The organism is Bacillus sp. FJAT-47783, from assembly GCF_022808615.1.
Taxonomy (GTDB): domain Bacteria; phylum Bacillota; class Bacilli; order Bacillales; family Aeribacillaceae; genus Bacillus_BZ.
Genome location: NZ_JAKZKS010000015.1, coordinates 1 through 81,318 on the forward strand (window position 1 = coordinate 1; position 81,318 = coordinate 81,318).

General features: G+C 37.4%; 75 protein-coding genes, 1 tRNA gene, 2 pseudogenes and 1 riboswitch. Of the genes and pseudogenes, 58 read left to right on the forward strand and 20 right to left on the reverse strand.

The features are described 5' to 3' along the window. Positions 1 to 613: 613 nt before the first annotated feature. Positions 614 to 745, forward strand: a riboswitch (SAM riboswitch). Positions 746 to 900: 155 nt separating this feature from the next. From MLD65_RS11465 to MLD65_RS11515, 11 genes are all read left to right on the forward strand, one after another. Next, positions 901 to 2,028, forward strand: a complete 1,128-nt coding sequence (locus tag MLD65_RS11465) for a methionine biosynthesis PLP-dependent protein (protein ID WP_243292010.1) — start codon at positions 901 to 903, stop codon at positions 2,026 to 2,028. Beyond that, positions 2,018 to 3,187, forward strand: coding sequence for a cystathionine beta-lyase (gene metC, locus MLD65_RS11470; RefSeq protein ID WP_243292011.1), 1,170 nt, complete (start codon positions 2,018 to 2,020; stop codon positions 3,185 to 3,187). Before MLD65_RS11465 ends, metC begins: the two co-directional genes overlap by 11 nt. A gap of 429 nt (positions 3,188 to 3,616) precedes the next feature. Next, on the forward strand, positions 3,617 to 4,609 hold the full coding sequence (locus tag MLD65_RS11475; RefSeq protein ID WP_279326052.1) for a TAXI family TRAP transporter solute-binding subunit: 993 nt from the start codon (positions 3,617 to 3,619) through the stop codon (positions 4,607 to 4,609). Positions 4,610 to 4,696: 87 nt separating this feature from the next. Beyond that, positions 4,697 to 5,212 (forward strand): DUF1850 domain-containing protein, encoded by a 516-nt coding sequence (locus MLD65_RS11480; RefSeq protein ID WP_243292012.1) that lies wholly within the window; start codon positions 4,697 to 4,699, stop codon positions 5,210 to 5,212. Continuing rightward, on the forward strand, positions 5,205 to 7,175 hold the full coding sequence (locus tag MLD65_RS11485) for a TRAP transporter permease (protein ID WP_243292013.1): 1,971 nt from the start codon (positions 5,205 to 5,207) through the stop codon (positions 7,173 to 7,175). Before MLD65_RS11480 ends, MLD65_RS11485 begins: the two co-directional genes overlap by 8 nt. A gap of 304 nt (positions 7,176 to 7,479) precedes the next feature. Then, positions 7,480 to 7,552, forward strand: a tRNA-Val gene (locus MLD65_RS11490). 506 nt (positions 7,553 to 8,058) lie between these two features. Next, positions 8,059 to 9,243, forward strand: coding sequence for a hypothetical protein (locus MLD65_RS11495; protein WP_243292014.1), 1,185 nt, complete (start codon positions 8,059 to 8,061; stop codon positions 9,241 to 9,243). Between the two features lie 30 nt (positions 9,244 to 9,273). Continuing rightward, positions 9,274 to 9,507, forward strand: a complete 234-nt coding sequence (locus MLD65_RS11500; RefSeq protein WP_243292015.1) for a hypothetical protein — start codon at positions 9,274 to 9,276, stop codon at positions 9,505 to 9,507. Continuing rightward, positions 9,504 to 10,250, forward strand: coding sequence for an HIRAN domain-containing protein (locus tag MLD65_RS11505; RefSeq protein ID WP_243292016.1), 747 nt, complete (start codon positions 9,504 to 9,506; stop codon positions 10,248 to 10,250). The genes MLD65_RS11500 and MLD65_RS11505 overlap by 4 nt, the downstream gene beginning before the upstream one ends. A 500-nt stretch (positions 10,251 to 10,750) precedes the next feature. Beyond that, the gene (locus tag MLD65_RS11510) at positions 10,751 to 11,371 is read left to right on the forward strand and encodes a hypothetical protein (protein ID WP_243292017.1); all 621 of its coding nucleotides are present in this window, start codon (positions 10,751 to 10,753) and stop codon (positions 11,369 to 11,371) included. Between the two features lie 33 nt (positions 11,372 to 11,404). Next, positions 11,405 to 12,049: a hypothetical protein gene (locus MLD65_RS11515; RefSeq protein ID WP_243292018.1), complete on the forward strand. Its 645-nt coding sequence runs from the start codon at positions 11,405 to 11,407 to the stop codon at positions 12,047 to 12,049. A 266-nt stretch (positions 12,050 to 12,315) separates the two neighbouring features. Here MLD65_RS11515 and MLD65_RS11520 read toward each other — a convergent pair whose 3' ends face one another. Further along, positions 12,316 to 12,819, reverse strand: a complete 504-nt coding sequence (locus MLD65_RS11520) for a peroxiredoxin family protein (RefSeq protein WP_243292019.1) — start codon at positions 12,817 to 12,819, stop codon at positions 12,316 to 12,318. Between the two features lie 297 nt (positions 12,820 to 13,116). On the opposite strand from MLD65_RS11520, the gene MLD65_RS11525 reads away from it, so the two are divergent. The 5 genes from MLD65_RS11525 (at position 13,117) to MLD65_RS11545 (ending at position 17,086) form a co-directional block, all read left to right on the forward strand. Further along, positions 13,117 to 13,974, forward strand: coding sequence for a carbon-nitrogen hydrolase family protein (locus MLD65_RS11525; protein ID WP_243292020.1), 858 nt, complete (start codon positions 13,117 to 13,119; stop codon positions 13,972 to 13,974). Positions 13,975 to 14,004: 30 nt separating this feature from the next. Next, the gene (locus MLD65_RS11530; protein ID WP_243292081.1) at positions 14,005 to 14,691 is read left to right on the forward strand and encodes a GNAT family N-acetyltransferase; all 687 of its coding nucleotides are present in this window, start codon (positions 14,005 to 14,007) and stop codon (positions 14,689 to 14,691) included. Between the two features lie 347 nt (positions 14,692 to 15,038). After that, a complete protein-coding gene (locus tag MLD65_RS11535) occupies positions 15,039 to 15,611 on the forward strand; it encodes an RQC-minor-1 family DNA-binding protein (protein WP_243292021.1) in 573 nt (190 codons plus the stop codon). Between the two features lie 133 nt (positions 15,612 to 15,744). Next, entirely contained in the window at positions 15,745 to 16,689 is a 945-nt protein-coding gene (locus tag MLD65_RS11540; protein ID WP_243292022.1) for an RpnC/YadD family protein, read from the forward strand. Positions 16,690 to 16,831: 142 nt separating this feature from the next. After that, complete coding sequence (locus tag MLD65_RS11545) at positions 16,832 to 17,086, forward strand: RpnC/YadD family protein (protein WP_243292023.1); 255 nt, start codon at positions 16,832 to 16,834, stop codon at positions 17,084 to 17,086. A gap of 185 nt (positions 17,087 to 17,271) precedes the next feature. Here MLD65_RS11545 and MLD65_RS11550 read toward each other — a convergent pair whose 3' ends face one another. Continuing rightward, positions 17,272 to 18,633: a sensor histidine kinase gene (locus MLD65_RS11550; RefSeq protein ID WP_243292024.1), complete on the reverse strand. Its 1,362-nt coding sequence runs from the start codon at positions 18,631 to 18,633 to the stop codon at positions 17,272 to 17,274. Next, positions 18,623 to 19,318, reverse strand: a complete 696-nt coding sequence (locus MLD65_RS11555; protein WP_243292025.1) for a response regulator transcription factor — start codon at positions 19,316 to 19,318, stop codon at positions 18,623 to 18,625. Before MLD65_RS11555 ends, MLD65_RS11550 begins: the two co-directional genes overlap by 11 nt. Positions 19,319 to 19,475: 157 nt before the next feature. Here MLD65_RS11555 and MLD65_RS11560 point away from each other — a divergent pair, with 157 nt between their 5' ends. The 4 genes from MLD65_RS11560 to MLD65_RS11575 all read left to right on the forward strand — a co-directional run bounded on the left by MLD65_RS11560 (position 19,476) and on the right by MLD65_RS11575 (position 23,815). Further along, positions 19,476 to 20,483 (forward strand): zinc-binding metallopeptidase, encoded by a 1,008-nt coding sequence (locus MLD65_RS11560; protein ID WP_243292026.1) that lies wholly within the window; start codon positions 19,476 to 19,478, stop codon positions 20,481 to 20,483. A gap of 774 nt (positions 20,484 to 21,257) precedes the next feature. After that, entirely contained in the window at positions 21,258 to 21,527 is a 270-nt protein-coding gene (locus MLD65_RS11565) for a hypothetical protein (protein WP_243292027.1), read from the forward strand. Between the two features lies 1 nt (position 21,528). Beyond that, on the forward strand, positions 21,529 to 23,178 hold the full coding sequence (locus MLD65_RS11570) for a sodium:solute symporter family transporter (protein WP_243292028.1): 1,650 nt from the start codon (positions 21,529 to 21,531) through the stop codon (positions 23,176 to 23,178). Positions 23,179 to 23,245: 67 nt separating this feature from the next. Next, a complete protein-coding gene (locus MLD65_RS11575) occupies positions 23,246 to 23,815 on the forward strand; it encodes a YIP1 family protein (protein ID WP_243292029.1) in 570 nt (189 codons plus the stop codon). A 49-nt stretch (positions 23,816 to 23,864) separates the two neighbouring features. Here the strand turns inward: MLD65_RS11575 and MLD65_RS11580 are convergent, their stop codons facing one another. Further along, the gene (locus MLD65_RS11580) at positions 23,865 to 24,416 is read right to left on the reverse strand and encodes a DJ-1/PfpI family protein (RefSeq protein WP_243292030.1); all 552 of its coding nucleotides are present in this window, start codon (positions 24,414 to 24,416) and stop codon (positions 23,865 to 23,867) included. A gap of 365 nt (positions 24,417 to 24,781) precedes the next feature. Between MLD65_RS11580 and MLD65_RS11585 the strand changes: the two genes are divergently transcribed. Both MLD65_RS11585 and cbpA read left to right on the forward strand, forming a co-directional pair. Beyond that, positions 24,782 to 26,071 (forward strand): sensor histidine kinase, encoded by a 1,290-nt coding sequence (locus tag MLD65_RS11585; RefSeq protein WP_243292031.1) that lies wholly within the window; start codon positions 24,782 to 24,784, stop codon positions 26,069 to 26,071. A 76-nt stretch (positions 26,072 to 26,147) separates the two neighbouring features. Beyond that, a complete protein-coding gene (gene cbpA, locus MLD65_RS11590; protein ID WP_243292032.1) occupies positions 26,148 to 26,771 on the forward strand; it encodes a cyclic di-AMP binding protein CbpA in 624 nt (207 codons plus the stop codon). 103 nt (positions 26,772 to 26,874) lie between these two features. Here the strand turns inward: cbpA and MLD65_RS11595 are convergent, their stop codons facing one another. Continuing rightward, entirely contained in the window at positions 26,875 to 28,152 is a 1,278-nt protein-coding gene (locus MLD65_RS11595) for a purine/pyrimidine permease (RefSeq protein ID WP_243292033.1), read from the reverse strand. A 167-nt stretch (positions 28,153 to 28,319) separates the two neighbouring features. Here MLD65_RS11595 and ybaK point away from each other — a divergent pair, with 167 nt between their 5' ends. From ybaK to MLD65_RS11665, 14 genes are all read left to right on the forward strand, one after another. Continuing rightward, positions 28,320 to 28,799, forward strand: coding sequence for a Cys-tRNA(Pro) deacylase (ybaK, locus tag MLD65_RS11600; protein WP_243292034.1), 480 nt, complete (start codon positions 28,320 to 28,322; stop codon positions 28,797 to 28,799). A 223-nt stretch (positions 28,800 to 29,022) separates the two neighbouring features. Then, entirely contained in the window at positions 29,023 to 30,300 is a 1,278-nt protein-coding gene (locus MLD65_RS11605) for a sensor histidine kinase (RefSeq protein WP_243292035.1), read from the forward strand. Positions 30,301 to 30,470: 170 nt separating this feature from the next. After that, on the forward strand, positions 30,471 to 31,472 hold the full coding sequence (locus MLD65_RS11610) for a potassium channel family protein (RefSeq protein WP_243292036.1): 1,002 nt from the start codon (positions 30,471 to 30,473) through the stop codon (positions 31,470 to 31,472). Positions 31,473 to 31,889: 417 nt separating this feature from the next. Continuing rightward, a complete protein-coding gene (locus MLD65_RS11615; protein ID WP_243292037.1) occupies positions 31,890 to 32,069 on the forward strand; it encodes a hypothetical protein in 180 nt (59 codons plus the stop codon). 536 nt (positions 32,070 to 32,605) lie between these two features. Further along, a complete protein-coding gene (adhP, locus tag MLD65_RS11620; protein ID WP_243292038.1) occupies positions 32,606 to 33,625 on the forward strand; it encodes an alcohol dehydrogenase AdhP in 1,020 nt (339 codons plus the stop codon). A gap of 421 nt (positions 33,626 to 34,046) precedes the next feature. Next, positions 34,047 to 34,709: a GntR family transcriptional regulator gene (locus tag MLD65_RS11625; RefSeq protein WP_243292039.1), complete on the forward strand. Its 663-nt coding sequence runs from the start codon at positions 34,047 to 34,049 to the stop codon at positions 34,707 to 34,709. 493 nt (positions 34,710 to 35,202) lie between these two features. Further along, a complete protein-coding gene (locus MLD65_RS11630) occupies positions 35,203 to 35,442 on the forward strand; it encodes a heterodisulfide reductase-related iron-sulfur binding cluster (RefSeq protein ID WP_347709293.1) in 240 nt (79 codons plus the stop codon). Then, positions 35,430 to 35,648, forward strand: a complete 219-nt coding sequence (locus MLD65_RS11635; RefSeq protein ID WP_243292040.1) for an LUD domain-containing protein — start codon at positions 35,430 to 35,432, stop codon at positions 35,646 to 35,648. The genes MLD65_RS11630 and MLD65_RS11635 overlap by 13 nt, the downstream gene beginning before the upstream one ends. A 57-nt stretch (positions 35,649 to 35,705) precedes the next feature. Continuing rightward, on the forward strand, positions 35,706 to 37,037 hold the full coding sequence (locus MLD65_RS11640; protein ID WP_243292041.1) for an APC family permease: 1,332 nt from the start codon (positions 35,706 to 35,708) through the stop codon (positions 37,035 to 37,037). Positions 37,038 to 37,069: 32 nt separating this feature from the next. After that, on the forward strand, positions 37,070 to 38,218 hold the full coding sequence (locus MLD65_RS11645; RefSeq protein WP_243292042.1) for a Glu/Leu/Phe/Val dehydrogenase dimerization domain-containing protein: 1,149 nt from the start codon (positions 37,070 to 37,072) through the stop codon (positions 38,216 to 38,218). After that, positions 38,215 to 39,498, forward strand: a complete 1,284-nt coding sequence (locus MLD65_RS11650) for a dihydrolipoamide acetyltransferase family protein (RefSeq protein ID WP_243292043.1) — start codon at positions 38,215 to 38,217, stop codon at positions 39,496 to 39,498. Before MLD65_RS11645 ends, MLD65_RS11650 begins: the two co-directional genes overlap by 4 nt. Then, a complete protein-coding gene (lpdA, locus tag MLD65_RS11655; protein ID WP_243292044.1) occupies positions 39,499 to 40,911 on the forward strand; it encodes a dihydrolipoyl dehydrogenase in 1,413 nt (470 codons plus the stop codon). 21 nt (positions 40,912 to 40,932) lie between these two features. Then, positions 40,933 to 42,021 carry a pyruvate dehydrogenase (acetyl-transferring) E1 component subunit alpha gene (pdhA, locus tag MLD65_RS11660; RefSeq protein ID WP_243292045.1) on the forward strand — a complete coding sequence of 363 codons (1,089 nt, stop codon included), beginning with the start codon at positions 40,933 to 40,935 and terminating at the stop codon, positions 42,019 to 42,021. Beyond that, on the forward strand, positions 42,021 to 42,998 hold the full coding sequence (locus MLD65_RS11665) for an alpha-ketoacid dehydrogenase subunit beta (RefSeq protein WP_243292046.1): 978 nt from the start codon (positions 42,021 to 42,023) through the stop codon (positions 42,996 to 42,998). The genes pdhA and MLD65_RS11665 overlap by 1 nt, the downstream gene beginning before the upstream one ends. 254 nt (positions 42,999 to 43,252) lie before the next feature. Here the strand turns inward: MLD65_RS11665 and MLD65_RS11670 are convergent, their stop codons facing one another. After that, on the reverse strand, positions 43,253 to 43,852 hold the full coding sequence (locus tag MLD65_RS11670; protein WP_243292047.1) for an MFS transporter: 600 nt from the start codon (positions 43,850 to 43,852) through the stop codon (positions 43,253 to 43,255). Here MLD65_RS11670 and MLD65_RS11675 point away from each other — a divergent pair. The 6 genes and pseudogenes from MLD65_RS11675 to MLD65_RS11700 form a co-directional block, all read left to right on the forward strand. Next, positions 43,832 to 44,696: pseudogene (locus tag MLD65_RS11675) on the forward strand (FAD-binding oxidoreductase); the annotation flags it as partial. The gene MLD65_RS11670 and the pseudogene MLD65_RS11675 overlap by 21 nt on opposite strands. Before the next feature lie 195 nt (positions 44,697 to 44,891). Beyond that, positions 44,892 to 45,749 carry a MurR/RpiR family transcriptional regulator gene (locus tag MLD65_RS11680; protein WP_243292048.1) on the forward strand — a complete coding sequence of 286 codons (858 nt, stop codon included), beginning with the start codon at positions 44,892 to 44,894 and terminating at the stop codon, positions 45,747 to 45,749. Between the two features lie 358 nt (positions 45,750 to 46,107). Beyond that, the gene (locus MLD65_RS11685) at positions 46,108 to 47,250 is read left to right on the forward strand and encodes a M20 peptidase aminoacylase family protein (protein WP_243292049.1); all 1,143 of its coding nucleotides are present in this window, start codon (positions 46,108 to 46,110) and stop codon (positions 47,248 to 47,250) included. Then, positions 47,247 to 48,074, forward strand: coding sequence for a GNAT family N-acetyltransferase (locus MLD65_RS11690; RefSeq protein WP_243292050.1), 828 nt, complete (start codon positions 47,247 to 47,249; stop codon positions 48,072 to 48,074). The genes MLD65_RS11685 and MLD65_RS11690 overlap by 4 nt, the downstream gene beginning before the upstream one ends. Positions 48,075 to 48,093: 19 nt before the next feature. Further along, the gene (gene menC, locus MLD65_RS11695) at positions 48,094 to 49,200 is read left to right on the forward strand and encodes an o-succinylbenzoate synthase (RefSeq protein ID WP_243292051.1); all 1,107 of its coding nucleotides are present in this window, start codon (positions 48,094 to 48,096) and stop codon (positions 49,198 to 49,200) included. A gap of 77 nt (positions 49,201 to 49,277) precedes the next feature. Beyond that, positions 49,278 to 50,354, forward strand: coding sequence for a YkvI family membrane protein (locus MLD65_RS11700; RefSeq protein WP_243292052.1), 1,077 nt, complete (start codon positions 49,278 to 49,280; stop codon positions 50,352 to 50,354). Positions 50,355 to 50,422: 68 nt separating this feature from the next. Here MLD65_RS11700 and MLD65_RS11705 read toward each other — a convergent pair. The 4 genes and pseudogenes from MLD65_RS11705 to nagA all read right to left on the reverse strand — a co-directional run bounded on the left by MLD65_RS11705 (position 50,423) and on the right by nagA (position 53,837). Further along, positions 50,423 to 51,159 (reverse strand): annotated as a pseudogene (locus tag MLD65_RS11705) (SIS domain-containing protein). A gap of 19 nt (positions 51,160 to 51,178) precedes the next feature. Continuing rightward, complete coding sequence (locus MLD65_RS11710; RefSeq protein WP_243292053.1) at positions 51,179 to 51,901, reverse strand: GntR family transcriptional regulator; 723 nt, start codon at positions 51,899 to 51,901, stop codon at positions 51,179 to 51,181. Positions 51,902 to 51,904: 3 nt separating this feature from the next. Next, complete coding sequence (gene nagB / locus MLD65_RS11715; protein WP_243292054.1) at positions 51,905 to 52,654, reverse strand: glucosamine-6-phosphate deaminase; 750 nt, start codon at positions 52,652 to 52,654, stop codon at positions 51,905 to 51,907. Position 52,655: 1 nt separating this feature from the next. Then, positions 52,656 to 53,837, reverse strand: a complete 1,182-nt coding sequence (nagA, locus tag MLD65_RS11720; RefSeq protein ID WP_243292055.1) for an N-acetylglucosamine-6-phosphate deacetylase — start codon at positions 53,835 to 53,837, stop codon at positions 52,656 to 52,658. Positions 53,838 to 54,169: 332 nt separating this feature from the next. Between nagA and MLD65_RS11725 the strand changes: the two genes are divergently transcribed. The 7 genes from MLD65_RS11725 to MLD65_RS11755 all read left to right on the forward strand — a co-directional run bounded on the left by MLD65_RS11725 (position 54,170) and on the right by MLD65_RS11755 (position 62,213). Next, complete coding sequence (locus MLD65_RS11725) at positions 54,170 to 55,477, forward strand: hemolysin family protein (protein WP_243292056.1); 1,308 nt, start codon at positions 54,170 to 54,172, stop codon at positions 55,475 to 55,477. 542 nt (positions 55,478 to 56,019) lie between these two features. Next, the gene (locus MLD65_RS11730) at positions 56,020 to 56,730 is read left to right on the forward strand and encodes an MBL fold metallo-hydrolase (RefSeq protein ID WP_243292082.1); all 711 of its coding nucleotides are present in this window, start codon (positions 56,020 to 56,022) and stop codon (positions 56,728 to 56,730) included. A gap of 17 nt (positions 56,731 to 56,747) precedes the next feature. Next, positions 56,748 to 57,314, forward strand: coding sequence for a TetR/AcrR family transcriptional regulator (locus tag MLD65_RS11735; protein ID WP_243292057.1), 567 nt, complete (start codon positions 56,748 to 56,750; stop codon positions 57,312 to 57,314). Positions 57,315 to 57,476: 162 nt separating this feature from the next. Beyond that, positions 57,477 to 59,642 carry a DNA topoisomerase III gene (locus tag MLD65_RS11740; RefSeq protein WP_243292058.1) on the forward strand — a complete coding sequence of 722 codons (2,166 nt, stop codon included), beginning with the start codon at positions 57,477 to 57,479 and terminating at the stop codon, positions 59,640 to 59,642. A 216-nt stretch (positions 59,643 to 59,858) separates the two neighbouring features. After that, positions 59,859 to 60,059 carry a cold-shock protein CspD gene (gene cspD, locus MLD65_RS11745; RefSeq protein ID WP_243292059.1) on the forward strand — a complete coding sequence of 67 codons (201 nt, stop codon included), beginning with the start codon at positions 59,859 to 59,861 and terminating at the stop codon, positions 60,057 to 60,059. Positions 60,060 to 60,527: 468 nt separating this feature from the next. Continuing rightward, positions 60,528 to 61,229 (forward strand): AraC family transcriptional regulator, encoded by a 702-nt coding sequence (locus tag MLD65_RS11750; protein ID WP_243292060.1) that lies wholly within the window; start codon positions 60,528 to 60,530, stop codon positions 61,227 to 61,229. Positions 61,230 to 61,319: 90 nt separating this feature from the next. After that, positions 61,320 to 62,213 (forward strand): EamA family transporter, encoded by an 894-nt coding sequence (locus tag MLD65_RS11755; protein ID WP_243292061.1) that lies wholly within the window; start codon positions 61,320 to 61,322, stop codon positions 62,211 to 62,213. A 377-nt stretch (positions 62,214 to 62,590) separates the two neighbouring features. Here MLD65_RS11755 and MLD65_RS11760 read toward each other — a convergent pair whose 3' ends face one another. After that, positions 62,591 to 63,142, reverse strand: a complete 552-nt coding sequence (locus MLD65_RS11760; RefSeq protein WP_243292062.1) for a DUF420 domain-containing protein — start codon at positions 63,140 to 63,142, stop codon at positions 62,591 to 62,593. A gap of 428 nt (positions 63,143 to 63,570) precedes the next feature. On the opposite strand from MLD65_RS11760, the gene MLD65_RS11765 reads away from it, so the two are divergent. Then, a complete protein-coding gene (locus MLD65_RS11765; protein ID WP_243292083.1) occupies positions 63,571 to 64,206 on the forward strand; it encodes a C39 family peptidase in 636 nt (211 codons plus the stop codon). A 29-nt stretch (positions 64,207 to 64,235) separates the two neighbouring features. Here the strand turns inward: MLD65_RS11765 and MLD65_RS11770 are convergent, their stop codons facing one another. The 9 genes from MLD65_RS11770 to MLD65_RS11810 form a co-directional block, all read right to left on the reverse strand. Next, on the reverse strand, positions 64,236 to 64,925 hold the full coding sequence (locus tag MLD65_RS11770; protein WP_243292063.1) for a hypothetical protein: 690 nt from the start codon (positions 64,923 to 64,925) through the stop codon (positions 64,236 to 64,238). After that, the gene (locus MLD65_RS11775) at positions 64,922 to 65,509 is read right to left on the reverse strand and encodes a hypothetical protein (RefSeq protein WP_243292064.1); all 588 of its coding nucleotides are present in this window, start codon (positions 65,507 to 65,509) and stop codon (positions 64,922 to 64,924) included. The genes MLD65_RS11770 and MLD65_RS11775 overlap by 4 nt, the downstream gene beginning before the upstream one ends. Next, on the reverse strand, positions 65,509 to 66,504 hold the full coding sequence (pilM, locus tag MLD65_RS11780) for a type IV pilus biogenesis protein PilM (RefSeq protein ID WP_243292065.1): 996 nt from the start codon (positions 66,502 to 66,504) through the stop codon (positions 65,509 to 65,511). The genes MLD65_RS11775 and pilM overlap by 1 nt, the downstream gene beginning before the upstream one ends. Before the next feature lie 18 nt (positions 66,505 to 66,522). Next, positions 66,523 to 67,275: a prepilin peptidase gene (locus tag MLD65_RS11785; protein WP_243292066.1), complete on the reverse strand. Its 753-nt coding sequence runs from the start codon at positions 67,273 to 67,275 to the stop codon at positions 66,523 to 66,525. 93 nt (positions 67,276 to 67,368) lie between these two features. Continuing rightward, positions 67,369 to 67,818, reverse strand: a complete 450-nt coding sequence (locus tag MLD65_RS11790) for a type IV pilin protein (RefSeq protein WP_243292067.1) — start codon at positions 67,816 to 67,818, stop codon at positions 67,369 to 67,371. A 19-nt stretch (positions 67,819 to 67,837) separates the two neighbouring features. Beyond that, a complete protein-coding gene (locus MLD65_RS11795) occupies positions 67,838 to 69,046 on the reverse strand; it encodes a type II secretion system F family protein (RefSeq protein WP_243292068.1) in 1,209 nt (402 codons plus the stop codon). Next, positions 69,033 to 70,082, reverse strand: a complete 1,050-nt coding sequence (locus MLD65_RS11800; RefSeq protein WP_243292069.1) for a type IV pilus twitching motility protein PilT — start codon at positions 70,080 to 70,082, stop codon at positions 69,033 to 69,035. The genes MLD65_RS11795 and MLD65_RS11800 overlap by 14 nt, the downstream gene beginning before the upstream one ends. 10 nt (positions 70,083 to 70,092) lie before the next feature. Next, on the reverse strand, positions 70,093 to 71,751 hold the full coding sequence (locus MLD65_RS11805; protein ID WP_243292070.1) for a GspE/PulE family protein: 1,659 nt from the start codon (positions 71,749 to 71,751) through the stop codon (positions 70,093 to 70,095). Continuing rightward, complete coding sequence (locus tag MLD65_RS11810; RefSeq protein ID WP_243292071.1) at positions 71,748 to 73,016, reverse strand: VanW family protein; 1,269 nt, start codon at positions 73,014 to 73,016, stop codon at positions 71,748 to 71,750. The genes MLD65_RS11805 and MLD65_RS11810 overlap by 4 nt, the downstream gene beginning before the upstream one ends. 157 nt (positions 73,017 to 73,173) lie before the next feature. On the opposite strand from MLD65_RS11810, the gene MLD65_RS11815 reads away from it, so the two are divergent. The 8 genes from MLD65_RS11815 to MLD65_RS11850 all read left to right on the forward strand — a co-directional run bounded on the left by MLD65_RS11815 (position 73,174) and on the right by MLD65_RS11850 (position 80,878). After that, positions 73,174 to 73,623: a type IV pilus modification PilV family protein gene (locus tag MLD65_RS11815; protein WP_243292072.1), complete on the forward strand. Its 450-nt coding sequence runs from the start codon at positions 73,174 to 73,176 to the stop codon at positions 73,621 to 73,623. Further along, entirely contained in the window at positions 73,620 to 74,120 is a 501-nt protein-coding gene (locus MLD65_RS11820; protein ID WP_243292073.1) for a type II secretion system protein, read from the forward strand. Before MLD65_RS11815 ends, MLD65_RS11820 begins: the two co-directional genes overlap by 4 nt. Continuing rightward, complete coding sequence (locus MLD65_RS11825) at positions 74,113 to 75,807, forward strand: FapA family protein (protein ID WP_243292074.1); 1,695 nt, start codon at positions 74,113 to 74,115, stop codon at positions 75,805 to 75,807. The genes MLD65_RS11820 and MLD65_RS11825 overlap by 8 nt, the downstream gene beginning before the upstream one ends. 156 nt (positions 75,808 to 75,963) lie before the next feature. After that, positions 75,964 to 76,341, forward strand: coding sequence for a GntR family transcriptional regulator (locus MLD65_RS11830; RefSeq protein WP_243292075.1), 378 nt, complete (start codon positions 75,964 to 75,966; stop codon positions 76,339 to 76,341). After that, entirely contained in the window at positions 76,334 to 77,233 is a 900-nt protein-coding gene (locus MLD65_RS11835) for an ABC transporter ATP-binding protein (protein WP_243292076.1), read from the forward strand. The genes MLD65_RS11830 and MLD65_RS11835 overlap by 8 nt, the downstream gene beginning before the upstream one ends. After that, a complete protein-coding gene (locus MLD65_RS11840; RefSeq protein ID WP_243292077.1) occupies positions 77,208 to 79,199 on the forward strand; it encodes a DUF6449 domain-containing protein in 1,992 nt (663 codons plus the stop codon). The genes MLD65_RS11835 and MLD65_RS11840 overlap by 26 nt, the downstream gene beginning before the upstream one ends. 11 nt (positions 79,200 to 79,210) lie before the next feature. Then, positions 79,211 to 79,723 (forward strand): RNA polymerase sigma factor, encoded by a 513-nt coding sequence (locus MLD65_RS11845; protein WP_243292078.1) that lies wholly within the window; start codon positions 79,211 to 79,213, stop codon positions 79,721 to 79,723. A gap of 111 nt (positions 79,724 to 79,834) precedes the next feature. After that, positions 79,835 to 80,878 (forward strand): M42 family metallopeptidase, encoded by a 1,044-nt coding sequence (locus MLD65_RS11850; RefSeq protein ID WP_243292079.1) that lies wholly within the window; start codon positions 79,835 to 79,837, stop codon positions 80,876 to 80,878. Positions 80,879 to 81,318 lie beyond the last annotated feature (440 nt).

Genomic DNA, 81,318 nt, shown 5'->3' on the forward strand with positions numbered 1-81,318 from the left:
GAAGATGTCCTTAAAAAGTCAAATCGAAAAATCAAAAAACTAATACAAAGTCAACTACAGCAATGGGTAGCAGCCTTACCTAACTATATCAAGGCTTATTTGCCGATTTCAGTATGCGAAGTTTGAGTAATAAGAATGGATTGTTATTTTTTCGAGAGTGAGTTTAATGCTTTCATTCCCCCATCTAGATGTGTTAATAAATACAGCGTTTCCATTTATTCTAACATGAATTCATGAAAAATGCTGTTTAGAGTTTTATCCCACTCTTAACGGGTAGTAAGCCCCACCTCAAGAATTTGTCGTAAAGCAAAGAAGATAGGTGTGGGACAGCTGCCAGTAAAGGTCCGAATAAAATGAACATAGACGAAGAGTGCCACGTCCTGTGGGTTACAATGGCCTTTCGGTTACTAACATTCAGTGGAAGATGAAAAAAACTGAATGAAGTTTCATCCCAACTTTCAAAGAAAATGTTCATGCAGGTGTGCAGCTTAGAATACAATAACGTAACGTCACATAAGAAAATGATCCATTGATTAATATAAAATATTAAAATTATTCTTGAAATTATTCGCGCAATGCTTTAGAGTAATAAAAAAAGTTGATAATTTTTATTTTCTTATCGAGAGAGATGGAGGGATCTGGCCCGATGAAATCTCAGCAACCGGTACTAAACGTTTTTTATTGTACCAAGGTGCTAAATCCAGCAAGCAGCTTTTAGCCGTTTGTCATGCTTGGAAGATAAGAAGGGGCATACTTAAACGTAACACCTTCTTCTTCTAAAGAAGGTGTTTTTGTTTTTTATCCCACTCTTAACGGTCAGTAGGATTCCGCTTGAAACTGCCGTAACGGTCCGATTGACAACACGGCCTCCGAAGACAAATTTAAGGAGGTAGTCAAACAATGAATAAGTCTCACATTGATACGATTTTAGCTCAATTAGGGAACCGTTCAGAAACTGCAACTGGAACGGTCAGTGCACCCATTTATTTATCCACTGCTTATCGCCATGTCGGGATTGGTGAATCAACCGGCTATGACTACAGTAGAACGGGGAACCCGACACGTCAACTCGTAGAAGAAGCGATTTGTACACTTGAAAGGGGAGATCGTGGGTTTGCTTTTTCCTCTGGAATGGCCGCGATCCAAACGGTTTTATCACTATTTTCAGCTGGGGATGAGCTCCTTGTATCAGCTGATTTATACGGTGGAACGTATCGATTATTAGAAGATAGCAGGCGGTACGGACTACGGATACAATATGATGATTTTTCTTCTTTACTAAAAACGGAAGAACGTATTAACGAAAGAACGAAGGCGATTTTCATTGAAACGCCAACGAATCCATTAATGCAAGAAACCGCTATTCGCCCCATTGCTGAATTAGCTAACGCATACAATCTTTTACTCATCGTTGATAATACGTTTTATACACCAGTGCTTCAGCGACCAATAGAGGAAGGAGCCGATATTGTCGTCCATAGTGCGACGAAATATTTAGGTGGTCATAATGATGTTTTAGCGGGACTTGTTGTCGCAAAAGGAGAGGAGCTTTGCAATCGGCTTTTCAATCAACAAAATGCGATTGGTAGTGTGCTATCACCTTTTGACAGCTGGCTCCTTCTTCGCGGGATGAAAACATTATCGCTGCGCATGAAAAAGCATGAAGAAAACGCGAAAATTTTAGCGAAATATTTAGCAGAACTAAATGAAATCACAGACGTTTTATATCCGGGAAGGGGTGGTATGATCTCATTCCGCGTTCAAAAAGAAGAATGGGTGGATCCGTTTTTACGAAATTTGTCGCTCATCTGTTTTGCGGAAAGCTTAGGCGGAGCAGAAAGCTTTATTACGTACCCAGCAACGCAAACGCATGCTGACATCCCGGAGGAAATTCGTATCGAAAATGGTGTCTGTCATCGGCTCCTTCGTTTTTCCGTTGGGATTGAAGATGTAGAAGATTTAAAGCAAGACTTAGTGCAAGCTTTACAAATAGCGGCAAAAGAGGCGGTGAGCACGCGTGGCGAATAAATGGACGATTCAAACGAAATTGCTGCACAATAAGCATAAATTTGATTCCGTTACGAAAGGGGTCAGTGTTCCAATCCAACATGCTTCCACGTTCCATCAAGAAGATTTTAACGCTTCGCCGAATTATGATTATAGCCGCTCGGGAAATCCAACGAGGGAAGCGTTGGAAGATGCGATTGCAGAATTAGAAGGAGGAGTGAGAGGGTTCGCCTTCGCCTCGGGAATGGCCGCAATTTCGACCGCTTTTCTTCTATTATCTAAAGGGGATCACGTTCTCGTATCAGAGGATGTATATGGCGGGACGTATCGTGTCGTTGCCGATGTGTTAACAAAGTTTGGGATTGACCATACATTTGTCAATATGACGGACTTACATGAAGTCGCATCAAGCATTCGTCCCAATACGAAAGTTCTTTACATTGAAACACCATCAAACCCACTGATGAAAGTAACTGATATTCAAGGGGTTGCAAAACTAGCGAAAGCAAACGGCTGTTTAACGTTTGTTGATAATACGTTTATGACACCGGCACTCCAAAGGCCGCTCGAGCTCGGTGCTGATATTGTCCTCCACAGTGCGACGAAGTTTTTAGCAGGACATAGTGATGTGTTAGCTGGTCTCGCGGTCGTTAAAGAGGAAAAATTAGGGGAAAAGCTGTATAAATTGCAAAATGCTTTCGGGGCAGTTTTAGGTCCACAAGATTGTTGGCTTGTTTTAAGAGGCTTAAAGACATTACACGTCCGTCTTAAACAATCGGAACAAACGGCTTTGGAGCTTGCGAAATTTCTCCGTCAACACCCAGCGGTCGAGGCTGTTCATTATCCAGGTTTTGAAGACCACCCAGGATCAAGTATTCAGCGCTATCAAGCCGATGGGGCAGGAGCCGTTTTTTCTTTTCAATTGAAAGACGAAAACGCCGTCAAGACCCTTGTATCGCATTTAGAAATTCCGGTATTTGCCGTCAGTTTAGGTGCTGTTGAATCCATTTTATCGTATCCAGCGAAAATGTCGCATGCGGCAATGCCAGAAAAAGAACGGTTGAAGAGAGGGATTACAAACGGTCTCCTTCGCCTAAGCGTCGGGCTTGAAAACATCGAGGACTTAAAAAACGACTTTTCGAACGCATTCGCAAAACTCGAGCAAAAAATAAAAATATAGGAAGAAATCCGGTTCGGTGGGGGCCGGATTTTTGTGTATTTTGGCTGAAATCAGCAAGATGGTAGGAGCGATACTTTTAGCGAAAACCCCAATAAGGTCCATCTAAGGCTCAATTTCTGAAAATAAACCCCAAAACTTGAAAGAAACCCCCAAATGATGAAAGAAAAGCCCAATACTTGAAACTAAACCCCAAATGATGAAAATAGTTAAGTAGGACATGAAAAAGTAATATAAACTTGCAGATTAAGTTAAGGATTTACTACGTCAAAACAGTTTTTTTAATCTTGTTATTTGATAAATTACGATATTTTACGCTATTATTAACTGTTAGATATACCAAATTTTTTTATTATTATTTGACAATTAAGACAAAGATTATGTTATTATATTTTTGTAGTTTTAAAATTAGATATAAAAGGGGTGTTTACGTTGAAAAAGTTACGTAGCAGTCTTCTTTTCACAGTGATGCTTACGATTGCGATGGTTATGGCCGCATGTGGGAACGGTGGCGACGAAGGCAATGGTGGCGGTGAAGGTGATAAAGGAAAAGCAGTAACGAGTTTAAGTATTGTAACAGGTGGTACTGGTGGTACATATTATCCTTTAGGTGGCGCAATGGCTAGTATCATCGAAGACGAGACAGAATTAAAGGCAAGTGCACAATCATCTGGTGCTTCTGTTGAAAATATGAATACGCTTAAAGGTGGCGATGCTGAAATTGCCTTTACGCAAACAGATATCGCTACATATGCATTAAACGGCGAATTAATGTTTGATGGAAATAAAGTAGAAAACGTACAAGCAATTGGTACACTCTACCCAGAGACCGTTCAAATCATTACAACGAAAGATAGCGGTATTGAGTCTGTAGAAGACTTAAAAGGGAAAACGGTTTCAATCGGTGCGCTAGGTTCTGGTGTTAATGCAAACGCTTTACAAATCTTAGAGATTCACGGTTTATCTGTTGACGATATTGAAGCGCGAAATGTGGATTTTAAAGAATCAACAGATGGTCTCCAAGCTGGAAATATCGATGCTGCGTTCATTACAGCTGGAACGCCTACCGGTTCAGTTGAAGCATTAGCAGCAACTGAAGATGTAAAAGTTATTCCGGTTTCTGCTGATAAAGCGAAAGAATTAATCGAGAAATATCCGTACTATGCGGAAGAAACAGTTCCATCTGGAACATATGGAATTGAAGAAGATGTTGCAACAGTTGCAGTCAAAGCGATGTTAGTTGTTCGTGAAGACTTAGATGAAGACACGGTTTACAACATTACAAAAGCGATTTTTGAAAACACAGATAAAATCACACATGCAAAAGGTGAATTAATTAAAGCAGAAACAGCTCTTGACGGTATTGGTGATATAACAGTTCATCCAGGTGCTGACAAATATTTCACGGAAAAGGGCGTTAAATAATCGAGTAAGTAGAATATAAATGATAGACCGATTCATTCGGTCTATCGTTTTCATGTGTGCTTTTTCATTTTATTGGGTGGGGTTGATATGTTACGTAAATATAAACGATTCTTTATTTTACCCCTTCTTCTTTTACTCATCGCTTTTGTTTTTTTCTTTCCTTATAAACAAACGATAGCCTTTTACTTTGAAGACACAAATCAGTTACTTCTCTTCCTTCCATTAAAAGAGTCAGACACATTTCAAATAGAATATACACATTCTATTCATTTATCAGATGTGATTGAAACGTACAAAATAGAAAATGAAAAGCTTGTACAAACACAATTGGAGTATGAAGACTTTGCGATCGGGATGCCATCGAATGCAGAAGGAAACGAGCGATTTGACAAAAAGAATGGAAAATATGTCATTTCCAATATGGATCGCCACTTTCAAACACTCGACTTGCGAATTGGACAAGTTAGAGCGGATCATAAACTTATTTATGATGAGAAAAAATATAAGCTTACAAAATGGATCGATGGGGGAACATGGGTAAGAATCATTCCAGCACGGTTAAATTTATGGCAACAGTTGAAAGGAGTGAACATCAGTGAATAACGAAAAATTCGAAACGTTATCAGCTGAAGAGCAGCAAAAGATTTTAGAAAAATATGATCCAGAATCGAATACACGAAACTTAAAAGGTATCTTTCGGATCATTACGTTTGTCGGGCTATTAGCGTTTTCATTATTTCAATTATATACGGCGATTTTCGGGGTATTTACCGCGCAAATTCAGCGTTCGATTCACTTAGGTTTTGCTTTAGCGTTAATCTTTCTTTTGTTTCCAGCTCGTAGAGGGCAGAAAAAGAAGGGGAAGCTACAAGTTGCATGGTATGATATAATCCTTGCATTATTAAGTGTTTACGTTGGAGCTTATTGGCCAACAAATATTGATGCGATCGTCATGCGCGTCGGTCTGTTAACAGATACTGACTTTTATGTTGGGGTTTTAGCGATTTTACTCGTTTTAGAGGCGACAAGACGTGCAGTCGGTTTACCGATAACGATTATTGCCATCTTGTTTTTGTCTTACGGATATTTTGGCGAAAGCATGCCGGGCTTTTTACAACATAGCGGCTTAAGCTTGGAGCGTTTAGTGCAAACAATGTTCTTTACGACCGAAGGGATTTTAGGGACACCGCTTGGCGTATCGGCGACATTTATTTTCTTATTCTTATTATTCGGTTCCTTCCTTGTCAAAACAGGAGTCGGCCAATATTTCAATGATTTAGCGGTATCCATTGCCGGAAAACGTACAGGAGGTCCTGCAAAGGTTGCGATTTTCTCCAGTGCCCTGCAAGGAACGATTAGCGGAAGCTCCGTTGCGAACGTTGTTACATCGGGTTCTTTCACGATTCCAATGATGAAAAAATTGGGGTATAAGCGTGAGTTTGCTGGTGCTGTTGAAGCGGCTGCATCAACTGGTGGACAGCTCATGCCACCGATCATGGGTGCGGCAGCGTTTTTAATGGTCGAATTTATCGGCGGTGGATTAACGTATTGGGATATTGCGAAAGCTGCAGCGATTCCAGCCATCCTTTACTTTACCGGTGTGTGGATTATGACACACTTTGAAGCAAAACGTATCGGCTTAAGCGGTCTTGCAAAAGAAGAAATGCCAAATCGTAAAGAAGTGTTAAAGAAAATATACTTACTCATTCCCATTTTAGCGGTTATCGTTTTATTAATGTCAGGCATAACCGTTACACATGCTGCATTGTATTCGATTTTAATTGCGATTATCGTAGGCTTCATTAATCGTGCAGCGAATATGAAGCTAGTAGATATTATTTATGCACTTGTCGACGGTGCTCGCACTGCATTAGCAGTAGCAGCCGCAACAGCAGCAGCAGGTATTATTGTCGGAATCGTAACGAAAACAGGTCTTGGCCTTAAACTTGCCAACGGGTTAATAGACATTGCGGGTGGAAAGTTACTTCCAACACTATTTTTAACGATGATTGCGGCCATTATATTAGGGATGGGTTCACCAACGACGGCAAACTATGTTATTACATCAACAATTGCCGCTCCAGCCATTATTTTACTCGGCATTCCTGATTTATCCGCTCATTTATTTGTTTTCTATTTCGGGATTATTGCCGACATTACACCACCAGTAGCGTTAGCTGCCTTTGCCGCAGCAGGGGTATCTGGCGGTGAACCGATACGAACCGGGATACAATCGGCAAAACTTGCAATTGCAGCCTTTATTATCCCATACATGTTCGTTTTATCACCTGAACTGTTAATGATCGATACGAATGCAACTGAACTAATTTGGGTTATCTTTACGGCGATCACAGGTATGATTGCCATCGGTGCCGGCATGATTGGCTACTGGTTCCGCACTTTACACTGGGTCGAGCGTCTGTTCGCCATTGCAACAGGCCTTATGCTCATCTATCCAGGCGTATGGACAGATACAATCGGATTAGTCGCATTCGCAGCTCTAATCGGCATCCAATTTGTCTGGAAACGAGAGGGAAACAAGCCGATGAAATCACAAAATGCATAAAGAAGACAGAAATCCCCCGACCTGCGTCGGGGGATATAATTTATTAAGAGGTCAGGTGTTGTGGGTCAAATCCGCAGGTTAGTCAAAAACTGGCGCAAGTTATGAAAATTAACCGCAAATAATGAAAGTTATCCGCAAGTCTAGAAATTTATCATTAAAGGATGTCCTACCCCAACTATTAACTACATGGAAATATTCGAAGATACATAAATCTATCAAAAAATTTCCGGGAAAGTGTTGACTTTACTCTCGTTCTTACATATAATAATCATTGTCACCACGAAATACCAAATACCCAGCACGTGATTCCGTAGCTCAGCTGGGAGAGCGCCACCTTGACAGGGTGGAGGTCGCTGGTTCGAGCCCAGTCGGAATCATCACGACGGTAAAGCGTTGATAAATAAGCGTTTTGCCGTTTTTTGTTTTCATTGAATTGTATCGTTGACTTGATACGGATAACAGCGCTAAAACGAAGCAGATAACAGCACGTCAATTCTTTACGATAAAACGTATAGAAAGGACGTGTTTTTTGTTATGACTGAAAAGCATTTGGCGAAGCGAGAAGGCGTGTCAAGACTGAAAGAAGAGGTGTTCTTTCGAATTCCAACAATGATTTGGACGCTTTATTCCAATTCTTCTATAAAGCGAAACTCGCCGAAGGTCGGGCTGTAAACTCATTGGAGATAAAAATAATCAAACAATAGTAGTATTCTTTGATCTATTAAATGGTTGAATTTGTATTAATTCCTCTTGACGAAAACCAAGCATTGGAAACGGATGAACAAGCAATGGCGGGATTTTCCCTTCTTTTTATGTTTTGTTTGGATGTATTAACCAAGTTATAATTAATTATAGAATATTTAGAATAGGGGCGACTTTACAATTGAAACAAATTATCGGAACAACAATAATTGCGTCATCTTTGCTATTGTCGGCATGTAGTTCGGACAAAGAATCGAAAATCGAATCGAAAGAAAGCGTTGCACACGCGGTGGAAAACACCGAAAATAATAAATCTAAAAAGGATATTGTTGACGAAAAAGCATGGAAGGACGCCACGAAGTTGAACGAAGAAATGAAATACGACTTCTCAACAAATGCGAAGGATTATATTGCGGAAGTGAATCGTATATTTCATGATACACCCGACGAAGATTCGAAACTTATTCAATCGGGTCACGACGAAGGGTATTATTACTATTTGGAAGCAATGTCGTTAGATAATGGTCTTGACATTATTCAAGTCGAAGGGATTTCGCTTAAAAAGGATTTCGACAACTTACGAAAACTTGTGGGAATAATTATCGAAGAACACGACAATCGGACGGCACATATTGACCCCGAAGAATACTGGGAAAACAAACGTGAAGCCTCAAAAGATTGGAAAGCACCAAGCGAAAGAATGATTCAAGCAATCAAATATACTAAACAGTTGTTGAACGATGTTGACATTGCAATTAATAATAAAGGTAAGGGAAAAACGTTCGGTGTAGCACATCAAATGGACGGACAAAAGACAATCGAACTTGAAACGTTTATTTTTGGTGAAGCGGAGAACGTAACTAAAATTTCGGAACTTGAATACCCTTATAAGGAAATTGCAAAACATATCGCAAATTGGGAACTTCCAAGTAAAGGCATTGTTTCTAGTGATAACGATAATATCGTTAGATACGAAAATGGTTATGGATTTATGAAAGATACGGGTTCGCTAATTGAACGAATTCATTCGAACACGGACGCACCACAAAAACCAACTACTGAACAATTTATCGGTGTTATCATGGGTCTTGTTTCCGATATTGCGGACAAACCTTCGAATGAATTTGACGCCGAAAGCAATTCGGACTTCTTTGTTGACGATATCGAACATAAACTTCGAAGATTGAACGAAATGAAACAGTACACTAACGGGTTTAAACCACTAGAAGAATGGATTGACGAAACTTTGATGTTGTTTACTTTTGCAAAGGAATCAAAATACGGTGATAAGCGTTGGGAATTGTACAACAAAGGTATGAAGAAAGTTGAAAAAATGCAAGATACAATCGAAATTGCACAGTCATAAAATAGCGTACTGCTTGGTGCGTTTTTTGCGTTGGAGAACGCAATTAGATTCGGCTTCATGGAATTGGTCGATGGAGTAAATTTCCCTGATGAGTTTACGGAGAATGTAAGGCGATTGATGAATTTTGATGTGAAAAAGTACGGGGATTATATACATTCTTTACGTATTTTAAGCGATGCGCAAAAAGTATGGCTATTAAATATAATACCTTTTAGAAGAGACACAATTTTAGAATGGGTTGAAAGCGGTGAATCAACGTTATGAAAAAAGTGCATACACTATTAGTCGTTTGGCAAGATTTGGAAAGCCGTTTGTATTACCATGTTGGTACACTGTCGTTTAAAGATGGAATATACGAGTTTTCCTATACCAATTATGAAAACGGTCACCGTACAATTATAGAAGCTATTGAGAAGGGATACATTTTACATCCTGCATTTCCAGAAATAACGAAAACTTATCAGTCTAAAAAGCTCTTTCCTGCTTTTGATCGTCGTTTACCGTCTCCAAACCGGTCTGACTACGAAGCTATATTGTCTGACCTTGGATTGAACGAAAACTGTTCAAAGATGGAGTTATTACAGCAGACACGAGGTCGTTTAGCGAATGATACTTATTCGTTTGAACAACCATTGCGTCTTGAAAGTAATGGGAAGCTTTATACATCCTTTTTTGTTCACGGAATGCGACACCGTAATTTGCCAATTGAATGGCCTAATTGGTTGACTTTGAACCAACCATTGAAGTTAGTGCAAGAACCAACTAATCCGGTTGACCAGAACGCAGTAGGCATATACACTGACAACGGAAAGCAATTAGGGTATGTTCCGGGCTTTTACAGTAAAGCGATTTTTTCTCTTCTAGAATATGGGGCAAAGCCACAAGTTATAGTGAATTATATTAATGAAAAGTCTACCCCTAATTGGTGGCTTAAGGTTGATTTTGAGTGTGGATTGCCTTCATTTGAGAGTAAGGACTCTAGAGAAGTCTTATTGTTAACAAAATAAATTGTTCGGCCAAAACGGTAATCCAGTATCTGGGGAACTAGATGCGAATGGATTACGGTTTTGTTTTTGTTCATTTTCATAACAATTTTTTTGCAAGAGTCAAGTAATTAATTTATTTGATTATGATGTTTAAGACTTATTTACATGAGAGATTACTCCATTTTATTTTACAGATCAAAATTGACTAGGTGGAGGTCGCTAGTTCGAGCCCAGTCGGAATCATTACTTAGGACGAACCATTGATTGATATTATTAAATGGTTCGTCCTTTTTGTTTGGATAGGATTTCAAGTGAACTAAATAACAATTGAGATAGGTGTCATCCATATCACAAATGAAGTCACGAAACTTTCCTTGGAAATTATAATGAGGTGGTTACTGTTGAAAGGATTAATTTAAAATTATTTCTAGTAAAAAACTACTAGAATTCTTTTAAAAAATAAGTATAATTGTATGGAGGTTCCAATTTTCACATAAATAGTATTACGAGGAGGATTATGCATGAGAAGATTTACCTACATACTTTGTACTCTACTTATCACTTTTCTTGCAGCTTGTTCAAATAATGATCAAGAGAATAATGCTAGTAAAGGTGAAAAATCTGAGCAACATACAGAAGATCAAACTGTTGATGTTGAAAAAGGTCTATTAAATGTAGAAATTACATTGCCAGCTTCAATGTTTGAGGGCGAAGATATAGACGCTGCTATTGCAGATGCGAAAGAAGAGGGAATTACCGATGTCACGAAAAATGACGACGGCTCTCTTACGTATAAAATGTCTAAAGCAAAGCATAAAGAAATGATGAAAGAATTAGAAACAAGTATGAATGAAACAATTGAAGAAACAATAAATAGTGAAGATTATGTATCAATCAAGGATATTACTCATAATCATTCATTTTCGGAATTTACTCTAGAGGTGGACAAAGGGAAATATGAGAATAGTTTTGATGGTTTTGCTGCATTGGGCTTAGGTATGCAAGGAATGATGTACCAGCTCTTTAATGGTGTTGATCCAGATAATTATAAAGTAACCATATTTTTAAAAGACGAAGCTACCCAAGAAATATTTGACCAAATTGTTTATCCAGATGATTTGGAGGAAGAAGAAAAAGAATAACAAATACACTAAAAAATATGAGGAGGAAGGAACATGAAAACTACTCGAAACAAAATACTTAACCTACTTTTCTTTGGGTTATTGAGCATCGTTTTACTTGGAGGATGTGGTCAAGATACAAAAGATATTACGGTAAAAGAAGATGCAAATCAACAACAAGATGCTGATACTCCAGAAGAAACGGAGAAAAAAGAAGAGCCAGAATCTAAACTAGGTTCTCGATCTAATCCTGTACCATTCCAGGCAACAGCTACAGTGGATGACGAATTATATAATGATGAAGGTGAGTCCTTCCCTATAAAGTTTGATTTAACGGTAGTAGAAGTGATTCGCGGTGATGATGCATATCAAAAATTAAAATCTATGAATGAGTTTAATGAACCTGCTCCAGAAGGGTATGAGTGGGTTTTAGCGAAAACAAAAGTAAAATTTGTAGAATCTGAAACAGAAGACTTGCCATTTCATATTGATGGAATTATAAATTTCACAATGGTAAGTGAAAGCGGAGATATTTATAGCGGTGATATAACTGGGACTACTGAACCTGATTTTAGTTTTGAAATGTACGTAGGAAGTGAAAAAGAAGGTTATATTTCTGGTTTAGTGAAAACAGGAGAAGAGGCACAACTTCGTTATGAAGAATTACTAGGGGGACATGTTTTCTTTAACTTGCAATAATCTAACCTTACTAAGAAAAATAATATCAACAAAAGGTCTGTCCGAAAAGTAGTATTTACGCCCCAAAATCTAAAAAGGTAGACCTAAAGAATGTTGAGGTTTCAGCATTTTTTAGGTCTTAATTTTTGGAGTATTTTATCCTAGTATGGACTTTTTAGACAGCTCTTTTATCCAACTCTTAACGGGAGTAAGACCCCCACATCCTGTGGGTCACAAGTGCCTTTAGGACATCCTGTCGAAAAAAAACTACTGAATGAAGTTTCCCTTTATTTTAAATTCTTCCCAATATACTGCACAATTTTTCTTAACTCTGTTGCAGATGGTCTTCCGAATGGGCTTGTTTGTTTTTGTTGATAAAGTAATTTTCCTTTTTCATCAACTAAGAAGTAAGCCGGTTCCCCATGCACTCCATGGTCTTCATACGGTGCATTTTCACTATGATAAAATACGTCAAATGACTTTAGAGCTTCTAGATTCTCATCAGATAAAACCGGAAAGGAAAACTGATGATCTTCTACCATTTTTTTAAGGTTGCTTAATGTGTCTGTAGAAATAGTTATTAAATGAACGTTCTTGCTCTCAAAAAATCCTTTATTTTCTTCTAAATCTTTTAAATCTTGGACACAAACAGGGCACCATGCACCTCTAAAAAAGATAATGAGATGCCATTTTGAATGCTCTTTTTGATGTGATTCAAAAGAAAATTCATTTCCTGAAGCAGAAGGTAGAGTAAAGTTTGGGATTTTATCTCCGAGCAAAAATTTTGACATGGGTATTTCCTCCTTATATTACAGAGAATCATTTATTTTGTAGTAGTACACTTTTTATATTATCGTGGTTTAGAAATTTTATATGTAAGGTAAATTACATTTTAAAAAATGTTGACCGTATCAATATTGCTAGTTCATAACATTGAGCATACGGTGTGTGTGAAACATCCGATGAAAAAACTTTTTTAAAAGAAGGAGAGGAAATCTCAATTACGCTTACTTACATAAAAGTGTATATTTGTTATGATGGAATTAGAATTTTTCTTCTAAACTAATAACAACTGAAGGAGGGACTTTATGAAACTAAGAGTCTCAGCTGTTCAATACCATCTTCATACAATACAATCCTTTCATGAATTTGCTAATCAAGTAGAACATTATGTGAAAACTGCAGAGGAATTTGAGGCGGATTTTGTTTTATTCCCGGAATTTTTCACGACGCAGCTTATGTCCATAGGGAATACTCAAGGGCAATCACTTTCCATACAAGATTTACCTGATTTTACAGAGCAGTATCGCTCCTTATTTATAGATCTTGCCAAGAAAACAAAGATTCATATTATTGGGGGTACGCATGTCATTCGGAAAGGTGAGAGGTTATATAATGTAGCTCATTTGTTCTATCCGGATGGGACAGTTAAAGAGCAAGCAAAGCTTCATATGACCCCAACGGAAGTGAATGAATGGAATATGACGCCAGGTGATAGCATAGAGGTGTTTGAGACGGAAAAAGGTACGATCGCCATGTTAACTTGTTATGATATTGAATTCCCGGAAATCGTCCGAATGGTGAAGGCAAAAGGGGCGGATGTTATTTTTTGCCCATCTTGTACCGATGATCGTCATGGGTTTCACCGCGTTCGTTACACGAGCCATGCAAGAGCGGTAGAAAATCAAGTATATGTCGTTGGTACGGGTACAGTAGGGTCACTCCCTACCGTTGATTTTATGCGAGCAAATTTCGGTCAAGCAGTAGTGATTACGCCAAATGATATTCCATTTCCTCCTCGAGGTATTTTAGTAGAAGGGGAAATCAACAATGATATGATTGTGACAGCTGATCTCGATTTAGACTTGTTATATAAAGTTCGTGAGCGTGGTTCAGTTACAACGTGGCGTGATCGCCGTATTGATCTTTATCCTGATTGGAAATAAGACGATTCCATTCGACAAGGTGGTGCGATGATGTATCGAAAGGAATTTTACGTTTTTGACAAGGATCGGCCAATCCCGGCATTGATTCGAAATTATGAAGAAAAGGACTTTTCTGGATTAATCCACATTCAGCAAGAGAGTTTTCCTCCACCATTCCCGTCTGAATTATGGTGGAATACGGAACAGTTGAAAAACCATGTTACGTTGTTTCCAGAAGGAGCGTTATGTGTTGAAGTTGACGGTGAGCTAGCCGGATCGATAACTGGTTTATTGGTTGATTTTGACCCAAATCATCCAGAGCATACATGGGAAGAGATTACAGATAATGGTTATATACGAAATCATAATCCAAATGGCAATACGTTATATGTTGTCGATATTTGTGTTCGTCCATCCTATCGAACATTTGGGTTGGGTAAATGGTTAATGTTTGCCATGTATGACGTCGTTATTCATAAAGGGTTGGTGCGGTTACTAGGTGGAGGCAGAATGCCAGGGTACTGTAAAAAAGCAAATGAAATGACGCCGCAACAATATTTAGATTCGGTTGTAAAAGGCGACTTAAAAGATCCTGTCATTACCTTCCTTCTTCGCTGCGGCCGCATGCCTGTTCAAGTGGTAGCGAACTATTTAGAGGATGAAGAATCGTGTAATTACGGGACATTAATGGAGTGGAAAAATCCTTTTTATCATTTCCCGACTAAGGAATGTAACTAGAAGAAAAGATGACTGTGTCGTGTTAGACTTTAAGATACAATAGAATGGGTCAAAACATACGAAGGAAAAGATATTGGAAAAGGGTACAGTAAGTAGTACGGGGTAGATAAGGTTTAGGTTATTAAAGAGCTTGATTTCGGAGAAGAAGCAGAATGTTCAACTCGAAATTGAGGCAAAGGGAACGATACAAAAGTATGAAAAATGTGTGGATCAATCATTTTTATGTATCGCCGGATATACATCAAACGGTGCTCCATATGGTTTTACTCGAGAAGTAATAAGCGAAAAGAAACGTTATATTTCAAAAGATGATGAATTTCCATTCTTTCTAAGGAGTTAACAGAAACATGGCAAGGAAACGAAGAGTAAAAGTACATTTGAACAAAGGTGATGTTCGATCATTATCAAGAGATGAGATAAAAGCGATTTTACGGGCGGCAGATGATTTGATCGCAGTTGGCGGACGAGCATTACTTGCTAAAATCTTAAAAGGTTCTAAAGATAAAAAAGTGTTGGAGTTGAAATTGAACGAGAATCCAAAGTATGGTTACTATCAACATTTAACGATTGATCAAATTCAACACCGAATTGATTGGATGATTTTGAGTGATTACTTAGAAATTGAATATAGCGGTCGTCTACCTGTAATCGTCTTTTCCGAAAAGGGTTGGGAAATTGAGCGAGATCAATACGCAGATGAACTACTAGCGGAATGGCAACAGTGGGTTAACCAAAATGTCAAGCCATTAAGTATGGAATACTTAAAGGATCGAAATCGTGGCATGATGTTGTTGTTTTTAGAAAAAGTGAAGGAAACGAAAAATCAAGCATTTATCCCTTTTTTAAAGCAGTGGGAAAAAATCGAATATAAAAAGATGAAGCAAGCCATTCGCGATGTGATTCAAGAATTAGATGAATAATACGGAAATAGAGCGGATCATAAAAAGCTTGGTAAATATACATTTGCCATGCTTTTTTTGGTTGATTAACATTTCAAAGTAGAATATACTATAGATATAAGAACAAATGTTCTGTAAAAAAGGAGGCTAATTGATGCGTGCAGTTGATCATGATCGCTTATTCAAAGAGCTCATTTCAAACTTTTTTGAAGAATTTATTCTTTTGTTTTTCCCAAAGGTGTATGAGCACATTGACTTTCGGTACATAAACTTTTTATCGGAAGAAATTTATACAGATGTAACAGCAGGTGAGAAATATCGAGTCGATTTGTTAGTTCAAACGAAGTTAAAAGGAGAAGATGGACTCATTGTAATCCATATAGAATCACAGAACTATGTTCAAAAAAACTTTAACGAACGAATGTTTTTGTATTTTAGTCGTTTATATGAAAAATATCGCACGAAAATCCTTCCAATTACAATCTTCAGCTATGATTCAATCCGAAATGAACCACAAATGTTTTCAATTCAATTTCCGTTTATGGATGTCCTGCAATTTCATTATTTAACGATAGAGCTAAAAAAACAAAATTGGCGCCGTTACTTACAAAGTGGAAACCCAGTTGCTTCAGCTCTATTGAGCAAAATGGGGTATACTAAAAGGGAACGAGTACAAGTAAAAATAGAATTCTTAAAAATGTTAGTACGTATGGAGCTAGATCCTGCGAAACAACAGTTAATCATAGGCTTTTTTGAAACCTATCTAAAACTTTCGGAGCAAGAAGAAGAACAGCTAAATCGTGAGGTGAAAAAGATGCATAGAAAGGAAGGGGAGAAAATAATGGAGATGATCACTTCTTATGAAAAGAAAGGAATAGAAAAAGGAATAGAAAAAGGAATAGAGAAAGGAATAGAAAAAGGAATAGAAAAAGGAATAGAGAAAGGAATAGAGAAAGGAATAGAAAAAGGAAAAGAAACTGTTGCTGAAAAGATGCTTTTAAAGGGGTACGACATCGAAACGATTGTAGAAATAACGGAAATATCCGAGGAGGAAATTAAAAAAATAAAAAAGAAAATGAACGCTAACGATCATTCGTGATGTGATATTTTGAGTGATTATCGGTTCATCGTGAAAACAACAGCAAATTCCACTCTTAATAGGCAGTAAGACCCCCACCTCAAGATTCTCTAGTAAGCAAGGACGATAGGTGGGGGAACAGCTAAATCGTGAGGTGAAAAAGATGCATAGAAAGGAAGGAGAGAAAATAATGGAGATGATCACTTCTTATGAAAAGAAAGGAATAGAAAAAGGAATAGAAAAAGGAATAGAGAAAGGAATAGAAAAAGGAATAGAGAAAGGAATAGAAAAAGGAAAAGAAACTGTTGCTGAAAAGATGCTTTTAAAGGGGTACGACATCGAAACGATAATAGAAATAACAGAATTATCCGAGGAGGAAATTAAAAAAATAAAGTTAGAAATGAAAAAGGATGAATGATGGACATTGTAAGATGAGACGAGATTTCCAAGATGTTTTTATATGCAATAGCCCGTTTTGTGTTTTCTTTCATTAAATGATGTACGTCCTTCTAAAGGCTATGCGCCTCAATTTGCCCGTTAAGCTTGTTATACGTTATTTTTCTTCAGGTCAGCCAAAAAGTAGAGGGGGAGACCCCCGTTTTATCAATTCTGAGTCAGTGGCAACTGAATGATAAAACGGCAGCCTGCTTTATAAGTTGGATCTAGTGTAATAGTACCTTGATGTTTTTCAATGATTTTTTTCGTAATGGCTAAGCCAAGGCCTGTCCCGCCGTTTTTTACGTTTCTTGCGCTATCGATACGGACAAACGGTTCGAAAATCGATTCGTGAAGCTCTATCGGAATTCCCTTTCCTTTGTCCTCCATAATGAGAATGGCGCTGTTTTGTTCTTCTTTCAGAGTAATTCGTATCGACTTTTCACTATACTCCATACTATTGTTAAGTAAATTGCTAATTGCTCTCTCTAGTTTTTCTCGATTGACCTTGACATATAGCGGTTGTTCAGGAAGATCGAATTCGTAATCTATGTTTCTTTCTTCGAATTCATCCACATACGTATGGAGCATTAAGCGCAACCACTCGGATAAATCACACTTATCTAATGAAAATACAGTTTCTTGCATGTCCATATGAGACAGCTCGAATAAATCTTGAAACAGTTTGTTTGCGCGCTTACTATTGTTTACAATGATTTGAAGATATTTATTTCGATCTTCCTCATTTAAATCATTTATTTGGAGCAACGTATCAGCATACCCTTGAATATTCGTTAACGGTGTTTTTAAATCATGGGAAATATCTAATATAAGTTGTTTGCGATTCGATTCTGATTTTTCACGTAAGCGTATTTCTTTGTGAATTTTTTGTGCCATATCGTTGATGGCCTCTTTTAATTCATTTAGCTCCCGATTGGCTTGAAATTGAATCGTTGTATTATAATTTCCGGATGAGATGGAGCGAATGCCGCCAAGTAGCTTTTGGATCGGTTGAATTATTTGAATGGATGTACGCTTTACATAAACCATCAACACGATTATTAGACTGGCAATAAAAAAAACGGTAGTGAAAATAAAAACATCATCAAGCGTCATAGTCGAATTAACTTCTGGAAAATACAATAGTAAAAAATTTTCGTCATTCTTTGGTATATATAAATTGATAGAATTAGAATGATTGCTTTCTCTTAATAACTCTTTTTGATCATAAGCAAAGCCAATAGGATGATCGCTATTATATTGAGCCAACACTTTATTTTCTGGGCTAATATATTCAATATAAGCATTGCTTGGAAGTCCACTAAGTGAAAAGGCTTCTTCTATTCCGAATGTTTTCATATCTACATAAATGTTCTCTACAAAATCATCATCTACCTCTTCATACATCGATTCGACATAAATATAGTTAGCAATGGAAGTCACCCCGACTAAAGAAAGTAAAATGAAAAATAAAAGAGCATAATTTGTGAAAAATTGTTTCGTAATCGATGGTGCTTTTTTATGAACCATGGCGATCCATCCTATACCCTAACCCCTTTACCGTTTTAATATAAGTTGGGTGTTTAGGATCATCTTCGATTTTTTCACGTAAGCGACTGATATGGACCATGATCGTATTGCTATCACCGAAGTAGGGCTCATCCCACACAAGCTCATACAGTTGTGTTTTCGTATATAGCCTTCCGATATTCTTCATCAAAATAGATAAAAGTTTTAGTTCTTTCGGTTTCAAATCAAGGAATATGCCATTTTTCTTTACAGTTACGTTGAATGGATCAAATTCAAGAGCTCCGTTGACGATGAGGGTAGGCTCTTCTTTTCGACCGTATTGTGTGTAACGACGAATTTGTGCCTGAACGCGAGAGACGAGTTCGATAATGCTAAACGGTTTGACGACATAATCGTCAGCTCCTAGCCCAAGACCGAGCACTTTATCTTCGTCTTGTCCTCTAGCTGTAAGCATAATTACAGGCACTTTATGCGTGTTGCGCACCTCTTGTAATACTTGAAATCCGTCCATTTTTGGCATCATCACATCAAGAATTAATAAATCCGGCGTCTTTTTTTGAAATTGTTTTAGCACCTCTAGTCCATCAAATGCTTGAAATACTTGATAACCTTCTTTTCTTAAATGAAGGGCCACTAAATGATTAATATCCTCGTCATCTTCGGCAATGAAAATGAAATTTGACATAAGGAACCTCCATGTTACAAATTTTTCTTTCTTATCATATCATGGAAATGTTTTTCGACAAGGATATTTAAGGATTATGTAAGGTTCGGTTATGTTTTGTTTTAGTTTACCTTTATATAATGGCAACAAAGATCGTAAAGAGAGAGGAGATAAACGTATGAAAACAAGAATAATAGCGATAATTGGTGTTATAACAGCTAGTCTTTTTTTAGGAAGTATATTTATTCAAAAGACAAGTGGTGATGAGAAACCCCTTGAGAAAGCGGAAAGCTATCACGCAAAAAGTAATGAAGAAAATGATGGTGAATTGTATGAACCATTTTTCACTGAGGAAGAAAGAAAAGAGTTGAAATCAATTTTTCAAGAAATTATTCAGCTTGAAGAAAAAGGAGATCGTGAAGCTTCCGAAGAATATTGGGCAGAATTTGAATCTGTTGTGAGTGATTTAACAGGAGAGTTGGCTTCGGATGAAGAACAAGACGATGAATTTAATGAAGAAAGGACATATCAAGTAAAAAATGGCAAGATCGATTTTGAAAAAGATGAACAGCACCAACAAATTTGGAGTTATGTAACGAAGATTGTTCCTGAAAAAATTATGAGTCGCATAACGAGCTTCGAAGTTGGGACAGATGGAAAAGATGAAATGTTAGCATACGTTGTGCCGAATGACGACACGAATCAAACATGGCTACTTGGAGTGGATAAAAAAGATGCCTTTGATTCAAAGGGCAAACTAGTAATAAAAGATATACAAGATACCATTATTCATGAATTAGGCCACATTATGACGTTAAATGATACACAAATGCAAGATGTAGAAGAAGATACCAAGACGTATACAACGGACGAAGGCACTTTAAAAAAGGACGCTTATTTAAATCAATTTTACGAAACGTTCTGGAAGGACATTCATGAAGAGTGGAAAAAGGCCATGGAAGCTGAAAGTGATGAAGCAATGAATCAGTTTTATGAAAAACATAAGTCGAAGTTTATATCAGAATATGCTATGACGAATCCAGAAGAAGACATAGCTGAGTCATTTATGCGATTCATTGTCGATGAGAAGCCAAAGGGAGACACAATGGCAGAAGAAAAAATACGCTTTTTCTATCAATTTGATGAGCTCGTTAAATTGAGGAAAGAGATGAGAGAGAAGCTTTGAATGGTAGGTTGAAATGTTATTAAATGGAGGCTGTCCCTTTTTACGCTAATTGGGGACAGCTTTTTTTTCGTAAGCAGTAACTTGCTTAAAAATCGATTTAGGGTTCCATAGGGATAGCCCTTTTTGAATTTGGTTTTTAATATAGGCAAAAAATATATAGGACTATATTTTTTTCATCAACTTGGAAAGTATCGATCGATAGTATTGAGATAGTTAGTAGGGAAAGTAGTGTTTTTTTCAAGTATAGAACCCCTTTCAACAACCTTAAAATTCCATAAGGATATTAGCACAATTTTATATCGGTGTTCAATAAAAATATCAATTCGTTAAAAATCAATCCCATAGATTTATTTCGTATAGTTGGGGTGTAATTTATGACTACTTCAGAAATTTGAAGTAAAATATTTTTTAAAAATATTAATGAATTATAACAATATTCTAAAAATTCGTGTATAATAAACGTGTAATAATAATTAAAAAATTGTAGAGAGGATGTGGTGGGTTAATATAAATAAAAAATGAGCGGTTGTTCGAAAGGGTGTCTCATAACAAACTGGAGGCTTGTTGAGGCAACATGAGCAATTGTTCGGCATCGATCTAGAAAAAATTCTTTGGAAACACTATTGAACTTGAATTAATTTTCATTTGTAAACAAAGGGGTAGTTTGTTTGAATCGACTGAACGTTCAGTCTAGATTAGTAATTTAATAGTAAAAACACCGATGTAAGCGCTTCAAAATATGCGGAAAAACTTTTTCTGAAAAGGTGGGTATTGATGGGAGCTTATAAAAAAGAAGTTTGGTTTACGATTATTTTATCTGCTTTGTTTTTAATAGCGGGTCATATGGGGTTATTATTTTCGATTTTTCCAGTAGAAGGTAACTTATTTGGATTTCCAATTATGTATATCGTACCTGTTTTGGTTGGATGGTTCGGTGTATTTTTCCTAACGCTAATTGCTGGTAAGATAGGCGATCATATCGATAAAGCCATTGAAGAGGAAGACCGAAGAAACCAAGAAATCCAAGATAAGGAGGTTATCTAATATGGAGCAGCAATCATGGCAATTAGAAAATCCTATCCTTGGCTTAGGTGTAGTGATCGCATCCTTTATATTGTTTTACATTATTAGTTGGTTTTCAAACAGAGCTAGTAAATCGGTAGAAGATTTGTATGTTGCAGGTGGTGGCGTAGGGCCTGTTAAAAATGGTTTAGCAATGGCTTCAACGTATATGAGTTTAGCAACATTTTTAGGAGTAACAGGACTAATCTTAAATTTAAAAGCTCCTTTCGTTTTCATTTGGATACAAATGATTTTGGCTATTCCATTGATTACAATTATTTACGGAACGTGCCTCCGACGTATGGGCGCATATTCTCCGGCTCACTTCGTTAAGGAAAGGTATGGAAAGTCGGCGGCCGTGATTGTTGCAATCTGGATGATTTTAATTTCCATAATGTATGCATTAGGACAAATGATTGGAATTGCGAAAACATTTGAAATGCTGTTTGGTATTCCTTATATGACCGGATTATTTGTAGGTGGACTATTAATTACAGGTTATGTAACGATAGGTGGGATGAGAGGGGCAACAAATAATGCTGCCGTTCAAATGGTGATTATTGCTTTGATGTTCATCGTTCCTTTAGGCGCGATTATGAAGGCGATGGGTTCAACAGGTTGGTATTTCCCGCCGCTATTATATACGGACATGGTTCCATCGATGTTACAAGCTGTTCCAGACTTCTTTGATTATCAATTTGGCGTAAAGTGGTATTTTGCAATCATTCCGGCATTAACTTTAGGTTCTTTAGGACTTCCTCATCTAGCTATGCGCATCTATACGGCCTCTAGTTTAAAAAGTGCTAGACAAGCAATGGTTTGGTTTGCCCTCATCTTAGGACTTGTTTTTTCAGCTACATACACCATGGGATTTGCCGGCGTGTTCTTTAATAGTACGAATGGTAATATCATCTCTGCAGCTGATGCGGATAAATTAACGATTATTTTAAATCTTGTCTATAACCCTGAATGGGTAACGGCTCTCGTAATTGCAGGAGCGATTTCAGCTGGTATTTCTACTCTTAGTGGGAATTTATTAGCAATTGGTGCTTTACTTTCACAAGATATTATTACAACGCTAATGCCAAATATAACAACGAAAACAAAAATACGTATTGGCTATATTGCCATTGCTTTAGGTGGGATTGTTAGTATTTTATTAGCCATCAAGCCACCATCATTTCTTGTCGTTAGTATTCTTTGGGCGTTTGGATTAGCAGCTGTCACAAATGCGCCAATTATCCTCATGGGTGTTTGGTGGAAGAGTGCGAATAAATATGGGGCGATTGCTTCAGTTGTTATATCAGGCTTATTATATATTGTTGTTTCACCATTTGTATTCCCGAGTATTGTCGTAAGTGGTCATGCTTTAACAGATAGCCTTGGTTTATCAGGTGCTATGCTATGTGTTCCGGTAGCATTTATCATTTTAGTTGTCGTGTCCATGATTACGAATAAAATGCCAAGCTTACAAACTAAGTTAACAACAAAGCAGGATCATAAACTAATCGAACGTATTCACGGGTGGAGTGATGTGAATCCAGCAAGATACAATAGTTTAGTCGGTGCGATGATTGTTTTAGTCGTTAGCACATTAACAATCATTTGGGCCATTTCTCCATGGCATTTTTAATAGGAAAAGGTGAAGGTTTCCTTCACCTTTTTATCCGTACATCTTTACATTCAAAGCAGGTGAGTACATGAGCGCGTTATCATTAATTTTTCAAACCCTTCTATTAAATAAAGAATCTATTTCTAAAATTGTCCATTCAGAAAACTATTCGAAATGGGCGACAATCTTTACATTGCTTGTTGGTGTATGTTATGGACTTGTTTTTTACACGTACATCCCTGCAGATTATATAAAATTTGACTCTCAACTACTACAAGTTTTTGCGTTTTCGTTTGTCTTAGTACTTGGTATTTTTATGATTTTTATTACGAGAGTTGGACTTTCGTTCCTATTATGGGCTGGAGGAAGAGCTTTTGGGGGGCCGGGTTTACTACGTGTATTAAATCGACTGACAAGCTTCGCAATCGTGCCAATTATTATTGGTTTTCCTGCAATTATTTCCTTTAGCACAGGTAGTAACACATCCGTCTTCATGTATATTTTACTTATCATTTCGCTCGTTTGGATTTATTTAATATTAGTGAAAGTAATCGAAGTGTCTCAAAACTTAAAAGCATGGAAAGCATATAGTGCTACGCTTATCGCCCTTGTTTTCTTTACAAGTGTTTATTACTTAGTATTGCCGCCAGGATCATAATGTTTCTTATTATAAAAGGCGCTCTATTCCATAGAGCGCCTATTTTTAATTACTTATTTAATAGTTTAATAAATTCACGCATAAACGTTGGTAAGTCTGGCCAAGCATGAGCGGAAACGAGGTTGTTGTCTACATGAGTTGTGTCCGTAATGTAATTGGCTCCAATCGCTTCAACACCTGGTTTGCAAGCAATGTATGCTGTCATGCTACGACCTTTCACAACATCAGGAATGGTTTCAAGTACAAGGGACGCATGGCAAATGGCTGCAACAGGTTTATCTGCTTCAAAGAAATGACGGACGATGTTTGGTACGTTTTCATCAAGACGTATATATTCTGGGGCACGTCCACCAGGAATAACGAGAGCATCGTATTCAGTTGGATCTATTTCTGCAAATGAAGTATGGGCATCAATTAAGTAACCCGGTTTTTCTTCATACGTATCCCAACCGATGAAATCATGGACAACCGTATGTAATTTCTTTTTCTTCGGTGCAGCAATTGTTACCGTAAACCCTTCCTCTAACAAACGATAATAAGGGTAGTAAATTTCTAAAGACTCCACCGCATCTCCAGCAACAATCAATACTTTCTTGCTCATCTTAAAAAGCCTCCTTACCATGATTTGGGTTTTGACACTTCTATCATAATACAGTATAAAAAGCGATGAATAGTATTTTGCTAATTTGTTATGAAAATGTAAACGAACGACTAAACTGCACAATTAAAATGTGAGCGTAAGCACCTGTGAACATTGAAGTTTTTACTATAGTAAAACAATATTCGATTAAAAGATTGTTAGAATAGTATAGTATTTAAGGGGAGGTATTTTGTTATTAATTTCAAAATAGACTGAAAGGACAAATTATTCATATGATTTTATCATTTTTCGTTATTTTTGTTTTTGGAGTCAATTGTTTATGGTAGAATAATTAAAAATAGGATATGGCGGTGGGCATAGTGGGAATGGCAACGAAAGAAATACTGAATAATCTGCTTTTTATTATTCTTCCATTATTATTTGTTCAAGTGATTTATTTTCCTATTAATGCAAATTATCTCGGTAAGGTAAGAAAGTGGATAGAGCCTTTATTACCTGTATCAGCCATGGTTCTTTGTATGTTGTTTCCAATATCCATCCACGATAACTTCACATTCGATTTTCGACAAATTTCATTTTTGATAGCGGGATTATATGGTGGATTTAGGTTAAGTTATAAAATGTTTGCGATCATCATCATTTTTCACTTTTTCTTTTTTGATGGTATAAATTTTGCTTCCTTCTTTATTCAGAATTTTCTATTTGCTTCAATTGTCCCGTTATTTTCTAAATCATTTTTAAAAATGAATATATTTTATAAAATGTTGTTAAGTGTTGGAATGACCTTAATAACAACGATTATTTATCTCCTTTTTGTAACATGGCAGTTTCAAACGATGATTGAATCTTTGCTATTCATAAAACTGATGATTGGACAAATTGTTGGAGTGATCATTGTCGTATTCCTAACAGAAATGGTTGTCCGAAATTTCGAAATGTTTCAGCGTATTATCAAGGCGGAAAAGCTGGAAATTGTGAGCCATTTAGCTGCGAGTATTTCCCATGAAGTTCGAAACCCGTTGACAACGAGTCGAGGCTTTATGCAACTTTTGTATGATGAAGTACATAAAAATAAGCATGATTATATTGATATTGCGATTAAAGAATTGGATCAAGCAGAAGCCATTATTAATGAGTACTTAACGTTTGCAAAGCCAACGGTTGATGAAGAAGAAGTGATTGACGTGAAGAAACAGATTGAGAATGTTGTCCAAATTATGACGCCTTTTGCGAATATGAATTCCGTTGAAATGGACACGCACATTAAACAAGAACAATACTTCGTTTTGGGAGAACGTAAGAAATTGCAACAGTGCTTGTTGAATATTGTGAAAAATGGTATTGAGGCCATGCCACAAGGTGGTCAGCTAAAAATTCATATGACTTCATCAGATACTCATGTACATATTGATATTACAGATACGGGAAAAGGGATGTCAAAGGAGCAAATCAATCGACTTGGTGAACCTTATTTTTCTACAAAGGAAAAAGGAACCGGTCTTGGTATGATGGTGACGTATCGGATTATTCATGCTATGGGAGGGACAATCGATGTTAATAGTCAAATAGAAAAAGGGACTTGTTTTTCGATAAAAATTCCACTATTTAAAAAAACATACAAAATGACTCCAATAAATACGGCTATTTCTTCATAATTTTTTTCATGTATGAAGGTAAAATAGCAAGTCATAAGGAAATAATATAATAAGCTCTTTATAGGAGGGATAGTAGATGTTAGTAAAAGGGAATTACATAAAAAAGGAAGAAGTTGTCTTTTGTAAAGAAACCAATACGTTGAAAGAAGCATTAGATTTGTTGTATTCAACGGGTTATCGTTGTATACCTGTTTTAGATGAAGATGAGAAAAGGTTCCTTGGAAATGTGTATAAAGTACATATATTAGAAAAAGGAGAAACAGCTTACGATAATCCGGTAACAGAAGTCATCAAGGATCAAAAAGCATTTATTAAAGAAGAAAGTTCGTTTTTAGATATATTTTTGACCATTCGTCGCCTTCCGTTTCTCGTAGTCGTTAATGATCAAGAAGAGTTTTTAGGCATTCTTCCGCATTCGAAAGTGATTGACTTCCTTGAGGATTCTTTAGCAAATAAAAACGGTGGTGTGACGTTAACTTTAGCGACAAACGACTATCCAGGTGTATTGGCCAAAATTTTAAAAATCATTAATAAATATTCTTCGGTAAAAAGTGTGCTTTCACTAGATAGTGATGCCATTAATATAAGAAGAATTATGATTACTTTACCAAAAGGTATTGATGAACCGACAACAGAAAAGATTAAGCATAATTTGGATGAACATGGTGTTCGCGTCGTTTATGTTGATTTGAAACATTAATTTGTCCATTTTAATAGGCATGTGTACCCTCGGCATATTTTGTCGGGGGTTATTTTTTTGGAGGGGAAATGCCTCCCAACATAATTGGAAGGCCCCAAACCCGTTACTTCGTTCGACTTTTCGTCAATTGATCAACGAAAATCGCCACAACAGTTCCTAATACTAACCCGTTATTTAATAGAGAAGTGACGATTGGTGGGATCCCTTTAAATGCACTTGAGGCAACAAACATTGCCCCAATCCCTGTTAAAAGAGAAATGCCGATAACATATCTTGCTTGTTTTGCATCTTGTACCTTATCAAATTCTTCAAACGCTAAACCAATCATACTTGCAAAAATAGTAAAAATGGTCGCGAAACCAACAGGCGTTGGGAGCGCCGCGAAAAACGAAGTAATCGCTGGGAAAAAGCTCATAGTGATAACGAGTACACTCCCGATAATAAAGGGAAGTTTTGCTGAGATTTTCGTTGTTGCGATGAAGCCAGCTGCTCCTGAAATTGGTACACAACCAATGGCAGAAAAGAAACCGCCTAATAGTTGGTTAATACCTGTCATAAAGCCCGCTTGACGGTAGCGAGTCTCACCATTTTGAATTCCTTGATTTTTTAATACTTGGTCCACAACTTGAATACTTGCAATTAAATTCGCTAGTAATAACAACGTAATAAATGCGGAGGTGACGATCATCCCGGTATCCCATACAGGTTCACCAAAGGCAAAAATTTGCGGAAAAGCAATAAATTGATTTGGCCTTTCAATCGGAATCGCGAGATCGAATAAGGCAAATAAGACCCAGCCTATAGCTAGGCTTATTAAAATCGCATATTGCCTTACCACAGCAGGACCTTTTCGTATTAACAAAAATGTAAAGACGATTAAAACAAAACATAGACCGGCAACATGTAAGTCAACACCTTCTTTACGATAGCCAACGCCAAGCATTCCATTAAGAAAAGATCCACTTAATTGAGAGACGAGGAGTAGTAAATACACACCGGTTACAACAGGTGTAAACAATTTAGAAATTTTTTCAATGAGGCCGAACAAGCTTAATAAAATAAATAGAACACCACTTGCTAAAATACCAGCTTCAATCGCCTGTAATGTTTTTTCATGAGACCCGAATAATGTCGGCCCTAAGCTTGCATATATGACGAAAACGCCCCACCATAATCCGGCAGGACCTTCATTGATAGGGTATCGGTGCCCAAATAATACTTGTAATAAACTAGATAAACCGAGAACAAATATCGTTCGCTGAATAAGCCCAGCGGTTTCATGGGCATCCATCCCAAACGATGCCGCAACGGCAATCGGTGTCACGATTGTTCCAGCGATCATAAATACCATCCATTGAATGGAAGATAAAGCTGTACGCATTTCTCTCAATCCTTGTCTTTTAAAGTTTCTTTGGAAACCATACCATAATCAGCGGATTCGAACAATGGCCATTTGATAGATTCATAGGTGAAAAAGGATAAATAAGCAAAAGGAAGACTCATTTGCTACAATAAAGTGGAGCAAATGAGTCATTGGGGTGATGAATCATGGCAAAACGATCGAAAACAAATGCGATGAGAATATTAGACAATCAACAAATTGCTTACAAAATGTATTCTTATGAAAACAACGATGGGAAAATTGATGGTATATCAGTTGCTAAGAAAATTGGAAAGGATGTAAAGGTTGTTTATAAAACATTAGTGGCACAAGGGCTGTCTAAGGAGATTTATGTATTTATTATTCCTGTTCTGTATGAACTAAATGTAAAACTCGCCGCAAAGGCAGCCGGTGAGAAAAGCCTCCATCTAGTACCTGTCAAAGAGATTCAAAAATGGACGGGTTACATTCGCGGCGGCTGTTCACCAATTGGAATGAAAAAGCAATATAAAACATTTCTCGATGAAAGGGCTAAACAGTTAGATACGATCATTGTCAGTGGCGGGAAAATTGGTACACAAATTGAATTAGCTGTAAAGGACTTATTAGCCGTAACGAAAGGGCGCTTAGAAAGTCTTACTCAATAAAAAAGTAAGGGGATTAGCAAATATCCCCACATCCCTTTAAGCGACCTCAGACGTCTCTTTTGTCGTGTCATTCTTTTTTCATCGGAATCTTTTTCTGTTAAACAGGATGTAAAGGTCGACTTTTTAGAAGCTGCTATGAAAATATATAACGAAGTCCCTATATGAATCCGTTATTTTTAGGTATAATAAACTAGGTTAGTAAATACGATGAAGGATGCATAATATGGATTTTATTTATATTAATCAAAACGTATTAAATAATCTCTTTTATGTAGTAGTTAGTATATTTTTTTTATATTTTCTTTTAGATTATGTTCAATATTTTCAAAAGAGCAAGCGACACCAACAGTTTCTTATGGTTGTTTGCTTAAGTGTCCCACTCTTTTTATGCATGAGGTTTCCTATTTATATTGCACCAGATTGTATTCACGATTTCCGGCAAATCCCATTTTTGATCGGAACGCTTTATGGAGGATGGGTTGTTGGTTTTCCGTTATTACTCATTTTACTGATCGTTCGCTTTATTCTTTACGGATTTAACATTGTCACAATTGTTGTTTATGTGGCGATGTATATCGTTACAGCACTTTATTCAACGAAATTTATTCAATTAAACCGGACAAAAAAACTTGTCATGTCGACTTTGTTAACATTTTTCCTTGCTATACTTTCAACGATTATTGCCATTATTATCGCCGATTTTAAAGTAACTCAAAGTTATGTCGTGGATTTTATCATTATTCCGCCTATTGCACTATTATTTGTCGTATACCTTATTGAAACATTGAAAGATGCGATTTTTATGCGTTCTAAATTGGTGAAAGTGGAGAAAATGGAGGTTGTTAGTCAACTAGCTGCAAGTATGTCGCATGAAGTCCGAAATCCATTAACAGTTGTGAAAGGATTTATGCAATTACTAAAAGCGCCTGATTTAACACATGAATTGAAAAATCAATACATCTCCATTGCTGTACAAGAATTAGATCGTGCGAGCTCCATCATTGATGATTATTTAACTTTTGCAAAACCTGCACCACAAAAAATTGAAAAGATTCCAGTCGATCAAGAGCTGAAAAAAGTGATTGACATGATAAGACCTATTGCTAATATGAATTCTGTCCAACTATCAAAAGAGTTAGCAGCGGGTTTCGTTATAGGATGTCCTCATCATTTTCATCAATGTTTTTTAAATTTTTTAAAGAACAGTATTGAAGCAATGCCTAATGGCGGGGAGCTAAGGATAACTTCAGCGGTTAGTAAAAACAAAGTCACGATAAAAATTAAAGACACAGGTGTTGGCATGACTGAGGAGCAGGTTAGCCGTTTTGGGGAGCCATATTTTAGCACGAAAGAAAAAGGAACAGGATTAGGAACAATGGTTGCGCTTAAAATCATTCATGCGATGAATGGAACGTTGAAGGTTGAAAGTGTTCCTCAAAAAGGGACAACAATAACTGTTACGTTACCGCTTCACGATGAGTCACGAAAATGCATGCGATAATGGTAACGTAATCTGTAAATCTATCATGTATATGGGATTTAGATCGTAATAATGAAATTTTAATAAAAGGTAATCCTGTTCATACTTAAATTGGCCAACCTAAGTTGTATGACAGGCATCGGATTAAACTTGTATGAAGTTTTAGGAGAAAGGGAAATAGAGACATTATTATGAACGTTTTTCAACATTTGCGCTTAGGGCTTATTTTTATGGCTGTCGTTACATTGATCGGCTCAATCGGCTTTATGTATTTTGAGCAGCTGACGTTTTTCGACGCCTTTTGGTTAACTGTCATTACGGTCCTTACCGTAGGGTATGGTGATTTTATTCCAACAACAATGGAAGGAAGGGTATTCGCTTTATTCATTATTCCAATTAGTATTGGAATTGTAACGTATGTAATCGGTTCGATTACTGCACTTATGATTGAAGGAGAATTTTCACTAGCGGTGAGGAGAAGAAAGATGGAAAAAGATATTAAAAAATTGTCAGGCCATATCATTGTTTGTGGGATTGGACGTGTAGGGGAACAAGTGATGATTCAATTACAGGAAAAAAAGATTCCGACTGTATTTATAGATAAAAAGGAAGATTATATTAAGGAACTAGTCGATCATCATGTAAACTTTATCAATGGAGATGCAACAGATGAAGAAGTGTTGATAAAGGCAGGTATTAGCAGGGCTTCTGGTTTAATCTCAACACTTCCCAGTGATGCTGAAAACGTGTTTATCACACTCACTGCGAAAGAGTTAAATCCAAACTTAACGATCGTTGCTAGAGCTGAAAGGAAAACAACAAAAGAAAAGTTATTAAAAGCAGGTGCAGACAAAGTAATTACCCCTCAATCGATTGGTGGAAAACAAATGGTTTTATCGGTATTAAAACCAAAAAGTGTTGATTATGTTGACATGATGTTACAAGTTGGAAAAGAAGAATATGGGTTTGAGGAAATAAATTTAGAGCCTCACTCTCCCCTCATATCGAAATCTATTCGAGAAGCTGACATTCGAAACCGGTACGGGATAACCGTTGTTGCCGTTCTAAAAGGGGACGAATTTATGACGAATCCGAGTCCGGATGTTAAACTAGAGGCAAACGATAAGCTAATTGTTTTCGGATCCGATGAACAATTTCAAACGTTTGAGAATGCTGTAAGGGTAGAAAAATAGGTGAACGATTCATCGTATGAATGGTTCACTCTTTTTGTTGTTTCAGAAAGTTTAAATTCGATCTGCAAGGATCGGAGTTGTTCATGCCTAGCTCCTTGAGTCTAAAAAGTGACGCCGTAAAGGCTAATATGTCACCTGTTGACATATTGGCCTTTTGAAGCTTTTAAGTCTGTATAAAATGTAAGCGTTAACAATATTGTCAATATCTCTATCTCTCTTTCCATTAAATGGTGTTATAATAAAAGTGAGGAAGGGAAGGTAACATCTTTTCTCCTCAAAAAAAGAATCTCTGTTTAGAAGATGTCGAATATAAATGGAGTAACCATCATAATATAAATCGAAAAGGGTCTGATGATTCATCTCATAATCCTATAAATAAACGGAGAAATCAAAGTATTTGAGAGGGAGGTGGTTTAAATGTCATTCGCTCACTTTGATGAAATTTTCGATATTTGTTGTGACATGGGTGAAAACGCTGTATTACCGAAATACGATATAATGAAACCTGAATTACCAATTAAAGACGAAGATTTATGGTGGGAAAGAGCTGCGAAGGAAATTCTCCATGAGAAAGAAGAGAAACTGACTGTAGTGTAATAAAAATTTTGAAAGAAAGGAGTAAAAGATGAAATTGCAAAATAAACCTTCTATATACTTGTTGACGATTTTATACTATAAAGAATAAAGTCCCCTTATTATCCTAAAAGACACAGGGTAATAAGGGGATTGTTTTGTTTTGGTCGACCTGCGGACAACTTTGATCATAGTTGTTTTTTGTCAAGATCCGGGCGTTAGCAGCTAGCAAACTTTCCTTTTCATACGCACGATAAGTCAACATCGAACGTCACCCGTGTTTCCTTTATCTCCTACTAAAATGGTACAGATTGTACGTCGCTTTAGAGAAGCTCTCGCGCTTTTGTTCTTTTCGTAACATGTTTCACTAGTATTATTCACAAAACATCCAAATTGTTTTGACAAATTTGTGAATGCTTTCACAAATAGGTTTGGTGACTTGTAAAACATGGTAAAATAGTAACGTAAAGGTTGTGCTAGAAACAACCGGTGGTGGAAGCAAGGGTTATTACTTAAAACAATTCATTAACATGGTCAAATATTGTAGGAGGGAATGGCTCATGAAAGCAGCAGTCGTAGAACAATTTAAAGGACAACTACAAGTGAAAGAAGTAGATAAACCAAGCATTTCATTTGGAGAAGTGCTCGTTCGTATGAAAGCATGTGGTGTATGTCATACAGACTTACACGCAGTACATGGAGATTGGCCAGTAAAACCAAAATTACCACTAATTCCAGGACATGAAGGGGTTGGGGTCATTGAAGAAGTAGGCCCTGGTGTAACGCATGTGAAGGTTGGCGATCGTGTCGGTGTCCCTTGGCTATATTCTGCATGTGGTCATTGTGATTATTGTTTAAATGGACAAGAAACGTTATGCGAAAGTCAAAAAAATGCAGGTTACTCTGTTGATGGAGGATACGCTGAATATTGTCGAGCAGCTGCCGATTATATCGTGAAAATTCCTGATAACTTATCATTTGAGGAAGCAGCCCCTATTTTCTGTGCAGGAGTAACTACATATAAGGCACTTAAAGTAACGGAGGCTAAACCTGGAGAGTGGGTAGCAATATATGGAGTAGGTGGTCTCGGTCACGTTGCTGTCCAATATGCGAAAGCAATGGGACTGCATGTCGTAGCCGTTGACTTAGGAGATGAAAAGCTTGAGCTAGCCAAAGAGCTTGGGGCAGACTTAGTTGTGAACCCACAAAAAGAAGATGCCGCATCATTTATTAAGGAAAAAGTCGGCGGGGTACATGGAGTCGTCGTGACAGCCGTATCGAAACCAGCCTTTGAATCTGCTTACAAAGCGATTCGCCGTGGTGGAGCATGCGTACTCGTTGGGTTACCACCTGAAGAAATGCCAGTACCTATTTTTGACACTGTTTTAAATGGTACGAAAATTATCGGTTCTATTGTCGGAACACGAAAAGACTTACAAGAAGCACTCCAATTTGCCGCAGAAGGAAAAGTAAAAACAATCGTTGAAGTTCAACCGCTTGAAAAAATTAATGAAGTTTTTGATCGTATGATCAACGGGCAAATTAACGGCCGAGTCGTGTTAACTTTAGAAGATAAGTAGAATAATGGACAAATACGGGGTTACGTTATGTAGCCTCGTTTCTTTATCCCACTAAACGAGCAATAAGCCTCACACCTCAAGATTTCTTTAACTTGTCAACACCGATTGATAAATCCGAAGTGATAAATAATCTGCTAGAAGTGATGAATAAAAGTGAGAAACTGATGGATAAATTTGAACAAGTGATAAAAAAATTGAAGTGTAATCAATCATTAATTGCTTCGTAATGCTTAGATGATTAATAATCCCCAGAACTGATCAAAACATCTGTAACGATTGTACAAATCTTAAACTTAATCCTACATTTATTCTTTAGCACCTTGAAATCCACCTATTTTATTTATAAGATATTTTTATATAATAATTTGTATTTTTAGAATTCTTTTAAATCGTAACTGGAACGTAGATGGGGGATCGAAAATTGAGTACTTTTAATGAAAAAGTAGATACACGAAATTTAAATGAAAGGGTCTACTTCTATCTTCAAAATAAAATTATAACGAATCAATTAAAGCCAGGTTCAAGGATAAATTATCAAGAATTAATCGATGAATTAGGAGTAAGTAAAACTCCTTTACGTGATGCCATAAATCGCTTGCAGCAAGATGGCTTTATAGAAATTAAGCCACGCTCAGGGACGTTTGTAAAAAGCCCAAACGTAAAGGATATTATTGAAATATTTGATGTTAGAAAAGCTTTGGAGCGTGAAGCGATTGCACTCGCAATCGATCGTATTCCTCAAGCTACCATCTCTCAATTACTTAATCGAATAGATCAAGTTGACTTGGATATAAAGAGTGGGGAGATTGAGTCTTTTTTACAACTTGATCGCGATATACACCACTCAATCATTCATTACACAAATAATGCAAGACTTATTCAAATTATGGATTCATTACAAGCCCACATCTATTGGATTGCAACGATGTTAACAGAAAAATTATTAGAACGCTCTTTACTTGCTAATGCTCATCACAGACAAATATTAAATGCGATGATGAAGCGAGATGTCAAATTAGCACAAGAAATTATGGAAGAGCATATAGAAGTTATTAAAGAAGTTGCTGCGAGTGATTTAACGTAAAAATATCAATCACTTTTTTCGAAAAGAAAGGAGTGATTGAATATAAAAATCTGAAAAATTAGTTAATATAGATTTACAAAAAAATATATTATTGATATAATCTGAAATATCAGATATTAATTATTGATACGCTATGTACTAAGAATGACTAAAAGTTCTTATTTTAATTTTGGAAGCGATTTCTTATTGAGTTTGTGAATCTGAATGTTGCTCCAAAGTTTTCCTTCTTAATATTAGCGAAACATTTTTCTAAATCCTACTAAAGAAAAAAAGAACCTCACTAATTACTTCCCAGATAAACAGAGTATTAATTTCTGAATATAACGACTTTTAGACAGCAAAATGAACTACTTATTGAAAAAGCTTGATGGAAATTTAGAATGAAGCTCTAAAGAAGTTACTGGGTTTAAAGGAAAACCCTCACTAACTGATATATCAGATATTAGTTAAACGTTTTAAGTTTCATATTACATAATAGAAATGGGGGAGAACGGTGAAAGTATCACTATTTGTCACTTGTCTTTCTGATTTACTTTTTCCAAAGGTAGGGAAAAGTGTAGTGGAAGTACTCGAGAAGTTAGGGTGTGAAGTGTCATTTTTACCCGATCAAACATGCTGTGGTCAAGTATCGTTTAATAGTGGATATTGGAATGATGCGAAAAAAGCAGCTAAGCATTTTATAGAAGTTTTTGAAAAAGAGGAATCAGTTTACTTCCGAACATGCATCTTGTGATCATTTCGAAAAAGAAAATAAAGGGACGATTTTCGGATGCGGTGAAGCAGATGAAACAACTGAAGGAGGTGGGGAAAATTCCGGCTTGTACCAACTTTATATCAGGTCCTAGTTTTAGTGCAGATATTGCTGCTACGTTTGTACAGGGTGTGCACGGGCCAAAAGAGTTACATGTGTACATTATTGATTTTGAAATCGAAAACTAAAGGAGTAGGAGATGTTGTCGACTTTAATGATCTGTATTTTTACAAGGAGGAATGTGTGTGGAAAACACGGAATTGTCTTTAAGTCAAAAATCATCTCTGAAGACAGAATCACAGCAAAAGATGGGGCTAATTGGTGCGATCGCCACAATGGTTGGAGCTATGGTCGGTTCTTCCATCTTTGTCATGCTAGGCCCAATTGCTCAAACAACTGGTCCTTCTCTATATCTTGCCTTTTTGATTGGATCTCTCCCCGCCATATTTGGAAGCGCTTACTATGTGCAACTAGGCTGCATGTTTCCAAAGAGTGGAGGAACGTATTACTATAATAAACGATTAAATTCACCATTCATGGGCTTTCTAGCTGGGGTAACCATTCTATTTGCTTGTATAGGGGCAATTGGGATGCTCGCTTTAGGATTAGAACAGTATATGCTCTATTATTTCCCGAATATCCCTCAACTCTCAGTTGCAATGGGTACTGTTATTCTTTTCGGGTTGATTAATTACTTTGGGATTAAAACGGCAAACTTAATTCAAATTGGGATGGTTGTATGGATGCTCGTTGCCTTGTTATGTTTTGCGGTTCCTGGTTTTTTTGTGGAAAAATCCGTTTCAGAAAGCGCTCCATTTCTAACAAACGGTATGAGCGGCCTTTTATTAGCATCTGCCCTCGCGTTTTATTCATATGCTGGTTACAACATTGTAGCTGAATTAGGAGGAAACATTCGAGAACCTAAGAAAAATATGCCACGAGCTATTTTGTTAAGTTTAGTCATCGTAACAATAATTTATGTGGCTGTTACTTATGTCGTTTCATCCACTAGTTCAGCTAATGAATGGACTGATAGCAATTTTTCCATTCCATTAATGGCAAGTAAATTTCTTCCATCATGGATCGTGATGTTTATCGGCTTAGGTGGAATCATGGCGATTGCAACGACATTAAATGCTGCAATGATGGTGTTTCCTCAAGAATTACTTGCAATAGCGAAAGATCAACTCGTTTCAGAAAAATTTCTTACAGAACATAAGAAGTACGGAACACCTACATTAGGCCTTTTTACAGGAGCTATCATTTCTATCATTTTGTTAGTTATGAAGGTTGATATAACGACATTTGCAACAATGGTCGTCATTGGTTTTTTACTTGCTTCTGTGTTTACTGGCTTTGGCGCAAGGCGAGCTCCAAAGCGTTATCCTGATCTTTATAATTCGTCTATTATTTTAATTTCTCCCAAATGGCTAACGTTTTTCTGTTGGTCAGGGATCATCACGAGCCTTTTCTTTTCTATTTTAGCTGCAATGGATGCCCCTTTAGTAGGAGGAATCTATCTTTTATTAGTTATGTTGAGTGCATTGTATTATCGATGGAAAAAAAGTAAGAAATAAACATTCATTATTTATACGAGGAGGAATTAAAAGTGAAATCTTATTTAGTAACAGATTGGACTGATCCTGCAACAGGTGCAAAAGGGTATTTAGCTATTGATAAGCTTATCAATGGAGTTTCGGGTGGAGGCATCCGTATGAGAGAAGGTGTAACAAAAGAAGAGGTTCAGAGACTAGCTCATACGATGACATTAAAAATGATTGGACTAGATATGCCAATAGGTGGAGCAAAAGCAGGAATTGATTACCCTTCATCTGCACCGGACAGTAAGGAGGTCCTTCACAGATTTTTAGAAGCTCATCAACCATATCTTCTTCATATGTGGGCAACAAGTGAAGACATGGGAACGACAAAAGAGTCGATTGTTAAAATAGTCAAAGATTTAGGACTTCATTCGCCAGTTGATGCTTTATTTAACACCCTCGAAAATAAGGAAGAACTTATAACAAACTTAGTTTCAGCACTTAGCTTAAAAGTAGATGGAGCTCCGATTACAGATGTTGTGACTGGTTATGGTGTAGCGATTGCCGCGCTCGAAGCACTAAAATCGATCAACATAGAAACAAAAACGGCTAAAATCTCTATTCAAGGTTTTGGAAGTGTCGGAGCAAGTACAGCTAAATACCTTTATGAAGCGGGTGCGAAGGTTGTGGCCGTATCAGATGTTAACGGGACAATATACGCAGAAAACGGGCTAGATATACGATGCTTATTAAAAGCAAAGGATGAAAAAGGAACAATTGATCGAACAAAACTACCGTCTGACTATCAATTAGAAGACGGCTCTTATTGGCTCGTTCCAGAGGTTGATGTTCTTATTCCTGCCGCTATTGCAGATGCCATTCAAACTGGAAATGTGTCACAAGTCAAAGCAAAAATAATCGTAGAGGGTGCGAATATTCCAGTGACAAAAGAGGCGGAGGAAGTCTTAACAGAAAAGGGTGTCTATATTATTCCTGACTTTATTGCCAATAGTACGGGGGCAGGGTTTTTAGGGATTATCGTATATAAAAATGTCTCACCAGATTTAAACAGTATCTTTGCCTTTTTAAAGGAGCATCTATCAAACACTTTATCTTGGATATTGGAAAAAGCAAAGGAAGAAAAACTTTCACCTCGTCAAGCAGCTCTTTTACTTGTAAAAGAAAGAGAATTTATGAAGGAAGGAGTTATAAAATGAATTATGAATTTACATTGACAGATTTAGGTGAAGGTTTGCACGAAGCAGAGATTGTTCGTTGGTTCGTTAAAGAAGGAGATATGATCGATAAAGATCAACCAGTTGCTGAAGTGCAAACAGATAAAGCTGTTGTTGAAATTCCCTCACCCGTTAGTGGCAAAGTCATTTCTCTAGCAGGTCCTATTGGAACAGTTATTCATGTTGGGAATGTTTTGGTGACAATCGAACAATACGAATCAACTAATCAAGTAACAAATGACTCAAAGATTCTTCAAGATTTGCCTCAACGAACAACTTCAGAGAATAAATCAGCCATTTTTAGTCAACCAAACTCACAACCTAGTTCGAACAGAAGTAAAACGAAATGTCGTGTTTTTGCTGCTCCGACCGTTCGAAAGCTGGCAAGAGAGCTTGGTATAGATATCGAAACGATTGCCGGAACAGGTCCAAATGGTAGAGTAACAGAAGAAGATGTCCGGTCGGCGATAAATGAAGTTGCCGCTACTTCTAATACAGTTGCCATTCCTACATTACAAAGTATGTCTGAATCCCATGCTGATAAAAAGGAACCATCTTCATTCGTTGAGGAAGTACCGTTTAACGGACTTCGGAAAAAAATAAGCGAAAAAATGGTCGAATCAATGTACACGATTCCGCATGCAACAGGTATGGAAGAAGTAGATATGACCGAATTAACGGAAATTCGCAAATCTTTACTTCCATATGTTGAAGTGCATGGGGCCAAGTTAACCTATCTTCCATTTATTATTAAAGCGGTCACGAAAGGATTGAAGGAAAATCCATATTTAAATTCTTCTTTAGATCAAGAAAGAGGAAAAATCCTATTAAAGAAATATTACAATATCGGGATTGCAACAGCGACTTCCGACGGGTTAGTTGTTCCGGTCATTAAAGATGTTGATCAAAAAACGATTTTAGAAATTGCCATTGAACTCCATCAATTAATTGAAAAAGTTCGTCAACGTAAAGTAAGTAGGGACGATTTAACAGGTGGAACCTTTACGATTAGTAGTACAGGTAAAAAAGGTGGCTGGTTCGCTACGCCCGTCATTAATTATCCAGAAGCAGCTATTTTAGGGGTTCATTCGATAAAAGAGAAGCCAGTAGTTAAAGATGGTCAAATTGTCATTCGTCATATGATGGGAATGTCACTATCCTTTGATCACAGACTCATTGACGGTCATCCTGCGGGGATGTTTATGAAATCTGTTATAAATACGTTAGAAAATCCAAACACACTCCTTATGGAGGTGAGATAAATGGTCGTTGGGAGCTTTTCAGTTCATACGGAAGTACTTGTCATCGGAGGAGGACCAGGTGGCTATTCGGCGGCAATTCGCGCTGCCCAATTAGGGAAAGAAGTGACGTTAGTGGAGAAAAGCACGCTAGGGGGAGTTTGTCTGAATGAGGGATGTATCCCATCAAAAGCCCTAATAGCCGCTGCAGAAGATTTTTATAATTTACAAGATTATCGTGAACGTGGAATAGAGGTTGAACAACCATCCATAAATTTTCAAAAATTTCAAGAATGGAAAGATAAACAGGTTATTTCAAAACTTTCACAAGGTGTGTCGGCTTTATGTAAAAACAACCATGTCACTATTGTGGAAGGAGAAGCGACCTTTACAGGAAATCATGAGGTTCGGATTGTATCTGAATACTCGACACAGACGATCCATTTCGAGCAGTGTATTTTGGCAACGGGTTCTCGTCCAATTGAATTTCCAGCTCTCCCATTTGGCGGGAGAATATTATCTTCGACAGAGGCATTATCGTTAAAGGAAGTGCCAAAATCGATGATTGTCGTTGGCGGAGGATATATTGGGATTGAGCTTGGGACAGCCTATGCCAAATTAGGTACAAGCGTAACAATACTTGAAGCAGCACCAACCATCTTAGCCCAGTATGAAAAATCGATTGTTTCAATTGTGAAGAAAAAGCTGAAAAAGCTACACGTAGATGTACAAACAGGCGCATATGTCACTTCTAGTGAAGTAAGCGAGAATGATGTGAAAGTAAAGATAGAAATGAAAGGAGAAGAAAAGCAATTACATGCAGACTACTGCCTCGTTACAACAGGACGCAGGCCAAACACTGATGGATTAGGGTTAGAGACAATTGGCCTGCAAACACTTGAGAACGGTTTCATTGCTGTCGATCATCAATGCAGGACCGATATCAACCACATTTTTGCCATTGGGGATATCGTACCAGGACCTGCTCTTGCCCATAAAGCGTCATATGAAGGGAAAATAGCAGCTGAAGCGATTGCACGTATGGATAGTATTGTAGATTATCAGGCTATTCCGGCCGTTGTCTTCTCAGATCCAGAGATTGCCGTAGTGGGATTAAGTGAAGAAGAGGCAAAAGAACAAGGAAATCATGTAAAAGTTGGAAAATTTCCATTTATCGCAAATGGACGTGCATTGAGTACGAACGAATCAGAAGGCTTTGTTAAAGTAATCGCGGATGAAAATGATTATGTACTTGGGGTTCAAATTATTGGTTCTCATGCATCCGATTTAATCGGAGAAGCAGCATTAGCAATCGAAATGGGAGCAAAAGTGGACGATATTTGTTTAACGATCCATCCTCATCCTACTTTAACTGAAGGCCTTTTAGAAGCTTCTGAAGTATTGCTGAAAAAAGCGATACATATCGTGAATTCTTAAATAGAAAGGAGAAAGAAGCAAATGGAGAAACTAAAAACAGAGGTAGACATGTATCAAATCATTGATGAAAACGGGGACGGAAACGAGGAATTCCTTTCAAAACTGAACGTAGAAGAAGACAAAATGTTGATGCTATATGAATGGATGTTAAAAGCAAGAATGTTAGATCAAAAATTGTTGAAAATGCAACGTCAAGGCCGAATTGGAACGTATGGTCCACTTGCTGGCCAAGAGGCAGCTCAAGTAGGAAGCGCATTTGCCTTGAAAAAGGAAGACTGGGTGTTTCCGAGCTATCGTGAAATGGCCGCCATGCTTGTACATGGAATACCGATCCAACACTTTTTAAAATATATTCAAGGTCATATTGAAGGAAGTCAAATTCCTGAAGATGTCAATGTTTTTCCAATTCAAATCATTATTGCGGGTCAAGTTCCGCAGGCTGCTGGATGTGCATGGGCATCAAAGCTCCGCGGGGAAAAAACGGTTACAGCCTGTTACTTTGGCGATGGCGCGACGTCAGAAGGCGATTTTCACGAAGGGTTAAACTTTGCTTCTGTCTACAAAGTTCCAGCTGTTTTCTTCTGTCAAAATAATCAATGGGCAATTAGTGTTCCATTTGAAAAGCAAACGGCAACGAAAACGATATCGGAAAAAGCCTCTGCGTACGGCATGAAAGGAATGAGAGTGGATGGTAATGATGTACTTGCTGTCTATCAAGTCATGAAAGAAGCTGTTGACAATGCCCGAAACGGTGAAGGTCCAACATTAATTGAGGCTGTAACGTATAGACAAGGACCTCATACAACGGCTGATGATCCGACGAAGTATCGTCAAAAAGGTGATGCCGATATTTGGATTCACCAAAAAGATCCGATGAAACGGTATGAGTCATTTCTACTGAAACGAGGAGTATTGACAGAAGAAATAAAAGTTTCTCTTACTTCCGTCATCAGCAATGAGATTGAATCAGAAATTTCAAAAATTGAAGGGATGACACCAAGTCCAGTTTATGAAGCATTCGATTATGTATATGATGAGGCTCATCCGCAATTACAAAAGCAAAAAGAAGAATTAATCGATCGTCTACATGGTAAAGGAGGCAGCTATTAATGGCTCGATTATCAATGGTTGAAGCAATCCGAGATGCATTAGCTCAAGAAATGGAACGAGATGACCGAGTTCTCGTATTAGGTGAAGATGTCGGTGTAAATGGTGGCGTATTCCGAGCTACGGATGGTTTATATGAAAAATTTGGTGAAAATCGTGTGTTTGATACACCGTTAGCAGAATCTGGAATTATTGGTACTTCTGTTGGCTTAGCCGTGAATGGAATGAGACCCGTAGCAGAAATTCAATTTCTAGGCTTTATTTATGAAACGATGGATCAAATTTGTTCACAAGCTGCTAGAGTGAGGTTCCGTTCTGCTGGAAGATTTACAGCACCAATGGTCATTCGGAGTCCATTTGGCGGCGGAGTCCGAACACCGGAACTTCATTCAGACAGTCTTGAAGCGTTATTTACGCATACACCCGGATTAAAAGTGGTCATCCCTTCCACTCCCTATGATGCGAAAGGACTTCTAATTTCAGCTATTCGTGATGAAAATCCGGTTTTATTTTTAGAGCCGATGAATTTATATCGTGCTTTGCGAAGCGAAGTACCCGATGAACCTTATACAATTCCACTCGGAAAAGCAAATGTTGTCAAAGAGGGAGAAGACGTCACGATCGTAACGTATGGAAAACCTGTTCATATCGTTAGTCAAATTGCTGAAGAATATGAAAAGAATGGTGTCAGTCTTGAAGTCATCGATTTACGAACGGTTAGCCCGATTGACATTGATACGATTATCGAGTCAGTTGAAAAAACAAGTAGATTGATCATTGTTCATGAAGCGGTCAAAACAGGTGGAGTTGGAGGGGAAATTGCGGCTTTAATTAGCGAACAGGCTTTGTTCTCTTTATCAGCACCTATCATGAGGATTACTGGATACGATACACCTTATCCAGTGCCATCCATTGAAGATGATTGGCTCCCGAATGAGATTCGTGTGAAAGAGGGAGTGGAGAAGATTTTACAATATTAAAGGTTAGAAGAATTTCAGTTAGTTCATACGATTCCCTATGTAAAAGTACATGAAATAGCCTGGGCCCAAAACAATTTCGGGACTCAGGCTATTTTTTTAGAAAAAGCAAGCCGGTTTCGTATCATACTAGTTGCGTTGTTTTTTCAAGAACTTGAGGATTTTTTTACAAAACTTGCGGATTTCTTTCATAGCTTGCGCAAATATACACCTAACTTGCGGTTACACTATTTTCTCCATATAACGATAATCCTATTTTAAGTTGCCTTATTTACACTTTCAATATTTGATTGATCCAACTCTTGACGAAAAGCATTCTTTTTCAAAATGAACAAAGGGATGAGGCTAAGGAGGAAAACTGTACTAAATAGTAAAAGTCCTTGACTCTGGCTTAAATAACCTAACAATACAGGGCCAAAGAATCCTCCTAATCCTCCAATGGAGTTGACTAATGCAATGGCGACTGCTGCGGAAGATTCGGTAAAGAACATCGAAAGCAATGCCCAAAATGGACCTAAAAAGCTAAATGTCCCTAGAAACGAAATAGATATCATGGTGATAGCTAGAAATGTGTTTGGAGCAAAGAAACTTCCAATAAGACCGACTGCAGCAACAGTTAAAGAACAGGCTGCATGTACCCATCTCTCTCCTGTTTGATCTGAATGGCGGGCCCACCAAATCAGCCCAATTAAGCCAACAATTTCCGGTATCATGGCAATTAACCCAACCTGTGTATTACTAAATAACGTCGAAAGGGATTTAATAATGGTCGGTAGCAAAAAGTTCAAGCCATACGATGCAAGTAAGAATAAAAAGTAGATAGAAGAAAAAAGCCAGCAAATGGTGAAATCATTCATTCGGGGAGCTTATCTCCAAAATCATCCTCTGGCTATCATTTAAATGGATTAATGGTAGGATCTGAAGGTACTCTCGGTGTAATAACGGAATTAACCTTAAAGGTGTATGGAATACCAGAAATGATATCAGCGGCACGTGTATCATTTTCTACCATTCAGGAGGCTGTTGATGCTGTAGTGACCATAATGTCAGCAGGCATTCAAATGGCAAGAATCGAGCTTGTCGATGCCCGGTCCATTGAGCAGATGAATTCCTTCATGGATGCGTCATTTGATGTGGCTCCGACTTTATTTTTAGAGTTTCATGGAAACAAAGATGGAGTCGAGCAGGATGTTACATTTGCTCAAGAAATTTTAAGCGATATGAATTGCCTAGACTTCGCCTTTGAGAACGATTCGAAAAAACGTCACCAGCTATGGGAATTAAGGCACAACCTAGCTTATGCATTTATTCATGGGAACCCGGGGAAAAAGATGATGGTAACAGATGTGTGTGCAGATTCAATCTTTACCTGATGCAATTGAAAATACTCGTCAAAAGATTGAGGAAATGGGAATGGATTCATCGATTATGGGGCACGTAGGAGATGGAAATTATCACGTTGGGATTATGATCGACTTAGCGAATCAAAAAGAAATCGATCAAGCGAAAACCTTAAATGAGCATATTGTCCATTATGCCTTATCCAAAAAGGGAACATGTACTGGCGAACATGGGGTTGGAATGGGAAAGGTAAAATATCAACGAATGGAGCACGGGTATGCATATGATGTGATGAAAAACATAAAGAAGAGCTTAGATCCGAATAATATAATGAATCCTGGGAAGATTTTTGTTGATTAAAAACATAAAAGTCCATTTTGTAAGAACCAGTAAGAGTGGTTCTTCTTTTTTTGTACATAAAGAAAGAATCTATATATAATAGAAGAAATAAGAAAAATGAATATATGTAAATCGAAAATCAAGCATGTTGAATGTTCTTTTAAGAAGTTATTATGAATGGAAAAGTATTATACAAATGAATAGGTGGTGATCGAAATGAAGGATGAAAATGTGTTTGAGAAAATACGTAAGAATTACAATGAATTGACCAATCGTCAAAAACCGGTAGCAAAATTTATTTTAGATGAACCGAAACAAGTAGCTCTACATCCAGCAAAAAAAATTGGTGAGTTGACATCAACAAGTGAGACGACAGTCATTCGTCTCTGTTATGCGCTTGGCTATTCAGGCTATACATCTTTACAAAATGACATTAGGTATTCACTTCTTAATGAAAAGGAAGATCCTTTGGAAAAGCTGAAAAATATAACAGGTGATTTAAAAGATGTCGATCATCTTGTGAAAAATGTTATCGAAGATGATGTGTCTTACATACAACAAACTCTACAAAAGTTAGACATGAGTTCATACCATAAATCCATTAAGGCAATGATTGAAGCAAAAAATATTATTGTTGTGGGCTTTCGCAGTAGTTATGCTTCAGCTCATTGGTTAGCCTATACGTTAAATATTATTAAGGGAAATGTGCATTTATTTAGAGGAGAAATGGAAGATGCAAACTATTTAATTAATAGAGTAAATGAAGATTATTTAATTATAGCTTTATCATTTCCTAGATACACGGAGTCAACGATACGTTTTGTAAGTGCTGCTAAACTAAAGGGGGCAAAGGTTTTGGCCATTACTGATGACGAATTGTCCCCAATTGGTCCGTTGGCTGATTTATTACTTAAAGTAGTTACGGCTACCCCAACCACTTTAAAAGGGATGCCGGTCATTTTTTCTTTATTGAATTTACTTGTAGCAGGCGTTAGTGCAACTGACAAGGCTAATGTCCAACAAAGAATACATGAGTATAATCAGACAAGTCGTCAGTTGGATTCCATTAAATGAAAACCTTAAATTTGCAGCTACGTTTATGGAACTTTTTATAAAAGGCTTTCACAAAAGTATTGTACTTTTGGTGGAAGCTTTTTTGTATATTTACTGTTATCAAATCAATCTATGACATCTAACTCCCATTTTCCAAATTATGTTGAATACTTTGTCCCTAGTAACGCTCAAATAATTAAATATCGGAAATTTCTGAATTGTTATTGAATTGATAGGTTGTTTGTGGTAATTTTGAATTATATCAAAATGAAGTTTATACTTTTATATTCATATTATTTAAAGTTTAAACTTCTTTAATGGAAAGATCGTATAAATTATAGAAAATGACTAATTGAACTTAACCTATGGAGGAAGAAAAATGAAACCAAACATAGACGCTCTTAAACCGACTATTGATTCCATTTTTGACTATTTGCATCACCATCCTGAAATTAGTTGGCAGGAATACGAGACAACTGAATATATTCAACGTTTTTTAGAAAATCAAGGCTTTACTGTACAAACCTTTAATGATTGTCCCGGTCTCATCGTTGAGGTAGGAGAAGGAAATTTCTGTGTAGCATTACGCGCTGACATGGATGCACTATGGCAGGAGGTGGATGGACAATTTCAAGCGAATCATTCTTGTGGCCACGATGCCCATATGACAATGGTTCTTGGCGTGATGATGCTTCTTTCAAAAATGAATGTTGACCCTTCCGTGAAGCTAAAGTTCATCTTTCAGCCTGCTGAGGAAAAGGGGACTGGGGCACTCAAACTGCTTGAAAAGGGAGTAATAGATGATATTGATTTTTTATATGGTGTCCATCTAAGACCGATTCAAGAATTACAAGACGGTCAGGCAACTCCTGCCATCTATCACGGTGCGGCCAAATTTATCTCAGGGGAAATTGTCGGGGAGGATGCCCATGGAGCGCGACCTCACCTTGGTCAAAATGCAATCGAAATCGGTGCATCCTTCATTCATGAAATGAAAAATATTTATTTAAATCCGATGGTTCCTTATACGGCTAAAATGACAAGTTTTCATGCGGGGGGAGAATCAGGAAACATTATTCCTGGAAAAGCATCTTTTCGTTTAGATTTACGTGCACAAACGAATCAAGTGATGGAAGAACTGACGGAAAAGGTTGAGACCATTGCCGGCGCTCTTGCCAATCTTTACGGCGTGAAGATTACGTTAGAAACGAAAGCAAATGTTGCGGCTGCACAGGTTGACACGCAAGCTCAACGGATGATGGAAAAGGCTATCATCGATTCGATAGGTCATCTTCAGGTAATCGCTCCTATAAACACAACGGGAGGAGAAGACTTTCATTTTTATACGTTAAAAAAACCAACGATTAAAGCAACGATGTTAGGCCTTGGGTGTGATTTGCAGCCTGGCCTTCATCACCCAAAGATGACTTTTAATCGTAATGCTATATACTCTGGTATCGAAATTTTAACGAAAGCAGTATTGAATACGATAGAAGCCTATAAAATGGGGGAGTTGGCATGAACACGGATATTGAGCTGAAAGTATTAAAAAGTTATGAAGCTTTACAACGAATTCAAAAACTTGAAAAACTTGTTTGGAATATATCCCCTCTCCCTATTCACCAAACGATTACCGCATCGCAAAATGGAGGGTTAGTATTAGGGGCATTTCTTCATGAGGAAATAGTCGGATTTAGTTACAGTTTCCCTGGTTTTCATAAAGGGCAAAGCTATCTATGCTCACACATGCTTGGTATTCACCCTGATCACCAAGGAAAAGGGGTAGGTGCACGTTTAAAACAAGAACAAAAAGAGATAGCCAGGGAAATGGGATACGACTTAGTCGTATGGACATACGACCCGCTTGAAACGAGGAATGCTTACTTGAATTTATCAAAATTGCAGACAATTTGCTCAACATACGTTGAGGATTGCTATGGGGAAATGGGAGATAACCTAAACAAAGGACTTCCTAGTGATCGATTTAAAGTGGAATGGTGGATAAACAGTACACATGTAAAAAATCAACATCCGATTCCTATCAGTCAAACCAAATTCCAATTTCGGTGGGAAAAAACTGTAGATGGATTACCGAAGTTGAAGAATGTTGAGCACGACCTTAAATCCAATTTCGATTATGACACTTCCATATTCGTACCTGTTCCAGCAAATATTCAACATATAAAGAAAGTGAATCATGCACTTGCTATGGATTGGCGGTTAAAAACAAGAAATATTTTCCAAACTTTATTTGCTAAAGGATATGCTGCGGTTTCTCTGAAAAAAAGTGCAGATGAATCGGTTCATTATTATCTATTAGTTCAAAAAAATACATTAAAAATATAATCCAACTGAGGTGGGGGAAATGAAAGTAAAAGAAATCACGTTACGTCAAGTCAAGATGAGATTAAAATCTAAATTTACGACGAGCTTTGGCTCGTTTCAGGATAAAGAGTTTCTTTTGTTAGAAGCAAAGGATGATCATGGACAAAGTGGCTGGGGAGAATCTGTTGCTTTCCATACGCCTTGGTATAATGAAGAAACGATAAAAACAAATTGGCATATGTTAGAAGATTATTTGATTCCAAGTGTTTTAAATCAAGAGATTCAGCACCCTGATAACATTTCTGAAATGTTTTCCTATATTCGTAAAAACAATATGGCAAAGTCTACGCTTGAAGGGGCAGTATGGGATTTATATGCAAAGCAAAAAGGTATTCCTTTAGCAGTTGCTTTAGGTGGTGAAAAGAATGAAATTGAAGTAGGCATCAGCATAGGTATTCAGGACTCTGTTAATGATTTGCTTCACATCATTGAAGATCATGTAAACGAAGGGTACAAACGAATGAAAGTGAAGATTAAGCCGGGCTGGGATGTTGAGGTTATGAGAGAAGTACGAAAGCATTTCCCTACGATTCCTTTAATGGCTGATGCTAATTCGGCTTATCGTTTAAAAGATGTAGATCGATTAAAGGCACTAGATGAATTTGATTTAATGATGATTGAACAACCATTAGATTCTGATGATATTGTCGATCATGCGAAGCTTCAACGGGAAATCTCTACACCGGTATGCCTCGATGAAAGTATTCATTCTTATGATGATGCTAGAAAAGCTATAGAGCTTGAAAGCTGTAAAATTATTAATATTAAAATTGGACGTGTTGGTGGATTAACAGAATCTAAAAAAATTCACGATTTGTGTCAAGAGCACAACATCTCTGTTTGGTGTGGGGGTATGCTTGAATCAGGTATTGGTAGAGCACATAACATTGCTTTAACCACTTTGTCTAATTTTGTTTTACCAGGTGATACGGCGGCTTCAAGACGCTATTGGGAAAAGGATCTTATTGAACCAGAAGTTATCGTTGATAATGGAATAATCACCGTTCCAAATCAGCCTGGCATAGGTTATGAGCCGAATCTTGAAACGATTCGACAATTTACGACTAATGAAAAAGCTTTTAAATAAGAAAAGATGGGAGGAGCTAGCTCTTCCTCAAATTTTTCGTTGAAAATTCTGAAAATTCTTATTTTAAGGAGGGCAACATGAAGAAGAGTATCCAAATTGCAGGGGCGTATATTGGAGTGCTTGTTGGAGCAGGGTTTGCTTCTGGACAGGAAATCCTACAATTTTTTACTAGCTTTGGATGGCTAGGTGTTCTAGGGACACTGTTAGCAACCGTTCTTTTCGCGTTCTTAGGAATGAATTTAACTCAATTAGGGAGTCGTTTACAAACAACCTCTCATAAAGAAGTCATTTACCACATTTGTGGACGTTACCTTGGATTAGTAGTTGATTTTATCATTACGTTTTTCTTATTTGGCGTATTAGTCGTCATGATTGCAGGGGCAGGGTCGATATTTGAACAGCAATTTGGGATATCAAGTTTAGTAGGTAGTATGTTGATGACATTCTTGACTATTTTGACCGTCACATTAAATATTCAAAAAGTAATTTCGATCATTGGCCTTATTACTCCGCTTTTACTCGTGATGGTTGTCATATTATCAGGCTATTCTTTTGTCGCAATGGAACATAGTCTTTTTGAAGTACACCAAATAATTGATACACAATATGCTGCTGCATCTAATTGGGGATTAGGTTCCTTATTATACGTTTCCTATAATATTGCGGCAGCGGCTGCCATGCTCATAGTGATGGGTGGGGCCGTGAAAGACGAAAGATCAGCTGGTTTAGGAGGGATCCTCGGAGGAATTGGACTTGGTATTCTCATTTTACTTATAAATCTTGGAATGCTTGCCAAAATAGATACGTTTACAGGTGTAGATATGCCGATGCTTTATTTAGCTAATAATCTTTCACCAATTTTTAGTGTTCTTATGTCCCTCATTTTATTAGGAATGATTTATAACACAGCAGTAGGTATGCTTTATTCATTTTCAGTACGGTTTGTTGACCCTAGTCAAAAAAGTTTCAAATGGTTAGTAACGATTTTTGGTTCTGTAGCATTTTTAGCAAGCTTTATTGGGTTTATTACGTTAGTTGGAACAGTCTATCCGCTTGTGGGCTATCTAGGTTTTACGCTAATGGCTGCTATCATTTTTTCTTGGGTTAGAACGAAACAAAAAGTTAAACAGTTTCCATCATCAAGTTTGAATTAATAAAGGATATTTCTTAGTATCTCTACTAAAAAGGAAACCAAGGTGAACTCACCAAAGTTTCCTTTCTTTTAAAGATACGGCATACGCTTTTTGTATTTTTCAATGAGCTGTTTGTTAAATTCATCGGCGCCATCAACATTTCCACTTTTAAATATCGGTGGGGTCGTTCCGTTTTGAATCATAATGTTGATAGCCTCCGCAGAAATCCCATTAATAATCGTTGATCCAATAGCCGTAGAGGAGGGGCCGAACGATAAACTAAATGCTTCTTCATGAAGAAGAGTGTCACCGATTGGGGCATGATTATCAATGACTAAATCGACGACTTCATAAAGGAAAAGTCCATCCGGATGTCTTGAAGGTTGGTGTATTGCATAGCGAGGAGACGTAATAGCAATTGTAAAAGCTCCTCTTTCTTTTGCTATTTGTGCTACCTCAATTGGGACTGGATTTCTTCCTGAAGTAGAGACGATGATAAAGACATCGTTTCGCTTTATATCAATTTCTTTCATAAAATGAGCTGCGATTCCACTTGTTCGTTCAAGCTGTGAAGAACGAACGGCTCCTTTATGGAGCATGAGGTCTTCAATAAAAATAGGATTTACAGGAACTAAGCCACCGGCACGATAAAATAATTCCTCACCTAAAATATGAGAGTGTCCACATCCAAATAATGTATGATAGCGTCATTTTCGAGTGCAGCTGCAATTTGTTTAGCAGCATGACGGATGTTCGTTGCTTCGTCTCTTTCGATTTCAGAAAGTAATTTCTGAATTTCACGAAAGTATTGTTGAAATAATGCCATGTATAAACCTCCAATGGGGTTAACGTTTCATATCAATCATAAATTTATAACGATCGCCTCGATATAAGGAGTAGACGACCTCTAGTGGAGTAGAATCTTCTAAATAGGTTGCCCGTTGAATACCGAGTATAGGAGCTCCCTTATTGATTTTTAATAGCTTTGCATCTTGTTCATTGGCGATGGAAGCTTCGAGTGTTTGGGTTGCTGTTCCAATTTTTAAATTTAATGTTTGTTCAATATATTGGTAAAGGGAGAAAACGACATCTGTTTCTGTTAAACCTTTGATTAGATTAGCTGAAAGATATGTGCGTTCAAGTGCCATTGGCAAATCATCAGCTAAACGAATCCGAATAATTTCGTATACCGGATCATGTTTTGGTATTTTTAATCGTTGGCAAATACTTTCCGGCCCTGGGATGAGATGAAACTTAATGAGCATATTGCTTGGCTCTAAACCGCGACGTTTCATGTCCTCTGTAAAGCTTGTCAACCCTGATAATGATTGTTCTATTTTTTGTTCTGCAACGAACGTCCCTTTCCCTTTTTTTCTCATTAAATATCCTTCATTCACAAGGTTTGTAAAAGCTTGTCTAACGGTCATACGACTAATGCCAAGGCTTTCGGCATATTCTCGTTCGGAAGGAAGCAAGTCCCCTGGAAGGAGTTCTTTTTTTTCGATTGATGCTTTTATTCGTTCTTCTAATTGAAAATAAATGGGAACAGGGGAGTTTTTATCGATCATTCATTATGCTCCTTTCACACTTTCCAAAACGGTTTCTGGTAATGCTTCTTCATCCACGAAAATTATAACATTCGGGTGAAGATTTAGGATAGAAGCAGGGAAACTTTCGGTTACTTCTTGGGAAAATAGTTTTTTTATTGCCTCTTTTTTGGCTTTACCTGATGCTAACAGAACAATTTCTTTACTTTGCATGATCGTTTTTATGCCCATCGTTATCGCTTGAGTTGGTACTTCATCGATGGAATTAAAAAATCGAGCGTTTGCTTCACGAGTAGCCTGAGCAAGGTTAATAATATGAGTTGTCGATGAAAAGGGAGTTCCCGGTTCATTAAAGCCGATATGCCCATTTCCTCCAATGCCTAGCACTTGAACATCGATTCCGCCATTTTCTTGAATAAGTTTTTCATAACGATTGCATTCGTCTTCTTTATGATCTGCAAGTCCGTTTGGAATGTGTGTGTTTGAAATAGGAATATTGATATGTTTAAAGAAATTTTCGTTCATGTAATAATGGTAACTGTGTTCATTTTCCGGTTTTAAGCCAATATATTCATCTAAGTTAAATGTTGTAATATTTTCATAGGAAGTACCGTTGTCTCGATGGTCTCTAATTAATTGTTCATATAAGCCAATCGGTGTCCCGCCAGTTGCCAAACCTAATGTCATACTTGGATTTGCGCGTACTTTTGAAATGAGATATTCTGCTGCTTTCCGGCTCATTTCTTGATAGTTTTTCGTCATAATAATTTGCATATTAAGTATCCTCCTTTTGAAAAGCGATCGACCCTTGACAAATGGTCATGTGTACATCATTTTCATCATTTAAAATGACAATGTCCGCATCTTTTCCAACCGTAATACTTCCTTTTCGATCATATATTCCAATCTGTTTTGCTGGATTTACTGAACTCATCCGAATACTTTCTTCTAATGAGCAGTTTGTGTATTTCATCATATTTTTTACCGCATCGTTCATACGTAGGACGCTCCCGGCAAGTGTCCCATTCTCTAAAATGGCCATGTCATCTTTCACGGTTACTTGCTGTCCGCCTAAATCGTACGTCCCATTTTTTAAGCATTTTGCTCTCATTGAGTCTGTAATTAATATAATGCCTTCTTTCTTCTTTAGTTGATAGGCAAGATGTATCATCTGTGGGTGTACATGAATACCATCTGCGATGAGTTCCACTTTTAATGATTCATGTAAAAGAGCTGCACCTGCTGTTCCGGGATCACGGTGATGTAAGCCGCGCATACCGTTAAATAAGTGTGTGACTTGTTTAGCACCAGCTTCAATAGCTTGAATCATCTCATCATTTGTTGCATCCGAATGACCGATAGAAGCGATCACACCGTTTTGATGAAGGTGGCGGATAAACTCATATCCTCCTGGCATTTCAGGTGCTACCGTCACAACTTTAATGAGGCCATCTGCAAGGTTTTGCCAAAGGTTAAAAATATCAATGGATGGATGCAACATGTACTGAAACGGCTGTGCACCCGCTTTTTTATAATTTAGAAATGGGCCTTCTAAATGGATACCAACAATCTCAGCTTCCCCTTCAGTTTGAGGTGATTTTTTATAGGAAGCAACATTTTGTAGCGCTCGTTCAATCGCTTCTTTTGATTGGGTAATCGTTGTTGCTAAAAAACTCGTTGTTCCTTCTTTTGGAAGGGCGTTTGCTATTGTGGAAAGTGCTTCATTCGTAGCATCCATCGTATCGGCTCCACCCGCGCCGTGGATGTGTAGATCAATTCTCCCTGGAATGACTTTATAAGAAGAAGGAATAGCAATTTTTTCATACCCCTCTGATATTGACAAATTCTCCATCGAGTTTATTTCTTCAATTTTTCCGTTTTTTATTTTAATATATCCGTTTTTAATTGTTGCTGATTCTGTGTAAATGGTTGCATGTGTAATGATTCGTTTTTTCATTATTTTACTCCCTTTCCCATGAATGACAAACCTTTTATTGAAGTGTAACATTATTTTGTATAGTTATCTATACCAGTGATTGTTTAAAAATAAATTATCCGTAATAAAATGTGATGGAAAAGTAGTTTTAGTGTAATGAACCCTTATGAATAACGATTACGTTCCAAATAAAACGCATTTTAACGTTTATTTAGGGTGATAAGAGAGGTGAGCATGTTTACACCACACCTCTAAAAAAGATACAATATTCTCGGAGGAGTACGTTAAGAAATAAAGATTATACATATCAGGAGGTGGATTCTCTAACGTTCCCAATTCGTTAGAGAGGGTCATTGGAACTAATCAATTTATTATTAATCATCCTTTTAATTGCGCTAACAGCCTTTTTCGTTGCATCTGAATTTGCGATCGTAAAGGTGCGGAGGACAAGAATTGAACAGCTTGTTGCCGATGGTAATCGGAATGCAGTCGCTGTGAAACGAGTACTCGATAATTTAGATGAATATTTATCTGCATGCCAATTAGGTATTACGATTACGTCACTCGGACTCGGTTGGCTCGGGGAACCGACGGTGGAGCATTTGCTTCATCCTGTATTTAAACAGTTAAACGTAAATGAATCGGTGGCAAGCATTCTTTCGTTTACAATTGCCTTTTCCATGATTACGTTTTTGCATGTTGTCGTTGGAGAACTAGCACCGAAAACATTCGCCATACAAAAAGCTGAGCAAGTATCCTTGATGTTTTCAAAACCGCTTATTTTCTTTTATAAATTAATGTTTCCGATTATCCGAGGTTTGAATGGATCGGCGCGAATCGTTTCGAAATTAATGGGGCTTAAAGCGAATGCTGATCATGAATTAGCCCATTCAGAAGATGAATTACGTATAATATTATCGGAAAGCTATAAAAGTGGGGAAATCAATCAATCTGAATACAAATACGTGAACAACATTTTTACTTTTGACGATCGTATTGCGAAAGAAATAATGGTGCCAAGAAGAGAAATCGTTGCTTTTGATATCAATGATTCGATATCTGACTTAATGGAAATTATTAAACGAGAAAAGTATACACGGTTTCCAGTTATAAAAGGAGACAAAGATCATATAATTGGTCTTGTCAATATAAAAGAAATTTTGACAGACTGCCATCATACACCAGAAGTGATGGGGAATAAGCTTGATCATTACATCCGTCCCATTATCCGAGTTATTGAATCAATTCCGATCCATGATTTATTAGTAAAGATGCAGCGAGAGCGTGTTCACATGGCGATATTAGTGGATGAATACGGTGGCACAGCAGGCCTTGTTACCGTTGAGGATATATTAGAGGAAATTGTTGGGGAAATTCAAGATGAATTTGATGTTGATGAAGTCCCAATGATACAAAAGGAAAATGAGGAAAAAATGATTGTTGATGGTAAAGTGTTGATTAGTGAAATTAATGATCTGCTTCGTATAAATATTGATGACACAGATGTTGATACAATCGGAGGCTGGATTTTAACGAATCAGTTTGAAATCCGTGAAGGTGATTCAATTTCATACGACCATTACGAATTCAAAGTATTAAAAATGGAAGGTCATCAAATTCAATTAGTTGAAATTTTGAATTTAGATAAGAAGACTTCATAACTGCGAAGAAGCAGGGCTATCCAAAAAGTCCATGAAAACTGACTTTTTGGACCCTGTTTTTCATGAAAGCCCAATATTTAGGATTAAAGCCCCAATTAATGAAAGAAAACCCCAATTAATGAAAGAAAACCCCATTTAATGAAAGAAAGCCCAATTAATGAAAGGTACCCCCAATTAATGAAAGAAAGCCCCAATTAATGAAAGATACCCCCAATTAATGAAAGATACCCCCAATTAATGAAAGAAAGCCTAATTAATGAAAGAAAGCCTAATTAATGAAAGAAAGCCTAATTAATGAAAGAAAGCCCAATTAATGAAAGATACCCCCCAATTAATAAAAAGACTTAAGTTATAAAAAAGCCCCCTTAACTAACGAAAAATTTCTAAGTAAAGAACTCTTGTTATTTCAAAACTTGCGCGGAATTGAGCCTAACTTGCGGATAAACCGATTAAAATTGTTGTATTGAAAAAACTAATATCATTAGTTAATATAAAACTAATACCATTAGTATTTGGTGATCAATTTTAATGGGGGATATATGATGAAGATTATTCAAAAAGGTCATCTTTACCAATTATCTTTTATGCCAAGGTGTTTCCCAATCAATTGTTATTTTGTAGAGGAAGAGAAAAGTCTTACGTTAATTGATGCTGCACTTCCATACAGTGCGATAGCAATCATTCAAGCGGCAAAACAAATAGGCAAACCGATTTCGAACATTTTGATTACCCATGCCCATGTTGATCATGTCGGAGCTCTTGATAAAATAAAGGAATCGAATCCGGATGCAGACGTTTATATTTCCTATCGTGATGCGAAGCTTTTAGCAGGGGACCTTTCACTCATGAAGGGAGAACCTAAAACACCGATTCGTGGAGGAGCTCCGAAAAACGTAAAAACAAAACCAAATGTGCTATTGAAAGAGGGGGATGAAGTCGGTTCTCTTCTCGCCATTGAAACCCCAGGACACACGCCAGGGTCGATGTCGTTTTTCGATCAACGTTCAAACGCGGTAATAGTAGGTGATGCGTTTCAAACGAGAGGTGGTACGGCCGTTGCTGGACAAATTCGTCTCTCCTTTCCATTTCCAGCTATGGCGACATGGAATAAAGGAATAGCGCTTGAGAGTGCAAAGAAAGTAAGAAAACTTAATCCATCAATACTTGCCGTTGGGCACGGTCGTCTATTGGAAGAACCGTTAGAGGCTATTAACCGAAGTATAGAGGAAGCGGAAAGAAAATTAGTTGTGTAATGAAAGGAGAACTTTAAATGTCACCAAGAAAAGGGCTAGATATTCATGATATCATTCAAGCGGCTGCAGAAATTGCAGATGAACATGGAATTGAACAATTATCCATGGCACTACTAGCAAAACGGCTTGATATACGATCACCCTCATTATATAACCATGTAGCGGGATTAGATGATGTGAAAATAAAGCTTGCAGTATACGGATTACGAGAGCTTCATTGTCGCATGGCAAAAGCTTCGAATGGAAAATCAGGTGATGAAGCGATACACGCATTAAGTGATGCTTATTTAACCTTTACGCGAAATCGCCCGGGATTATACCAAGCAACGTTTCTCATGCCTGACACTCAAACGGAAGAAGTGAAAAATGCTGGTGAAGAAATGGTTGAGCTCGTTGCACAAGTATTAAGAAACTATGATTTAGAAGGGGAACAAGTGATACATGCGGTACGTGGCTTAAGAAGTATTTTGCATGGATTTGCCTCCCTTGAATTTAAAGGAGGATTTGGCCTGCCACTGGATGTGGAAAAAAGCTTGACGTTCGTAATCGATACATTTCTTGCAGGTATTGATAAAATGAAGTGATAAACATTCATGCTTATCAGGGGTCTTCCGTTTGGATTTGAAGATGTAATAAAGAAGCTCCTTAAGGAGATTTTCGGTGTTCTGTTACTTCAAAACATTGTACAACAGAGATATTCAGTGATACTATTTCACTATCTGTTTGTTTTAGAAAGGATTTGAATAATGAGTAAAACAGTCGTATTAGCAGAAAAGCCTTCTGTTGCTAGAGATATTGCAAGAGTTCTCGGATGTAAAAAGAAAGGGAACGGATTTTTAGAAGGTGAACGTTACATCGTTACGTGGGCGTTAGGACATTTAGTGACACTCGCTGACCCTGAAAACTATGATGATAAATATAAAAAATGGAATTTACAAGACTTGCCGATTATGCCGAAAGAGTTAAGGCTCGTTGTAATCAAAAAAACAGGAAAACAGTTTCAAGCCGTAAAAGCACAGCTCCACCGTAAAGATGTGAAGGAAATTGTCATTGCAACAGATGCAGGGCGTGAAGGAGAGCTTGTAGCAAGATGGATCATTGAAAAAGCGCGCATTCATAAGCCAATCAAGCGCCTATGGATTTCGTCGGTTACGGATCAAGCGATTAAAGCCGGTTTTAAGCGATTAAAAGATGGAAAAGCGTATGAGCATTTATACGAATCAGCCGTTGCAAGAGCGGAATCAGATTGGCTTGTCGGTATTAATGCAACACGTGCATTAACGTCGAAATACAATGCATCGCTTTCGTGTGGACGTGTGCAAACACCGACACTTGCAATGATTGCAAAAAGGGAAGAGGAAATAAAGCAATTTCGTCCGAAACCATATTATGGACTTACAGCTGTTATCGAAGGCGTAACATTTACGTGGGAAGATGCGAAAACTAATGATACAAAATCGTTTTCTAAAGAAAAGGTTGATACAATTTTCCAAAAGATAAAAGGAAAGAATGCTGTCATTCATGATGTAAAAACGACGAAGAAGAAAAGCGTGCCACCACATCTATACGATTTAACCGAGCTCCAACGTGAAGCGCATCAACGTTTCGGCTTTTCCGCAAAAGAAACGTTATCCGTTATGCAGCGTTTGTACGAACATTATAAGGTGGTTACCTATCCAAGAACAGACTCACGTTATTTATCAACAGATATAGTTAGTACATTAAAGGAACGAGTAGAAGCGTGTGCTACTTCCGAATACAAAGCGATCGCGTCTCGAATTTTGAAGCAACCGATCAAAGCGAAAAAGTCATTTGTTAATGACGAAAAGGTTACGGACCACCATGCCATTATTCCGACTGAACAAACACCATTGTTGACGAAACTAACTGATAAAGAACGAAAAATATATGATTTAATCGTGAAACGGTTTTTAGCTGTTTTACTCCCTCCACATGAGTACGACGAAACAACGGTTTGGGCAATCGTTAATGGTGAAAGGTTTAAGGCAAAAGGGAAAGTCGTAACGAGTTTAGGGTGGAAAGAAGTATACAACGGGGAAGTGGATGAAGAAACTACACCATCATTACCTCAATTAAACAAGGGTGAGTCGTTTACAGTTCAATCGTTTGTCAAAACAGAGGGAGAAACGAAACCGCCTGCACCTTTTAATGAAGGAACACTTTTACAAGCGATGGAAAACCCAACGAAGTATATGGAAGGTGAAAGCAAAGCATTAAAGAAAACAATTGGTGAAACGGGTGGGCTCGGTACCGTTGCAACACGTGCCGACATTATTGAAAAACTGTTTAAAACGTTTTTAATTGAAAAACGAGGAAAAGATCTTTTTGTTACGTCAAAAGGAAAGCAGCTGCTAGAGCTCGTTCCAGACGATTTGAAATCACCAGCATTAACTGCTGAGTGGGAGCAAAAGCTCGATGCGATCGCAAAAGGTAAGTTGACGAAGAAAGCATTTATGAATGAAATTCGTCATTATGCAACATCTGTCATAACGGCCATTAAAGAAAGCGAGAAAACGTTTAAACATGACAACATCACCGGTTCGAAATGCCCAGAATGCGGCAAGCTACTACTTGAAGTAAAAGGGAAGAAAGGAAAGATGCATGTTTGCCAAGACCGTGATTGCGGCTACCGGAAAAACATTGCTAAAACGACGAATGCAAGATGTCCAAAATGTCATAAGAAGCTTGAACTAAGAGGGGAAGGAGAAGGGCAAATGTTCGTATGTCGCTGCGGTCATCGAGAAAAACGATCTTCTTTCCAAGAGCGTCGAAAAAAAGAAAAACAACAAAACGTTTCAAGGCGTGACATTAACAAATATTTAAAAAATCAACAGGACGAACAACCGATTAATAATGCCCTTGCTGAAGCATTATCGAAATTGAAATTTTAATAAAGTATTTGACATATCGTTCTATCTGTCTTATAATAAAGTCATTGCTATTACGTTTATCGAATTAAAGATTTTGGATAGTATAAGTCGTGTCTACAATCAAAGAGTGGGCGATTTGTTAGTCCAGATTTGATTGTAGAGCGACTTTTTATTTTGTCGTAAAAGAATTAATTGAAAAACTAATAGTACCATTTAATTTTTTTAGGAGGAATCATCATGTTATCAGGTAAAGTAAAATGGTTTAATGCAGAAAAAGGTTTCGGATTCATCGAGCGCGAAGGTGGAGAAGACGTATTCGTACACTTCACAGCGATCCAAACTGACGGATTCAAATCTTTAGACGAAGGTCAAGCTGTTACATTCGAAATCGTTGAAGGTAACCGTGGACCTCAAGCAGCTAACGTTCAAAAAGCGTAATGATAATATAAAAAAGGTGACACACATCGTCACCTTTTTCTATTTTCTCTCCGTTTTTTCTACCCCTTATTTTTCGAAAACTTTTCCAATACTGTTCATTTTGTTTTATTAAAGAAACGAGTTTAACATCTGATTCACGCTGGCGCGGCCAAGGAGCCGTAAGGATGAAAGAGAGGCAGGGCTTTCATTGTTTTAGATGAAACGAACGGATTTATGAAAACTTCTAGAACAAGAAAAGATTGACGTATGTAGTAGAAAGAAAAACTCTTTTACATGATCGATAACAAAAATATGAGTTAAAACGAGAAGTAGTTCGCTTGTTCCCCCTCTGATTCCTACCTTTGAAATCAGAGGGGAAAATTAGCTGCAAAGATCTGGAATAAAGACCATTCTTTAATTTATCCTATTACAAAACATATAAGATGTGTTATTCTTACATAAAAAGGAAACTTTTTGGATAGGTGATACATGATGGAAAAGGTTGTATGTGAAAAACGTTCTTATTCGAAAAAAATAACGACACATGATCACGAGTACGGTCAATTTCTTTTTCCGTTGCAAGGTTCGCTTGAGCTGAACACCGATAAACGAATGGTCAATTTATCCGAAGGACACTGTTTATATTTACCCCCTAATTGTTTACACCTATTTCGCTCATTAAATGTAAATGAATTTTTAGTTGTTGATATCCCTACGATTTATTTTCAGAATGAGCATGAGCAATCAGAGATTTTTATGAAAATGGATAGCAAATGGAATTCCTTACTTTTTTTACTGCTTGAAGAATTAAAGGAACAAAAAGGAAATTCCTCTGCTGTAAGTCATCTCGTTCAATATATGGCGAAAAAGCTGGAAAAGCCGTCTTATCCTTCCATTGCCTACATTCACAAACATTATAAAGAAACGATACGTGTCGAAGAGTTAGCGAAGCTTGAGCACTATCATCCAGCTTATTATTCCGCTTGGTTTAAAGATGTAACGGGGAAAAGTCCTGTTCAATACATCCAATCGCTCAAGTTAAAAGAGGCAAAACGTCTGCTCCTTGAAACAGATTGGTCGATTACACGAATAAGTCAAGAAGTTGGTTTCGAACATGCTTCCTCTCTGACGCGATTATTTTTAAAGCAAGAACAGATGACGCCGGTTAATTTCCGAAAAATCATAAAATAGGTCAAAATTTATCTTAAATCCGGTTAAAAATGAGAGGTAGGTATACATTAAAATGGTATTATCACATCTTTTTTAGAGGGGAGCAGGAAGTTGAAGCGAAACCTTTCCTTTGTGCTTATATTATGTGCTGCGGTCTTGTGGGGAACAACGGGTACGACGCAAGCGTTCGCTCCTGAGCATACAAACCCTATTTCATTTGGAACGATGCGCCTCGTTTTTGGTGGTGCGACGATGCTTTTATTTGTTCTTTTGCAGCGGAAATTATTTGTAAAAAATTGGAGGTATAAATACGCTCTCCTAGCAGCGATAAGTATGGCTTGCTATCAACCATTATTTTTTACAGGAGTAAAATTGACGGGAATTGCAGTCGGAACAGTTGTTGGAATTGGCAGTGCGCCTATTTTGGCTGGACTATTAGAGTGGCTCTTTAGGAAGAAAAAGCCGAAAATGAATTGGTATATCGCCACTTTCTTTGCATTGTCTGGTTGTATTATGCTTTTTGGCAATCAAAGTTCACTTTTTATTGATCCGCTCGGTATTGCTCTCTCGATTGGGGCAGGGCTTTCATTTGCTGTGTATACGATCATAAGTAAGGAGTTACTTGAGACGCATACCCCAGATGTCGTTGTCGCTGTTGTTTTCTCTATGAGTGCTTGCTTTTTATTGCCGTTCTTATTTTTCACAGATCTCACATGGCTCTTTGAATTTCGTGGCCTTGCGACAAGTTTATATCTCGGTGTATTTGCAACAGGTTTTGCTTATTTATTGTTTGCAAAGGGGCTTTCTCATGTACCATCTTCAACGGCCGTTACGCTTACATTAGCAGAACCGTTAACAGCCACTCTTTTAGGCGCTTTTATTATTGGAGAAGCACTATCCTTTACCTCATGGGTTGGCATAGCACTTTTATTAATGGCGATTATCATCTTGTCCATGACATCTAATAAACAACATGTACAGCAAGTAACCGTTGTACGTGATTAAATGAAGGATCATCTGTGGCGACAATCGAAGACTGGATGAAACTTGTTATCCCTTGTTGGGACGATTTTTAAATGAAGTCATAAAGCCAAGCTATAAGGCTTTCTATTGAATTAGGAAATGATCATGGGGATTTTTCAGTGTTGTATTAGCGGATAAAGTTTTATCCATGAAAATGAATAGTCCCGCCATTTTTGATGAAAGGGGTGATTCTCATCAAAAAATGGGGGATCACAAATGAAAAAAAGACTTTCTGCAAGTTTCATTATATTTCGGATGATTCTTTTTAGTCTTTGTATATTTTAATAATTTTTGTAATATAATTTTGTGTAAAGATACAATAAAACAAAAAAAACGGGCGATCGCCCGTTTTTTTTGTTTTAATAATATGGGGAAATTAATAAGTAAACGAGCACCCCTGTAAAACTAACGTATAACCAGATTGGCATTGTCCATTTTACAATTTTTCGGTGCTTTTCAACTTGTCTTGTCATGCCCCAGAAAAAGGCAAATAATGCAAGTGGTACGATAATAGCAGCTAAAATGCTATGAGAAGTTAGAATGAATAAGTAAAACATTTTCTCAAAGCCTGCACCGCCGTGACGAGTAGGCTCTGTTGATAAGAAATGATACGTTAAATAAGAAATAAAGAAAAGCGCCGTTGATGAAAAGGCAGCAAAAATGAAATTGCGATGTACAGTAATATTTTTCTTTTTAATCGCAAAAAGGGCTGATAATAAGAATACAAATGTAAAACTGTTTAAAATCGCATTAATGCGAGGAAAAATGGTTAAATCAAAATGAACTTCTCCTCTATATCCAATAGGGGAAAAGAATAAAATTAAAATGATCGCATTTATAACGATTGAAAGACTCACAACGAGTGGCGTGAAGTTTTTTTGCTTACCAGTTTGGTTGTTTGTCTGTTCCATAGTCCCGCTCCTTAAGTTTTTTTTCATTCATTATCTATTCTACCATTTCATCCGAAAATGAAAAGTGACAGAGTCATGAACATCCATTTTCGTTTTCTTCTAAAGGAAAAAATAAATAAATATGGTCTTGTCCAAAATCTTATATTAAAAAAATTGTTAGAGAATGACAATTGTGATACTATGACAATCGGTGATTGATTTCAAGGAAAGTGAAACTTCATCCAACAAAATTTTGTTTATATTCGATGGGATGACTAAAAGTTCTTGTATCCTAAGAACGTGGGTGTCCGTCAAGAGTGGGATGAAAATTAGAGGTGAATGTAGTGAAGAAGTTTGTCTTGGTAAGCCTATTGACGATTATTTCGATCACAATAATATACGGGGCTATTTTTCAAAAAGGGGAGGAAATAATACGGGTTTGGGATCAAATAGTAACTGAGTTCAAAATGAATCGTGCTATTCAGAACGTATTACCGGTTCCTAAAAGTAAACAACTCGATGTTCCGTTAATCAATCAAATGGCTGCCCCACGTTTATATAACGGATGTGAAGTTACGAGCTTGGCGATGATTTTACAATACCACGGTATCGTAGTTTCGAAAAATGAATTAGCTGAAAACGTTCCAACTGTTCCATTAACTTATAAAAATGGACTAAAGGGAAACCCGAATGAAGGGTTTGTTGGCGATATGGAAAATGGGCCTGGTCTATCTGTTTATCACAAGCCGATCTTTCAATTAGCTAAGCAATACGTAGGGAAGAGAGTACAAGATTTAACAGGGAGTGAGCCAGAAGTCATTTACGAACAGATTCGAAAGGATTTACCGGTTTGGGTGATCGTCACGAATACGTTTCAACCCGTTCATAATTTTCAAACATGGGAAACACCACAGGGGAAGATTGATATTACGTTTAGTGTACATAGTGTTGTTGTAACGGGATACGATGACAACTCTGTTTATGTAAACAACCCTTATGGAGTGAAAAATCAAAAAGTGAGCAAAGCTTCCTTTGAAGAAGCTTGGATTCAAATAGGAAGGCAAGCGGTTGTTATTACAAAATAAACATCCACAATTAAGTCAAGTGTGGATGTTTATTTAATAAGCGGATTCTTTTTATTACTTGGCTCCTCCACATCAATGCGTGGAGATTCATTCTTTAAGTCGTCTAATCCAGAGGCATAAAATGCAGAAAATGTGAGTTGGAAGGAGAAATAATCTTGATTTTCTTCTTCAATATATGTTAATTCATCAACGATTACAATGCGATCACTTGCTTCTAAAGTTTTTATAAATGTCGTCATCTCCTCGTAATTATCTGCATGGACGAGTACAGAAATCGTTGCATTCTCAAGTGAAGCGGTTAATTTGGCTTCCGCTTCCTTACTCGTTTCTGTATCTTGTTTAAAATTTAATTCAAGCTCCTCAACATTTGTTGAAGTTTTATCCGTATCTTCCTCTGTAACGACTTCATACGATTCTATAATGGTATTAGATACGGTTTTTGCCTCTTCTAATTCGGCTAATAGCTGATCATATAAGGGCTCAACAGGAACTTGTTTTTGTAACTCAAAGGAGTTTTTTCCTTGCTGAACATGCGATGATCGTTCTTTCTCCACAGTCTCTAATAACTTTTTTTCAATTATTAACGCTTCTTCTGCTTGTACTTTACGTTCCTTTAAGGGCTGAATGATTAAAAATTGCATCATGACGAAAAATATGCAAATGACAATGATGATGAAACTTAAATAAGTGAGTTGCTTTTTGGAAATACGGAGGTTCATTCAGACTCCTCCTTTTTCAATTGTTGTAAAGCTGATTTATTAATCGTCACTTCAAAAGTAGCAATGTATTCAGATAGTGTATTGTGATTGTCTGTTTCATCCGTTCGGATAGCTTCTACTTGTAAAAGTTTTACATCATCTGTCCACGGTTCATCATATAAGTGTCGATAATAAAAGCCAGCGTCGACTTCTTTTTCAATCTGAATCGATACCGTTACAATATTTTCGGCTAAATGAAATTCGACAAAAACACTAGATGGTGGTAAATGGGCAGTAAGACGATTTAATAAATCAATCGTGTTTAGCTGATACGATTTGGCCGATTCGACGAAAGATTCCAATTGTCGAATGCTTTCCTCATTAGAAGTAGAAACAGTTTTTCTCTTTTTTTCAAGCTCTATACGCTCAGCTTCAAGTGTTACCACTTGATTTTGAATTTGCACGACTTCTTTTTGTAAATGGACATATTGATAATAAAAGGTTATACCAATACTGGCAACAAAAAGGATAAGGATTACAATGAAAAAGAGAAATGATGGCTTTTTCGGTTCTTTTTTTTGGAGTAAATTAATTTCGATTAACATTAGTTTCCCTCTCTAACTGCTAAGCCTAGAGCACTAAACCATTTCGGTTGTATTGTATCTTTTTGACTCGTTTGAATAAACTCTTCAGAGATTGTGACAATCGGCATCGTGAAACGATTTTTCATCGTGTCTTTAATTTTATAAAAAAACGGGTGGTCTCCAGAAAGGAGTAGTTTCGTAATTTCTTGTGTGCCATTATGTATGGAAAATTGATAAAACCTAAGAATGCGCTCGATTTCGATAAAGATGTCTTCAATAGCAGATAACACGAGCACTTCCTTACATTCAGTTAAGTCAAGTAAAGAGCCATTTTCTACAATTTTTGCTTTCCAAGCTTCCTCCATATAAGGGATGGGAAATTGCTGCATGAAAGAAGGACGATCTTCATCAAAAATACTAACCGTGATCGTTTTCATATTCATTTGAATCAATAAATAATGTTCATTTGCTGATGTTAGTTGAAAGTGATGAAATAATCGATATTGGCAAAGCGGTGATATATCCGCAACAGTTGGATTTGTCCGCTGTTCTTTTAATTCGTTTTGAAATGAATGAACCACTTCTTTCGGTGCTGCTACAAGCAGAACTTTTTTCTTCTCCTCATTTTGCCTCAAAACAGCTGCATCTATGATCGGTTGATCAAATGGAAGGTGAATGGAGTGATCCAATTCAAAGTAAAGATGACCTATGATTTCATCATCTGGAACATCCGCTGGAACATCATCTGTACGTACGACAACCGCTGCATCAGGAAGTATAAAACGAATCGCTTTTCTTTTTAAGCGCCATTTCTGAATGCAAGTTGCTAAAATAGTTGAAAATGCTTCTTGATCGACAATCCGTCCATGTTGAATAATACCTTCTTCTAAATAATGTTCACCAAAATGAGAAACGACAAGTGGCTCTTTACTTTTAAGCTCAACATAGCGAATACAATCGTCTTTGATTTCTACATTTACAACATTCCCTTTGGAAATTAAGGAAGAAATTCTCATAATTTGTCACCTATCTCTTTATTGTAACCATTGTAAGTACCAGTGCAATAGTTCGTCTTGAAAAAAGTAAGCAATCAGCCCGCCAATACTGATAAAGGGACCAAACGGAATGGCTGATTTTCGGTGTAGTTTTTTTACAAGCATTCCTGCGATGCTAAAAATGGTCCCGATAATTGTTGCAAGGAAAAACGTAAGTAAAACGCCTTTCATTCCGAGTGCAACTCCAAGAACCGTCATTAACTTTATATCTCCGCCCCCCATCCCGCCTTTACTAAGGACGGCGATGACATATAAAAGAATGAACCCTAAGAAAGCCCCTAACAGGGAATCATACCAAGGAGAAAGAGGGATGAATAAACGCTCAAATGACAATAAAAGAAAAAAGAATAGTAAGATGCTATTTGGGATGAGCATATACGATAAATCGCTCACCGAAATGATTAATAAAAGAGATACGAGCGTTAAGCTAACGAGTAGCTCCGCTTCCCATCCTATTTTATAAAGAGAAAAGATAAACAACAAGCCGGTGAGAGCTTCCACGATCGGATAAATGACAGAAAGCTTCGCTCCACAATGTCGGCATTTTCCTTTTTGAAATACAAATGAAAAAATCGGAATGAGTTCATACCATGACAATGTCGTTTCACACTGTGAACAGGCAGAGCGAGGGGTGACGATCGACATTTTCTTTGGCACGCGGAGCCCAACGACATTAAAAAATGAACCGAACGTAATGCCAACGATAAATAAATAGAGATAAATGAAAAGCATCTTTTCTAACTCCTTCATATGTAAAACAAAATAACAAAACAAACATTTGTAAAAAAGCGTGGCAATTGCACCACGCTTTTTTACAATTACTTACTACTTTCCAGTCCCAATCGTTGTTGCTTCGTCACCACTAGTGTCTTTATTAATGTCCTTCAATGTTGCATTCGAGAAAGTTAACGTCACTTTGCCCGCTTCAGCTGCACCACTAATGGTTAGTTCGTTTTTAGCATTATAGGTTACCGTTGGCTCTGTTGACCATTCTGTTCCAGCTTCTTCTAAATAGCCACCCTCAATTAATGCATCTTTAGTTAACGAAATGGAAGACGTATCATCCTTTGACTTCACATTTTGTTCAATCACGTAAAGTTTCGCTGCATTTAAGACGGCGATTGCATCGGCTTTTACCCCATCTTCCTTTGATTTTTGAATAATGTTCCCGATGGATGGAACGGCTACTGCTGCGATAATCCCTAAGATGACAATAACTGCGAGTAATTCGACGAGTGTTAAACCTCGCTCGTTGTTAAAGTACTTTTTTACCATTTGTTTCTCCTCCTACTTCTTATTGTATCGTATTAAATATCGTAAACATTGGAACGACAATTGCGAGGACAATTGTGCCAACGATTACAGCTAACAAAAGAATCATCACCGGTTCAATTAACGCTTTAAACTGTTCGGTCGCTGTTTCGACCTCCGCTTCATAAAAGTCAGCTACTTTATGAAGCATATAGTCAAGCGACCCAGTTTTTTCCCCAATTGTGATCATTTGCACGACTAAAGGAGGGATAATCCAATGATTTTTCATCGGATCGGCCAACGAATCCCCTGTTTCAAGTGATGCTCTTGCTTGGCGTAAAACCGAAGAGATGATTTCATTTCCGACGATTCTCTCTGTTAATACGAGAGAATCTAAAATTGGCACAGAATTTTCAAGTAATGAGGCAAAAGTCCTAGAAAAACGTGCGATTAGCGCTTTTTGATACAATTTACCTATCAATGGCATTTTGATTATAACATAATCAATGTAGATTCTTGTTGTTTTTTTGTAAAAAAATAGTGACAATAGTATAAAAATAGTAATGGCAATGAAAAACACAAGCCATAGGTGGGTTAAAATCCAATCGCTGATTGAAATAATCGTTTTTGTAATGAGCGGTAATTCACTATCAAACTGTGAAAATAGCTCCTCAAAGGTCGGGATAACATAAACGAGTAAAAACGAGACGATGAGAAGAGTAATGATCCCGATTACCGTTGGATATGTAAGTGCTGACTGTAGCTTTTTTTTCGTCCGATATTGTTTGTCATAATAATCGGCTAAGCGTTCAAGCGTTGTATCCATCGTTCCACTTGCTTCTCCTGCTAAGAGCATATTAATAAAAAGGGGAGAAAAAATATGTGGATGATGACTGCAAGCCGCTGATAGCGAAGAACCTTCGCGTAATTCGACTTCAATTTGCGCGAGTGTTTTTTTTAACACTTTGCTTTCGGTTTGAGAGCTTAAAATGTTCGTTCCTTCTACAATGGATACACCAGAGCGAATTAATGTGGCAAATTGGCGTAAAAAAACAATAAAGTCAATCGGTTTGACGGGATTGCCAATATAAATGTCTTTTGTCCATATCGATTTGGTTTTATGTTCTGCACGTAGGAGACGGAGTCCATTTTCTTTTAATTTTTGAGTTAATATTTGTTTCGAGGTTGCTTCCATTACCCCTTGATGAATTTTTCCTTTTCGATCGCGCGCTTCGTATTTAAATTGTGGCATGGCCATTCTCCTCTAATACACGACGAATCGCTTCGTAAGATACGAGTTGCTCCTTCATTAATTGTTTCACATGCATTTGCATCGTTTGCATCCCTTGTTCACGTGATGTTTGGATGACATTCCGAAGCTGATGGAGCTTTTGGTTTCGAATCAAATTGCTCACACTATGGTTGTTCATTAAGATTTCCAATGCGGCAATACGACCTCTTCCATTTTGTAAAGGGAAGAGGCGCTGTGAAATAATAGAAACGAGTACGGTGGCAAGTTGATAGCGAATTTGTTCTTGTTGATTAGCTGGAAATACGTCGACAATCCGCTCAATTGTTGCTGGCGCACTCATCGTGTGTAAAGTGCCGAATACTAAATGTCCGGTCTCCGCTGCGGAAATGGCGGTGACAATTGTTTCTAAATCACGGAGCTCACCGACTAAAATGACATCCGGGTCTTGTCGTAAAGCCGCGCGTAGCCCAGTTGAAAATTTCCTTGTATCTGTTCCAATTTCACGTTGATCAATAATACATTGAATATTTTCGTGCACATATTCAATCGGATCTTCTAATGTAATAATATGCTTTGCTTCGGTACGGTTAATAAAATCGATCATCGCCGCAAGCGTTGTTGACTTACCGCTTCCGGTTGGTCCTGTTACTAAAACAAGGCCTTGTGACTTTTCAGCAACACGTTTTAGAATAGGCGGAAGGTATAATTCGTCAATTGATGGAATTTGATTTGGAATTAAACGAATCGCTGCGGAAACGCCTCCTCGTTTTTTATACACATTCAAGCGAAAGCGGGAGATATTCTCTAACTCATACGAGAAATCCACTTCTCCGAGCGTTTCAAATTGATGGGATAGCTCTTTTCCCATAATGTCTTTCATCGATAATATTAATTCTTGCTCCGTGAGCGGAATTGCCTCATTTTGGCGAAGTTTTCCGTGAATGCGAAAAATCGGTGGTCGATTCGCTGATAAATGGACATCCGATGCTTTCAAGTCGTGTGCCCGAGTTAATATTGAATGAATCATTTGTTTCATGCATATCCCTCTATTCTAACGCAACGCGTAATAATTCTTCCGTTGTCGTAATCCCTTCTGCGACTTTCATGAGCCCGTCTTCAAAAAGAAAATTGAATCCATTTTTGATCGCGATGTCACGAATTTCACTCATTTGTGCGACGTTTAAAATGCCGTTGCGAATTTCTTCGGACATTTCCAGAACTTCGTGAATCGCCGTTCTTCCTTTGTAACCTGTCATATGACAAGTTGGACAGCCTTTCCCGCGGTAAACGTGATGAAGGTTAATCCCGTGTTGGCTGAAAATTTGCTTTTCACGCTCACTCGGTTCGACGCTTTCTTTACAATCGCGACAAATTTTACGAATGAGTCGTTGCGACAGAACACCGCTTAAGGAAGAACCAATTAAAAACGGTTCAATACCTAAATCTTTTAAACGACCAATCGTGCCGATGGCGTCATTCGTATGGAGGGTAGAAAAGACTAAGTGACCGGTCATCGCCGCACGAATCGCCATTTCTGCCGTTTCTAAGTCGCGGATCTCACCGATCATAATGATATTCGGGTCTTGGCGCAAAATCGCACGTAACCCGGTTGCAAATGTTAAGCCGATTTTTGGATTAATTTGGATTTGGTTAATGCCGTCAATTTGGTATTCGACTGGATCTTCAATCGTAATAATATTATGTTTTTCATCATTTAAAATGTTGAGCGCTGAATACATCGTTGACGTTTTTCCACTCCCAGTTGGGCCGGTAATTAAAATAATACCATGTGGCTTTTTGAGCATTTGCATAAAACGGGCTAAGTTTTCGTTCGAAAAGCCAAGTTGCTCAATATCATTGATGGTTGAACCGAAATCTAGTATCCGAATAACGATTTTCTCGCCAAAAATCGTCGGCAATGTACTAATCCGCAAATCTACTTTACGAAAATCAAGGTCCACTTTAATACGCCCGTCTTGTGGTAACCGTTGCTCGGTAATATTTAAGTTCGCCATAATTTTCACCCGTGTTATTAAATGGGCTTGAATTTGCTTTGGTAGTAACCGTTCGGTGCGTAACGTTCCGTCAACGCGAAAGCGAACGACGATTTTTTGTTCTTGCGGATCGAGATGAATGTCGCTTGCGTTTTGTACAATGGCTTGCTGAATCAGCTGATTGACAAGCTTGACAATCGGTGAATCTCCATCTTCTATATTCTCGACCGCCGTGTTTGCGATCATGTGATCTTCCATCCATTCTTCATCAAATTCTTCGATATCATAAAGCTTGTTTAAACTTCTGATGATATCATCCTTTGTTGCAATCACTGGTTCAATAGTAAAGCCAGTTGTCAGACGTAAATCGTTAATGACGAAATAGTCCATCGGGTCGACCATCGCGACAAATAGTTTTCCGCCTTCTTTTTTAAGGGGGATGACAGAATTTCGTTTGGCAAAATCTTTCGTGATAAGCTTCGTAAGCGATATGTCAAAAGGGTAGTTATACAAGCTAACGTGTGGAATTCCTAATTGGAATTCTAATACTTCCACGAGCTGAAGTTCTGTAATATACCCTTTTTGTAACAAAACGTCTCCGAGTTTTTGTCCGGGTTCCTTTTCGGCTAACGCTTGTTGCAGTTGTTCCTCGGTAATCATCCCGCTATTTACTAACAAATCCCCTAAACGCTTTGGTTTTTGTCGATTCATTGTTCGTCTACCTCCGGTTCGTTGGGCGAATTTAGGTTCTCTTCCGGCTCTTCCTTGTTACCAGCTTCCAATAACGACTTTAGTTCTTCTTTCGAAATGATAATCCCAATCTCACTATTTTCATCAGGTGTTAAAACAGTAGTATCTTGCAGTTTTTTTGTACCGTGGACTTCTCTACCCGAAATACCAGGGTAAAATTGTGACGCAACGATTTCTTTTTTGACAAAAGTTCCGCTTTTTGCAAACACTTTTCGGTAGATGTCAGCAGAGACAGCGGCTACTCCTTTCTTCTCTGTATAGTAAATCCCCTTTTCCATTTCTGCTGTATATGTCACAATCGGTTCTGTTTCATAATACACAACATTTTCCACTTCAATTTCATACGTGTAGGGGAAAGGTTGTCCGATTAAATCTACATACAAGCGATTTTCTTTGCTAGAAAAGGCAATCGTATAATCGTGATCATTTCGGTTTTGAAAGACGAAATCCATTCGATCAGGTGATACTTTGACATCTTGACCTAATGTCGTATAGCTTGGAAGTGAACGATTTGGCGTTCGTTTTAAAATGTCAAAATTCGTTGGTAAAATCACTTTGTAAATAGCTGTAGCCAGAAAGCTCCATTCGCTGTCTGTTCCATCTACATCGCTATCTTCTATAAGCGCGTTCATTGAAAACGGCGTTTGGCTCATCACTTGAACATTTTTATGTTGCTCCACCCATTGTTCGACAAAGTCGGCATACTCAACCGGGATGGGTAAACTAGTATTCGACACCGTTTCAAATGGTTGTTCAGGGAAATAATCACCAAGTTGAAGATATATGTCATCTTCAACGAATGCTTGTGCAAAATGCTCTAAATCTCTTTGCAATTGAGCGAAGTTTATGGATGAATAAACGGAACCGTCTAGCTGTTCTTCCAGCAAAGATTTGACTTGGTTCATATTTATCGTAACGACCATTTCATTTTCCTCATGGTGTTGAATCGATTCAACGGTCTTTTCGACTTGGAAGGAAAATGACTCTTTTGGAATGGTAATGTTCGTTTCATGATCTAAAAGGGTGATCGTTGTTTGTTTTTTCCACTCTTGAATCATTGACTTAATCAGTTTCGTTGTCTCTTCTTTCGTTTTTCCACTAATGTTTTCGTTACCTACATATGTATCGTTATCATACGTTTCCTTCCAGCCTAAAAAGGTGGGTAGGTAAGAACATCCTGACAAAAGGAGGAGTGTTGCAAGCGACATAATTATTACCTTTTTCATTTTTCTACCTTTCAATATGTATTTTTGTAAAATTTCGTAAAAGTATCCATCGATAGATGCGCTTTCCTATCATTCTATAATAAAATAGAACGTGATAAAATAGAGGAAATATGACAAAATAGTTAAAAAGAATCATTTTGATGATTGGGGAAAAAGGATGATTAATTGGAAATTTGATGAAAGTGGAGTGACGCTGGTAGAACTTGTTGCTTCCATAACGATTCTGTTCATTGTGTTGTCAGTATTTGCTACATTTTTTACGCAGTCCGCACTTTTTACGAAAAAAAATGAAGAGGCCATTTCTGCCGTAAACTTAGCTCGTCTCGTACTGGAAGAAGTGCGAGAAAACCATTCCGTTATCCCGTTCAAAACAGCGGAATACGAAACGTTTAACAAAGGTGATACCCCTCACATCTCGTATGTAACCGAAGATGGGACGTTTCTCGCAAATGAAAAATTGCGCCTTAAGCTTTTCGTTGAAGTAGTAACGGATAAACAAAATGGGGAATCTATGAATCTAGGAGCATACAAAATTACGATCTATATCGTCAATAAAAAAGGAGAGATTGTGACGGATACGTACGGCTTGATCGAGGTGACATCATGAAGAAGCAAAATCGATTGAACGAAAACGGAATCACGCTCGTCGAACTGTTAGCAACACTAGCGATTTTTATGATATTCGTGACGATATTTTATCAAGTATTAAATAACGTGGTTGAAACGGTTCAATCGAGACAAGCACAAGAAGATGCGAGGAGAGAAGCGAATTATATTTTATCTGCGTTAACAAACATTCACCAGACGAGCGACATGTATTGGATAGAAGATGGGATGAACGGAGAGCTAAACATTTTTTATATACGAAATGAAGAAACGCATCTGCTAGAAGTAGATCCCGCTCCATACGAAGCGAAGTTGACGATAACGTCGTCTAATAATGGGAAAATGAAAACCGTTGATATGAGAAATCGGGACAATAAAACGATCGATGTTACGTTACATCTTGATTATAACGGTACTGGCAAAAGAAGTGATACCCTAACCATTCAAACGAAAATCTCGCGTATGACAGAAGCAAAAGGGGGCGATGAAAATGAATAGCGAAAAAGGCTCCACACTAATTATCGTGTTACTATCGATTACAATTTTGCTAACGCTCGGTACTATATTAATCGCCCAGTCGCTTACAACCGCTAAACAGCGGGAACAAACGGAATCGAACTATCGCGCCACTCATTTAGCTGAGTTTGGCGTGTCGTATGTGAAAGAACGAATCGAATCGTACCTGACAGAAAATCCGCCTCATGGAAACTTGAAAGACTATATCCAGTTCATGCTGACAACTATTCAAGATGATGTAAACCGTTATCAAGTGGATGAACATCATCAGGAAAGAAAAATATCTCTTGATTCCGTCTCAATGAAAATCAATCACGTACATAATGAGGCTATTTTGGACATTAAGGTTACAGGAGATGATGGACGGCATAAAAAAACGTTAACTGCGACATTTTCCATTCATGCATCAAACAATAAAAACAATGACTGGCTAAATGAAGCGGCAAATTATTGGCTTGATGAATCTAAATACGACTGGATTACGGATCAGGTGTCTTATCCGGAGAAGCCGCAATCGGGGACGATTGTCAATAGACATATAGAATGGAACAATAAAGTCTTTAGAAGGAATGAAAATCTCATCTTGAATAACGGAGAGAAAATTAGCAAAAGTACTATTGATGTGAACCATTTTTATAACGAAAATGAGTTGGAATCATCGGATACCATCTATTCCATTAATGGCTTCAGTGTCTTTAATAATGGAGGATCATTTTCACATGATGAATTATCATCAAAAGGAATGTATGCGAAAAATAGTATGCATATCATGCAATCAACCTTTTCGATCGATGGGCCTTCAAAATATTTGAGTGTCTTTAATTTAGGTGATTCACACTACGAAACAACATCTGTATATGTGCAAAATATGATGTATAGTGCTAGCTCAACCGTTTCTGTTGACGATTATTTAATGCTGAAATCGGGTGCGCGGTTTAGGTATAGTGATATCGAAAGCAAATATTTTTATGTCACCATTTTCATTACAATTTATAATGCAAATGTTGATGTGGAAGGCTTTAGTTATTTCAATAATATATGGTTATACAGTAATGCAAATGTAAACGTTAAGGGAGATGTTTTTGTAAAAGGACTATATGATGCTCGAAACAAATCTTCGATGAAAGCCTGTGGGAACGGTATTTTTAAAAGTGTTGTGGATGTTGAGGGAGATATTAAAGTGGGCAAAAATATGTATGTGCAAAATCGACTTACGATGAAAAATGGGTCGATTGTAACAGGTGGTTCATTATACGCAAATGGCGGGATGGATCTTCATAATGGCAGTGGTCAGTTAATAGTTGGAGGAGATTTGATCATTAATCAAAAAGCTGGGGCTTCTACGCTGAATAATAATCAAATTGTTGTTTTAGGAGATCTAATTTTATTAAATGTACCTAAAAATCAACAAGAGTTGTTTTCTTTAAGGAAAAACTTGTTCGTTACAGGAGATATCCTCGTTTACTATGAAGGGGAGGATGAGCCAAAAGTAAATGAGGAAGCCAATTTCCATACGCCAGCAATGCTAGAATTTCAAGGTCAAAAGAAGTTTAAAAAGGGAACCATTATTTATCGTTATCCGAATTCAGAAGAGATCGAAATCAATGGGTGTGATCCCGTTTCTCGTCCAATGGATACGAGCGTGGAATTGGAACATGTACAATATTAGATTAGCAATTGAAACGAAACGGCCTACCTGCATTGCCAGGAAGGTCGTTTTTTCTTAAAAAATTTTTTTTAGCTTCTTCCCTTCTAGAAAAGAACCGGTTATAATAAAAGTGTATTAATTATAATAGTACACTTATTACGGGGAAGGGGTGTGAAGATGTTTGATTTAGATTTTCGCAGTCGGAAGCCAATTTATGAGCAACTTGTCGACCGGTTTAAAGAGCTCATTATTAGTGAAGTGTTAGGTCCGGATGAAAAGATTCCGTCTGTTCGAGCCCTTGCCCAACAGCTAACGATTAATCCGAACACGATTCAAAAAGCGTATCGAGAATTAGAGCGGCAAGGCTTTGTTTACTCGATTAAAGGAAAAGGTAACTTCGTTCAACCATTGTCGGAAAAAGTGAATGAAGAAGAAATAGAAAACGTTAAAGCGCTATTAAAGAAAAAAATCAAAGAAGCTCTGTTTTTAGGTGTGACGAAAGAAGAGCTTTATACATTGATTCAAGAATGTGGAGGGGGCGATGAAGGTGATTGACGTAAAAAGTGTTTCGAAACGGTTCGAAGGAGTGGAAGCACTTCAAAATGTGAATTTAAAAGTCAAAAAGGGTTCGGTTTATGGATTATTAGGTACGAATGGAGCTGGGAAGACGACGCTATTAAAAATTTTAGCGGGTTTATACGAAGAAGATAACGGAACGGTTCATATTGACGGCAAGAAGATTTTCGAAAATGAAAGATTAAAAAACCGTGTCATTTTTTTAACGGATATTCCGACCTTTTTCTCACAATATACGGTCAGTCAAATGGCTAATTATTACCGTAGTATGTATTCAACGTGGAATGAAGAGCGATTTCAAGCATTACATGAAGTATTTGAATTAGATGTAAAGAAAAAAGTACAAAGGTTTTCAAAAGGGATGCAGCGACAAGTAGCCTTTTGGCTTGCACTTTCAACAATGCCAGATGTACTCATTTTAGACGAACCATTTGATGGACTGGATCCGGTTATGAGAAGAAAAGTAAAAAATCTTATTTTGCAAGATGTTGCAGAAAGAGAAATGACGGTGCTCGTCTCTTCTCACAATCTGCGTGAAGTGGAAGATTTTTGCGATTATATCGGCGTATTGCACAGAGGGAAAATGCTGTTTGAACGGGACCTTGATGACTTGAAAAGCGATATTCATAAAGTCCAAGTTGCCTTTAAAGGCTCATTCCCTGAGCAATTTTTACAACCGTTTCGTATCCTTTATTCAGAAACGCGCGGTAGTGTCAAGCTCGTCATTGTAAAAGGAGAACAACAAGAAATTCTTTCTCATATACAACCATTTAAACCCGTTCTTTTTGATTTATTACCACTATCGCTTGAAGAGATATTTATTTATGAAATGGGGGATGTTGGTTATGCCATCAAAAACATCTTGGTTTAATAAAGAGATTATTATACAAGATTTTAGAAGTGTTGGCTGGATTAGCTTATTCTTCTCCATTGGCCTATTTTTTACGATTCCTGTTCAATTGCTACTAATTTTCTCAAACGAACAGCGTCAATATGATCGTTATTTTACGAATCATATAACTGATTTATTTGATGTGAACATGCCATTACAAATGATTTTATTTTATGTCATACCTGTTTTACTAGCGATTTTTTTATTCCGTTATTTACATGTAAAGCAACAAACAGATATGGTTCATAGTTTTCCAATCCGAAGAGAGCGTTTATATTTTCATCATATAATGAGTGGTTTATTCTTTTTACTCATCCCGATCTTGTTAAATGCTGTCATTGTTCTATTACTTCTAGCTCCACTAGATATACAGGGGTATATATCGTATCAAGAAGTGTTTGAATGGGTAGGGGCTGCTTTCCTGATGGAGTCACTCATGTTTTTTGCAGGTGTACTCATTGCGATGGTGACGGGTATTTCCGCTGTTCAAGGGATTTTAACGTATATTATGTTATTTTTCCCGTATGGTTTTAGCATGTTGGCGATTATGAACATTAAAAATTGGTTTTATGGTTATCCAGCCAACTATTTAATTGTAGAAGAAATTTTTTATTATTCTCCGATCACACGTTTACCGTTTATTTCAGAAAAGCCGTTGTCTGTACTAGAAGTGACGATTTATCTAATATTGACGGTTGGGTTTTGTATAACGAGCTTATTGCTTTATAAACGACGAAATTTAGAAGCTGCGTCCCAAGCGATTGCGTTCCCACAGTTAAAGCCGATTTTTAAATATGGAGTGACGTTTTGCTTCATGCTTCTCGGAGGTATCTATTTCGGTGTAGTAGAACAGAGTGAACGTACGTTTTGGCTCTATTTTGGCTATGCAACGTTTTCGATCATTGGTTACTTTATCGCCGAGATGATTTTGCAAAAGACGTGGCGTGTATTTTCAGCTATAAAAGGCTATTTGTTTTACGCCTTAATTATGAGTGTCGTCCTTTTAGCCCTTCATTTTGATGTGACAGGATATGAGAAAAAAATGCCCGAATTAAGTGAAGTAGAGCGCGTTTATTTTAGTCCATATATATATACGGCAGATTCTGAATCAAAAGAAGAAGAGTATAATCAAAATGCATATGAAGATCGGAAAAATATTGAAGCCATTTATCACATTCATAAAAGCATCGTTGACGAAAAACAACAAGCGAAAAATGGCTATCACTTTAACGAAGTGAATTTCATTTATGAATTAAAAAATGGGAAAAAATTTTCGCGCCAATATATGATTAAAGATAAAGATGCATTAAAAGATTTATATAATGTGATTTATTCATCAGAAGAATATAAAGAAAAGTACTTTGACATTTTACAAGTGAATGCGGAAAAGGTCGATAAAATAACGATTGAGTCACACTACTATAAATCGAAAAATTCTTACATTACAAAACCGGAAGAAATAAAAGAAGCGATTTCTATTTTACAAGATGAAGCGCAGAATGCAGATTATGACATTTTGAATGATCAACGTGAACCGTGGGGAAATATTCGCTTGACGTTAAGTAATGGAAAAACGGTTCGTGAAACGTGGTACAAAGGATATGAACAGTTTGAGCATTGGCTAAAAGAAAAAGAACATTTAAATGAAGTAAGAATGACATCTGATGATGTTTCAAAAGTTTTCGTTGCAAAAGAAAAAGACCTTCAAAGCATTGAAGAAACAGATTACTCATACGAAGAATACTTTAATCGTGCAGATGAATACGACTTTATTATAACGATAACGGATAAAGCGCAAATTGAAGAAGCGATTCATAATGCAACTTGGTTGGGAGATGGAGAGTATATTGTCGGCTTTTATTATGAAGAGGACGACTTCATCGACATTAAAAGTTTTTCTGAAAAATATGTACCACAATTTGTAAAAGAAAAATTAGCTGATTGAGGGAATAAAGGATGAAACTTGAACAAACAGGAGAGGAAATGTATCAACACATTTATACGACTTTTTACAATAGAGTGCTTCATGTTGCGCACTCCATCACAAAGGATTTTCATTTAGCGGAAGATGTTCTGCAAGAAACTTTTTTAAAGATTTATCAACATCTTGACCAAATGAAAGATGTTGAAAAATTAGGTGCTTGGATCGCAACGATTACAATGCGCACAGCGATTGACTTGTTACGGAAAGAGAAAAAATACCCGAAGAGCAGTATGGAAGAAATCATCTTTTATCTCGAGAATCCAGACGCTTCCACTGAAGATATGGTCTGGACCCACTTATTAAAAGAAGAGATTGAACAACAGATTGACCGGTTAAAGCCTGAGTATCGACAAGTGATCGAACTTCGTTATCATAAGGGGTTAAAAGAAAAAGAAATCGAAACAGAACTAAATATTACGAAAAGCACAGTAAAAACAAGGTTGTACCGTGCTAGACAAACATTAAAATCTCAAATCGCGCTATGAGCTTGGATTTAGTCCAAGCTTTTTTCTTATCTATTTAGATGAAGAGGAACAATTGATTAGAAAAAGTTTGTTATACTATGAGTGACAGAAAAGAGAAGGGAGTTTATTCTAATGAAGAGATATGAAACGATGGAACTGATCAGAAAACTAGTTTCGATTCCAAGTCCATCAGGAAACACAGGTGAAATTATTTCATTTATTGAACAATACATAAAAGATTGGAATGTCGAAGCGAAACGGAATCATAAAGGCGGGTTAATCATCACAATCAAAGGAGACGATGAAAAAAAGCATCGCTTATTAACAGCCCATGTCGATACGCTTGGTGCAATGGTGAAAGAAATTAAAGGAAATGGACGGCTAAAACTGTCCATGATCGGTGGTTTTCGCTGGAATGCAGTAGAAGGAGAATATTGCGAAATCGAAACTTCGTTAGGGAAAACGTATACAGGGACTATTTTAATGCATCAAACGAGCGTCCATGTATATAAAGATGCGGGCAAGCTTGAACGGAATGAAGAAAATATTGAAGTTCGTTTAGACGAACGAGTATCTTCAAAAGAAGAGGTGCGCGAATTAGGGATTGAAGTAGGTGACTTTGTTTCATTTGACCCACGGGTTCAACTAACGGAGAGCGGTTATATTAAATCGCGTCATCTTGATGACAAAGCAAGTGTTGCGATACTTTTACAACTTATTAAACGTATACAAGAAGAAAACATTGTTCTCCCGTATACGACCCATTTTTTAATTTCAAATAATGAAGAAATTGGCTACGGTGGGAATTCTAATATCCCAGAGGAAACCGTGGAATATTTGGCGGTGGATATGGGTGCGATTGGAGATGGTCAGTCTTCTGATGAATATACCGTTTCCATTTGTGCGAAAGACTCAAGCGGGCCGTACCATTATGGACTGCGCAAGCATCTCATTCAGCTTGCTAAAGACAATAATATTGACTATAAAGTTGACATTTATCCATACTATGGCTCTGATGCATCCGCTGCAATCCGAGCAGGTGCTGATGTGAAGCACGGTTTAATCGGTCCAGGTATTGATGCTTCTCACGCATTCGAACGAACACATGAATCATCCATTCGCCATACGGAAGCACTTCTTTATCAATATGTACAATCAACATTGGTTGAAGGGTAAAGAAAATACAGAGAAGCACCCATGATTAAGGAGGGGATATTTGATGAGACATGGGCACGATCACCATCATGGACATCATCATTTTGAACAGACGAGAGAAGGGAATAAAAAAGGATAAGTGGATGAAACTTTTACATAATCCGTACTGTCTAGCGGAAGCTCCCTCCCTCTTCATTAGGGTGATAATGAGAACCTTATTTGTTTCGCATCTATCATAAAGATGGCTTGAAAGTTTTTCCTCTAAATGGTGAAATAGAATCATCATGGCTCATCACTGTAACTTTGGGGTTACATAAAATCCATAACTTATTATCTCAAACTTCGCATACTGAAATCGGCAAATAAGCCTTGATATAGTTAGGTAAGGCTGCTACCCATTGCTGTAGTTGACTTTGTATTAGTTTTTTGATTTTTCGATTTGACTTTTTAAGGACATCTTC

Bases quoted from the DNA above. Each gene is read 5' to 3' on its own strand.
- MLD65_RS11505 (WP_243292016.1), top strand. From the start codon at position 9,504: ATGAAAAAAGTGCATACACTATTAGTCGTTTGGCAAGATTTGGAAAGC.
- MLD65_RS11760 (WP_243292062.1), bottom strand. From the start codon at position 63,142: ATGGAACAGACAAACAACCAAACTGGTAAGCAAAAAAACTTCACGCCA.
- MLD65_RS11740 (WP_243292058.1), top strand. From the start codon at position 57,477: ATGAGTAAAACAGTCGTATTAGCAGAAAAGCCTTCTGTTGCTAGAGAT.
- menC (WP_243292051.1), top strand. From the start codon at position 48,094: ATGAAAGTAAAAGAAATCACGTTACGTCAAGTCAAGATGAGATTAAAA.
- nagA (WP_243292055.1), bottom strand. From the start codon at position 53,837: ATGAAAAAACGAATCATTACACATGCAACCATTTACACAGAATCAGCA.
- MLD65_RS11685 (WP_243292049.1), top strand. From the start codon at position 46,108: ATGAAACCAAACATAGACGCTCTTAAACCGACTATTGATTCCATTTTT.
- MLD65_RS11605 (WP_243292035.1), top strand. From the start codon at position 29,023: ATGGATTTTATTTATATTAATCAAAACGTATTAAATAATCTCTTTTAT.
- MLD65_RS11550 (WP_243292024.1), bottom strand. From the start codon at position 18,633: ATGGTTCATAAAAAAGCACCATCGATTACGAAACAATTTTTCACAAAT.
- MLD65_RS11555 (WP_243292025.1), bottom strand. From the start codon at position 19,318: ATGTCAAATTTCATTTTCATTGCCGAAGATGACGAGGATATTAATCAT.
- MLD65_RS11515 (WP_243292018.1), top strand. From the start codon at position 11,405: ATGAAAACTACTCGAAACAAAATACTTAACCTACTTTTCTTTGGGTTA.
- MLD65_RS11670 (WP_243292047.1), bottom strand. From the start codon at position 43,852: ATGAATGATTTCACCATTTGCTGGCTTTTTTCTTCTATCTACTTTTTA.
- MLD65_RS11825 (WP_243292074.1), top strand. From the start codon at position 74,113: ATGAATAGCGAAAAAGGCTCCACACTAATTATCGTGTTACTATCGATT.
- lpdA (WP_243292044.1), top strand. From the start codon at position 39,499: ATGGTCGTTGGGAGCTTTTCAGTTCATACGGAAGTACTTGTCATCGGA.
- MLD65_RS11845 (WP_243292078.1), top strand. From the start codon at position 79,211: ATGAAACTTGAACAAACAGGAGAGGAAATGTATCAACACATTTATACG.
- MLD65_RS11665 (WP_243292046.1), top strand. From the start codon at position 42,021: ATGGCTCGATTATCAATGGTTGAAGCAATCCGAGATGCATTAGCTCAA.
- adhP (WP_243292038.1), top strand. From the start codon at position 32,606: ATGAAAGCAGCAGTCGTAGAACAATTTAAAGGACAACTACAAGTGAAA.
- MLD65_RS11560 (WP_243292026.1), top strand. From the start codon at position 19,476: ATGAAAACAAGAATAATAGCGATAATTGGTGTTATAACAGCTAGTCTT.
- nagB (WP_243292054.1), bottom strand. From the start codon at position 52,654: ATGCAAATTATTATGACGAAAAACTATCAAGAAATGAGCCGGAAAGCA.
- MLD65_RS11690 (WP_243292050.1), top strand. From the start codon at position 47,247: ATGAACACGGATATTGAGCTGAAAGTATTAAAAAGTTATGAAGCTTTA.
- pdhA (WP_243292045.1), top strand. From the start codon at position 40,933: ATGGAGAAACTAAAAACAGAGGTAGACATGTATCAAATCATTGATGAA.
- MLD65_RS11595 (WP_243292033.1), bottom strand. From the start codon at position 28,152: ATGCGTACAGCTTTATCTTCCATTCAATGGATGGTATTTATGATCGCT.
- MLD65_RS11775 (WP_243292064.1), bottom strand. From the start codon at position 65,509: ATGTTAATCGAAATTAATTTACTCCAAAAAAAAGAACCGAAAAAGCCA.
- cbpA (WP_243292032.1), top strand. From the start codon at position 26,148: ATGTTAGTAAAAGGGAATTACATAAAAAAGGAAGAAGTTGTCTTTTGT.
- MLD65_RS11850 (WP_243292079.1), top strand. From the start codon at position 79,835: ATGAAGAGATATGAAACGATGGAACTGATCAGAAAACTAGTTTCGATT.
- MLD65_RS11610 (WP_243292036.1), top strand. From the start codon at position 30,471: ATGAACGTTTTTCAACATTTGCGCTTAGGGCTTATTTTTATGGCTGTC.
- MLD65_RS11480 (WP_243292012.1), top strand. From the start codon at position 4,697: ATGTTACGTAAATATAAACGATTCTTTATTTTACCCCTTCTTCTTTTA.
- MLD65_RS11525 (WP_243292020.1), top strand. From the start codon at position 13,117: ATGAAACTAAGAGTCTCAGCTGTTCAATACCATCTTCATACAATACAA.
- MLD65_RS11465 (WP_243292010.1), top strand. From the start codon at position 901: ATGAATAAGTCTCACATTGATACGATTTTAGCTCAATTAGGGAACCGT.
- MLD65_RS11650 (WP_243292043.1), top strand. From the start codon at position 38,215: ATGAATTATGAATTTACATTGACAGATTTAGGTGAAGGTTTGCACGAA.
- MLD65_RS11710 (WP_243292053.1), bottom strand. From the start codon at position 51,901: ATGATCGATAAAAACTCCCCTGTTCCCATTTATTTTCAATTAGAAGAA.
- MLD65_RS11565 (WP_243292027.1), top strand. From the start codon at position 21,258: ATGGGAGCTTATAAAAAAGAAGTTTGGTTTACGATTATTTTATCTGCT.
- MLD65_RS11785 (WP_243292066.1), bottom strand. From the start codon at position 67,275: ATGCTTTTCATTTATCTCTATTTATTTATCGTTGGCATTACGTTCGGT.
- MLD65_RS11700 (WP_243292052.1), top strand. From the start codon at position 49,278: ATGAAGAAGAGTATCCAAATTGCAGGGGCGTATATTGGAGTGCTTGTT.
- MLD65_RS11770 (WP_243292063.1), bottom strand. From the start codon at position 64,925: ATGAACCTCCGTATTTCCAAAAAGCAACTCACTTATTTAAGTTTCATC.
- MLD65_RS11535 (WP_243292021.1), top strand. From the start codon at position 15,039: ATGGCAAGGAAACGAAGAGTAAAAGTACATTTGAACAAAGGTGATGTT.
- MLD65_RS11730 (WP_243292082.1), top strand. From the start codon at position 56,020: ATGAAGATTATTCAAAAAGGTCATCTTTACCAATTATCTTTTATGCCA.
- MLD65_RS11830 (WP_243292075.1), top strand. From the start codon at position 75,964: ATGTTTGATTTAGATTTTCGCAGTCGGAAGCCAATTTATGAGCAACTT.
- MLD65_RS11635 (WP_243292040.1), top strand. From the start codon at position 35,430: ATGCATCTTGTGATCATTTCGAAAAAGAAAATAAAGGGACGATTTTCG.
- MLD65_RS11810 (WP_243292071.1), bottom strand. From the start codon at position 73,016: ATGAAAAAGGTAATAATTATGTCGCTTGCAACACTCCTCCTTTTGTCA.
- ybaK (WP_243292034.1), top strand. From the start codon at position 28,320: ATGGCAAAACGATCGAAAACAAATGCGATGAGAATATTAGACAATCAA.
- MLD65_RS11795 (WP_243292068.1), bottom strand. From the start codon at position 69,046: ATGCCACAATTTAAATACGAAGCGCGCGATCGAAAAGGAAAAATTCAT.
- pilM (WP_243292065.1), bottom strand. From the start codon at position 66,504: ATGAGAATTTCTTCCTTAATTTCCAAAGGGAATGTTGTAAATGTAGAA.
- MLD65_RS11580 (WP_243292030.1), bottom strand. From the start codon at position 24,416: ATGAGCAAGAAAGTATTGATTGTTGCTGGAGATGCGGTGGAGTCTTTA.
- MLD65_RS11735 (WP_243292057.1), top strand. From the start codon at position 56,748: ATGTCACCAAGAAAAGGGCTAGATATTCATGATATCATTCAAGCGGCT.
- MLD65_RS11585 (WP_243292031.1), top strand. From the start codon at position 24,782: ATGGCAACGAAAGAAATACTGAATAATCTGCTTTTTATTATTCTTCCA.
- MLD65_RS11840 (WP_243292077.1), top strand. From the start codon at position 77,208: ATGCCATCAAAAACATCTTGGTTTAATAAAGAGATTATTATACAAGAT.
- MLD65_RS11805 (WP_243292070.1), bottom strand. From the start codon at position 71,751: ATGAATCGACAAAAACCAAAGCGTTTAGGGGATTTGTTAGTAAATAGC.
- MLD65_RS11575 (WP_243292029.1), top strand. From the start codon at position 23,246: ATGAGCGCGTTATCATTAATTTTTCAAACCCTTCTATTAAATAAAGAA.
- MLD65_RS11615 (WP_243292037.1), top strand. From the start codon at position 31,890: ATGTCATTCGCTCACTTTGATGAAATTTTCGATATTTGTTGTGACATG.
- MLD65_RS11510 (WP_243292017.1), top strand. From the start codon at position 10,751: ATGAGAAGATTTACCTACATACTTTGTACTCTACTTATCACTTTTCTT.
- MLD65_RS11800 (WP_243292069.1), bottom strand. From the start codon at position 70,082: ATGAAACAAATGATTCATTCAATATTAACTCGGGCACACGACTTGAAA.
- MLD65_RS11520 (WP_243292019.1), bottom strand. From the start codon at position 12,819: ATGTCAAAATTTTTGCTCGGAGATAAAATCCCAAACTTTACTCTACCT.
- MLD65_RS11540 (WP_243292022.1), top strand. From the start codon at position 15,745: ATGCGTGCAGTTGATCATGATCGCTTATTCAAAGAGCTCATTTCAAAC.
- MLD65_RS11680 (WP_243292048.1), top strand. From the start codon at position 44,892: ATGAAGGATGAAAATGTGTTTGAGAAAATACGTAAGAATTACAATGAA.
- MLD65_RS11750 (WP_243292060.1), top strand. From the start codon at position 60,528: ATGATGGAAAAGGTTGTATGTGAAAAACGTTCTTATTCGAAAAAAATA.
- MLD65_RS11530 (WP_243292081.1), top strand. From the start codon at position 14,005: ATGTATCGAAAGGAATTTTACGTTTTTGACAAGGATCGGCCAATCCCG.
- MLD65_RS11815 (WP_243292072.1), top strand. From the start codon at position 73,174: ATGATTAATTGGAAATTTGATGAAAGTGGAGTGACGCTGGTAGAACTT.
- MLD65_RS11790 (WP_243292067.1), bottom strand. From the start codon at position 67,818: ATGGTAAAAAAGTACTTTAACAACGAGCGAGGTTTAACACTCGTCGAA.
- MLD65_RS11820 (WP_243292073.1), top strand. From the start codon at position 73,620: ATGAAGAAGCAAAATCGATTGAACGAAAACGGAATCACGCTCGTCGAA.
- cspD (WP_243292059.1), top strand. From the start codon at position 59,859: ATGTTATCAGGTAAAGTAAAATGGTTTAATGCAGAAAAAGGTTTCGGA.
- MLD65_RS11570 (WP_243292028.1), top strand. From the start codon at position 21,529: ATGGAGCAGCAATCATGGCAATTAGAAAATCCTATCCTTGGCTTAGGT.
- MLD65_RS11545 (WP_243292023.1), top strand. From the start codon at position 16,832: ATGCATAGAAAGGAAGGAGAGAAAATAATGGAGATGATCACTTCTTAT.